The following is a 98,580-nucleotide window of genomic DNA, read 5'->3' as shown; positions in this document are numbered from 1 at the left end:
CCCCGCACGAGCCAGGGTGGGGCCAGATCAGACCATCACAGTGGGGCCAGATGGGGTTGTCATTCTCAGACGTCGATCTCGCTGGCGTGCCCGGGGTCGGGGTCGAACTGCCACGTGCCGTTGATCTGCCAGGTGAACACCAGGTGGTGCGGCGGTTCCCAGAGCAGCACGCGGCCCCAGTCGCACTCGGTGCCGTCGACACCGCGCTCGAACCAGCGGCCCCCCACGCCGGGTTCCAGGACCACCTCGGCGACGTCGGCCGCTCCGATGTGGAACTGGTGTGGCCGCCACGAGTTGATCGAGCCGGTGAACACCTCGAAGGCCTGATCGATCGGTACCGCGACGGTGACCGTGCCGGTGATCGGGGGAATCGGCGCAGAAGTGGTCATGGCATGTCCTGTCCGGGATCGGGGGGCGTCGCTGTCTCGGTGACCTTGTGGAAACCGGTCAGGGCGTCGCTCCAGACCCCGTCCAGCCAGGTCCGCAGCGCCGTGACGCCTTCGGGATTGGGGCGGTAGATCCGGCGATTGCCTTCGGCGTGGCTGACGACCAGCCCGCCGTCCTTGAGTACCCGCAGGTGTTGGGACACCGCGGGACGGCTGATCGGCAACTGGTCGGCGAGCTGCTGAACCGACCGCGGACCGCGGGCGAGCAGCTCGAAGATGGCACGACGGGTCGGGTCACCGAGCAGACCCAACCCCGCATCTCCGTAAGCTGACACGAACGGTAGGCGTAATCGCACGTAGCCCAGTCGGGCAAGGATGCAGTTGTCAGCCGGTCGGTGGGAGGCCGAACCGGTCGGGAATGAGCGCACCGCCCAGCGTCGGGCTGCCGCCATCGCCGATGCTCCGATCACGCGCAGCTGGCTGCGCCGGCCGGCGAGCCAATGACGTAGTCCGCCGTGATCGTTCGACGGCTTTCATCCATTGTGGACGATGTTATCTATGCATGACCTTCTATGCGGACAGGCCTGTCACGACAAGAGACGGCGGGCGGTGACGCAACGCATTGGCGCAGGTCACGAAGCCCTGACGAGCGGTTTTCGGGACTCGCCCGCAACCGAACTCGATCTTTCGACGAGTAGACGGTCGACCAAGTACCCCTCGCCGGGCAGAGAGCTCCAACGATGGGATTCTAGGTCCTGGGCTCGAGATCGGGGTCTTCAACCGAAGGCCTCCAAGACCTTGGCATTGTGGCTGGTCACGGTCTTCCGGCCCATGTAGCGGTCCATGGTGATCGAGGGGCGGGCGTGGCCGAGCTGATCGGCGATGTCGCGGGCACTGCGGCCACTGGCGTCCAGGAGGCTGGCGACTGTCTTGCGCAGAACGTGGCTGGTGGCCCATTCGAAGCCGGCGAGTTGGAATGCGTCCTTGAGATCGGCAGCCGTGTTGGAAGGGTCCCGCAGCATGCCCCTCGGTGACGGGAACACCGGTCGTTCGGGCGTCGCCTCGAACGTGTCGCGACGCAGGCTCAGCATCGCAACGCACCAGTCCGGCAGCTTCAGCGTGCGGTTGCTCGAGGCCGTCTTCGGTTCGGGTTTACGCCAGAGGCCTTGACCCTTGAGTCGGATGACGGTGGCTTCGACGGTCAGTTTGCCGGCGTCGAGGTCGACGGAGCGCCACAACACCCCACAGGCTTCTCCGATCCGCATGCCGGTCGCGAGCATCGTTGCGACGAAGGCCGGGATGTCGCGAGCGATAGCTTGGTCGTCGTAGGTGAGGAAGGCGAGCAGTTGCAGGCCCTGTTCCTCGGTGAACGCCCGTGGTGCCTTCTTCGGTTTGGTGGAGATGGGCGAGGTGTCCCGGACCGGGTTGCCGGTCAACGCGTCGTGGCGGACGGCGAGCCCGCAGACCTGCCCCAGGACGGTCTTGGTCTGCTTGGCGAGGCCGGCTCCGTGTTTGGCCTCCACGGCGCGCAGATGGCGATCGACGAGCCCCACGGACAGTTCGCGGACCCTGACGCTGCCCAGTGCCGGGAGGATCTGTTTGTCGAGGCGATCCCGGTAGGCCTGCAGGGTGTTGGGGGAGCGGTCCTTCCGCTGGAAGTCGGCAAACCACAACTCCGCGACGGCCGCGAACTTCGTGTCGGCCGTGACTTCGGCGTGTGCGTCGATCCGAGCCCGATCCCGCAGAGCTGTGGAGAGGGCCCGCTCGGCCGCAGCTCGGGATCTCCCCGTCCGCTCGCACTCGCGCACGACGCCGTCGAAGTCTCTGACGTAGCAGCGGGACCGGAACACGTCTCCTGCCGCGTAGGTGCGGACCTTGCCGTGTGTTCCGATGTCCAGTGCTGGGCGACCCACAGTCCCGCCTCTCACTTGGGTACCTCTCCGGCCTGACACTACGTCATTCCTGGTTTATTCCTGGCTATGGCTGACGAACCTCGACAAGTGACGAAGACCGAACGTCAGATTCTTGATCTCTATCAGGAATTCGTCGCCAGGTCAGAGGGCAATACAGGCGATCGATGCTGAACGATGACGAGTCTCGCTAGTGCGGATATCTTTAATCGCAGGGTTACTGGTTCGAGTCCAGTCGGAGGAGCAACATCCCCAGGTCAGAGGCTTGACGGGGGTACGCATCAAGATCCTCACCGACGGCGTCGGGGTCCGCCGCTTTGTCCACGTGAACACACGGGTCGTAGGCGGTGTAGTCGCTCCGCGGCCGCTCAGCGGCGCTGACCGATCCCGTGATGGCCGTCGTTCGCGGTGGGTATGTCGACTGGTCATCTACGCCTGACTGCCTCAGCCGCCGATGCAGGTTCGCGCCGACGCACCCGCTCTCCGGCGGCAGGCAGGGTGATCAGCAGCACGGCTGCTCCGAGTAGTGCGATGACCGCGATCCAGCCCGCGCCCACGTGCATGGCGTGGATGAAGGCATTGTCAGCGGCCTGAGCTAGATCGGGCCGGTGGATGGCGGTGGCCACGTGGCGGGCCTGTTCGGCCGAGACTCGCGCCTGATCCTGCACCGGACCCGGTACGCCCGCGAGCGAGGGTTCGATCGCGCGGCGGTACCCGATCGACATGATCGAGCCGCCCACGGCGATCCCGATCACGCTGCCGGTCTGTCGCACGGTGTTGGTGACGGCCGATCCGGCACCGGCCTGTTCCAGCGGCAGGTTGCTGATCAATGCGGCCGTGACGGGGCCGATCACCATGCCGATCGAGAGACCCTGCACCAGCAACAGGAGCTCGATCCAGGCGAGCGGGGTCTGCAGTCCCAGGAATCCGTACCCGCCCATGGTCAGCGCAGCCACGGCGAGCGCCGGCAGGGCGACGGGGCGCAGCGACAGGCGGCGAACCAGGCGGGTGCCCAGCGGTGCCCCCACGAGCGCGCCGGCGGCGGTCGGGATGTTGGCCAGCCCCGCCTGCATCGGCGAGAACCCGAGCGCGCCCTGCAGGTAGAACGCGTTGTAGAAGGTAACGGCGGCCACCCCGAAGAGCAGCAGTCCGAGCGCCACGTTGCCGCCACCGAAGGCGCGTTGCGCGAGCAGTCGCGGATCGAAGCCGGGCGACTTGGCGCGCAGTTCGGCGAGGACGAAACCGGCCAGCAGAACAAGGCCCAGAACGATCGGCGCCCAGACGTCGGGGCGGCTCCACTCGGTCACCTGTCCCGCCCGGATCAACCCGTAGGCCAGCGCCACGAGCCCACAGATCGACAGCAGCATTCCGGCGGGGTCCAGCGGCCGCCGGGTGGGGCTGCGGAAGTTCGGAACCAGCAGGGCGAGCCCGACCAACGCCAATGCCGCGACCGGGACATTGATGAGGAAGACCGAGCCCCACCAGAAATGATCGAGCAGGAACCCCGCCAGCACCGGACCGGCAGCCATTCCGACACCGGCCGACGTCGAGAAGATGCCGATCGCGGCGGCCCGCGCGGGCCCGGTGAAGGTCCACATGAGGATGGCCAGCATGGCGGGTGTGATCAGCGCGCTGCCCACCCCCATTGCGCCTCGAGCCGCGATCAGCTGGCCGGCGTCGCTTGCGTACGCCGCCCACAGCGAGGACCCGGCGAAGATCACCAACCCGCCGGCGAACACGGTCCGATGACCGAAGCGGTCACCCAATGCGCCGGCGGTGAACATCAACGTGGCGAAGGCCAGCGTGTACGAACCGGTCGCCCATTGCAGCTGACCGGGATCGGCCCCCAGCCCACGGACCGGGTCGGCGAGGGTCTCCAGCGTGGCACTCAGGATGGTGTTGTCCAGCCAGATCAGCAGCGAGCACAACATGAGAACGGTGAGGATCAACTGCTGCCTGAGCTTCGGCAACATGGCAGGAGTGGTCATGAACACCTTCGGATATCGATCGTCGAGGGCTTGAGCGACTGAACGATAAGAAGGTGTCGCGGCACTGTCAAGCTTCGTGTTTATTGTCAAGAATGTTGCGATTCGAGTGGCCCGTATGCCCTCTGGCAGATTTGCCGAACGGCCAATTGTGTGCCCTCGGTGAGATTTGCGATTTGGCGGATCTCATGCCTTCGGCAGGGTTGCGATCAAGCGGATTCCGTGCCCCAGGTCGATGGGCTACGACGCCGCGATGGAGCGGTCAGCTCCAGCGGTGCGCGATGTCGACGACGATCCGATCCGGTCCCGTCAGCGTGAACACCCGGAACGGCAGCCGCGCCCGCACCCCGACGCCCAGTGCGAGTCCCTCGAAGCCGCCGGCGTAGACCACCGACCGCAGCGTCGGGTAGCCGTCGACCGCCACGTTCACGTCGAAGGTCGACGGGACCGGGTTGTTCAGGTTGATCTGCAGCTTGGCGGCACCGGGCACCGGCACCACGGCACCGGAGCCCTCGCGGGTCACCTCGTCGACGTACTGGACGTGGTAGCCCGACGCCGGTCCGGCCAGGTCGATCACGACACGATCCCAGCAGGTGTCGGTGCCGGCGCGGACCTGCTGCACCTCGGCGGTGGCCCCGGCCAGGACGCTCCTGAGGTCGCTGCCCCACGCGGTGTCGCACGAGCCGGGCGCCGCGATAGCGGTCGCCCCGCTCAACAACGAGGCCAGCAGTGCGGCAGTGAGAACGCCGACGATCTTCTTCATGAGATCTCCCCCTGGTGAGAACCGACCTCAACAGGACGTACCGGACGGCCGCCGGGTTGCATCAGGACGCGGTGCGGGCAGACGCGAGGGACGGGCCGCCGCAACGCTCAGCTGTCGGGGAAGTCGCGCGCGTCGCGCAGGCCGCGAACGAACTGGGCGAAGGTCGGCGCCAGCTCGGTCACCGCGTAGTCCCGTTCCTGGTCGACATGCACGATCCGCGGCTCACCTGCCGCACCGACGTCGCGGTAGTCCATGGCGATCATGTCGTGACCGGCGGACGGGCAGTTGGCGACGTAGATCCCCAGCTCGGGATAGCCCCACTCCTCGACCATGAACCGGCCGCCGATCGCACCACACAACGAGTAGCGCAGGCTGCGACCGATGCCGAAGATGCCCGACAGCTCCACGTGATCGCTTGCCCAGCTCGTCGGCGACGGGGCGGGGGAGCAGGTCAGGCGGGGTATGCCGCCGTTGTGCCGACGCATCATCGCCACATAGGACGCCGGAAGCCGGTAGCCCAGCTCCTCCTCCACCAGCATGACGAGCTCATCGGCCGGCGCCGGGGAGACGTAGGTCCGCAGCGCGTAGTCCGAGTCGTCCCACCATTGCGCCGGATCGATGTCGGCGAGGAGATCGACGGCGGGCCGGCTCTCGCTCATGCCCGATCCCGCAGTGACGTGTCGGCAGGGAGGCTGGCCACGTGATCATCGTGCCAGCCGCCGCGCCGCGCACGACTACTCGACATCCTGCTTCGCGTCGAAGGCCTCTTCGGCCGCGGTCGCCTCATCGAGCTGCCATGGCTCTGCGAGGCCGCCCAGCAGGTCGTCCCAACCCGCGGCGGTGGAGCGACGTGCGCGGGCATCGCGGACGACGTCGAGTGACGTCGTCGCTGCCCTCATCAGCACCGGCCAGTTGATGTGCCGGAACCCGCTTGCCGGTGTTGCGGCGATGCTCGTCGTGAGGGTCTTGCCGAGGGACGTGGCTCCGACGAGGGCGTGGCCGGCGAGGAGCAGTTCGGCGCGGAGCGCGGTTTCGGACGGGCGCAGTACCGCCGAGCCCCTGGCGAGCATGGCGCGTCCGTGGACGTGGGTGCGCACCGTGATCTCGGTGGTCATGACGGGCAGCGTGCTGACGCTGAAGGAGCGAAGGTTGGCGCCACTGCCGTACGCCTGATGGGCGAACGTGCGCAGCATGCGGTTGTCCTGCTCGTAGAGCCTGGTCCAGCCGGGGAGCGGCAGGCTGGTGACGGTGACGAAGTCGGCGACCAGGTGCTTTCCCCACAGCGTCAGGGCCTCGGGCAGGTTCGTCACCGGCTCGTATCGATGTCCGCGGAGATTGTCGGTGATGAACTCCGTCCGCTCGCCGTGATCCCAGGTGAAGCCGTGAAATCTGCCCTCACGGATCTGGCGGAGCGCTTCGAACGGGCGGCCGATGTCGTGGCCCGCCGACCGGACGCGGTGGAGGGGGCCGCCGAAACCCTTGCCCGTGAAGTCGATGGGCAGGCCCTTGGCATCCCTCTCCCACCGCCTGATCAAGGGTGAGTCGCTCAGCGCCTTGAGCCGGTCCCGAACGACGGCGTCGATGGACGTGTCGAACCAGGTGGCAGCGATCCCGACCGCGCCGGCGACCGCCACCGCGAGAATGTCGTCGAGCTGCCAGCGGGTCCGGCGGCGCCGGCGCCACAGCTCGAACTCGGCGAGTGCCTGATCGGTGAGCGCGTCGTCGAGATCGATCCGGCCCCAGCCGTGCTCGGCGCGGAGGGCGTCGTTGGTGGCGGTGAGGGACTCGTAGGTCTCGGGCCGTGCGGGCGGGACGGCCAGATCCGCTGGGGTCGTCTCGCCCGCCAGCAGCTGATCGAGGTGCTCCTCGATCGCGGCGAGCCTGCGGTGCTGGGAGTCGAGGTTCCGCCGGATCGCGTCGTCGATCTCAGCCATGGACGGGGAACCTGTCGATGACGACCTGGAGAGCAGCCTCGGCCATGGCGGCGTCGTCCCGCTCCGCTTCCAGCTGCGTGCGGAGCCGCTCGTTCTCCGCGGTGAGCAGGCGGTTCTCGGCGCGGAGTCCGCTGAGCCGCTCGGAAAGGAGGCCGATCTTGGTGGTGACCTCGTCCAGACGCGCCTGCAGGCCCTCGACGACGCGGCGAGCCTTCTCGTCGTCACCCTCGGCGTCGAGGATCACCAGCCGGGTGACGACGTCGAGCTTGATCGCCTCTATCACGATCTGGCCGGCGCTCCATCCACTCCACCTGGCACCGGCAGCCACCGCGCCGGCACCACCGATGGCCCCGACGCCGGTCAGGAGCGCGGTGCCACCGGCCATGCCGAGTCCGCCAGCGGCAAGGGATCCCCCGCCGAGGAAGGCGAGGCCGGCTGACGTCGCCGCCGCTCCGCTCATGCCCAGCGCTCCGCCGACGGCGGCGCCGATCAGGGGAGCGGCGACGCCCATCGTGGCCACCCCGAGGACGAGCCCGGCCGCCGACGCCGCCACGAGCCTGCCCCACCGCACGTTGCGGCGCGACACCGCGCGCGACACCGACGCGAACTCCTCGGTCACCGCCTGGAGATCGCCCGGCCGGAGCGCGGAGAGGTGCCCGCTGATCGTGGTGAGCGCGTCACGTCGCGCCCGGGCGACCCACGCCGCGTCCTCACCCCACGGTTGGTAGGCGCACAGCTCGATCATCATCAGCATCGCCCGCGAGCGGGACGTGACCTGCGCTCCGCACGTGACGGCGGCGGACTCGATCAGCGCACGCTGGTGGGCCGGGACCTTCGCTGCGAGCGCCTCGGCATCGGCTCGGGCCCACAGCGGGAGGCTGTCGCTGCGAGACCAGTAGGTCTCGCCGGCAGTACGCGCGACATCGTCGCGGTAGCGGAGCTTGACCCGCTGCCGGGCGGGGGTCTTCTCGGCAATCAGGTCACGTCCGATCATGACCTGTTGGAAGGTGGTGAGGATCAACGCTTCGTCGGCGTGGAACTGCAGCTCCTGTGCGACGGAGTCGGTCGTCGAACGTGTCATGGGCGCGCGCGGTCCGATCGGGGTCGGGGTCAGCGGCCGGTGGCGGCGTCGACGGCGGTGATCGCGTCGGCAGCGACATCGACGGGCAGCCGTGGGGGAGAGGGCTTGAGGCCCTGCACGACGCGCGCGTAGAAGGCGTCGACCGCGTCGTTGACGCTGGGGACGAACGCCTTGCGCAGCCCGTTGCGCTTGGTGCCCATCGCCGCCGAGGCGGTGAGCCGGAAGGCACGGATCTCGGCCGCGGCGTCGGGGAGCAGTGCAGTGGGGTCGGTTCGGACGTCACGCAGCAACTCGCAGGCAGTCTGCTCGCGGCGAGCGAAGAGAACTTCGATCGTGAGGGTGTCCGGGGCTTCGGTGAGTTGTCGCAGGATCCAGTTGATGCGTCGCTGCGCGCCGCCGTCGCGCGGAGCGTCGACGAGGATCGACGTGCGGATCTGGGCCGTGCGCACGTCGGCGACCACCGCTATCGGACCGGCTGCCCCCGGGATCCGGAGTGTGGCTGACAGGGTGCCCGAGCCGGACAGTTCGGCGGCGGCCGCCTGCGAGCGAGCACCGTGGTCGCGGGCGAGCTTGCGTGGCTGCACGGGAGTGACCGCGACGCCGAGCGTGCTGGTCATGGTGAGGGAGACGTGTCGGATCAGCTTCTCCCAGGACGAGACCACAGTCCCGATCTTGCTGTCGGAGGGACGGAGGGTGCTGGCCGCGACGGCATCGCGGACCGGCACCCATGCGGCGCCCATGTCGTCGAATCCGGCCGCACCCGAGGCGGGGTGCTGCAGGTAGCGGATCAGCTCGGCGAGGACCCACGCCTGGAGGCGGTCGTCCAGGCCGCGGTGCGCGAGTTGCATCTGCGCCTCGTGCAGCACCTCCGACCAGGAGATGTGATGCAGGGCGACCTTGCGCAGCTTGCGGCCGTCGATCCGGAGGGGATGCAGATCACCGACCGGAGCGAGATCGTTGGACAGGGTGACGACGGCGTCGTAGCCCTGCTGGCGGGCCAGGTCCAGGTAGCGTTCGATCTGCTCGTTGCGCAGCGCTGCGACGCCGGTCTTGACCTCCAGCAGCGCGGTCCAGATCCGGCCGGCACGCGCCACGCGGATCACGCCGTCCGGAATCACGGTGCGCTCGTCGAGCTTGAAGGGCACCTCGAGGTACGCCTCGACAGATCCGGCCGGACCGCCGAACCGGGCGACGAGAGCGCGGCCGAAGTCGCGGACCGCCATCATGGTCGACAGCAGGGTCGAGGTGGCGCGTCGCTCCTTCTCCTCGGCGCTGCCCTGCCCGACCACCGAGAACAGCCGGGCCGGCTGCCAGCTCGGATCGACCGCCAGCGTCAAGGCGGGCAGCATCGCCGAGGTGGTCCGCTTCTTGCGGGTTCGCACACCGGCGCGCGCGGGGGGTGCCGTTGCCTCCGCGGCGGGGGTCGCCACGGCGCCGCCTTCGACGGCAACGGCCTCGGAGACTTCATCGGCGTCGACGCTCGGCGGCAGTTCCACGAGACCGGTGTCGTCACCCGCGGTCGAGATGATCTCCTGCAGGGCATCCACGTGGTCGTCGTCATCGCCGCTCTCCGCGTGGACGAGCGGATCGACCACCACCGCTGGAGCCGCGGTGTCGGTGGCCGGGTCGGTCCCGGGGTCTGCTGCCTCGTCCACGGTGATGCCGTGATCGGTGGCGAGCCCGGCCAGCCCCGAGTCCCAGCCCTGACCGACAGCGCGGAACTTCCACTCGTCGCCGCGCAGGTAGAGCTCGCCCAGCACCATGGCGGTCTCCGGGCCGGCACCGTGCACGTCGAACCGGGCGCGCGTGGCACCGCCGACATCGAGGATCTCGACCGAGAGGTCACCGACGTCGCCGAAGCCGATGCCCTCCGCAGCATCGAGGCTCGCCGCGATGACCACGGTGCTGACCTCGCCGGGAAGTGCTTCGAGATCGACCGCGATGCGGTCCTCCGCTCGATCGTCGGCGGAGCGCTTCCCCAACAGCCGAACAGCGCCGTCGACGCTGGTCGGCGCGTTGAAGAAGATGAAGTCCTCGTCGCCGCGTACGCGGCCGTCCACGCCCAGTAGCAGCGCCGACACGTCGACGTCGGCCGCACCATCGGGATCCGACCACCTGACCACCGCGTGCACCCGGCTCTCCTCGACGGACGAGCGATGTACCAGCGAGACGTTCGCACCCTTGGACAGAAGATCGTGAGCCACGACACCCTGGGTCGTTGGGCGACCTCGAAGAGTTACAGATTCCGCCCGCCCCACCGCGATCCGCCCCGCCCGCCCCGCCGATCAGCTGAGCATGCTGGCGAACATGCCCGGCTCGTAGGACCCCGCAGGCATGCGCACGATCACGTTGAACCGGTTGGCCGCGTTGATCATCCCGACCACGGCGACCAGAGCGGCTGTCTGCTCGTCGTCGTAGTGCTTGCGCACCTGGTCCCACGTCTCGTCGGAGACGCCGTGGTGGGCGTCGGCGAGCCGCGTCCCCTCCTCGGCGAACGCGAGGGCCGCCCGCTCGGCCTCGGTGAAGACGGTGGCCTCGCGCCACACGGCGACCAGGTGGAGCCGGGTCGTGGTCTCACCGGCGGCCGTGGCCTCCTTCGTGTGCATGTCGACGCAGAACGCACAGCCGTTGATCTGGCTCACGCGCAGCTGCACCAGTTCCTGGGTGGACGTCGGCAGCGTCGACTGGGCGATCAGCATGCCGACGTTCGCGATCCGCTTGGCGATCTTGCCGCCGATCTCGGTGGTGAACAGGTCGAGACGGGATTCCATGGTGTCGTCCTCATTCGTGGGTGGTGCGGAACTGCGTGGACGAACACCAGATGCCGCTCGGCCGCCGCGCGTGACGGCGCATCGGCGTGACGTGGGTTACACCGCCCCGGTGTCACAGCACGGGGGAGCGCGGCGTCCCATGGGTGACCGTCGCGCGCGAAGAGGAGACACCATGGTCGGCATGCCGCCCGACAGCCCGGACCCCGCCACCGCGGCGTTCCTCGCCCACCGCAACCTGCTGTTCACCGTCGCCTACGAGATGCTCGGGTCGGCCGCCGACGCCGAGGACGTCCTGCAGGAGACCTGGCTGCGGTGGGTGGGTGTCGACCTCGACACCGTGCGGGAGCAGCGCGCGTACCTGGTCCGGATCACGACGCGGCAGGCACTGACCCGGCTGCGCACGCTCGGCAGGCGCAAGGAGTCCTACGTCGGCCCATGGCTGCCCGAGCCGCTGCTGACCACGCCCGACGTCGCCGAGGACGTCGAGCTGGCCGACAGCGTCTCGATGGCGATGCTGCTGGTGCTGGAGACGCTCGCGCCCACCGAACGCGCGGTGTTCGTGCTGCACGAGGTGTTCGGCGTGGAGTACGACGAGATCGCGGAAGCCGTCGACAAGAGCCCGCCGGCCGTTCGCCAGATCGCGCATCGGGCCAGGGCGCACGTCGCCGCCCGCCGGCCGCGCGTGGCGGTCACGGCCGCCGAGTCCCGCGGGGCGCTCGAGGCGTTCCGCCGCGCGGTCGAGACGGGTGAGCTGCAGAGCCTGGTCGACCTGCTCGCCCCGGACGTCGTCATGCTGGGCGACGGCGGCGGGGTCAAGCAGGCGTTGCTGCGACCCGTCGTCGGAGCGGATCGGGTGGCCCGGGTGCTGGCCGCCGGCCTGCCCCGGGTCAAGGGCGTGGTGACGCTCGAGTCCGTGCAGGTCAACGGGTCCCCGGCGCTGATCGTCCGGATCGACGGGGAGATCGACAACGTGGTGGCGGTGCGGATCGACAACGGCCTCATCACCGGGCTCTACGTCGTGCGCAACCCCGAGAAGCTCTCGCGCACGCAACAGGAGACCGCATTGCACCGTTGACACCTGTCCACTGCGGGTCCGAGATCGATAGCGTCTCGCCCATGGTCCTTCCCACCCGCGTGCGTCGCGGGTACGCGCTGGGCAGCATCGCGACGGGCACCTTCGGCACGGTGCCGGGGCTGCTCCTGCTGCCCTACCTGACCGACACGCTCGGGGTGGCGGCCGCGGTGGCGGGGCTGATCGTCTTCGTGCCCAAGGCATGGGACGTGGTGCTCAACCCGATCGCGGGCCGCATCAGCGACCGCAGCAGCTCGTCGCGCGGGCGGCGCCGGCCGTTCCTGCTGTGGTCGGGCATCGCGCTGGCGATCACCTTCGCCCTGATCTTCGCCGGACCGGCGGCGCCACCGCCGCTCGCCGCGACGTGGGTGGTGATCGCCTTCCTCGCATGCGCCACGGCCTACGCGTTCTTCCAGGTGCCGTTCAACGCCATGCCGGCCGAGATCACCCAGGACGCCGCCGAGCGCACCCGGATGATGACGTGGCGGGTCGCCGCGATCGCGGTGGCGATCCTGCTGTCCGGGGCCACGGCGCCGCTCGTCGTCTCGGGCCTGGGCTACCCGGCGATGGGGATCTACGTCGGGGTGCTGCTGCTCCTCGGCACGATGGGGGCGTACCTCGCGACGAGCGGGGTCGTCGAGGAGCCGACGGAGGCGTCGGCGGGGCCGCTGCGCGAGCAGTTGCGGATCGTCTTGTCCGTGCCGGACTTCCGGCGGCTGCTGGTCGCGTTCGTCGCGCAGGCCCTCGGGGTGGGGGCGCTGCTCGCCGCGGTCGCGTACGTGGCCCGGTACCTGCTCGCCGACCCGGCGTCGTCGTCGGTGCTGTTCGCGGCGTTCGTCGGGCCTGCGCTGCTGGTCAGCCCGCTGTGGGAGCGCTGGACGGCGCACCGGGGCAAGAAGGCGGGTTACCTGGCCTCGACGGTGGTACTGGTCGTCGGCGTGCTGGCGCTCTGGTCGGTGCGCAGCGACGTCGGGTGGCTCGCCTACGTCGCCGCGGGGATCGCCGGCATCGGTTACGCGGGCACGCAGGTGTGCCCGCTCGCCATGCTGCCGGATGTGGCCGCTGCGGCCACCCGCGCCACCGGCGTGAACCGCACCGGTGTCTTCACCGGGCTGTGGACGGCGGGGGAGACGCTCGGGCTCGCGCTCGGCCCCGGTCTGTACGGGCTGGTGTTGAGCATCGGCGGGTACGCGGCGTCCACAACGGGCTCCGCGGGGGCGACCGTGCAGTCCCCCGGCGCGCTGACCGCGATCGCCGTCGGGTTCACGCTCGTCCCGGCGGTGCTGATCGCACTGAGCCTCTGGCCGCTGCGCGGCTACGCACTCGACGAGAGGACGACGCGTGCCTGAGCTCGACTCACCCGTGCTGGCCCGCCTGGAGGCGCTGCGCGCAGGCGATCTGCCCACCCACGGCGGCCGCACGCTCGCCTACGTCTACGACTCCGGGCTGGCCGACGCCGACGCGGTCGGTCGGGCGGCGCTCGCGAGCTTCGGCGCCACCAACGGCCTCGATCCGACGGCGTTCCCCAGCCTGGCGGCGATGGAGCGCGACCTCGTGGCCTTGGCGCGGCACCTGTTCCACGCGCCCGAGGGCGCCGTCGGCACCGTCACCTCGGGCGGGACGGAGTCGATCCTGCTGGCCGTGCAGACGGCCCGGGACGCGCACCCCGACGTCCAGCGGCCGGCGATGGTGGTTCCGGCGACCGCGCACGGCGCGTTCCACAAGGCGGCGCACTACTTCGGCGTCGAGCTCGTGGCCGTCGACGTCGACCCGACCACGATGCGCGCGGTGCCCGCGGCGATGGTGGCGGCGATGGACGCGCATGCGGACCGGCTGGTGCTGGTGGCGGTCTCGACGCCGTCCTACGCGCACGGGGTGATCGACCCGGTCGCGCCGATCGCCGCGGCGGCGGCCGAGCGGGGTGTGCGCTGTCATGTCGACGCGTGCATCGGCGGGTGGGTGCTGCCGTGGGCGGACGTCGCAGCACCGTGGGACTTCGCCGTGCCGGGCGTCACCAGCCTGTCGGCCGACCTGCACAAGTACGGGTACACGCCCAAGGGTGTGTCGCTGCTGCTGCACCGCGATCCGGGGTTGCGCCGCCCGCAGTTCTTCGCGAGCGCCGACTGGCCCGGCTACACGATGCTGAACGCGACGATGCAGTCCACGCGCTCGGGCGGTCCGCTCGCCGCCGCGTGGGCCGTGACGCAGCACATCGGCGTCGACGGCTACCGCGCGCTCGTCCGCACCACGCTCGACGCCACGCGGGCGCTCGCCGATGCCGTGCGCGCCACCGAGCACCTGCGCCTGGCCGCCGAGCCCGACGCTTCGCTGCTGGCCGTGGCCACCGACGAGGCCCTCGACGTGTTCACCCTCAGCGACGAGATGGGCGAGCGGGGCTGGTTCGTGCAGCCGCAGATGGCGTTCCGGGGACTGCCCGCCACGCTGCACCTCACGGTGTGCGCCGCGACGGCGAGCAGCGTCGATGACTTCGTGGTGGCGCTGCGCGAGTCGGTCGCCGCGGCCGTCGCCTCCGGACCGGTGGTGGTGGCGCCCGAGCTGCGCGCCGCCGCGGCGGCACTGGACCCCGCAGCGCTGGACGACGCCGCGTTCGACGGCCTGCTGGCGGTCGCCGGGCTGGCCGGTGAGAGCGGGACGGTGTCGGTCCCGAAGCGCATGGCGCCGGTGAACGCCCTGCTCGACGCCGCACCACCCCGCCTGCGGGAGGCGCTGCTGATCGCGTTCCTGGACCGCCTGACCCGCTGAGCTCCGGTGGCGGCTCAGCGGCCGAGCAGGCGGTCCAGGAGGCGCGGGTGGCGGTACGTCCTCGCGCAGCGCCACGACGTGCGTGTTGCCGGCTCCGTCCCCGACGGCGACGATCTGACCGTCGCAGGCCAGCGCGGTGATCTTGCAGTCGAGCGCGGCCCGGGCGCCGACGGTGGCGGTGGTGAGGTCCAGGACGAGCAGCTCACCGGAGAGCCCGCCGACGACAGCCCGGTGGCCGGGCCGCCCGACAGCGCTGGTGAGCTGCACCGGATCGGCGTCGATCGTGGTCAGGGCCCCCGGAATGCAGATCCCAGATGTGGGCGCGGCCGTCGGAGCCGGCGCCCACTGCGTGACAACCCTCGTCGTCGACGGCCACGCCGAACGTCATGAACCGGTTGCCGTCGTCGCCCTCGGGGATCCGGACCGAGAGGACGAGGGGGTCGAGGGGGCGCCAGCAGGTGAGGTGGTGCGGCATCGCCCGGCTGGCGTCGTGGCTGCCGGTGACGACGACGCACGACAGGTCCGGGGTGAGGGCGCCCCGCCCTGCATAAGGCGCGCCGGCAATGGTGATCGAGTACGACGCCCGGCCCCCGTAGGTGCGTGTGAGATCGAGCCGCAGGGACCCGGCGATGACGGTTCCACTGAGCTCGTCCGCACGCCTCATCGGTGTGCTTTTCGCGGCGTTGGGCATCACTCGGGCGAAGTCGGGGTGCCGTTACGGTCGGCGACGGTTCGGACACGCGATCAACCGCGCGTGGTCGACTCAGGCCCGGCTGCGGGGGCGGGCGGCGAGCGTCGACTCCCGCACCCGCAGCTCCGGCGTGAGCCGCACCGACTCCGGCTGCTCTCCCCGCAGCAGCTGCACGATCAGCTCCACCGCCGTGCGACCCATCTCGTGGCGGGGGGAGTGGATGGTGGTCAGCGGGGTGGGGAGGGCCTCGGCCAGGGGTACGTCGTTGTAGCCGACGAGCGCCACGTCGACGCCGGCGACCAGCCCGACGTCGCGCAGCCCGCCGATCGCGCCGATGGCGGCGAAGTCGTTCGTGGCGAACACCGCGTCGGGTGTGGCGCCGGTGGCCAGCACCGTCTGCATGGCCGAGCGCCCGCCCGCGGTGTCGAACGGGCCCCACGCCACGTGGTCGTGCGGGACGGGGTGGCCCGCGCTGCGGTAGGTGTCGGTGAACCCCGCCGTGCGGTCGATCGCGGTGCTCGCGTAGGGCTGGCCGGCCAGCACCGCCACGTCGGTGAAGCCGAGTTCGAGCAGGTGACGGGCGGCGAGGCAGCCGCCGAGGTAGTCGTCGGTGGTGCTGGACAGGAATCCCTCGACCCGCCGCGAGACGAGGCAGAACCGGATGCCGCGGTCCTGCTGGCGCTGCAGGAAGTCGCTGTGGTGCTCGGCGTCGCCGAAGATCATCGCGTCGGGGTGGCGCGCGAGCATGGTCTCGGTCTGGCGCTCGCGACGCTCCGGGTCGTCGAGCGAGTTGGTGACGTAGGTGGAGTAGCCGTGGCGCTCCGCCGCGTCCTCGATGCCCTCGTAGATGGTGGCGAGCACCAGGTCCGAGAGCGTCGGCACGAGCACACCGATGTGCTTGGTCTGCCGGGTGCGCAGGCTCTTCGCGTTCGGGTTCGGGGTGTAGCCGAGCTCCTTCGCGACGGCGAGCACGCGGGAGACGGTTGCCGGTGACGCCGTGTGGCTCGATGCGCCGAGCTGCTTGTTGAGGATCCGCGAGACGGTGGAGGTGTGGACGCCCGCCGCGTCGGCGACGGTCCGCAGCGTCACCCGGCCGTCCGGCCCGTTCGCAGGTCCGTCGCTCGGACCGGTCATGCCCACCCCCACTGTCGTGCCCATGATGCCGCACCCCGACGTCGGCGTCGGCCGTCGGGCATTGACATCGCCAAACGATTGCGCTTAGCCTGGCCCGCGGCAAGCCAAACGTTTGGCTGATGGCGGTCGCCAGAGCTTCTCCGGCCCGGACGAGGAGGCCTTCGGTGCAGAGAGTGGTGGTCCTCGCGACCGGTGGCACGATCGCCAGCCGCGGTGCCGGGGTCGGTGGGGCCGTTGCCGAGGTTCCCGGCGAGCAGTTGCTCGCGAGCATCGACCCGCCGGTGGGAGTGCGGCTCGAGGTCGAGCAGTTCCTGCAGGTCAACAGCTTCAACCTCACGATCGCGCAGCTGGCGCAGTGCGCGGCCCGCACGCGGGAGCTGCTGGCCGACCCCGCCGTGCGCGGCGTCGTGATCACCCACGGCACCGACACCATGGAGGAGACGGGGCTGTTCCTCGACCTGTTCCTCGACTCCGGCAAGCCCGTCGTCCTCACCGGGGCCCAGCGCACGGCCGATGCCGAGGACGGCGACGGGGCCCGCAACCTGCAGGACGCGATCACGGTCGCCGCCGATGTCGGGGCCGCCGGGCTGGGCGTCGTCATCGTGTTCGACGGCCGGGTCTGGGCGGCGCCGGGCACCCGCAAGACCCAGACGCTGGCCAGCGCGGCCTTCTCGGCCCCGGCCGGGCCGCTCGGCACGATCGTGGCGGGCGGCGTCCGCGTGGAGCGGCGCCCGGTGCACCCGTCGCGGTTCGACCTCGACCGCTTCGCCGCCGACGACGTCCGGGTCGACATCGTCGCGGCCTACCCCGGCGTCGACACCGTGGCGCTCGACGCCGTCGTCGCCGCGAAGTGCCGGGGCGTCGTCGTCGAGGGCACCGGGGTCGGCAACGCGGGGCAGCGCCTGACCACGGCGCTGGTCGCCCTGCTGCGCGACGGCATGCCGGTGGTGCTCAGCACGCGCGTCGCCGACGGGCCGACCGCTGCGATCTACGGCGGTGGCGGTGGCGCCGACCTGGTCGCGGCCGGCGCGCTGCTCGGCGGCACCTACCGCGCGCCGCAGCTGCGGATCCTGCTCATCGCCGCGCTGGGCACCACCGACTCCGACGACGCCGCGCGGCTGGCCGTGGCGGCCCATCTCGCACACGCTTCGATGAACGGGAGATGATGATCATGACGAAGGACATTCTGGTCGGCTTCGGCGTCGACGTCGACGCGGTGGCCGGATGGCTCGGTTCCTATGGCGGGCAGGATTCGCCCGACGACATCTCGCGCGGGATGTTCGCGGGCGAGGTGGGAGTGCCGCGGCTGCTGGACCTGTTCCGCCGCTACGATCTGACCACCACCTGGTTCGTGCCGGGCCACTCCATCGAGACGTTCCCCGAGCAGTTCCGGCGGATCGTCGACGAGGGCCACGAGGTCGGCATCCACGGCTACAGCCACGAGAACCCGATCGCGATGAGCCGCGAGCAGGAGACGGCCGTCCTCGACCGCTGCATCGAGCTCATCGAGAACGTCACGAACCGCCGCCCCACCGGCTACGTCGCGCCGTGGTGGGAGTTCTCGCGCGTCACCAACGAGCTGCTGCTCGAGCGGGGCATCAAGTACGACCACTCGCTCATGCACGACGACTTCCACCCCTACCGCGTGCGGGTCGGCGACTCGTGGACCCCGATCGACTACTCCCAGCCCGCCGAGACCTGGATGAAGCCGCTGGTGCGCGGCAAGGAGACGCCGCTCATCGAGATCCCCGCCAACTGGTACCTCGACGACCTGCCGCCGATGATGTTCATCAAGACCGCGCCCAACAGCCACGGTTTCGTGAACCCGCGCCACCTCGAGGAGATGTGGCGCGACCAGTTCGACTGGGTCTACCGGGAGAACGAGAAGGCGACGTTCACCTTCACGATCCATCCGGACGTCTCCGGTCGCCCGCAGGTGCTCCTGATGCTCGAGCGGCTCATCGACTACATCAACACGCACGACGGGATCCGCTGGGCCACCTTCGACGAGATGGCCGACGACTTCGACGCCACCCAACCCTGGTCGGAGGACGCGTCATGACGACGACGCCAGCAGGTTCCTGGAAGCCGAACGTCATCACGCCGCGCAACGCGCGCTACGCCACCGTGGTGGCCTTCTTCGCCTGGATCTTCGCCGTCTACGACTTCGTGCTCTTCGGCACGATGCTGCCGGAGATGGCGAAGGACTTCGGCTGGGACGCTGCGCAGAGCACCGCGATCAACACGTGGGTCTCGGTCGGCACGTTCGTCGTGGCGATCCTGCTCGGCGTGATCGCCGACCGCATCGGGCGCCGCCGCGGCATGATGCTGACGATCGGCGGCACCGCCGTGGCCTCGGCGGCGACGGCCCTCACGTTCAACCCCGCGTACCTGATCGGGGTGCGCAGCGTCGCCGGGCTGGGCTACAGCGAGCAGGCGATCAACGCCACCTACCTCAACGAGATCTACGACGTCACCGACGACCGGTTCATCAAGCGCAACCGCGGCTTCCTCTACAGCATCGTGCAGGGCGGCTGGCCCGTCGGCGTGCTGCTCTCGGCCGCGCTGGTCGCGATCTTCCTGCCGTTCGTGGGGTGGCGCGGCAGCTTCCTGATCGCGACGTTCCCGGCGATCCTGCTGATCTTCATGCGGGCGCGGATGAAGGAGACGCCGCAGTTCCAGGTGCACGACCGGATCCGCCGGTTCGTGAAGGAGGGCAAGGCGGACGAGGCCGCCGAGCTCGCCGCCACCTACCACGTGGAGATCACCCCGCAGCGGGTGCCGCTGGCCGCCATCTTCGCGGACGGGAAGTTCAAGAACACGCTGTTCCTGTCGCTGGCATTCTTCTTCAACTGGTTCGGCACGCTCACGTTCAGCATCCTCGGCACCACGGTGCTGACCGAGGGCAAGCACGTGACGTTCGGCAACGCGCTGATCATCCTGATCCTGTCGAACCTCGTGGCGTTCGTGGGCTACGTGTTCCACGGCTGGCTGGGCGACCGGTTCAGCCGCCGCAACCTGATCGCGATCGCGTGGGTGCTGGGCGGGATCTCGTTCGCCGTCATGACGACGCTCGCCCAGGGCGCGGTGGCCGTGGTGCTGTTCATGAGCATCGGGCTGTTCTTCCAGATCGGCGCCTACAGCGCGCTGCTCTACTACATGGCGGACTCGTTCGACACGAAGACCCGCGCCACCGGCACGACCTTCGTCAACAGCCTCGGCCAGATCGGTGCCGTGGTCGGCGGCGTGATCATCACGAGCATGCTGTCGGCAGGCACCGACATCACGATCGCGGCGCTGGTGGTGGGCGCAGGCGGCACGGCGCTGTCGGGCCTGCTCATGATGGGGTGCCGGGTCGACGTGCCCAACGCGACCCGCGCCGAGGACGAGGCGCTCGCCAAGGTGGCGGAGTAGCCCGTGTGCGGATCGTGCGGGCGACGGTCGGTCAAGGACTGGACGTGGCCGTGGCTGGCCGGACCCCGCAGCGCCGCGCTCGTCGCGAGCGCGGCGCAGCGGCTCTCGACCGTTCGCGGGATCCGGGTGCGCCCCGGCGCCGGCGGGTGGGACGTCGCCCTGCCGACGGGGGCGCGCCGGTTCGCGGTGACGCTCGACGAGCTGGTGCGTGCGGCCGACGTCGACGGCCGTGAGGCGCCGGCCGTCGACGTCGGCGCGACCGGCTCCGCACCCGAGCCGGTGGTCACCGACAACCGCCGGTCGCTCACCCTCGTCGCGGCCCCGGGCACGGACTGGGCACCGGGGAACCGGAACTGGGTGCACGACCTCGTCGACGACCCCGCGGCCGCAGCCGTCCCGATCGACACCGCCGACGAGCCGGCGGCGCTCGCGCACCTGCACCACGTCGCTGCACAGGCCGCAACCGCGCCGTTCAACGAGCACTGCCGGATCGCGCCGATCGGTGCCGCCGGCCTCGGTGATGCAGCGTCCACGCCGTGGCCGGACCTGCCCGACACGATCACAGCGGCCGACCTCGCGCCGGTGTGCGTGACGCTGGCGGCGCGCCTGCGGTCGCTGGACGCCCGCGACGTCGGGCTACGGGAGGCGCGGCTGGGGCTCGGCTCCGGGACGGTGCTGGTGATCCAGTCCTGCGGCGCCCACGTCCTGCTCGCCGACCGAACGCCCACTGGCTCATGATCGAGACGGAACCAGTGGGCGCTCGCCGCGGGCCCGCCCGCCGAACGCCTACTTACTCATGATCGAGAGGGAACCAGTGGGCGCTCGGCCGATCCCGGTGGCGCCACCTACCGCACGAGCCGCCCGTCCTCGATGCCCACCACCCGGTCGGCGACCTTCGTCATCTCCGGTGCCGGCGGGCGCCGGATCGGTAGATCTACCCGGCCAGCACGACGATCGCGCGCGCGACCGCCGGTGCGATGGCCGCATGCGCCGGTGCGCCGGCGACGGTGACGGCGGAGTCGTCGGACGGGGCCGGTAACACGGTGATCGTCCGGCCCGGCCGGATCCCGGACGTGCGGAGTTCGGCCAATCCGGTCGGGTCGGACTGCAGGCCTTCCGGCAGCAGGACGACGGTGGCCCGGCCACCGCCGCGCCGCGCGAACTCGTGCAGCCGGGTGCCGTGGCGCGCTGTGTCGGGCCACGGCCTGATCCCGGAGTCGGCCCGCCCCATCAGCGCGTCGATGCCGGGGATGGGGTTGCCGAACGGTGACACTGTCGGGAACCCGAGCACCTGCAGGATGGCGCGCTCCGCGACGTCGCTGAGCACGTGCTGCCACCGGGAGGCCTCCACGTGCAGGTCCTCCCAGTCGAGGTGCACCGTGTGGTGGAGGAAGCACTCGCTGACCCGGTGCTTGCGCATCACCGCGATGGCCCGGGCCTGCCCCACCGGGGTCAGTGCGAGCGGCCTGTCCGAGGTGGTGCTCAGCAGCCCGTCGCGTTCCATCCGGGCGGTCGTCTCGTTCACCGTGGGAGCCGACGTGCCCGCGCGTTCCGCGATCCTGATCTGACGCGGCTCGATCCCTTCTTCGCCGAGCTCGTAGATCACCCGGAGGTACATCTCCGGGATGTTGAGGTGGCTGCTCCGAACGCCGACGCCGGCGCGGCCCCGGGCCTGCGTGTGAGTGGCCTGCGTGTGAGCTCTGGGCGCCACGACCTTCCCTTCGCCGTGGCGTTGTGCTGCGACGCGACGCCGATCGAGAGAGATCACGATAGCGCGCCGAGGCGACCGGCCCATCCCCAATCGTGGGGGGTGGGGCCACGACCCAGCGTATCGATGCAGGTCGGCGCGTCTCGCCCCACTTCAGAGTGGAACCGATCCGTGGACTTGCCGCAAGTCCCGGCTGGGGGTCCACACTGCCGCACCGTGAGCGCACCGGCGGATCCCGAGCAGGTTGTCGACATCGGCCGTTCCCTCCGGATCGCCTACGAGCGCTTCGGGGACGTGGGCGCGCCCGCGGTCCTGCTGATACAGGGGTTGAGCGCCCAGATGCTCGGCTGGCACGAAGGGTTCTGCGCCGCGCTGGTCGACAGGGGTGTGCAGGTGATCCGGTTCGACAACCGCGACATCGGCAGGTCGACCCACCTGTCGGATGCCCCCGTCCCCGACTTCCCGGCCGCGCTGGCGGGAGACCTGTCCTCGGCCGCCTACACGCTGTCGGACATGGCGGCCGACGCGATCGGGTTGCTCGACGCGCTGGGGATCGACGGCGTGCACGCCGTCGGGGTGTCGATGGGCGGCCAGATCGCGCAGACGATGGCGATCGAACACCCCGACCGCGTCCGCTCGCTGACGTCGATCAGCACCACGAGCGGCGACCCGGCGGTGGGGCAGTCCTGGCCCGGCACGTGGGAGCGGCTCGCCGGGCCGCCCGCCACGAACCGGGGGCAGGCGATGGACCGGGCGGTCGCCACGCTGCGCGTCGCCGGGTCTCCGGGGTTCGTCCTCGACGAGGCACAGGTGCGGGAGCGAGCCGGGCGGATCTACGAGCGTGCCGTTCCCGACGACGCCGGGATGATGCGGCAGGCGGTCGCGACGATCGCGTCGGGCGACCGGACCCCGCTGCTGCAGCAGCTCGACGTGCCGGCGCTGGTCGTCCACGGGGCCGCGGACCCGATGGTCGACGTCAGCGGCGGCCGGGCCACCGCTGCGGCGATCCCCGGGGCCGAGCTGGTGGTGTTCGAGGGCATGGGGCACAACATCCCCCGGGAGCTGTGGCCGGAGATCGCCGATCGCATCGCGGGGCTGGTGGGGCGGGCCGGAGCCGGCAGCTCCGCTGCGGGTGCGGAGCGCTCAGCCGGCCGCCGCGAACCGGTGTGATGCCGCGACGATCCCCGCCACGATCTCCACCTCGCCCTCGTCGCGCGGCCCGGGCACCAGCACCATGCCGGCGCTGACCCGCACCCCGGCCAGCGGGTGGGCCACCGCCCAGCCCTTGGCCAGCGCGTCGTAGGCCAGCGCGTCGGGAAGCGCGACGTGGAGGCTGCCGTCGGACTCGGGGTGCAGGTGCGCGAACTCGCCCTCGGCGGGCAGCACGAACGCCGCGTCGGGGCCCTCGGCGTGCTCCCGGTCGAGCAGCAGCGACCGGGTACCGGCCACGCCCACCGTCGCCGGCGCCGTCGAGACGCCGTCGAGCGCCACGACGCGCTTCCACAGCTCGGCCTGCAGGTGCGCCGGAGCGTTCTGCGACTCCTGGTGCTGCGGGGTCACCGTGGTGACCTTCGGCGGCGGCCCCACCCGCTCCGGGAGCCGCCCGATCGGCCAGTCCGGCTCGTCGCCGTCGGGCAGCGGGTTCTCGCCGTGCGCGCGCAGGTGGTCGAGCCGGTCGCCGAGCCAGGTGCCCGCGTGCCCGACGACGTCGCCCGCCAGTTGCGCGCCACCCGGTCCGCGCTCGGCCCACAGCGGTGCGCCGCTCTGCGTGGAGAGCCAGCTCCACGTGCTGAGCAGCCGGTCGGTGGGGGTCCGCGTGTCGCCGGTGCCGTGGGCGAGGAACACCGGCATCCCCGCGAGCCGTCCCCGCACCAGCGACGTGGCGGGGCCGTCGGGCAGCGCGCCGTAGAGCAGGACGGCACCCGCGAAGCGGTCGGGCGCTTCGAGCATCATCGCGCCCGCGACGGTGACGCCGTCGCGGAAGCCCAACAGCAGGATCGGCCGGTCGGGGTCGCCCTCGGTCTCGAGCCAGTCGAGCAGCCACCGGGTGGTGCCGGCCAGGTCGTCGGGGCCGGACTCGTCGAACCAGATGAAGCCGGAGTCGCCTTCGATGGGGGCGCGCACGGCCAGGTAGGCGACGGGTCCGTGGGGCAGCCAGGGCGCGATCTCGATCATGGAGTGCTCGCTGGTGCCGTTACCGTGCAGGGCCACCACCAGCGGTGCCGACGGGTGACCGGTGCCCCAGCGGGCGACCATCGGGGTGTTGTCGGACTCGGTCGATCGTCGATCGCGTGCCATCTTCGCCCCCGCCTGTCCGTGTCCGTGCTGCACCGTAGAGCCTGGTCGAGGACCGGCGGAACGGCGGGGAAGTCTCAGAAAGAGACGGCGCTGCCCGGTGTGCGAGCGCGGGTCGGTCATGTCAGGGTCTTGACCCTGCCATCGTGTGAGGGCCTGTACTCGGAGCCGTCATGTTCACCATCGGAGACTTCGCCGCGCTCGGCCGGGTGTCGGTCCGGATGCTGCGCCACTACGACGCCATCGGGCTGCTGCGCCCCGCGCACGTCGACCCGGCCACGAGCTATCGCTACTACCGCGCCGAGCAGCTCGACGCGCTCAACCGCATCGTCGCGCTCAAGGAACTCGGCTTCGGCCTGCAGCAGGTCGGGGAGATCCTGCACGAGCGGGTGAGCGGTGCGCAGCTGCGCGGGATGTTGCGGCTGCGCCGAGCCGAGCTCGAGGCGGTGCTCGCGGAGACGGGGGCCCGGCTGGCAGCGGTCGAAGCGAGGCTCCGGACGATCGAGAGCGAGACCACCGTGCCCGACATCGTGATCAAGTCCCTGCCACCGGTGCGGGTGGCCGAGCTGACCGGCACCTGCCCGAACTTCGACCCGCGCACGCTCGCACCGGTCGTCGATGGCCTCTACGCCGCGCTGCGCCGGCAGCTCGAGGCCGCAGGCGCGCCGGTGATCGGACCCGCCGTCACCCGCTACGCCGACGTGCCGGGCGGCGTCGACGTAGCGGGCAGTGGCGCCGTGCTGGTCCACGCGGGACTGCCCGTCGGGATCGGTGACGTCGAGGGCGCCCGCACCGTCGAGCTGGCCGGCGTCGAGCGCGCCGCCACGATCGTCCACAACGGACCGCTCGACGACGTGCTGCCCACCGTGCAGGCGCTGGCGCGGTGGCTGGGCGCCAACGGCCACGGCTTCGGCCCGGAGGGTGCCAGGGAGGTCGCACTGGACCGGCCGGCCGATCCGGCCCGGTGGGTGACGGAGCTGCAGGTGCCCCTGGGCTCCTGAGGGGCCGATTCGTCCGGATCGGGGGTACTGGGCGGGGAGGCTGACCGCTACCGTTCCTCCGATGCCGCCCCCGGGCTCCCGGCCGTTGCTGGCCGCGAAGCTGATCGTGCCGCCGCCCCGTCGCGGTGGTGTGGTGCGATCGCGGCTGCACGAGCGGTTGCGCCCGGTGCCGGGCGTGCGGCTCACCACCGTCATCGCCCCGGCCGGTTGGGGCAAGACCACCCTGCTGTCCGCGTGGGCCCAGGATCCGCAGGAGCGTCGTGCGGTGGGTTGGCTGTCGATCGACGAGGCCGACGACGAGCCGGTGCGCTTCTGGACCTACGCGCTCGCCGCGCTGGGCGCCGTCGCCCCCGACCTGGCGGGACCCGCGCTCGCCGCGCTCGGTGCCCCCGGTCTCGATCCGGTCGACGTCGCGCTCGCCGCGCTGCTCAACGCCCTCACCGACCAACCGCCGGGCCACGTGCTCGTCCTCGACGACTACCACCTGGTCACCGCACCGGCGATCCACGAGAGCGTCGAGTTCCTGCTCGCCTACCTGCCACCCGCGCTGCACCTGGTGATCGCGAGCCGTGCCGACCCGCCGCTGCCGTTGGCACGCATGCGGGCGCGTGGCACGCTGGCCGAGATCCGCGTCGACGACCTGCGGTGCACACCCGCCGAGGGCGCCGCGCTCGTCGCCGCGGTGGGGGAGATCGGCGCCGGCGCGGCCGGCGGGCTAGTCGAGCGCACCGAGGGCTGGCCCGCCGGGCTCCAGCTGGCGGCGTTGACGCTGCGGGGTGCGGCCGACCCGACGGCATCCGCGGCCATGATCCGCGGCGACCAGCGCCACATCCTCGACTACTTCGCCGCCGAGGTGCTGGTCACGCTCGACGCCGACCAGCGCGCCCTGCTGGTGCGCAGCTCCGTGTTGGAACGGCTGTCGGGCCCGCTCTGCGACGCGGTGCTGGGCAGCACCGGATCGGCGGCCGTGCTCGACCGGCTCGACCGGGCGGACCTGTTCGTGACACCGGTCGGGGATCGCTGGTACCGCTGCCATCGGCTCTTCCGGGACGTGCTGCGCCGCGAGCTGGACACCACCGCCCCGGAGGAGGTGTCGGAGCTGCTCGGCCGCGCCGCCGACTGGTTCCTCGCCAACGGGAGCGTCGAGCAGGCCGTCGAGCACCGCATGGCGGCCGGCGACGTCGTCGGGGCCTGCCGGCTGATGCGCGAGAACATCCGCTGGTTCTTCGATCACGGTGCGATGGCGGCGCTCCTGCGCATGGGCGAGCGGGTGGCCACTGCCGTCCCGGACGCGCACCTGTACCTGATGCTGGCCTTCGCCGCAGGCCTGTCCGGGCAGGCCCGCCGCAGCGTGGTCTGGCTCGCTGCCGCCGAACCCCTGATCGCCGATGACGACGAGCCGTTCCTGGGCTGGAGCAGCCTGCGCGCCGCCGCCGACACCACCTGGGCCACCTACGGGACCCAGGGCGACGTCGCCGCCGCCCTGCGCTATGCCGAACGCGCCGTTGGCCTGGAGTCCGATCCCGCGCAGTGGGGCCATGTCGTCGCCCTCAACAGCCTGGCGGGTGCCCTGCTCGGCGCCGGCCGGGTGACCGAGGCCACCGAGGTCCTGCAACGGTCGTGGCGCAGCCCCGCGCGCCGCGAACTGCCGACGCTGATGGTGCTGCAGTTCGCCGGCCTGCTCACGTTGGGACTCGTCGAGCTCGGTCACGACGACGCGGCCCGCGACGTCCTCACCGAGGTCGCCGACGTCGCCGCCGCGGCCGAGCGGGCATGGGGCGACGGTGCCGCCGCCGCGATCGCGATGCTGCGGCTGGCCGAGGCCCGGCTCGCGGCGCAGCACGATCCCGCCGCGGCGCTGGCGGTCCTGCACCGGGCAGCGGAGCTGGCGCAGCGATGGGGCCGGCCGACGGTGCTGGTGGGGGCGCTGACGAGCCTCGCCGACGCGCAGTGGGCCACCGGCGACCGGGCAGGCGCCCGGATCAGCGTCGATCGGGCCCGGGAGGCGATGTCGGCCGAGCCGGTGTCGCCGGTGGCGGCGGGGCACCTCGACGCGCTCGAGGCCCGGCTCGGCCGTGGGGCGGTCAACCAGGCGCGACACCGCGGCGAGCCCGTCGAGGAGCTGACCGATCGTGAGCTCGCCGTGCTGCGGGCACTGCGCGGACCCCTGTCGGCGCGCGAGATCGGTGCCGAGCTGTACCTGTCGATCAACACGGTCAAGGGCTACACCAAGAGCCTCTACCGCAAGCTCGACGTGGTGACCCGCGCCGACGCCGTCCGCCGCGGTCGCGATCTCGGCCTGATCTGACCCCGCACCACCCCGGGTGGTACCGGGGCGGGGTGGTGCGCGTCCACACCGATCGGTCGTCTCCTCTGCCCAGTCGCCCCGCCGGGGCGCGGGACCCCGGAGGTCACGATGAACACCACGATCACGGTCACCCAGCGCACGGCCGGTTCCCGCGGCTTCGTCGCGCTGCTGCTCGTCACGGCCGGTGCGCTGCTGCTCGCCGGGCGGGCGGTGCCGCTCGTGGGCGACGCGTCGGCGTTGGTGCTGGGGATCGAGCTGCTGGTATGGGCCTACGTCGCCCGATCGGACGCGCTGCTGGTCACCGGCGCCCTCACCGGCGGGGTGGGCCTTGGGGTCCTGCTCGCGGCCGGACCGTTGCTCGGCGGTGATCCGCAGGTGATCGGGGGCGCCTTCGTGCTCGGCGTCGCCGCCGGGTTCGCGGTGATCACCGCCGCATCGCTGCTGTGGTGGCAGCGCGCCGCGAACTGGGCGTGGATCACCGCGGCCGTGATCGGCGTGGTCGGTGTCGGCGTGCTCGGCGGCGCCACGCAGCTGCGCGAGCTCACCGCATGGGCCGTGCCGGCCGTGCTCTGCGCCGGGGGACTGGTCGTGGCCGCCCAGAACCGGGTGACGCGGTGGCTGCGGGCCGGCCGGAAATGACGGCGCGCTACCGGCTCACCGTGGCCGGTCCGCTGCCCGTCTCCCTCGCCGGGGTGATCCGGTCGCGCTTCGGCGACGTGACGATCCACGCCCACCCCCGCGGTACCGAGCTCGATCTCGCCGTCGCCGACCAGCCCGCGTTGCGGGCGCTGCTGACCCTGCTCTGGGACGTCGGACAGGACGTCCTGCTCGTCACATCCCTGCCATCGACATCCCTGCCAGCCAAGGAGATCACGCCATGACCACCTCCACCCTTCCCGCCGAGACCACCGTCTGCATCTCCGGCTGCGGCCCGGCCGGCGCGATGCTCGGCCTGATGCTCGCCCGTGCCGGCGTCGACGTCGTGGTGCTGGAGAAGCACGGAGACTTCCTCCGCGACTTCCGCGGCGACACGATCCATGCCTCGACGTTGCAGGTGCTCTCCGAGCTGGGCCTGATGGCGGGCTTCGACGAGCTGCCGCACCAGCCCACCCGGTCGATCGCGATGATGACCGACGACGAGATGGTGACGCTGGGCGACTTCCGGAAGCTGCCGGGCAACTTCCAGTACCTGTCGATGGTGCCGCAGTGGGACTTCCTCGCGTTCATCGTCGGTGAGGCCGAGACGTACCCGTCGTTCGCGCTGCACCGCAACGTCGAGGTCACGGGCCTGCTCTCGGAGGACGAGACCGTGCGGGGGGTCCACTTCCACACCGCGGACGGCCCCGGTGAGCTGCGTGCCACCCTCACCATCGCCTGCGACGGGCGCGGCTCGGCCGTGCGGGCCGCGGCGGGGATGGTGCCGGTCGAGTTCGGCTCGCCGCTGGACGTGCTCTGGTACCGCCTCCCGAAGGGGCCCGGCGACCCGGAGAGCTCCTTCGCCCGGCTCGCCCCCGGCAAGCTGTTCCCGATGATCGACCGCCGGACCTACTGGCAGGGCGCCTACACGATGTCCAAGGGCACGTTCGCCGACATCAAGGCCGCCGGCATCGAGAGGATGCGCGCCGATCTGGCCCGGTGGCTGCCGTTCCCCGCCGAGCGCTTCGACGCAGCGTTGCGGACCTGGGACGACGTCGGTTTCCTCGAGGTGCGCGTCAACCGGCTGCAGCGCTGGTACCGGCCCGGGCTGCTGTGCATCGGCGACGCGGCGCACGCGATGTCACCGATCGCCGGGGTCGGTATCAACCTGGCGATCCAGGACGCCGTCGCCGCGGCGAACCTGCTCACCGGACCGTTGCTGCGCGGCGAGCTGACCGACCGGGACCTGGCGAAGGTCCAGCGTCGCCGGTCGCTGCCGACGCGGCTCACCCAGCGTGTGCAGTTGCTGGTGCAGAAGCAGATGGTGTCGGGCCTCGGTGATCCCGATGCCCCCGTCACCCTGCCCCGGCCGCTGCGGGTGCTGTCGGCGTTCCCGCCGCTGCTGCGGTTGTTCTCCCGGTTCGTGGCCATCGGTGTGCGCAACGAGCACGTGGCCACCGTCGCGGCGCTTCGTGGGGTGTCGGCATGACCGGGCCGCTCGGTGTCCACAATGCCCATCAGCGCGCGCTGCCGGTCCCGGCGGCGCGGGTCGGGGCCCTGCTGGATCGGATGGGCCGCCCCGGCGACCCGCTGTGGCCCGCTCCCGACTGGTCGCCGATGGTGCTGCAGGGCCCGCTCGCGGTCGGGGTCAAGGGCCACCACGGCCCGATCCGCTACCACGTCAGCCGCTACCTGCCGGGCCGCGAGATCGAGTTCACCTTCGCCGCCGGGGTCGGCGTGCGCGGCACGCACACGCTGACCGTCGAGCCCACCGGCCCGCAGGCGTGCGTCCTGCGCCACGACGTCACCGGGCGGCTCCACGGGCCGATGCTGGCGGTGTGGCCGCTGGCCATGTGCTGGCTGCACAACGCGTGCGTCGAGGACCTGCTCGACCGGGCCGAGACCGTGCTGGGGACCGGTCCCGCCCGGCCGCGGCGCTGGTCGCGCTGGGTGCGGCTGCTGCGCCGCGCCGGCTCGATCCGCTCCGCCGTCCCCGTCACCGTCCCCGTCAGCAGCGAGAGCGGAGCAACCCGATGAGCGACACGGTTCTGGTGGCGGGTGCCACCGGCATGCTCGGCCGCCAGGTCGCGCAACTGCTCCTCGACGGTGGCCACCGCGTCAAGACCCTGTCGCGCGACCCGTCCCGGGCGCAGGCCCTGCGCGGCGTCGCCGACGAGATCGTGCTGGGCGACGCCACCCGCCCCGAGACGCTGCACGGCGTGCTCGACGGTGTCGACGCGGTCGTGTCCTGCCTCGGCGCCCCGATGGCGTTCAGCACGGGTGACCGGCGCAGCTTCCACGACCTCGACACGGTCGCGAACCTCAACCTCGTCGACGCGGCCCGGCGATCCGGCGTCCGCCGGTTCGTGTACGTGTCACTGCTGCTCGGGTCGGCCTGGTCCGGCACGGCCTACGTCCGCGCCCACGAGGACGTGGTGTCCGCGCTGGGCGGCTCCGGGATGTCGCACGGCATCGTCCGGCCGACCGGCATGTTCCCGATCTTCGACCCGTTCCTGACGATGGCGCGGCGCGGCATCGCCTGGATCCCCGGTGACGGCACCGCCCGCACCAACCCGGTGCATCCGCACGAGGTCGCGCAGGCCTGTGTGGACGTGCTGGGCCGGCCCGGCGACGTCGACGTGCCGGTGGGCGGGCCGGAGATCCTCACCCGCGAGGAGATCGTTCGCCTCGCGTTCGCCGCGGTGGGTCGGCGGCCGCGGATCCTGCACCTGCCGCCCCGGGCGCTGCTCGCCGGTTCGGCGCTGCTGGGCCAGGTGCACCCGCGGCTCAGCGAGGTCACCGACTTCGCCGCCCGTGCCCTGACCAGCGACTTCCTCGCTCCGCTCGGCGGGACCCGCCGGCTCGCCGAGCACTTCACGGCGACGGTGCGCGCGGCTCAGCCGGTGCTGCGGTCATAGCGCAGGCAGAGCGCGCCGGACTCCCCGGGCGTCGTGGTCGTCAGCGACCACGACGCCGCGGGGATGCCGTCCTCGAACAGCCGCGCACCCCCGCCGACCAGCTCCGGGCACAGCGTGACGCTCAGGCGGTCCACCTCGCCCGCGGCCAGCAGTGCCCTGATCACGCTGCTGCTCGCCAGCACGATGATGTCGCCACCCTCCTGCTCGCGCAGGCGCTTCACCTCCGCCACGGGGTCCGCGTCGGCGATGCGCGAGTTGCTCCACGGCGCCTCGGTGAGCGTCGTGGAGAACACCACCTTCTCCACCCCGTCCAGCCACTGCGCGAACGCCCGGTCCCGCGGGTCGGCGTTCTCGTCACCGGCCACCGTCGGCCAGAACCCGCCGAAACCCTCGTAGTTCTTGCGGCCCAGCAACGCGGTCGTGGCCGAGCCGGTCACCGCCACCATGTGATCGCGGGCCGCACCCGAGACGGCGTGGGGAACGATCCATCCCATGTCGTAGTCGCCGCCGCGGCCGTTGATCCGCCCGTCCAGCGACAGCGCGATGTTCGCAACGACCTTGCGGGCTTCGTTCTGGGTCACTCTGGTCTCCTCCATCGGGGCGCCACTGCGGCGCCGTGCAGCCATCGTGGCCGGGTCCGGCCCCCGGAACATCTGCCACCTGGCAGACCCGGAGGTCTAGACGTTGGTGATCGGCAGCAGCCCGCGCTCACCGAAGACCTTCTTCGCCACCAGGGTGGCGTTGATCGCCCGCGGCATCCCGCAGTAGACGGCCGAGTGCAGCAGCGCCTCGGAGATCTCCGTGGCGGAGAGCCCGACGTTGAGGGCGGCGTTGATGTGGACGTCGAGCTCGGGCTCGCAGCCCCCGAGCGCGGCGAGGATCCCGAGCGTCACCAACTGGCGGTCGCGCGGTGGCAGCTCGGGCCGGGAGTACATGTCCCCGAACGCCCAGGCGACGACCTGGCGGCCGAGCTCGGGGGAGGTGTCGGCGAGCGAGCTGACGATCCGCTGCCCGGCCTCGCCGTCGATCTGCTCGAGGACCTTCATGCCGAACTCGTAGCGGTCTTCGCGGTTCATGGTCGCTCCTGTGCTGTTCCGTGCCGTTCCTTGCGGACCGGAGGAACTCTGCCGCGGCGGTGGCGTCGGCCGGCCGGACCGGCGATCATGGGTTCACGTCCCATGCTCGCGAGGCATGGATGCTGTCGGTCATGATCACGACGCACCGGGGCGGGTAGCGCGGGACCCGGCTCGGGCCGTGCCATCCTGGCGCCCTCAGGGATCGGGACGAGCGTGGGAGCTGCATGAACCTCGAGAAGGTGGTCTTCGGTTTCTTCGTGCTGCTGGCCGCGACCCTCAACTTCGGCTTCTTCATCGGTGACCTCGCCGATCCGGTGCAGCACAACATCTACGAGCTGTTCGCCGCCGTCGTCATCAGCCTCATCGCGACCGTGCTGAAGTTCGGCGACCGCACCCAGATCGGTGCCGTCCACCTCGCCACGAGCCTCGTCGCCGACCTGCAGCTCGTCGCCGCGGCGCTCGCGTGGACCTACGCCGCCCACATCTCGGCCGACGGCGTCACCGCGGCATCCACGGCCGCGGTGGTGTCGCTCTCGGGCGGGGCGCTGCTGGCCAACATCGTGTCGGTGGTGCTGCTCGTCGTCGAGACCGTGTCCTACCACCGCCGGTAGCGGCCGTGTCCAACCCGTTGCTCGACTTCTGGATGCGCCTGCTGGGTCAGGGCCAGACCGACGACGACGCCCTCCCGTCGCGGCGGCTGGGCAGGCGGATCCCGATGGCGTCGGCGGTGCAGGCCGAGGCCACGATCTTCCTGATCCTGCGCCGCATGCGCACGCCGTTGATCGTGCTGATCACGATCTTCGCGCTCAGCGTGCTCGGCCTGACACTGATCCCGGGCGCCGACCGGGTGCCGATGAGCATCTTCGACGCCTTCTACTTCATGAGCTACACCGCCTCGACGATCGGGTTCGGCGAGCTGCCCATGCCGTTCACCGCGCTGCAGCGGCTGTGGGTGACGGCCGCGATCTACCTGACCGTCATCGGCTGGGCGTACGCGATCGGCTCGCTGCTCGCGCTGCTGCAGGACCGCGCCTTCCGCCAGGCGCTCGCCCTGCAGCGGTTCAGCCGCCAGGTGGAGCGGCTGCGCGAGCCGTTCCTGCTGATCGTCGGGCACGGCCGCACGGGAGAGCTGCTCGGTCGTTCCTTCGACGCGCTCGGCCGCCGCTTCGTCGTGATCGACATCAACAGCGACCGCATCGACGCGCTCGAGCTGGGCTCCTACACCGCCGACGTACCGGGGCTCGTGGCCGACGCGCGCGACCCGGGGCACCTCGGGGTGGCCGGGCTGGGCAACCCGCGCTGCGAGGCCGTGCTCGCGCTCACCGACGACGACGAGGCCAACCTGGCCGTGACGATGACGGCGGCGCTGCTGCGCCCGGACGTCACGGTGATCGCCCGGACCGTCTCGCCCACGGTCGCCGAACGGATGCACGCGTTCGGCAGCCCCACCGTGGTCAACCCGTTCGACCGGTTCGGTGACCACCTGCGCATCGCCATGCACGCTCCCGCGTCCTTCCAGCTCATGCGGTGGCTGGAGGGCGGGCCGGGCACCGAGCGGCCGAAGCTGGGCACCCCGCCCGACCAGGGCCGGTGGGTGGTGTGCGGCTACGGCCGGTTCGGCCGCGAGTTCACCGCCGACCTGCGGGCCGAGGGCCTCGAGGTCACGGTGGTCGAACCCACCCGCAACGCGCCTGCCGGCACCGGCAGCGGCGACGACGTCATCGTCGGGGACGGCTTCGAGCCGGGGATGCTGCAGGAGGCGGGGATCCTCGATGCGGTCGGTTTCGTTGCCGGCACGGACAACGACACCAGCAACCTCTCGCTCGTCGCGGCGGCCCGGCGGCTCAACCCGGACCTGTTCGTGGCGGCCCGGCAGAACCGGGCGGCCAGCGCGCCGCTGTTCGCGGTGATGGATCCCGACGCGCTGCTCGTGCCGGCCGAGGTGGTGGCGCACGAGGTGTTCGCGCAGCTCAGCACGCCACTGCTGTGGCGCTTCATGCAGGAGGTGCCGCGCCAGGGCAACCCGTGGGCCGCCGACCTCGTCGGGCGGCTGACCGGCCACTGCGGACATCGGCTGGAGACGCTGTGGAAGATCCGGCTCAACCGCGCGGAGGCTCCCGCGATGACCGGGTGGCTCGCGGCGGGGGAGGCGACCATCGGCGCGATGCTGCGCGATCCGGACGGCCGCGAGGACCGGCTGGCCGTGGTGGTGCTGATGGTGCTGCGCGCCACCGCGGACGGGGCCGACTGCGTGATGGCACCCGATGACGACTTCGTGCTCGCCGCCGACGACGAGGTGCTGCTGACCGGCAACCCGGCCGCACGGCGGGGCCTCGACACGACGATGCTGATCGACGGCGCGTGCGAGTACGTGCGGACGGGACGCCGGGTGCCCAGCAGCTGGGTCTGGCGCAAGCTCGCCCGCAGCACCCGGTCGTGATCGGGGCGGCAGGCTGTCGTCTGTGGAGCGTGCCGGGGTCTGACGGCGCCAACGGTGTGGCCTCGGCGCCGATGTCAGGCCGTCGGCGCGGTGGCCAACGGGTTGGCGCGGTGGGGCGCACCTGACGACGTCCGGGGTGAGCTTCGCGGCGATGTCGGCGAGCACCCGGGCACCGTCCGCGCCGCGCCGGTCGATCTTGTTGATGAAGATCAGCGTGGGGATCCGCAACCGTTGCAGCGCCCGCATGATCACGCGCGTCTGTGCCTGCACACCTTCGACGGCGGAGATCACCAGCACCGCACCGTCGAGCACGCACGGGTGTGGCGAGCCAGCGAATATCGTGGGCGCCGAACTGCAGCATGGTGGCCATCCCAGCGTTGGATCGCAGGATGGCCACCATGCTGCGATCCGGGAGGGTGAGCGGGTCGGCGCTGGGCTCAGGCCGAGTCCGCCGCCGCGATCGTGATCGTGGTCCAGCGGCCGAGGTGCAACCGGTCCCCGGCGCCGAGCACCGCGGCGTTGCGGGAGGTCAGCGGCTTCGGGGCGTCGTTGACCCAGACGCCGTGCTCCGAGCCCAGGTCGATCACCCACAGGTTGCCGGCCGGGTCGTGGGCGAGGTCGACGTGGGCGCGGGACACCCATGGATCGGCCGGTGCGACGGACAGGTCGATCTGCGGGTTCACGACGTGCTTGCGGCTGAACCGCCCGACCCGGGTCCGCGAGTCGGAGAGCTCGATCCGCCGCTCCGCAGCCGACGGCAGCGCTCCGTCGAAGCCGTCGGAGCCGTGTGCCTCGAAGAAGTCGGGATCGACGCTGATCACCGCCACCCACGCGGGCCGCCCGGAGTCGACGAGCCCCGTGACGAGCCTGCCGAGCCGCACGTCGAAGCAGACGAGCCCCAGCGCCCTCGCGACGTAGGCCGCGTCGGGCCCGACGCTCGCGGCCTCCCCGTCCGGCAGCCCGAACTGCAGCAGCGGGCCGGTCGCGCCCCCGATCAGCGTGCCGGTCGTCCAGGGCGTGGTAGCGGGCCAGCGGACCTGCAGCGCCGCGGCGTACTTCGCGATGAGCGCGGTCGGCGCCGAGTCGTCGTGGGTGTAGAGCGCGCGGAGAGCGGCGAGGACGTCCTGGGCGTGCTCGTCGTCGCGCGGGCGCTCGCCCTCCCACACGGCGAAGTCGTAAGACACCAGGGGATCCTGGTCTCAGGATCGGGTCGCCGCAAGGCCACCCCGACGCAAGCCACACGCCGCCGCGAGGCGGCCCCCGCGCGCCCCGTTGCAGGAAGGCCACCTTCCCGCAAGAATCTTGCGGGAAGGTGACCTTCCTGCAATGCGGTGGGACCGGGGCCCGACCGTCGAGCCCCGGGAGTACACGCTGCGGTGACCGCCTTCCTCCAGGATCTCGCCGATCACTGGCTGATCTACGCCACCATGCCGCTGATCGCCGCGGCGATCGGCTACGTCACCAAGCTCGTCGCGGTCGAGATGATGTTCAAGCCGGTCGACTTCGTCGGCAGGCCGCCGCTGCTGGGCTGGCAGGGCGTCATCCCGCGCAACGCGGGCCGCATGGCGTCGGTGGCGATGGACCTGCTGCTGGACCGCCTGATCGACCCCAAGGAGATCCTCGGCAGGCTCGATCCGGTGCGCCTGGTCGCGGAGATCGAGGAGCCGCTGGGGCGGGTGGTGACCGAGATCGGCAACGACATCCTGTCGACCTACCAGCCCGCGCTGTGGGAGATGCTGCCCCGCCGCGCGCAGGACCTGCTGCTGCGCCAGGTCCGCGCCCAGGCACCCAAGGTCGTCGCCGAGATCATGGCCGACTTCGAGAAGGACGTGGACCGCTACATCGACGTCCGCGACATGGCCATCAACAACCTGGTCCGCGACCGGGCGGTGCTCAACCGGCTGATCCGCGAGATCTCCCGGCCGGAGATGCGGTTCATCACCCACTGCGGCCTGTACTTCGGCTTCGTGCTCGGGCTGCTGCAGGCCGTGGTCTGGGCGCTGACCCACCAGCCGTGGGTGATGCCGGTCTTCGGTGGCCTGGTCGGGCTCAGCACCGACTGGCTCGCCCTGAAGATGATCTTCTACCCGCGCGTGGAGCGCCGCGTGCTGGGCGTCTTCCGCTGGCAGGGGATGTTCCAGAAGCGGCGCAAGCAGGTGGCCGCCGACTACGGGCGGCTGATCGCCGAGGAGGTGCTCACCGCACCGAAGATGCTCGAGGCGCTGCTCACCGGCCCGCGCTCCGATCGGCTGATCATGATGGTGCAGCGGCACATCGAGCAGGTCGTCGACGAGAACGTCGGGCTGGCCAAGCCGCTCGTCGTGCTGACGATGGGCACCGAGTCCTACCAGCGGCTGCGCCGCGACGTCGCCCAGCGCACGCTCGCCGAGGTGCCGCTCACCGCTGGTGCCGCCATCGGCTACGCGAAGGACGCGATGGGCGTGGAACGCACCATCGTCGACGCCATGCTCGCGCTGACCCCCGTCGAGTACGAGGGCGTGCTGCGTCCGGCCTTCCAGCAGGACGAGTGGAAGCTGATCCTGGTCGGCGGCATCCTGGGCGCGCTCGTCGGCGAGTTGCAGGTGCTGCTGCTCCTCGAGTGAGACGGCGATGAGTTCCGGGCGCAGCGGCGGTCCACACCTCGACGACGCCGGAATGCGAAGGGATCATCAGATGGCCACGGGCTACGCACCGGTCAACGGGCTGCAGATGTACTACGAGATCCACGGCACCGGCCGGCCGCTGGTGCTGCTGCACGGCGGGGTGCTCACGATCGATCTGTCCTTCGGCTCGCTGATCCCGGCACTGAGCGCCACCCACCAGGTCATCGCGGTCGAGCTGCAGGGCCACGGCCGCACGGCCGACACCGACCGGGAGATGACGATCCCGAACCTGGCGAGCGACGTCGTCGGGCTGCTCGACCACCTCGGCATCGAGAAGGCCGACCTGTTCGGCTTCAGCCTCGGCGGGCTCACCGCCGTGCAGGTCGCCGTCAGCCACCCCGACCGGGTGGGCAGGCTGGTGGCGGCATCGGTGCACTTCCGCCAGGACGGCTACTACGAGGAGATCTTCAACCCCGACCCGGATGCCGGGTCCAGGCGCCTGCCCACGGCCGCGGACTTCCAGGAGATGCAGGAGGCCTACGAGAGCGTGGCGTCCGACCCGAGCCACTTCGGGGCCTTCATGGCGAAGACCTCCCAGGCCGCAGGCGCGTTCCGAGGCTGGTCCGACGACGAGCTCCGCGGCGTCGCGGTCCCTACGCTGCTGCTGGTGGGTGACACCGACTTCGTGCGGATCGAGCATGCGGCGGAGATGTTCTCCCTGCTGCCCGACGCGCAGCTCGCGGTGATCCCCGCCGCCACGCACATGGACGTCACGCGGAGGATCGAGATCGTCGTGCCCGCGGTGGCGGGCTTCCTCAAGTAGCGGTCCCGCTGCGGCGTCCGGCGATGTGCGCCGCGAGGCCGTCGAGGATGCGCTCGAGCCCGAAGTCGAGCATGAACCGGTCGCCGTCGTCGGTGCCGGCGGCCGCCGGGATGGCGAAGAGCCTGCCGGTCGTCACGAGTGCGTGCACCGACGGCAGCCGGTCGGGGCCGGTCAGTGCACGCAGTCCCGCCTCGTAGGCGAGGTCCGCGCCATGGGTTCCGGCGTGATCCTGCTCTGCGCCGGCTACGGGGCAGCGGCCGCCGCGATGAGCGTGACCGTCGACATGCAGGAGGGCATCGCCAGGCGCTTCCTGACGATGAACAGCTGCCCTCCGCGGTGCTCGTCGGCCACGTGGTGCGAGCGTGCTGCGCAACCTCGTGTCGGTGGCACTCGTCGTCGGCACCGCGTTGCTCATCGGTTTCCGGCCCGCTGCGGGTCCGGGCGAGTGGCTGGGCGTGCTGGGCGTCTGCTGCTCGGGGCTCCCGTCGGCGGCGCGCCGTGGGCCGCCGTCGCGTGGTGCGTCGGGATCCTCGTCGTCTCCGGGGTCGCCGCGAGCGTCCTGTGGCGGCGCAGCAGGGTCTCAGATCAGCCCGGCCTGCGGTACACCGAGACGTGCTGGCGCGACCACGGCGTCACCGCGGCCCTGGTCCAGTCGGCCAACCGGTGCTCCAGCTCCAACCCGGCGATGCGCGCCATCAGGTCCATCTCGGCGTGGGTGACGTGGCGTCCCTGCAGCGGGTAGAACGTGGTGCCGTTGGGGCCGAGCACCGCCCAGGTGCCCTGGTAGAACTGGGTGATCGGGTCGAGGACGCCGCCGGCGAGCACCATCCGGTCCGCGCCGACGTCGGCCACGCGCAGCCGTGGCACCGGCCCGGATCCCGGCTTGTCACCCGTCATCACCGACTCCAGCGCGAACCGGCCACCCGGGCGCAGGTGCATCGCGGCGTTGCGGAACAGCTCGACCTGGTCGTCCTGGGTGGGGAGCGTGAAGATGGAGTTGAACGGGACGCAGGCCAGGTCGAACGTGCGGCCCAGCTCGACGGTGGTCATGTCGCCGAGCACGGCCGTCACGGCGTCGGAGCCGGGTTTGGCGCGCAGTTCGACGAGCATCGCCTCGCTGATCTCCACGCCCACCACGTCGTGGCCGCGCGCGGCCAGCGGGATGGCGATGCGGCCGGTGCCCGCGCCGTACTCCAGTACCGAACCGCCCGGGCCGGCGAGCTCGCTCAACCCGGCGACGGTGGCGTCCGCGTCCACCTTGCCCTCGTGCAGCGTGTCGTAGTCGGCGGCCCAGCGGTCGCCGTAGGCGTTGCGATCGAATCCGTCCATGGCGTGATCGTCGCGACGGGCCGGTCGCCGCTCCACCGATTCGGCCCAGGGCGAAGGGTCAGTCCGCGCGCCGCGTGAGGTCAAGGCGCAGCCGGCCCGGTGCACCGTCGGCGGGGTCCTCGCGCAGCATCAGCTCGGAGCTGCGGTGCTCGAGCTCGTAGTGCTTCGTGGCATAGAACAGGGCGGTGACCTGGTCGAATCCGGTCGACGACACCATCTCGCGCGGCTTGCGCCGTCGCCAGGGCACCCAGCTGCGCCCGCTGAGCACGACCCCGATCCGCTCGAGCGCGGCGAGCACCACGAGCAGGCAGGCCAGGCCCGGCAGCGTCATGGCGAACACGAGACCCATGGGAACCACTGTAGGGGGAGGGCGATCAGGTGTCGGCGGTTCCGCCGCCCTCGATCCGTAGCGGCGGCAGCCCGCGCTGCGCCGGCCCGGTGCGCCGGGACGGCGAGTTCGCCAGCACCACGGCGATCCACGGGACGGGGGTGGTGAGGATGATCAGCACCAGGCCCAGCCACCAGGCCACGTAGTAGAGGACCCCGGCCACCGCGAACCCGACGATGTGGATCACCATCAGGATCGTGTACAGCCGGATGCGCCGGTGCTGCTCGTCGGCGAAGGACGGAGCGGCATCGGTGATCAGGACCGGATCGGACTCCTCGGCTGCCACGGCACTCACCTCGAGCCCTGTCGTACGCCTTCCGCGGTCGTAGCGCCACCCCGGGCAGGTGCGGGGCCGTCCCGGCATCGCCTCGCCCCCGCCTCGGCTCGCCCCCGCATCGCCTCGTACTGCGGTCGCCCGCGCTACCGCTGACCGGTCGGCGGCACCGGCGCGGCAGGATTTCGCGTTGCAGGAAAGCCACTTTCCCGCAACCTCGTTGCAGGAAAGTGGCTTTCCTGCCATCGCCGCGCGAAGGCGGCCTGCAACACGAGAGCCCGGCGCGGGCGTTGTGTCCCGGCCGCCTACCCGCAACGGCTGTTCCCGGACGGGTGAAGCCCCCTGGCAAGTCTCAGCACCCGCTCAGGCTGAGCGAGGATGCTGGAGCCGGAAAGGGGTTGATGCCCAGGTGAGCGTCATCGGAGCTTTGCTGAGTTTCGTCCTGCTGGTGTTCCTGATCGTCCTGGTCGTGCGGGCGATCCTCGACTGGACCGGCGTGCTCGCACCGGGTGGCGGCGGGTGGGCGCTGAAGGCCCGCGACATCTCCCACCGCGTCACCGAGCCGGTGCTCGCGCCGGTGCGACGCGTGCTCAAGCCGGTGCGGATCGGCGACGTCCAGCTCGATCTCGCCTTCACCGTCGTGTTCGTGGCGGTGCTGATCCTGCGGACGCTGGTGTCCTACCTCTGACGGGTGATCAAGCGGGCACGACCTTCGGCAGCAGTTGCAGTACGGCGGCGTGCAGCTCGGCGGCGGCGCCGGGCTGCCCCGCGAGGTGGCGCAGCAGCGCCTGCTGGAACAGCCCGTCGAACATCGCGTACGTCATCGAGGAGGGCGTGACGACGGCGCGACCGGTGAGCTCGGCGTAGCGGGTGATGATGCGCCAGATCATCCGCTCCAGGGTGGCGTCGATCTCCAGGACGTCCTCGCGGAAGGACTCCTCGAACAGCGCCTGCGACCGCAGGTCGTACCAGAGGCGGTGCATGGTGCCGTCTTCACACAGCGTGGCCACCAGCCCGTCGGCGAACCCGGCGGCCAGCTCCTCCGCGGTGTGCGCATCCGCGACGATCTGGTCGTAGCGCAGGACGCAGACGGCCTTGTACTGCCGCACGCAGAACATGATCAGTTCGATCTTGTCGCGGAAGTAGTAGTGCAGCACCCCGTGGGAGAACGCCGAGTTCTGTGCGATCTCCCGCAGGCTGGTGCGGGCGTACCCCAGCTCGGACAGGGTCTGCAGCGCCGCGTCCGCGAGCTCGCGGCGGCGCTCCTCGAACTTGTCGACCTGGCGTCTGGAGACCCGGTCGACCTTCTCGGCGGCGGCCGTCATAGAGGTGTGTCTTCCGTCGGCGAATGGGTTCCCTCCGGGCAGAACCCGTGGTCATGCTAGCTCAGCGTACTTCTTGACACCTGCCCAGCAAAATCTTGACAGGTGTCCAAAGCGTCCCTACGTTGTGGTGCGCATCACTGCCGATGAGACGAGGGACGGGTCGGATGAGTGTTTTCGAGCTGACGGGGAAGCGGGCGCTCGTCACGGGCGGGGCTCGCGGCCTGGGTGCCGGGATGGCCACGGCGCTCGCGGCGGCCGGGGCGTCGGTGATGATCGCCGACGTGCTCAAGGACGTGGGCGAGCAGACGGCGGCCACGATCACCGGCACCGGCGGCAAGGCCGGGTTCGTCCAGCTCGACGTCACCAGCGACAGCGACTGGGACGCCGCCATCGCGCACACCGTCGCCGAGTTCGGCGGTCTCGATGTCGTCGTGAACAACGCCGGCATCGAGATCACGCAGCTGCTCGTCGACACCGACGCCGACGACATGCGCAAGATGTTCGACGTCAACGTCGTGGGCACGATGCTGGGGGTCAAGTACGGGCTGCGCGCCATGCGTCCCGGCGGTGCGGCCGGCAACGGCGGCACGATCATCAACATCGCCTCCGTCGCGGCCACCATCGCGTTCCCGGCCATCGCCGGCTACTCGGCGAGCAAGTCCGCGATCCACCGCCTCACCAAGGTCGCCGCCATGGAGTCGGGCCAGCTCGGCTACGGCGTGCGCGTCAACTGCATCTTCCCGGGCCTCGTGGCCACCGACATGGGCATCAAGCTCGCCGTCGAGACGGCGGGCCTCGGCCTGTTCGAGAGCCCCGACGCCGCCGTCGGTGCGGTCATCGGGCTCACCCCGTCCGGACGGCTCGGCGAGGTGGCCGACATGGCCGACGCCGTGGTCTTCCTCGCCTCCGACGCATCCCGGTTCGTCAACGGGGTCGGCCTCCCGGTCGACGGCGGAATGGGGATGTGAGCATGAGCGGACCAGCCGACCAGCCAGCCGTCCCGATCCACGGCTGACCGATGGCGCTGACCGACTACCTGGACAAGGGGGCGTCGCTCGGGCGCGACGCTCCCTGCCTCGTCGCAGGCGAGACGACGCTGACCTACGGTGACGTGCAGGACCTGAGCTGGTCGGTGGCCCGCGCGCTCGCGCGCTCCGGCATCCGGGCCGGTGACAAGGTCGGGATCATCTCGAGCAACGATCCCATCGCGTTCGCGAGCGTGTTCGGCATCGCGCGTCGCGGTGCCATCTGGTGTCCGATCAACCCCCGCAACGAGGCGGACGAGACGCGGCAGCTGCTGGATCTCTTCGACTGCACCTGCGTGATCTACAAGGCGGCCTACGCGCCGTTGGTGCAGAAGATCGCTCCTCGACTGCCGGCGCTGCGCGTGCTGGTCTGCATCGACGAGGACTCCACCGAGGTCCCGTCGCTGGAGCGCTGGATCCAGGGAACGGGCGGGGATCTGGACGACGCCGTCGCACCCGATGACGTCGCCATGATCGTCGGTACCGGTGGCACCACCGGCCTGCCCAAGGGCGTGGTGCTCACCGGCCGCAACATCGAGACGATGTCGGCGCTGACGCTGATGGGCTACCCGTTCCCGGGGCGTCCGGTCTACCTCGCGCTCGCACCGCTCACCCACGCGGCGGGCGTGCTGTGCTTCCCGGTCATGGCCAAGGGCGGGCAGATCGTCGTGATGGCGAAACCGGACCTCACGGAGTTCCTGGCGCTCGTCGAGAGCCGCCGCGTGACGCACACGTTCATGCCGCCGACGTTGATCTACATGCTGCTGCAGCACGAGGCACTCGAGAGCACCGACCTCTCGTCGCTGCAGTGCTTCTGGTACGGCGCCGCACCCATGTCGGCTGCCAAGCTGGAGGAGGCGCTCACCCGGATCGGTCCCGTGATGGCGCAGCTCTTCGGGCAGAGCGAGGCGCCCATGATGATCTCGATGATGCCGCCCGCTGATCACTTCAACGCCGACGGCACGATCGCCACGCACCGCCTCTCGTCGGCGGGCCGGCCCGCGCCGCTGGTCACGGTCGCGATCATGGACGGCGAGGGCACGCTGCTGCCGGGTGGGGAGCGGGGGGAGATCGTCGTCCGCAGCTCGCTGGTGATGGCCGGCTACTACAAGAACCCGGGGGCCACAGCAGAGGCGGGGAAGTTCGGATGGCATCACACCGGCGACATCGGCTACGTGGACGGCGATGGTTTTCTCTTCGTCGTCGACCGCGCCAAGGACATGATCATCACTGGTGGCTTCAACGTCTATTCCGCTGAGGTGGAGCAGGCGCTGATGCAGCACCCGGCGGTGCAGGACTGCGCGGTGATCGGGCTGCCCGACGACAAGTGGGGCGAGCGCGTCACGGCCGTGGTGCAGCTGCGGCCGGGGGAGACGGTGGTGCCCGAGGACGTCATGGCGTTCGTCAAGGCGCGCATCGGCAGCGTGAAGGCCCCGAAGCAGGTGGAGGTCTGGCCGGACCTGCCCCGCTCGAAGGTCGGGAAGGTGCTCAAGACCGAGGTGCGTGCCACGCTGCTCGGATGATCGAGCTGGACCACGCGATCGCGTTCGTCACCGGACCGGCCGACGCCGACGCGCTGGTGCCGCCGGGCGCGGTGGTCGATCAGGGGCTGCGCCACGTCGGGCAGGGCACTCGCAACCGGCGGGTGCTCGGCTCGACGGCCTACGTCGAGCTGCTGTGGATCGATGATCCCGACGTGGAGGCCGGTACCGGCCTGGGCTTCGGGCCGCGCGGTCTGCCCGTTCGGCGTCGTGCTGCGCGGTCCGGTTCCCGCCGCCGAACGGGAGCGGTTCCGGCCCTACCAGGTGCCGGACGGGCCGCAGCTGCTGCTGCTCGCGGCGGCGCTGACCGACTTCACGCAGCAGTTCGTCGCGGTCATCGAGGCGGGCCGGGCGCGCTTCAGCGCCGGGCCCGCTCTGCAGCGGGTCGTGATCCGCGGCCCGGTCGTCCCTGACCTCGGTGCGCTCGCCACGGGCAACGTCGTGTTCGAGCGGGGCCCGGCGCGGCTGGTGGCCCAGTTCGCCGAGCCCGCCCTGCCGTGGGTGATCGGACGGTAAAGCTCCGGTAATCCATTCAGTGGCTCGCCCATTGCGGATCAACAGGGCAGCCTGGCCCGACCCGACGCAGAGGGAGATCACATGGCGACGCTCCTGCAGCAGGCCTTCCGGCGGAAGCCGGTCACCGACATGACCGCGGAATCCGGTGCCGACGGCAAGGGCGGTGGTCAACTCGCGCGCTCGATCGGGCTCTTCCCGCTCACGATGATCGGTGTCGGCTCGACGATCGGCACCGGCATCTTCTTCGTGCTCTCCCAGGCCGTCCCGGTTGCCGGGCCCGCGGTGATCTGGTCGTTCGTGGTCGCCGGTGTCGTCGCCGGGCTCACCGCGGTCTGCTACGCCGAGCTGGCCAGTGCGGTGCCGGTCTCCGGGTCGTCGTACTCCTACGCCTACGCGACGCTCGGTGAGGTCGTCGCGATGGCCGTGGCGGCGTGCCTGCTGCTGGAGTACGGGGTGTCGTCCGCCGCCGTTGCGGTCGGCTGGTCGCAGTACCTCAATCAGTTCCTGGGCAACGTGTTCGGCTTCCAGATCCCCGACTTGCTCTCCCAGTCGCCGGAGGGCGGGGGGTTCATCAACCTCCCCGCCGTGGTGCTGGTGGCACTCTGCGCCGCGCTGCTCATCCGGGGCGCCAGCGAGTCGACCTGGGTCAACGCGATCATGGTGCTGGTCAAGCTCTCGGTGCTGGCGCTGTTCATCGTCGTCGGGATCACGGGCTGGAACGCCGACAACTTCAACGACTTCGCCCCGTACGGCATCACCGGCATCACCGGCGCCGCGGGCATCATCTTCTTCGCCTACATCGGGCTCGATGCCGTGTCCACCGCGGGTGAGGAGGTCAAGAACCCGCGGCGCAACATGCCGCTCGCGATCCTCATCGCGCTGGTCACCGTCACGATCGTCTACGTGGCGGTCGCCGTGGTGGCCGTGTCCGCGCAGCCCCAGGCCGACTTCAAGGACCAGGAGGCCGGGCTCTCGGCGATCCTGGAGAAGGTGGTCGGCTCGTCGTGGCCGGGCACCCTCATCGCGGTGGGCGCCATCATCTCGATCTTCAGTGTGACGCTGGTGACGATCTACGGGCAGACCCGCATCCTGTTCGCGATCGGGCGCGACGGCATGTTGCCGAAGTTCTTCCAGAAGGTGAACGCGAAGACGCAGACCCCCGTCAACAACACGCTCGTCGTCGCCGTGCTCGTGGCACTGCTGGCCGGCCTGCTGCCGATCAACTTCCTCGCCGAGATGACGAGCATCGGCACGCTGGTGGCGTTCCTCGTCGTGTCCGTCGGGGTGATCATCCTGCGGCGCACGGCACCCGACCTGCCCCGCGGGTTCAAGGTGCCCGGCTACCCCGTGGTGCCGATCCTGTCGATCCTCGGCTGCCTCTACATCATCAAGGACCTGCGGTTCATCACGATACTGGTGTTCCTGATCTGGGTGGCCGTCGTGCTCGTCTGGTACTTCACCTACGGCATCCGGCACTCGCGGCTCGGGGGTCACCGATGACGCTCGTGGTCGGGCTGCCGCGCGACGAGCGGGCCACCGCGGCCATGCACATGGGCGTGATGCTGGCGCGCTCGCTCGGGCAGGACCTCGCGATCTGCACGGTGGTGCCGGCGCCGTGGCCCGCGGGCATGGGCAAGATCGACGCGGAGTTCCAGAGCTACCTCGACGGCGCCGCGCACGAGGCGTTGGAGCGAGCTCGCGACCTGCTGCCCGCCGACATCGCCGGTGAGTTCCTCGTGAAGCACGCGCGATCGACACCGTCGGGGCTGCTCGAGCTAGCTGCCGAGCGCGATGCGGCGATGGTGGTGCTCGGGTCGTCCACGGCGGGTGTGCTGGGCCGGGTCGCGTTCGGCAGCGTCGCCGAGCGGCTGCTGCACACCTCGCCGGTTCCGGTGGGCCTCGGGCCCCGCGGCTACCGCTGCGCGACCGGAGCCCGGGTCGCGCGGGTGACCACCGCGTACGGCGCGTCCGAGCGCGACGACGAACTCGTCGTCGCCGTCTCCGGGGTCGCGGCCAGGGCCGGGGCGGCGCTGCGGGTGGCGTCGTTCGGCGTGCGGCCCCGTACGCCGCTCACGGCCGGCATCGGCTCGCGGGCCGAGGATGCGGTCCTCGACTCCTGGAGCGCCGACGTCGACACCGCGCAGCAGGCGGCGATCGCCCACCTGCCCCACGCACCTGCCGAGGTCACGACCGTCATCGGGCGGGGCACCGACTGGGCGGGTGCGCTGGAGGACATCGGCTGGGCCGACGGCGACGTGCTGGTGGTCGGGTCGAGTTCGGAGGGCCCGCTCGAACGCGTCTTCCTCGGATCCCGCTCCTCGCGGATCGTGCGGCACTCGCCGGTACCGGTGATCGTGGTGCCGCGCGGCGCGGCACACGCGCTGGCGGAGCGTGCCGAACAGCCGTAGGGCGCGCTCCTACGAGCGCACCAGGCGCGCGATCGCGTCCGAGGCCTCCCGCACCTTCAGGTCGGCCTCCTCGCCTCCGGCCGCCGCGGCCTGCACCACGCAGGTGGCGAGGTGCTCGTCGAGGAGCTCGAGGGAGAACGACTGCAGCGCCTTCGTCGCGGCCGAGACCTGCGTGAGGATGTCGATGCAGTACTTGTCCTCTTCGATCATCCGCTGCAGGCCGCGGACCTGGCCCTCGATGCGGCGCAGCCGTTTGAGGTACGCGTCCTTCTCACTGCTGTAGCTCGCCATCCGCCCCTCCGAGACCCGTGACCACCAACGGTACGGGTGTCAGACCAGGAACCGGTAGGCCGCGCTGCCCGGCGCCACCAGCTGGATGCGCAGCGGGCTGGCCTTCATCCGCGCCCACAGCGGCTCGTAGCCGTCGCGCTCGGCGATCTCGACGCCCACCAACGCGGCGCCGGTCTCGCGGTTGTCGCGCTTGATGTACTCGAACAGCACGATGTCGTCGTCGGGGCCGAGCACCTCGTCGAGGAAGCGGCGCAGCGCGCCGGGCTCCTGCGGGAACTCGACGAGGAAATAGTGCTTGAGCCCGCGGTGCACCAGCGAGCGCTCCACGACCTCGCCGTAGCGGCTCACGTCGTTGTTGCCGCCCGAGAGCAGGCATACGACGGTGGCGCCCGGCTCCACCAGCACCTCCTCGCCCATGGCCGCCGCGGCGAGCGCTCCGGCGGGCTCGGCGATGATGCCGTCGGTCTGGTACAGGTCGAGCATCTCGGTGCAGACGCGGCCCTCGGCCACCGCCACCAGCTCCGCACCGCTGTCGCGCACCAGCGGGAACGTGACGTCGCCAGCGCGGCGCACGGCGGCGCCGTCGACGAACGTGTCGAGCTCGGGCAGCACCACCGGGCCGCCCGCGGCCAGCGCGGCCGTCATGCTGGCGGCGCCGGCGGGCTCGACCCCGACGATCCGGATGCCGGGATGGGTGGCCGCGAGCCAGCTGCCGACGCCCGCGAGCAGCCCGCCACCGCCGACGGGCAGCACCACGACGTCCGGCACGGCACCGAGCTGCTCGAGGATCTCGACACCGACGGTGCCCTGCCCGGCGATCGTGCGGATGTCGTCGAACGCCGGCACCACGGTGGCACCCGTGCTGGCCGCGTGCTCGGCCGCCATGGCGGCGGCCTCGTCGTAGGTGTCGCCGCCGACCACCAGCTCCACGTCGCCGTTGCCGAGCGCGAGGATGCGTTCCCGCTTCTGCCGGGGCGTGGTGCTGGGCACGTGCACGCGACCGCGGATCCCGAGCTGCCGGCACGCGTACGCCACGCCCTGGCCGTGGTTGCCGGCGCTCGCGCACACCGCCCCGGCCGCGCGCTCACCCGCGTCGAGCTGGGCGAGCAGGTTGAAGGCGCCGCGCAGCTTGTAGGAGCGGCCGATCTGCAGATCCTCGCGCTTGAGCCACACCTGCGCGCCGGTGGCGGCCGACAGGCGCTCGCTCAGCTGCAGAGGGGTCTGGACGGCCACACCGGACAGGCGCTCGGCTGCGGAGGCGACGAGCTCCGCGACGTTCGGGTAGGACACCCCCGAATCTTCCTCGCCGCGGACGCGGGGCCGGGGTGGGGGGTGGGCAGCCTCAGTGCACGTGCTCCTGCCAGTCCGCAGGAACCCGGCCCCGCGGACCCGGCACCGGCTGGTCCAGCGGGCGGTGCGTCGGCTCCGCCAGCTGCGGGCCGTCGAGCGCGTCGCCACGGGCGTAGTCCCAGAACCACTCCTCACCCGGCTCGTAGCTCTGCACGATCGGATGCCCGGTGGCGGCGAAGTGCGCGCTGGCGTGCTGCGCGGGGGAGGAGTCGCAGCAGCCGACGTGCCCGCACTGCGCGCAGCGGCGCAGGTGCACCCACCAGCCCCCGGCGGCGTCGCAGTCGGCGCAGCCCGCGCCACTCGGCGCGACGCTCGGATCGATCCCGTTCGGGGCACTCATGCGCATCTCCTCATCGCTTCGCTTCCCGCCCATCATGCTCGACGGCCACGCAGCTGCGCTCGTCGACGCTGAGCCGGAAGACGTCGGGGCGCGCGTAGTGCCCGGTGACGTCGAGATCCATCCGGCCCTGCGCGAGCAGGCCCAGGTCGAGCCGCGCGTGCAGCACCCCCTCGGCGTCGCGCAGTGGCCCTGCGAGCACGTCACCCAGCGGGGAGACGATCACGCTGCCGCCGGAGATCAGGACGGTGCCGGTGTCGTCGCCCTGGATCGGATGGACGTCGTCGGGCAGCGCGCCGCGCTCGAGGTACTGGCACGCGCTGAGCACGAAGCAGCGGCCCTCCACGGCGATGTGGCGCATCGTGGAGAGCCACACCTCCCGGTCGTCGACGGTCGGGGCGCACCAGAGATCGACGCCCTTGTCGTACATCGCCGTGCGGAACAGCGGCATGTAGTTCTCCCAGCAGATCGCCGCGCCGACGCCGGCCCCGTCGAGGTCGAGCACCGGCATCGTCGAGCCGTCACCGTTGCCCCAGATGAAGCGCTCCGCTGCCGTCGGCATGAGCTTGCGGTGGATCTGCGGCGCGGCACCGTCCGGGGTGAAGAACAGGGCCACGCAGTAGAGCGTGCGGCGGTGGCGCTCGATCGCGCCGGCCACCACCATGACGCCCAGCTCGGCGGCCAGCGTCGACAGTGCGCGGGTCTCCGGGCCGGGGACGTCGATCGCCGCGTCCCAGTAGCGCTGGTACTCCACCCGCCCCGCCGGGCTGCGGGAGCCGACGCGCACCCCGAAGTCCAGTCCCTTCGGGTAGCCGCCCAGCAGGGCCTCCGGCAGCACGATCAGCCGGGTACCGTCGGCGGCGGCCTCCCGGATCCAGGTGATCGTCCGGGCGAGGGTGTCGGGGGTGTCGAACAGGGTCGACCCGGTCTGGACCACGGCGACGGCGAGCGTTGATCCGGTCATGGCCCCACCGTAGGGAGCGACCCCGGCCGATTTCGCCGATCCACCCCGCCGATTTCGCCGATCGGACACGCTGATTTCGCCGATCCGACACGGGCCGTGGGGCCACGGCATGTCGGGTGCGCCCCGACGGCGTGCCGAGATCGCGAAATCGGCGTGTCGGGATGGCGAAATCAACCCGGCTCGCGGGGTGCGCTCACTGCACGTCCAGCAGCGTGCGGGCGATGTCCTTCCAGATCACGAGATGGGGGTCGGTGCGGGGGTCGCGGTGCTCGAGCGCGTAGGTCAACCCGACGCCGCGCATGCTGGTGAAGATCAGGTCCCGGACCTGCGGGTAACGGGGGTGCGCCACCAGGTCCGGCCCGTAGTTGCGGTCGAGGCCCAGCCGGATGGCGGCGCCCACCTCGCGCTCCTCGGGCAGCAGCGAGACGCGCAGCTCGCGGTTGGTGCGCGCCGCGGTCCACAGCTCGACGGCCGCCCAGAAGTACGGCTCGGAGAACGTCTCCCACATCATCTCGACGACGCGGTCGAGACGTTCGGCGGGAGGCAGCCCGCCGAGCTCGGAGATCCGCTTGTTCGAGCCGGTCATCCGGCCGATCGCGAGGTGTCGTGACGCCGCGACGAGGAGCAGGTCACGCGACGGGAAGTGGTGCAGCAGCCGGCCGCGCGACACGCCGGCGCGGGCCTGGATCCGCAGGGTGGTGGCGCCTGCGTACCCGGACTCGACGAGGCAGGCGACGGCGGCGTCGAGGATGCGAGCCTTGCTCGTGGCCGTGCGTTCCTCGCGGCGTCCCATGACACGCGGTTCGGGGGTGCTCACTCGAACAGGTTAGACCCAGTCGCCGCAGAACAGTCATCATTGACCGGTTCGTGTTCGAGTCCCTACCCTGCACGTATGCGGCGATTCGACTGGCTGGCACGGATCGAACAGCTCGACCCGGCTGTGGACTACGAGGAGATCGCCCGGATCACGGGCACGATCGAGTTCCCCTGGGACGTCAACCAGGCGCTGTCGTTCGCCCTGTTCCGCACCTACGCCGTGCCGAGCATCGGACGACTGCTCGCCGACACCGGTGAGTTCACCGAGCGCGTGCAGAAGCGCTACGACGACACGGCGCTGATCCTCGACGCCGTCAGCGAGCACGGGCTGGGCAGCGCGCAGGGCCGCGACGCCGTGCGCCGCATGAACCAGATGCACGGCTCCTACGCGATCTCCAACGGCGACATGCTCTACGTGCTGTCGACGTTCGTGGTCACGCCGATCCGGTGGGTCGACCAGTTCGGCTGGCGCAAGCTCGTGGAGAAGGAGAAGGTCGCCGCCACGAACTACTACCGCGAGCTCGGCCGTCTCATGGGGATGAAGGACATCCCGGCCACCTACCAGGAGTTCGGCGCCTACCTCGACGCGTACGAGGCGGAGCACTTCGCGTTCGACGCGGGTGCGCGCGCCGTCGCCGACAGCACGCTGCAGCTGTTCACCACGTTCCCGCCCAACAACTACGCACCCGCCGCGCTGATCAAGCGCTTCTCCTACGGGCTCATGGACGATCCGCTGCGTGCGGCGTTCCGCTATCCGAAGCTGTCGAAGGTGGAGCAGGCCTTCTCGCGCAGGCTGGTGTGGCTGCGCGGCCGGTTCGTGCGGATGCTGCCGCCGCGGCGCGAGCCCAAGTTCGCGCGGCAGTTGCCCAACGTCCGCAGCTACCCGAACGGCTACGACATCCCCGCGCTGGGCACGTTCCCGCGGGGCTGCCCGGTGCCGCACGCGGAGGCCCCGGCACCGGAGCCCGCACGTCAGGAGGGCGTCCTTCCTGACGTCCAACGTCAGTAGGGACGCCCTGCTGAGGTCAGGAGGAGGGCCGCGGCGGCGGCCCGCTCGTCGTCCCGATGCGCAGCGTCACCGGGAGGATCACGTCCGGTGCCGGCTCCCCGGCCACCAGCGCCATGGCCGCCTGGGCCGCGCGGCGGCCCTTCTCGTCGGTGGGTTGCACCACGGTGGTGAGCACGGTGGCGCCGAGCCAGTGCAGGTCGGCGCCGTCGAAGCCGGCGACCGAGACGTCCTCGGGCACCCGCAGGCCCAGCTGCTGCGCGGCCTCCAGCACGCCGGCGGCCAGCACGTCGCTCTGCGCGAGCACGGCCGTGGGGCGCCGGTGTGCGGGCACGTCCAGTAGCGCGCGCCCGGCCGTCACGCCCTCCGGCACGACGTTGCTGGCGGTCTCGAACATGGGCACCGCCCCGAACACGTCCTCGAGCCCCTCCATGCGGTGGCGGACGTCGCGGTAGATCGCGCGGGCCCGCCGTGCTGCGCCGATCGGGCCACGGGTGCCGTCGAGGCGCAGCGGCATCGCCACCATCTCCACGCGCCGGTGTCCGACGTCGTGCAGGTGCTGCGCGAGCTCGCGGGTGCCGCCGCGGTCGTCGATGTCGATGAGCACGACGCCGTCGGCGACCGGGCCCTCGACGCCCACGACGGGCACGCCACGGGCACGCAGCAGGTCCAGCGCGGGGTCGTCCTCGAGGCCGCAGGTGGCGAAGATCGCCGCATCGAGCGGGATGCGGCCGATCTGGTCGGTGGACGGGCGTCCGGACTCCCCGGCGAGCATCAGCAGCCCGACGCCGTGCGGCCCGAGCACCTCGGCGATCCCGTCGAGGAGCTGGACGGCGACGGGATCGCGGAACGCGTAGAGCAGGCGCTCGCCGACGAACGCGCCGATCACGCCACTGCGGCCGCGGCGCAGCGAGGCGGCCAGCGGGTCGGGACCCGCGTAGCCCAGCGCCGCCGCCGCGGTCAGCACGCGCGCGCGGGTGGCGGGCGTGACCCGCGGGCTGTCGGAGAACACCAGCGACGCCGTGGACGGCGAGACCCCGGCGTGCGCGGCGACCGCGGCGAGCGTCGGGCGGGTGGTCACGGCGCCGACCGTAGTCCGGACGTCCGGAATCCGACGATTCCGGGTTGAGTTCGGCGCGGTGCAGCAGGTACCGTCGAGCGGGGATCGAATCGATTCGATTACTCATGATCACCAGGAGTCGAGCGTGACAACCAGCCGGGTGCAGCCCGCAGCCGAGACCTTGCGCGCGCGCACCGCCGTGTTCATCGCCTTCACGGTGATCGGGCTGGCGTTCGCCTCGTTCCTGTCCCGGATCCCGTCGGTCCGCGACACGCTCGGGCTCTCGACGCCGCAGACCGGCCTGCTGCTGCTGTGCCTGTCCGGCGGCGCGATCGCGGGCCTGCCGCTGGCAGGCGCCATCGTGCACCGGGTCGGACCCGGCCGGGCCGTGCTGCTGGCGTCCTACACGTTCACGCTCGGGCTCGTGCTGCTCGCGGCCGGCCTGCTCACCGGCACGGTGCTCGCGGCAGGCATCGGGCTGGCGTTCACGGGGCTCGGCAACGGCGTCTGGGACGTCGCGATGAACGGTCGAGGGTGCCGACGTCGAGCGCAGGCTCGGCCGGTCCCTGATGCCCCGCCTGCACGCGGCGTTCAGCCTCGGCACCGTCGCGGGCGCCGGCATCGGGGCGGTGTGCGCCGCCACCGGGGTCCCGCTGCCGGCCCAGATCATCGCGATGGCCGTGTTCGTGCCGATCGTCACCACGATCATCACCCGCCGCTTCTCGGCGCCGGAGCCGCGGACTGCGGAGTCGGCTGGCCGCTCCTCGGGTGCGCTCGCCGCCTGGCGCGAACCGCGCACGCTGCTCGTCGGGCTGATGACGCTCGCGTTCGCCTTCACCGAGGGCTCCGCCAACGACTGGATCGCCATCGCCATGGTCGACGGCTACGGCCAGGCCGAGGTGGTCGGCGCGGTTGCGTTCGGCATGTTCGTGGTCGCGATGACGATCGGGCGCCTGCTGGGCGGTTCGATGCTGGCGCGGTTCGGCCGGGTCGCGGTGCTGCGGGTGACCGCCCTGCTGGCGCTGGTCGGGCTGTTGCTGGTGCTGTTCGGCGGGTCGACACTCGTCGCGCTGGCCGGTGCGCTGCTGTGGGGCATCGGGGCCTCGCTGGGCTTCCCGGTCGGGATGTCCGCCGCCGCCGACGACCCGGTGAAGGCGGCCGTGCGGGTGTCGGTCGTGAGCTCCGTGGCCTACACCGCATTCATCGCGGGCCCCCCGCTGATCGGCGTGCTCGCGGGCCATCTCGGCATCCTGAACGCGCTGCTCGTGGTGGTGGGAGCGCTCGTGCTGGGCCTACTGGTGTCCGGTGCAGCGCGGCCGCTTCCCGGCACATCGTCCGACCACTGAGCGACGGGTCGCATCGCCGACTCCCCGGACTCTTGACAGCGTCGGCCAGAGGCCGGACTCTGTTGCGCGTTGTGCATCCCGTTCCGCACTGCGCTCCGGAGTTCATCAGCATGATCCATGTCTGCGCGCTAGCCGATCTTCCCCGTGGTGCCGCCCGGCGCTTGCCGCTGGCACCGCCGGTCTCGGTCTTCCACACGTCCGACGGCGAGCTCTACGCCATCGACGACACCTGCACCCACCAGGATGCCTCGCTCGCCGACGGGTGGCTCGAGGGATGCGAGATCGAGTGCCCGCTGCACGCGGCGATCTTCGATCTCCGCACCGGTGAACCCGACGGGCTGCTGGCCCGGGAACCCGTACGCACGCACCGCGTCCTCGTCGAGGGCGATGCGGTGTACGTCGTGCTGTCCTCCGACGTGGTTGCCGACGGCACCCCCGTCGAAGCCGCTTCCTGATCCCCATCCCACGCGTACGACCAGCGGAGGTGGCCTTGACGGCCGTGCAGCCCAGCCTGATCTCGACGTTGCCCGGTCGGTACTACACCGATCCCGGGATCTTCGCCGCCGAGCAGGACCGGATCTTCGAACGGGCCTGGACGTGCGTGGCGCTGGCGGCCGACCTCGCCGCGCCCGGCGCGTTCCGGACGGTGACGGTCGGCCGCGAGAGCGTGGTGCTCGTGCGCGGCCGCGAGGGCGCCGTCCGGGCGTTCCTCAACGTGTGCCGCCATCGCGGGGCGCAGCTGTGCACCGAGGAGTCGGGGCAGCTGCGGCGCAACCTGCAGTGCCCGTACCACGCGTGGACCTACGACTTCACCGGCAAGCTCATCGCCGCACCCAACCTGACGTCGATGCCCGACATCGACCGTGTCGAGTACGGCCTGCTGCCCGTGCACCTGCGGGAGTGGCTGGGCTACGTCTGGATCTGCCTCGGTGACGACCCACCGTCGTTCGAGGCCGACGTGGCGGGGGAGGTGGCGGCCCGGCTCGGTGACGTGGCCCTGATCGATCACTACGCCATCGACGGGCTCGCTCTCGGCAGGCGGATCACCTACGACGTGGCCGCGAACTGGAAGCTGATCATCGAGAACTTCATGGAGTGCTACCACTGCGCCACGATCCACCCGGAGCTCACGGAGGTGCTCCCGGAGTTCGCCGAGGGGTACGCGGCCCAGTTCTTCGTGGGCCACGGCGCGGAGTTCGGCGCCGACATCGAGGGGTTCACCGTGGACGGCACCGCGGGCCCCGAACGGCTGCCCGGGGTCAGTGATGACCAGGACCGGCGCTACTACGCCATCACGATCAAGCCGCAGGTGTTCATCAACCTGGTTCCCGACCACGTGATCCTGCACCGGATGACGCCGCTCGCTCCCGACCGCACGATCGTCGAGTGCGACTGGCTCTTCGCCCCGGAGGTGGTGGCGAGCGGGAAGGACCTCGACGCCTCCGTGGAGCTGTTCCACCGGGTCAACGTGCAGGACTTCGACGCCTGCGAGCGCACCCAGCCGGCGATGAGCAGCCGGGCCTACCTGAACGGAGGAGTGCTGGTGCCGAGCGAACACCACATCGGGGCGTTCCACGACTGGGTGGTGCAGAAGTTGGAGTGAGCGGCGCACCCCACCTTGCAGGAAAGCCACTTTGGCGCACCCCACCTTGCAGGAAAGCCACTTTGCCGCAACGTCGTTGCAGGAAAGTGGCTTTCCTGCAACGAGGTACCGCCGGCCGCCCTCACCCCCCGAGCCACCCCATCCGCCTGCTGATCTCCGCCGTGGCCGCCAGCAACGGCGCGATCGACGCGTCGAGCTGCGCGGCGTCCAGGCGGTAGCTCGGGCCGCTCACGCTCACCGCGGCGATCACGGCGCCGGCCCGGTCCAGCACCGGGGCGGCCACCGCGTTGAGCCCGACCTCGTACTCCTCCACGGTCAAGGCGTAGCCGCGATCGCGCACCTGGGCGAGCTCGACGTCCAATGTGGTCGGGACCGTGATCGTGCGTGCGGTCGTCCGGGGCATCCCGGACGCTGCGAGCAGCTCGGCGCGGTGGCGCGGCTCGAGGTGGGCCAGCAACACCTTGCCGCTGGAGGTGGAGTGCAGCGGGGTGAGCCTGCCGATCCAGTTGTTCGTGCCCACAGTGGACGGTCCGCGGGCCTGGTCCACGTTCACCGCGTAGTGCTCCTGCAGGACCGCCACGTTGATCGTCTCGCTCAGCTCGGTGGCCAACTGCTCGCACACCTCGCGCCCCTGCCGGGTGACGTCGAGGCGGTCGGTGACGGCGCCCGCGAGCGGGATCAGCCCGAAGCCGAGCCGGTACTTGCCGCGGTCGGTGGCCTGCTCGACCAGCCCGCGCCCCTCCAGGGCGCCCAGCAACCGGAAGGCGGTGGACTTGTGCACGTCGATCTCCGACGCGACCTCGCTGACGCCCGCCTCCCCGCGTCGGGCCAGGATCTCGAGCACACTGATGGCCCGGTCGACGGACTGGACGCCACCGTCGCGCGATGTCCCATTGGTCCCGGTGCTGTTGCTCATGGCGGAACTATATGCGCCAAACGAGCCACAGTGCTTGACGTGAGCAAGAAGTTGAGGACTATCAGCGCCGTGCTCTCCCTCTTTATCGACGGCGTGTGGACCGCGGGTTCGGGCGGCACGGCCGAGGTCATCAACCCCTTCGACACCAGCGTGGTCGAGACGATCGCCCAGGCCGGTCCCGACGACGTCGACCGCGCGGTGAGCGCCGCCCGCGTCGCCTTCGACACCGGGCCGTGGCGCACCACGTCGGCTCCCGAGCGCGGAGCGCTGCTGCGCCGCGTCGCCGAGCTGCTGGTGCGCGACAAGGAGGACATCGCCCGCACCGAGACGCTCGACACCGGCAAGACGCTGAAGGAGAGCCGCATCGACGTCGACGACGTCACCGCGGTGTTCCGCTACTACGCCGATCTCGCCGACAAGGACGCCGGGCGCATCGTCGACACCGGCATGGCGAACGTGCTGTCCCGCGTCGTGCACGAGCCCGTCGGGGTCTGCGCGCTGATCACGCCCTGGAACTACCCGCTGCTGCAGCTGTCCTGGAAGGTCGCCCCCGCCCTCGCGGCGGGCAACACGATGGTGATCAAGCCCAGCGAGGTGACCCCACTGACGAGCATCATGCTCGTGCGCCTCTGCGAGGAGGCCGGGGTGCCCGCGGGGGTGGTCAACATCGTGCTCGGCGACGGCCGTTCCGTCGGTGCTCCGCTCACCGAGCACGACGACGTCGACATGGTCAGCTTCACCGGTGGGCTGGCCACCGGGCAGGCGATCATCCGCGCCTCGGCGGCCACCGTGAAGCGCGTCGCCGTGGAGCTGGGTGGCAAGAACCCCAACATCGTCTTCGCCGACACCGACCTCGACCTGGCCGCAGACTGGGCCATGACGGCGGTCTTCCTGCACTCCGGCCAGGTCTGCTCGGCGGGCGCACGGCTCATCGTCGAGGAGTCGATGCACGACGAGCTGGTGGCCGAGATCGCCCGCCGTGCCGACCGGATCCGGCAGGGCAACGGCCTCGACGACACGAGCGAGACCGGCCCGCTGGTCTCGGCCGCGCACCGCGCCAAGATCGAGGATTTCGTCGCGTCGGCGATCGCCGAGGGCGCCACGCTCGTCACGGGCGGGCACCGGCCGGAGGATCCCGAGCTGCAGAAGGGCTTCTTCTACCGGCCCACGATCTTCACGAACATCCGCCGCGACATGCGCGTGATCCGCGAGGAGACCTTCGGCCCGATCCTCACGGTCGAGACCTTCCGCACGGAGGAGGAGGCCATCGCGCTCGGCAACGACACCGAGTACGGCCTCGCCGGCGCCGTCTGGACCGCCGATATGGCACGAGCCCACCGGGTCGCGAGCGCGCTGCGCCACGGCACCGTGTGGATCAACGACTACCACCCGTATGTGCCTGCCGCCGAGTGGGGCGGCATGAAGAGATCAGGCAACGGGCGGGAGCTCGGCCCGACGGGGCTGGCCGAGTACCAGGAACACAAGCACGTCTGGCACAACACCGCGCCGGAGCCGATGCGGTGGTTCGCGGGTTAATCGTTCCCTGGAGGTTGGCGTTGAGTACGACCGAGGAACCCAGCACGAATGCGAGCAGCGACGACGGGATGGCCGAGTTCGGCTACAGCCAGTCGCTCGAACGCAGCATCGGCAAGTTCGCCAGCTTCGCGGCGGGCGTCAGCTACATCTCCATCCTGACCGGCACTTTCCAGCTGTTCTACCTCGGCTTCGGCAACGGTGGCCCCAGCTACTGGTGGTCGTGGCCCATGGTGTTCGTCGGGCAGCTGATGGTCGCGTTGTGCTTCGCCGAGCTGGCGGGGCGCTACCCGGTGGCCGGGTCGGTCTACAACTGGTCCAAGCGGCTGGCCGGGCCCACGGTCTCGTGGCTGGCAGGCTGGATGATGTTCACCGCGTCGGTGGTGACGCTGGCCGCGGTGGTGCTCGCCTACCAGGTGACGCTGCCGCAGATCTGGAGCGGCTTCCAGCTCGTCGGCGACGGCACGGGCGCGAGCTTCGCGGTCAGCGCGGTGATCTGGGGCGCGATCCTGGTCGTCTTCACCACCGTCGTCAATGCGTTCGGTGTGAAGCTGATGGCGCGGATCAACAGCACCGGCGTCTTCATCGAGCTCGTCGCCGCCTGCCTGCTGGTGGTCATCCTCGCGGTCAACATCGTCAACCCGCCGAGCGTCATCGTCCACACCACCGGGTACGGCACCGGTCCTGGCGGCTACATCGGCGCCTTCCTCATCGCGGCCATCGCGTCGGCCTACGTGATGTACGGCTTCGACACGGCGAGCTCGCTCGGTGAGGAGACGGTCGACCCGCGCCGGACCGGGCCGTCCGCGATCCTGCGCGCGGTGATCGCGTCGTTCGTCATCGGTGGCCTGATCCTGCTGTTCGGGATCCTGGCCGCGCCCAACCTCGCCGACCCGGAGCTGGGGAAGCCCTCCGGCGGGCTGCAGCTGATCGTGCTGCAGGCCCTCGGCGGCCCGCTGGGCAAGGTGTTCCTCATCTGCATCGTCGTGGCGATCACGGTGTGCGCGCTGGCCGTGCACACGGCGGGCATCCGCCTGATGTTCGCGATGGCCCGCGACAACGCGCTGCCCGCAGGCGCCGCGCTCGCGAAGATCGACCCGAAGCGCAAGACGCCGGTGGTGCCCGCGGTCCTGATCGGGATCGTCTCGGTGCTGATCCTGGTGGTCAACATCGGTACCCCGGAGATCTTCACCGCCGTCACCTCCGTGGCCGTCATCATGATCTACGTCGCGTACCTGCTGGTCACGGTGCCGATGCTGGTGCGGCGGTTCAAGGGGGAATGGCCGGGCAAGGACGCGCCGAAGGGCTACTTCTCGCTGGGGGTCTTCGGGTTGCCGGTGAACATCATCGCGGTGCTGTGGGGCGCGGCGATGGCGATCAACCTGGCGTGGCCGCGCGTCGAGGTCTACGGCGAGGGCTGGCTGCGCTACATCGCGTTCATCTTCATCGGCGCCATCGTCGTCATCGGCCTGGCGTGGTTCCTGCTGCGCGGTCGCCACCACCTCGGCACGCTCCCGGAGCACGTCCGGCAGAACCTGGAGGAGGCGCCGTGAGCGAGCCGCTGGAGGCCGACACCTTCGACTACGTCGTCGTCGGCGGTGGTTCGTCGGGCTGCGCGCTGGCCGCACGGCTGTCGGAGGACCCGTCGGTCACCGTGTGCCTGCTGGAGGCCGGACCGTCTGATGTGGACGATCCGAACATCCTGCGGCTCACCGACTGGATGGCGCTGCTGGACTCCGGCTACGACTGGGACTACCTCGTCGAGCCGCAGGAGCACGGCAACAGCTTCCTGCGCCACGCCAGGGCACGCGTTCTCGGCGGCTGCTCGTCGCACAACTCGTGCATCGCGTTCTGGACGCCGCGCGAGGACCTCGACGAGTGGGCCGCGCAGGGCTGTACGGGCTGGAGCGCCGCCGAGTGCTGGCCGCTGATCAAGCGGCTGGAGACCAATGACGGTCCCTGGGAGGGCCACGGCCGCAACGGGCCCGTGAACCTCATGCAGATCCCGCCGGACGACCAGTGCGGTGTCGCGGTGCTCGAGGCGGCCGCGGCCGTCGGGCTGCCGACGGTGCGGTTCAACGAGGGCCACACCGTCACCGACGGCGCCGGGTTCTTCCAGATCAACCAGTTCCCCGACGGCACGCGCGCATCGTCGTCGGTGAGCTACCTGCACCCGATCATGGGGCAGCGGCCCAACCTCGAGATCCGCACCGGGGCGTGGACGTCACGGGTGCTGTTCGACGAGAACAAGCGCGCCACGGGCGTCGAGTACCAGCAGGACATCGGCCCGGGTCGCCGCGTCGTCGGCGCCCGCCGGGAGGTGGTGCTCTCGACCGGTGCCATCGACACCCCGAAGCTGCTGATGCTCTCGGGCATCGGGCCCGCCGAGCACCTGCGCGAGTTCGGCGTGGAGGTGCTCTCCGACCTGCCCGGCGTGGGCGCCAACCTCGACGACCACGTGGAGGGGCTCGTCATGTGGGACGCCGCGCGGCCCATGGTGACCCGCTCCACGCAGTGGTGGGAGATCGGGCTGTTCACCCGCACCGAGGAGGGCCTGGATCGGCCCGACCTGATGATGCACTACGGCTCGGTGCCGTTCGACCTCAACACCGTCCGCTGGGGCTACCCGACCACCGACAACGGCTTCTGCCTGACGCCCAACGTCACGCGCGGGCGCTCCCGGGGCACGGTGCGGCTGCGCAGCCGCGACTTCCGCGACCGTGCGAAGGTCGACCCGCGCTACTTCACCGACGCCGAGGGCCACGACATGCGGGTCATGCTGCACGGCGTGAAGCTCGCCAGGCGGATCGCCGAACAGCCCGCGCTCAAGGAGTGGATCACCCGGGAGCTGACGCCGGGCCCGGATGCGGTCACCGACGACGACCTCGTCGACTACATCCAGAAGACGCACAACACCGTCTACCACCCGGCGTGCACGGCGAAGATGGGCCCGGACAGCGATCCGATGGCCGTGGTCGACCCCGCGCTGCAGGTGCGCGGCGTCACCGGGCTGCGGGTGGCCGACGCGTCGATCCTGCCGTTCCTGCCGGCGATCAACCCCAACATCACCTGCATGATGGTCGGGGAGAAGGCGGCGGATCTGCTGAGGGCCCGCTGAGTGGCCGCTGACATGGTGGGCTGCAACGTGATTGGCTGGATCCATGCTGCACGCACGCCGGATCGGTGCCCTCAAGGGCGACTACGAGATCACCGCCGACGGGCGCCCGATCGCCACCTGGACCAACCGGATGTGGCGATCGGGCGGCAGCTTCACCCTCGGCAGCGGGCACTACGACGTGGCGGCCAGCTTCCTGGGCAGCAAGTACGGCATGTCCGACGCGCAGGGCAAGCAGGTGGCCAGCGCCGAGCGGGTCGGCCGCTCGCGGTGGACGATCACCGCTGGGGGTCGCACCTACGAGTTCGCCCGCGGCTCGGTCTGGAGCGGTGACCAGGTGCTGATGGAGAACGGTGCGGCGGTCGGCACCGTGCGCAAGGTCAACGCCTGGCGCGGCGACGCCGAGGCCGACCTGCCCGGCCTGGACCTGGCGGTGCAGGTGTTCGCGCTCGTCGTCGTGCTGACGATGTGGCGGGCCCAGGAAGCCGCTGCAGCATCGAACTCGTAGAGGATGCGCCGGTGCCCGACGTAGCCGAGTTCCTGCGAGCGCACCCGCCGTTCGACGGGCTCGACGACGAGGAGCTGCGCGGGCTCGCGACCGCGGCCGAGGTGGAGCGGTTCCCGGCCGGTGCCACCATCATCGCGTTGGGCGACGGCCCGCCCGCCCACGTCCGCGTGATCCGCAGCGGCGCCGTGGACATCGTCCACGCCGGCCGGGTGCTGGAGCTGCTGGGCCCCGGCGAGCTGTTCGGGCACGCCTCGATGCTGGCCGGCCTGCCGTTGGAGTTCGCGGCGATCGCGCGGGACGCCACGACGTGCCTGCGGTTGCCGTCGGAGACCGTGCGGTCGCTGCTGGCCCGCCCGGACGGCCTGCGCTACGTGGCGCGGTCGCTGCTGGCCCCGACGTTGCTCGCGCCCGTCATGCCCGACGCCGGCCCGGACTTCGCCCAGCGCCCGGTGCGCGAGCTGCTGCGGGCGCCGTTGTGCACCGCAGAACCCGACACCACCATCCGGGAGGCGGCGCAGCGCATGACCGCATGCGGTGCCACCTCGGTGATCGTGCGGCTGCCCGCCGGTCGGCTGGGTATCCTCACCGACCGCGACCTGCGCGCCGTCATCGCCGGGGGCACCGACACCGCGAGCCCGGTGAGCGCCGCGATGACCGCACCGGCCTGGACGGCCGCCGGTGACCGGCTGGGGCGCGAGGTGCTGCTCGACATGCTCGACCGCGGCATCCGGCATGCGCCGGTGCTCGACGCCACCGGGGTGCTGCTCGGCGTGCTCGAGGACGTCGACGTCGTCGCGGCCACCACCCGCAGCAGCGTCGGGCTGCGGGCGGCGATCACGCGGGCCCGCTCGGTCGCCGAGCTCGTCGAGGCCGCGGGCGGCCTGCCACCGACCGTGATCGCGCTGCACGATGCCAAGGTCGCCGCGGCCGACGTCGCCGGCATCACCGCGGTCGTGGTGGACGCGCTCACGCGGCGGCTCGTCCAGCTGGCGATCGACGAGCTGGGTCCGCCACCGCGCCCGCTGACGTGGCTCGCGCTGGGCAGCCTCGCCCGCCGCGAGCCGGTGCCGTCCTCCGATGTGGACAGCGCGCTGGTCTGGGTGGGGCCCGCGAACGACACCGCGGCCGCCGAGCACGCGCACGCGCTGGCCGACCGCGTGCTGACCGGGCTCGCCGCGGCCGGTTTCCGCGCCGACGCCAACGGTGCCGTCGCCACCAACAGGCTGTTCGCGCGCTCCTACGAGGCGTGGGCCGCCGCGGCGCGCAGCTGGCTGGCCGACCCGACGCAGGAGAAGGCGCCGATCCTCGTCTCGCTGATCGTCGACGCCCGCCCGGTCTGGGGCGTGCGCGCGGATCCGGTGGTGCCCGACGTCTTCAAGGACGCCCGCCGCCACCCCGATCTGCTGCGGCTGCTGGGTCGCTACGCGCTCGCGCACAAGCCGCCGACGGGCTTCCTACGCGACTTCGTCGTGCTGCCGTCGGGGCGCCACCGCGGGCGGCTCGACCTCAAGCGCGGCGGCCTCGTGCCGATCGTCGACCTCGCGCGCTGGGCAGGCATGTCGGCGGGTGTCACCAGCGCGTCCACCCCGGCCCGGCTGCGGGCCGCCGCGGCGGCGGGCACGCTCGCCGCGGCCGCTGCCGCGACCCTGGAGGAGGCCTTCCACCTGGTGCTGGAGCTGCGGCTGGCGCACCAGGTGGAGCAGCTGCGCGCGGGGGAGGAGCCCGACGACCTGGTCCGCCCCCGCGACCTGTCGGCTGTCACCAGGGCGTCGCTGCGGGAGGCGTTCCGGGCCGTGGCCTCGGTGCAGCGACAGATCGTGGCGGAGCTGGAGCTGGGGGTGCGCTGACCAGCCCGCCGAGCCGAGTAATATGGCTATAATTCGGTATCGTGAAATCGCCACTGGAGGTTGCGATGGACATCGGCATCCGCGAACTCCGGGACGGCCTGAGTCGCTATCTCGATGCCGTCAAGGACGGCCGCACCGTCACCGTGACCGATCATGGCAAGCCCATCGCCCGGATCGTGCCGGTGGGCGAGCCCACGAGGCTCGAGCGCCTGCGGGCAGAGGGGCGAATCCAGCCGGCCTCACGTCGGAAGCGGCCCGCTCCCGAACCCGTTGCTATCGCCGGTACTGTCTCCGACCTGATCGACGATCAGCGCCGTTGATCGGCTACCTCGACACGTCCGCGTTCGTTCCCTTGCTCGTCGCGGAGTCCGGAAGTGCAGCATGCCGTCGGTTCTGGGACGACGCCGACGCTGTGGTGTCGTGCCGGCTCCTGTATGTGGAGGCGGCAGCTGCGCTCGCTCAGGCGCATCGGATGGCGAGACTCGATGAGCGCGCACATCGCCTGGCTCGCAGCCGGCTCGACGAGCTCTGGACGGAGATCGAGGTGATCGAGATCGATCATCAGGTCGCCGTGCTCGCTGCCGACGTGGCGGACCGGCAGGCTCTTCGCGGATATGACTCCGTCCACTGTGCGGCAGCAGCGCAGCTGTCCGACGACGACCTGGTGGCGGCGGCCGGAGATCGGCGCCTGCTCGCAGCGTGGCGGGCGCTCGGTATCGCGACCTACGACGTCAACGCCGGACCGTGAGCCCCGAAGGGGGTTGCCGCGGTCGGCGGAACTCCCAGTAGGTTGCATGTCGAGAACGCCGACGCGGCACCGACCACAGCGGTGAGCAGCCCTCCCGGGGCCGCCGCGATGCCGAGGAGTGACCTGCCGTGAAGTACCTGCTGATCATGAACATCAACCCGGCCGTCCTGGACGCGCTCACCGAGACCCAGCGCAACGCGATCATGGAGGGGCACGGCGGGTTCATCGACACCATCACCAAGTCCGGTGAGCTGATCAGCACCCAGGCGCTGGCCGACCCCGCCGCCAGCGCGGTCGTGCGGGTGCGCGACGGCGTGCCGGTGATCACCGATGGTCCCTACCTGGAGGCCAAGGAGTACGTCGGCGGCTTCTACTTCGTCGAGTGCACGAGTGCCGAGCGGGCCCGCGAGCTGGCCGCGATGATCCCGGATGCGGCGATCGAGGGACTCGGCGTCGAGGTTCGCGAGGTCGTGTTCTCCGCGGGGCCGGACGGCACGTGACACCTGTGGGCCGAGTTGGCTGACCGCCGCATCGAGGACCTGCTGCGCGAGCTCGCGCCGCAGGTCCTCGGCGTGCTCGTCCGTCGGCACGGCCAGTTCGACGCCGCCGAGGACGCCGTACAGGAGGCGCTGCTCGCTGCGTCCGTCCAGTGGCGCGACGAGGGCGTGCCCGGCAACCCGCGCGGCTGGCTGATCACCGTCGCCGCTCGGCGGCTCACCGACGAGTGGCGCAGCGAGAGCGCCCGCCGCCGCCGCGAGGAAGCACTCGCGGTGATGGACCCGGAGCCGGTGTCCGCGGCCCCCGACGAGCAGCCCGGCGACCAGGACGACAGCCTCACGCTGCTGTTCCTGTGCTGCCACCCGGTGCTGTCGCCGCCCTCGCAGCTCGCACTGACACTGCGCGCCGTCGGCGGCCTCACCACAGCTGAGATCGCGCAGGCGTTCCTCGTGCCGGAGGCCACCCTCGCCCAGCGCATCAGTCGGGCGAAGAAGCAGGTCAAGACGGCGGGCGCCGCGTTCGTGATGCCCGAGGGCGCCGAGCGGGCCGAGCGGCTGCGGGTGGTCCTCCAGGTGCTTTACCTGATCTTCAACGAGGGCTACACGGCCACCTCGGGCGCTGACCTGCACCGCCCGGAGCTGGCCGGCGAGGCTATCCGGCTGACACGCGCCGTGCACCACGCACTGCCGGGCGACGGTGAAGTCGCAGGCCTGCTGGCGCTCATGCTGCTCACCGACGCGCGTCGGGGTGCCCGCACCACCGCCGACGGCGCGCTGGTGCCGCTGGCCGAGCAGGACCGCACACGCTGGGACGCTGCACTCATCGCCGAGGGCGTGGCACTGATCAGCGCGGCGCTCGCCGCCGCTCCGCTCGGGCCCTACCAGCTGCAGGCCGCGATCGCGGCCGTGCACGCCGAGGCCGCCTGCGACGCGGACACCGACTGGGCGCAGGTGGTCGAGCTCTACCGGATGCTCGACGTGCTGGCGCCCAACCCCGTGGTCACCCTCAACCGCGCCGTCGCCGTGGCAAAGGTGGAGGGACCGCGATCCGGGCTCGCGCTGCTGGAACCGCTCGCCGCCGACGACCGCACGGCCCAGCACCACCGCCTGCACGCCGTGCGGGGGCACCTGCTGGAGCTGGCCGGCGACAAGGACGCCGCGCGCGAGGCGTTCCGGGAGGCTGCCCGCCGCACCTCGAGCCTGCCGGAACGCCGCTACCTCGAAGGGCGCGCGGCCACGCTCGCCGGCTGATCCCCGCGCGGCCCGATCAGCTGCGCCGACGCCTGCTCGTCGGTACCGCGGCGACCGCGTCCTCGGCAACGATCCGCTCGGCGACGTCGCACGCACTGCCGCGGTGGCCGCCGTCGTCGGTGGCGATGCGGCGCAGCAGCGACCGCAGCACCTCCCGTTCGCCGCCGTCGAGCGGGCCGAGCAGCGCCTCCTCCGCCTGGCGCAACCGGCGCTCCAGCGTGCAGAGCAGCTCTCGACCGGCGTCGGTGAGCAGCACCCGCCGGGCCCGGCGATCGGCGGGATCGGGCTTGCGTTCGACCAGGCCCTCGTTCTCGAGGTCGTCGAGGAGGTAGGTCATCACCGTGCGGTCGATGTTGAGGTGCTGGGCGATGGCCAGCTGGCTGCCCAGCTCGCCGTTGGCGGCGGCGGTGAGCACCAGGTAGCTGCGCGGACCGCCGGGGACGCCGGCCAACGCGTGCTCCGACAGCTTCATGTACGAGCGCATCACCGTGCCCAGCGTCCAGCCGAGATCGGCATCGACGGTGGGCGGTGTGGTCATCGTCCCATCGTACCCGGAATGCGGAAGCATCTATGGTCTGTTGACACGATCGTCTGTTTGGCAGAACATCGTCTGGAACGCACGTCGACCAGCTTGGAGAATTCCGTGACCCTCTTCCGTATCGACAGCAGCATCCGCCGGCAGGGATCGGTGAGCCGCGAGGTCGCCGACACCCTGGAGCAGGCATGGGTGCAGCACCACCCGGTCGGCAAGGTCGTGCGTCGAGACCTCGCGGCGGAGCCGATCCCGGCCGCGGCGTGGGTCGCCGCGGCCACCTACGGCGGCGGTGAGCGGACGCCGGAGCAGGAGCAGGGCTTCGCGCTGGCCGCGACGCTGGCCGATGAGCTGCTCGCGGCCGACGCGATCGTGATCGCGACGCCGCTCTACAACTTCGGGATCAACCAGCTCCTGAAGAGCTACATCGACCTGCTCATCATCGACCCGCGGCTCGCGCCGGGCACGCAGCCGCTCAGCGGCCGTCCCGTCACGATCGTCATGGCCCGCGGTGGCGGCTACGGCGAGGGGACGCCGCGGGAGGGCTGGGACCACGCCACGCCGTACCTGCACCGGATCTTCGCCGACGTGCTCGGGGCCGACGTCACGGTGGTGGCGGCGGAGCTGACGCTGGCGGCGATCGTGCCGGCCATGGCCGAGCTGCAGCCGCTGGCGGAGGTGTCGCGGACGCAGGCCCACGAGCTGGCGGCGGCCACCGGGCAGGCACATGCGGCGCTGGTGGCGGCGGCGGCCTGAGGCGTCTCCGGTGTCGGCGCCCGGCATGTCAGGAGTGCGTCCCTGCTGACGTTCAACGTCAGCAGGGCGTCCTTCCTGACATGCGGAGGGGGCGCCGGCTCACCCCGGCGACGGGCCCGCCACCGGCGCGTTCCAGTGCCGCCACAGCGCCAGCAGCCGGACGGTGGCCACCAGCGCCGCCGCGCCGAGCGCGACGGGGGTGGCCGGCAGGCCCAGCGCGTCGCCCGTCACCACGACCGCCGCCCCCAGCGCCGCGGCGAGCGCGTAGATCTCGCGGCGCAGCACGGTGGGGATCTCGGTCAGGAGCACGTCCCGCACGACGCCCCCGCCCACGCCGGTGATCACGCCGACCAGCCCGGCCGTGGCGGCGGGAGCGCCCACCCGCAGTGCGGTGGCGGTGCCGGTGGTCACGAACAAGGCCAGCCCGAGCGCGTCGGCGAGCTGGACCGCGCGCCGCAGCCGCGCGACGGTCGGGTGCCAGCGGAACACCAGCAGCGCCACGACGGCCGGCACGATCAGGTAGGGCCACTGCCGCAGCGAGCTGGGCGGGGTGAGCCCGAGCAGCAGGTCGCGCACGATGCCGCCGCCGAGCGCCGTGATCCCGGCGAGCACCACGACGCCGAACACGTCCAGCCGGGCGTGCACGGCGGCGAGCGCGCCCGACGCGGCGAAGACGGCCACCCCGATCAGGTCGAGGACCAACAACAGCATGGCGTCAGCGTGTCAGGTCCTGCTCTGGTCGTTGCTCAGCCACTTCTCGGGTCGCATGCGCACCAGCACCGACCCCTGGTCGAGCGACCCGTCCACGTAGGCGCGGGCCTGGTCGGCCGGCAGGTAGCGCCCGGCGATCCGCAGCGCCTGCCTGCTCGTGGGTGGGCGGGATGTCGTCGGCGACCACCGGGCCCTCCGCCGTGACGTAGCGGTAGGGCACCTCCTCGGACTGGGCCACCAGGCTGAATCGGCGCGCTGCGCGCAGCGCCACGTCCTTGGCCGTGTCGCGCCGGATCCAGATCAGCACCTCGCCGCCGGGTTCGTGGTCGTACCAGACCGGCACGGCCAGCGGTGCCCGCCCGGCGCGCTCGACGGCCAGTACGCCGACGTGGACGTCGCTGAGGAACGCTTCGCGCTCCTGCGAGGTCATGACGAAGGACATGGGGCTCCTCACTCGGGCGGCGACCGATCATCGAAGCGTTTGACGGCGACCGCAAACGGGTTCAGACTCACCCATCGTTGTCGTCACGATCAAGGACGTCGCGCACGCGGCCGGGGTGTCACCGGCCACGGTGTCGCGAGCGCTCTCGATGCCGGAGCTCGTGCACCCGCAGACGCGCGAGCGCGTCGAGACGGTGGTGCGTGAGCTCGGCTACGAACCCAACCGCGCCGCCCGCGGGCTGATCACCGGTCGCACCGGCAACATCGGGCTGATCGTCCCCGACCTGGCCAACCCCTTCTTCGCCGCCGCCGCCAAGGGCGTGCAGGCCGCGGCGCGCGCGGAGGACCACTCCGTGTCATCGCCGACACCGAGGAGGACGCCGACACCGATCCCGTCCTGCTGCGCGCGCTGGCCAAGCAGGTGGACGGGATCGTGCTGTGCTCCCCCCGCTCCGCGGCCGAGGTGTTGGCCGCGGTCGGAACCGAGACACCGCTCGTGCTGATCAACCGGCGCGAGCCCGGCAGTCCGTCGGTCACCGTCGACGCCGCCGACGGCGTGCGCCGCGGCGTCGAGCACCTGGTGGCGGCCGGTCACCGGCGCATCGCGTACGCCGCGGGCCCGGCACGTTCCTGGTCGGACGCCGACCGCGAGCGCGGCCTGCGCACGGCCGCCGCCGCGGGTGGGTCGACGTCGCACACCTGGGCCACTTCGCACCGCAGTTCGACGGCGGAACGGCCGCCGCCGACAGCGCGCTCGCCAGTGGCGCCACGGCCGTGGTGGCCTACAACGACCTCATCGCGCTGGGACTGCTGCGGGCCTTCGCCGCACGCGGCGTCGCGGTGCCCGCGCGGATCAGCGTGCTGGGTTGTGATGACATCCCGATGTCGGCGATGACACACCCGGCGCTGAGCACGATCGCGCTGCCCACCATCGAGACCGGGCGGGTGGCCGTCGCGCAGCTGTTCTCGATGTTCGGTTGGGCAGACGCGGCCCCCGAGCGGGTGCTGCCGACCGAGCTCGTCCTGCGGGAGACGACCGGGCCGCCGGCGGGCTGAGGCGGGCTGACATCGGTCCGGACGGCAGTGTCGGTCCAGAGGAGCGGCACGATCGACCGGTTGCGGCTGTGCCTGCGCCTGCAGCTGGGGCCGGCTCAGCGCAGCGCAGCGGGCAGCTCCCGCGCGGCATCCACCAGGCTCGGCCCGTACCAGGTCAGCAGCCGCCCGCTCACCAGCGCGGCCCGGACGTCGGGGAACGCCTCCGGGCCGTCGCTGGCCGTGAAGAGATAGGGCTCGTCGGGCAGCACGACCAGGTCGTGGGGTGCCAGTGCGACCGGATCGAACTTCGGGTAGCGCTCGGGGTCGGCGGCGAGCACGTTGTCGACGCCCACGCGCGCGAGCAGCGCCCCGGTGAACGTGTCGCTGCCCACCGCCATCCACGGGCGGCGCCAGATCGGGATCACCGCCCGCCGGCGCTGCACCGGTTCCGGGACCGCCGCCCACGCGCGCTCGGCCGCGTCCAGCCAGCCCGGACGCGCCAGCCCGCAGGCGGCGAGCATCCGGCCGAGCGAGGCGATCGCGCCGTCGAGCGTGCGGATGTCGGTGACGTAGACGGCGACCCCGGCCGCCCGGAGCGCGTCGAGGTCCGGCAGCCGGTTCTCCTCCTGGTTGGCCACCACAAGATCGGGGGCCAGCGCGATGATCGCCTCGACGTCGGGGTTCTTGGTGCCGCGGATCCGTGGCACGTCCAGTTCCGCGGGGTGGGTGCACCAGTCGGTGGCACCGACGAGCAGGCCCGGTGCCGTCGCGGCCACCGCTTCGGTGAGCGACGGCACGATCGACACCACCCGGCGCACCTCGGCCGGTACGGGAACGGTCCGGCCCTCGTCGTCGATCACCACGAGGATCACTCTAAATCCGGAAGCAGCGGGCCGCCTGCGTGGTTGAGTGCAAGCGTGGTCGATGATCTCCTGGACAACTCCGCGTGGACGGCGATGACCGGTCCGCAGTCCCACCTCGCCGAGCGGATCGGCAACGCCACCCGCTACCGGCCGGATGTGGCGGGGTTCTCCGCCCTGCCGCTCACCCCGACCGCGGCCGACTGGGCCGACCTCGCCGAGCTGACCGGACCCGGCCGCACCACCGTGATCAGCGGTCCGCGACGCGTCGCGCCGACCGGCTGGGAGGTCACCGCACTGGTGGACGGCGTCCAGTTCGACGGAACCGGGCTGCGGGTGGAACCCGACCCGGAGGCCGTCGTGCTCGGCGTCGACGACGTTCCCGAGATGATGGACCTGGTCGAGCGCACTCAGCCCGGCCCGTTCCGCACCGGCACCCACCTCCTCGGCACCTACCTCGGGATCCGCCGCGACGGGCGGCTCGTCGCGATGGCGGGGGAGCGGGTGCGGCCGCCGGGCTGGTCGGAGATCAGTGCCGTCTGCACCGACGCGTCGGTGCGCGGGCAGGGCCTGGCCACCCGGCTCGTGCGGGCCGTCGGCGCGGTGATCCGGGAGCGCGGTGACGTCCCGTTCCTGCACACCGGCGCGGCCAACACCACGGCGATCCGGCTCTACGAGCACATCGGGTTCGTCCTGCGCATGCGCACGGAGTTCACCGAGCTGCGGGCCCCGGCGCTGGTCACGGCAGCAGGCGGGCCCGGCGCACGAAGTCGCGCAGAGCCCGGACCGGCGGCCTGAGCTCGCGGTCCCGCACCCAGACCAGCCCGATCGTGCGGGTCGTGCGCGGCGCCGTCACCGGCAACTCGACGATGCCGTGCCCGTGCGGGTGGTGCGCCACCGGCAGCAGCGCCACGCCCAGTCCGGCGCCGACGAGCCCACGCAACGTCTCGACGTCGGCGCTCTCGAAGGCCAGCCGCGGCACGAACCCGGACTGGCGACACCACCCCTCGACGGTGCGGCGCATCCCGTTGCCGGGCAGGAAGCCGACGAACTGCTCGCGGGCGACCTCGGCGAGTGCCACGCCGCCGGTCCGCTGCGCGAGGGGATGGCCGACGGGCACGATCAGCCGGATCTCCTCCTCCTGAAGGGGCTCGCCGTCGAAGCCCGGCCCGTCGGGAACGGGTGCGGTCAGCGCGAGGTCGGCCGCGCCGCTGCGGAGCCGGTCGAGCAGCAGCGCGTGAGCGCCCTGCATCAGGTCGAACCGGATCCCGGGGTGCTCGACGCGGAAGTCGCGCAGCAGGCGCGGCACCACCGCCGTGCCCAGCGTGGACAGGAACGCGAGCCCGACCCGCCCATGCAGCTCGTCGGCCTCGCCGCGGATCTCCCGGACACCGGCAGCGAGCTCGCCCAGCGCGCGTTCGGCGTGCCGCAGCAGGATCCGGCCCTCGTGCGTGAGCGCGACGGTGCGACCGGCCCGCACGAACAGCACCACGCCGAGATCCGCCTCCAGCCGCGCGATGCTGCGGCTCAGCGTCGACTGCGGCACATCGATCTCCGCGGCCGCATGGGTCATGTGCTCGGCGCGGGCCACGGCGACGAACTGGCGCAACCGCGGCACGAGCACGTCGATCTCATCCACAAGTGCATCATGTCCCATCTGAACATGCATTGGACGCATGAGTCCCTTCGGCCTAACGTCGATGGCAATGACAACGACTGCCCCCGCAGCACTCGGTCACGAGCGCGGATCACCGGGATACCGCCGCCTCGGGCTGGCGATGTGGTGCGCGGGAATGGCGACGTTCGTGCTGGTCTACTGCGTGCAGGGGCTGCTACCGGCGCTCGCCACGGAGTTCGGCGTCTCCTCGTCGACCTCGAGCCTCGCGCTGTCCGCCACGACGGGAGCGCTGGCGCTCGCGATCATTCCGCTCTCGGTGGTGGCCGAGTCGTGGGGGCGCACCCGGGTCATGACGGTGTCGTTGACGGTCTCGGCAGTGCTCGGGCTGGCGGCACCGTTCGCTCCGACGTTCGGGGCGCTCGTCGCGATCCGGGCGCTGCAGGGGGTGGCGATCGCCGCGCTGCCGGCGCTCGCGATGGCCCACGTGACGCGGGAGGTCGCGCCACGGTTCCTCGGCGGTGCGCTCGGGCTGCTCATCGCGGGCAACACGGTGGGTGGGCTGTCGGGGCGGCTGGTGGCGGGCGCCGTCACCGATCTCGCCGGCTGGCGGGTGGCGCTGGGCGTGATCGGGGTGCTGTCGCTGGCTGCGACCGTTGCGTTCCGGCTGCTGCTGCCACCCGCGGTGACCCCGGCGCCACCGCGGATGCGGCTGCGCGACCTCGGCGGCTCGCTGCTGCTGCACCTGGGTGACCCGGGGCTGATGTGCCTGTTCGCCGTCTCGTTCGTCCTCATGGGCGCGTTCGTGACGATCTACAACTACCTCGGCTTCCGGCTGCTCGCGGCGCCGTTCGGGCTGCCGGTGACGATCGTGGGACTGATCTTCCTCTGCTACCTCGCCGGATCGTGGTCGTCCACCGTGGCCGGACGCCTCGGTGACCGGTTCGGGCGCCGGAAGGTGCTGTGGGCCGCGGTACTCGTGCTGCTGGCCGGGGTGTGGACGACCCTGCCGGACCTGCTGCCGACGGTGCTGCTCGGGCTGCTGCTCGTGACGATCGGGTTCTTCGCCGCGCACTCGGTGGCCAGCAGTTGGGTGGGCCGCCGCTCGGCGCTGCTGGCAGGCGGATCCCCGGCGCTCGCGTCCTCGCTCTACCTGTTCGCCTACTACGCGGGCAGCAGCGTCATCGGCGCCGTCGACGGGGTGGCGTTCGACCACGGCGGCTGGACCGGGGTCGTGATCGCCGTCAGCGTGCTGGGCGCGGTGGCACTGGTGCTCGCGCTGCTGCTGCGGCGGATACCGATCCCGCGCTGAGGGCGGTGCTGGGCGGCGTTTCGGGCAGCCTCATGGAAGCATGTGGCCGATTGCGTGCAGGGCCCCACGCGCCCACGACACTCCCGCCCACAGGGCGGAGGGCGGACCCCGCAGCTACCCGCGCTCGTGGAACAGCAGCCCCAGCACCCGGCCGAGCAGGTCGTCCGGCACCGCCTCGGGGTCGATCGCACTCTCCACCGCCAGGCCGTTGCTCAGCGCGAAAAGGATCACCGCGAGATCGGGCGCGGGCAGCGGCAGGCGCAGCCCGGCGCTCTCCGTGACCCGGACGAGTGCCCTGGCCACCGCATCGCGCGCCTCCCGGCGCCGCACTCGCAACCCTTCGCGGCGGTCGGGGTCGCGGTGCGACAGCGCGAAGTACTCGGCGAGCAGCCGGTGCCACGCCGCGTCGGTGTGCATGGCCCGCACGAGGACGGCGGCGGCGCCGGCCAGCGCCTTGTCGACGTCGGTGTCGCCCGAGCCGTCGGACAGGTCGGCGAGCTCCGCGAGCGCCCCGGAGAGCCGGTGCATCGCGTGCTCCTCCATCAGGGCGAGGACGAGGTCGTCCTTGCCGCGGAAGTTGGAGTAGACCGCGCCCTTGGTCAACCCGGCCGCCTCGGCCACCTCGGAGAGCGAGGAGCCGGCGATACCGTGCTCGCCGAACACGGTGAACGCGGCGTCGAGTACCTTGCGGCGGGTTTCGGCGCGCGCGGGTCGGGTGCGACCCGGCGGCTGCTGGATGTCGGTCATCGATTGCCATCTTGACATCTCGCGGCACATCTCGATACTCAGCGGTACTCGATACCACCCGGTATCGGAGCAGGTCGTCAAGGAAGAGGGCCAGATGCGGGTGGTGCGGATGCGCGTTGCGCGGTTGGTGATGGCCGTGGTTGTCGCGGCGGGTGCATGTGTGGTGGCCGGGGTGGGGTCGGCCTCCGCAGCACCCGCCGTGGCGGTCCCGGCGGCAGGGGGCATCAACAACACCGGGTGCCGTCCGAGCGCGGCGCACCCGAACCCGGTCGTGCTGCTGCACGGCCTGGGCGCCACCTACTACGAGGACATCAACGTCCTGCAGGGGTGGCTGGCGGCGCGCGGGTACTGCACGTTCGCGTCCACCTACGGCGCGTACGACGGATTCCCGCTGGTCGGCGGGCTGCGCGACATCGGGGAATCGGCTGCGCAGATCGCCGCCTCCATCACGACCGTGCTCAAGCAGACGGGCGCGGCGAAGGTCGACATCGTCGGCCACTCCGAGGGTGCCTTCCAGTCGCTCTACGTCTCCAAGACCCAGGGCATCACCGACCAGATCGACAAGGTCGTCGCGATCGCCCCGCCGACGCACGGCACGTCGTTCGCCGGGCTCTACAACCTCGCCTACGTGTTCGGGCAGAGCGAGCGCGACACCGTCGACAAGGCGCTCAAGACCCTCGGCTGCCCGGCCTGCAGCCAGCTCGGCACGGGCGGCTCAGCGGTCGCCACGCTCAACGACGGCCCGGTCGCGCAGCCCGGGATCGACTACACGGTGATCACGTCGAAGTTCGACGAGCTCGTGACGCCGACCGAGACGTCCTTCGTCCGCGAGCCCGGCGTCGTCAACCAGTACGTGCAGGACTTCTGCCCGTTCGACCCGGTGGGCCACATCGGCGAGGCCTACGACACCAACGTCTGGAACATGGTGGCGAACGGCCTGGAGTCGACCCCCAACCGCAAGTTCCTCTGCCTGGCGGGGTCGCCGGGCTGAGCTAGCGTCGGTGGCATGACGAACCCAGCACGTGCACTTGCCGGAGCGCTGGAACCGGTGATCGGCCAGGTGTACTTCTCCCCGGAGTGCCACGCCGCCTACGCGGAGCTCGGGTTCGGGCCCAGCCCCGGATCGAGCCGGGGCGTGGCGAACCCGGACGGGGTCGCCTACTTCTGCAGCCGCGGTTCGGTGCTGGGCCAGGTTCCCGGCACCGTGGTGGCCGCTGTCTTCGGGGTGTTCAACCCGGAGGTGGTGGTCCCGGCCCTCGCGCACGGTTGGACGTTGACCGACGCGGCGACGATCGAGGCGGCGCGCACCCATGGTGCCACCGCGCAGCTCGTCCGGCTGCTGGGCGAGCGCCCGGACCGTGTCGACGAGGCGCGGGATCTGCTGGCGCGCACGGTCGAGCCGCTGCGACCGGAGGGCAAGCCGCTCTTCGCCGGGCTCCGCGCGCTCGGCCTGCCGGGCGACACCGTCGGCGACGTCTGGCGCCTCGGGGACATGCTCCGCGAGTTCCGGGGCGACGCCCACATCGCCGCGTGGACCTCGGCCGGCTTCGACGCCACCGAGATCGGCCTGATCACCGAGCTGTTCTGGGGGCTGCGGATGCGCACCTACGTCCGCACCCGGGCGTGGACGGACGCGCAGCTCGACGCGGCGCTGGAACGGCTCGAGGCCCGCGGCCTCGTCGCCGACGGGGTGCTGACCGAGGACGGCCGTGCCCAGCGGGAAGCAGTGGAGGCTGCCACCGACCGGATGTGCCACCCGATCGTCGCCGCGCTTGGCGAGGACCTCGAGACGCTGCTCGAGATCCTGCGCCCATGGGGGCAGGCCGTGCGCGACGGCCACGGCTACCCGGGGCGGGCCATGCACGACCTGGCGGAGGCCGCTGCGCAGCGGTGACCCGGGTTGCAGGAAAGCCACTTTCCCGCAACGACGTTGCAGGAAAGTGGCTTTCCTGCAACGCCGCAACAGCTACATGTTCCGCCGGTACTGCCCGCCCACCTCGAAGAACGCATCGGTGAGCTGCCCCAGCGAGCAGACCCGCGCCGCCGCCATCAGCTCGTCGAACACGTTGCCCTCACCCGTCGCGACATCCTGCAGCCGCCGCAGCGCCGCCTGGGCCTCGTCCTTGTGCCGGGACTGGAAATCGGCGAGCCGGTCGAGCTGGCTCTGCTTCTCCTCCTCCGTGGCACGGGCGAGCTCGATCTCCTTGGGTGACGCGTCGGTCTCCGGCGCGACGAACGTGTTGACGCCGACGATCGGCAGCGAGCCGTCGTGCTTGCGGTGCTCGTAGAGCATCGACTCGTCCTGGATCTTGCCGCGCTGGTAGCCGGTCTCCATCGCACCCAGCACGCCGCCGCGCTCGGCGATGCGGTCGAACTCGTCGAGCACCGCCCTCTCGACGAGGTCGGTGAGCTCGTCGATCACGAACGAACCCTGCAACGGGTTCTCGTTCATCGACAGGCCCCACTCGCGGTTGATGATCAGCTGGATCGCCATCGCGCGCCGCACCGACTCCTCGGTGGGCGTGGTGACCGCCTCGTCGTAGGCGTTGGTGTGCAACGAGTTCGCGTTGTCGTAGAGCGCGCACAGCGCCTGCAGCGTGGTGCGGATGTCGTTGAAGTTCATCTCCTGCGCGTGCAGGGACCGGCCGGACGTCTGCACGTGGTACTTCAGCTTCTGCGACCGCTCGTTCGCCCCGTAGCGCTCCCGCATCGCGACGGCCCAGATCCGCCGGGCGACGCGCCCGATCACCGAGTACTCGGCGTCCATGCCGTTGGAGAAGAAGAACGACAGGTTCGGCGCGAAGTCGTCGATGTCCATGCCGCGCGCGAGGTAGCTCTCGACGTAGGTGAAGCCGTTGGACAGCGTGAACGCGAGCTGGCTGATCGGGTTCGCCCCGGCCTCGGCGATGTGGTAGCCCGAGATGGAGACCGAGTAGAAGTTGCGCACCCGGTGGCGGATGAACCACTCCTGGATGTCGGCCATCATCCGCAGCGAGAACTCGGTGGAGAAGATGCACGTGTTCTGGCCCTGGTCCTCCTTGAGGATGTCGGCCTGCACGGTGCCGCGCACGTTCGCCAGCGCGAACGCGGTGAGCTCCTCGCGCTCCGCGTCGTCGGGCTCGCGGCCCTCCTCCTCGCGGAAGCGCTCCAGCGTCTGGTCGATCGCCGTGTTGAGGTAGTAGGCCAGGATCGTCGGCGCCGGCCCGTTGATCGTCATCGACACCGACGTGGACGGCGACGTGAGGTCGAAGCCGCCGTAGAGCACCTTCATGTCCTCGAGCGTCGCGATCGAGACGCCCGACGTGCCGACCTTGCCGTAGACGTCGGGACGGGTGTCGGGGTCGCGTCCGTAGAGCGTGACCGAGTCGAACGCCGTGGACAGCCGCTTGGCGTCGGAGTCGGCAGAGAGGTACTGGAACCGCTTGTTGGTGCGGAACGCGTCACCCTCGCCTGCGAACATGCGCGCCGGGTCCTCACCCTCGCGCTTGAACGGGAACACCCCGGCCGTGAACGGGAACTTCCCCGGCAGGTTCTCGCGGCGCAGGAACCGCAGCAGGTCCGCGTCCTCGGTGAACGACGGTAGCGAGACGCGGTGCACCTTGCTGCCCGAGAGCGTCTCGCGGGTCAGCTGCGTGCGCAGCTCCTTGTCGCGGATCTTGACGACCAGCTCGTCGCCCGAGTAGTCCTCGACCACCTGCGGCCAGGTGTCGAGCAGCTCGGCGGCATCGGCCGGCAGCGCCTTCTCAGCGGTGCGCAGCGCCTCGTCGACCGCTTCTCCCACCAGCTCCCGCGCCGTGCGCAGGTGCTGGCGCGTCCGCGCCGCGTCGACGGCCGTAGCGGTGTCGTCGTGGTAGTCGCGGACGGTCGCGGCGATGTCGGCGAGGTAGCGCGTGCGGTTGGTCGGGATCACCGCGGCGTGCGGGGACGACGTCTTGCGGTCGGTGCGTGCCAACCGGCCTTCGCCGAGGGTGAGCCCGCTCTTGCCCAGCGTCTCGACGAGGTGCTGGTAGAGCGCGGTGACACCGTCGTCGTTGAAGGTGGCGGCGCTGGTGCCGAAGACCGGCATGTCCTCCCACGTCGATCCGAAGGCCTCGCGGTTGCGCACCAGCTGGCGGCCGACGTCGCGGCGGGCGTCCTCGGCGCCGCGGCGCTCGAACTTGTTGATCGCGACGGTGTCGGCGAAGTCCAGCATGTCGATCTTCTCGAGCTGCGACGCGGCACCGAACTCCGGCGTCATCACGTACAGCGAGCTGTCGACGAACGGGACGATGCCGGCGTCGCCCTGGCCGATGCCGGGCGTCTCGACGATCACCAGGTCGAACCCGGCGGCCTTGAGCACGGCGATCGCGTCGCCGAGGTGCTCGGGGAGCCCGCCATCCATGCCGCGGGTGGCCATGGAGCGGAAGAAGACGGTGTCGCCGACCAGCGAGTTCATCCGGATCCGGTCACCGAGCAGCGCGCCGCCGCCCTTGCGCCGCGTCGGGTCGACGGCCAGCACGGCGATGCGGAGCTTGTCCTCCTGGTCGAGGCGGAAGCGGCGCACGAGCTCGTCGGTGAGCGAGGACTTGCCCGAGCCGCCGGTGCCGGTGATGCCCAGCACGGGCACGGCGTGCGACGGGACGTGGTCGCGGACCTCGGCCGGCAGGTTGCCCGTCTCGGCCAGCGTGAGTGCCCTGGCCAGCGTTGCCTGCTCGCCGGCGTAGACGCCGTCGAACGATGCGGGCGGCTGGGCCGTCAGGTCGACGTCGCACTCGCGGATCATCAGGTTGATCATCCCCGGGAGGCCGAGCTTCTGGCCGTCCTCCGGGGAGAAGATGCGCGAGACCCCGCGCGAGTGCAGCAGCTCGATCTCGCGCGGCACGATCACGCCGCCGCCACCGCCGTAGACCTTGACGTGCCCGGCGCCGCGCTCGCGCAGCAGCTCCACGAGGTAGGTGAAGTACTCGACGTGCCCGCCCTGGTAGGAGGAGATCGCGACGCCCTGGGCGTCCTCCTGGATCGCGGCGGCCACCACCTCGTCGACCGAGCGGTTGTGTCCGAGGTGCACGACCTCGGCGCCCTGGCGCTGCAGGATCCGCCGCATGATGTTGATCGCCGCGTCGTGGCCGTCGAACAGGCTCGCGGCCGTCACGAACCGGACGGGGTGGGTGGGGACGTGCAGCTCCTGCTCGACCATCAGATGTCCTCTCGTCCCGGCGCCACGCAGCGCCTCGACGAGATTTAGTTTGACATCCTAGTATCGGACGTACAAGTTAACGTGACGTGATGCCGGTCGCGCTCCTCCACGCGGCCTGCACGGTGAGCAGCTCCGCAGGGGTGGCGCCCCGCACCACGAGGGGCTGAGCGTCTGGTTGTCGGCGCGCCGCTCAGGCGACGCGCTGCTGCGGGGCACCCTCGATCGGCGCGAGCACGACGGTCGGCACGTCGAGGGTGGCCTCGGCGGATGAGCTCGCCGGCGCGGCCATCCGGTTGTCGGTGATGGACTGGCGCGCCCGCTGCGCCGCCGCGTTCAGGAAGGCTCCGAGCACCGCGAGAAGCGCCCCAGCAGCGATGATGAAGCTCACCGCCGCGTCCGGCGCGATGATCACCAGCACGAACGATATGGCCGGCCACCACAGCAGAGTCCGCACGGGAGCGGGCACCGACCATTCTCGAACCTCAGGCGACATGTGCGATTCCTACCCGATCCGGGTCCGAGGTATGCACGCGGGCACCGCCCGGTCGCCGATATCGTCCACTCGTGGACCACGCCGAAGCTCTGATCGAGGAGAACCGCTCACTCGCTGTGATCATTCGTGGGGCTGATCCGGCCTTGCGGGTGCCGACCTGCCCGGAATGGACGCTCCTGCAGCTCGCCCGCCACGTCGGCCGGGGGCACCGCTGGGCTGCGACGATGGTGCGCGAGCGCGCCGAGACCCCTGCCGATCCCCGGACGGTGCCCGACGGCCGCCCGCCCGAGGACCCCGACGGCGTCACCGATTGGCTGAATTCCAGCGCCCAGGCCGTCCTCGACGCCGTGGCGGCGACCGGTGGCGACACCCCGATCTGGACGTTCACCGGCCCGAAGCCGGCGGCCTGGTGGGTCCGCAGGCGACTGCACGAGGCCACCGTCCACCGCGCGGACGCGGCGATCGCGGCCGGTGTCCCGTTCGTGATCGACCCCGCGCTCGCGGCCGACGGCATCTCCGAGTGGCTCGACCTGGTCAGCGCCCGACCCGCCCAGGCCGACGCGCCCGCGCTGGCCGACGGCGCCACGCTGCACCTGCACGCCACCGACGACGGGCTCGGTGCGGCGGGGGAGTGGCTGATCCGCGGCAGCGGGGGCGCCGTGGTGTGGGAGCCGGGGCACGGCAAGGGGGACGCGGCCGTGCGGGGGCCGGCCGCCGACCTGCTGCTGGCGGTGCTGCGTCGGGCCCCGGCCGAGAGCGTCGAGGTGCTGGGCGACGCGACGGTCTGGACGAGCTGGCTGGAGCGGACGGGGTTCTGAACCCCCCGCTCCGCCGTACCTCTGAACGCAGCGCCGAACCGCAGCATGGTGGCCATCCCAACGTTGGATCGCAGGATGGCCACCATGCTGCGATCCCGGGAGGCCACGCCACACCGCGCCCTCACCCCACCAGCTCCGCCTCCGCCCGGGCCCGCCGCGGCAGCAGCCCGGCGAGCAGGCCGCTCAGCAGGATCAGCCCACCTGTCGCCCACAGCGCCGCCTCGACGGCCCCGGTCGCGTCGCCGGCGTCGAACAGCGTGAAGAAGATCGTGCCGAGCACCGCCACCCCGGCCGCCCCGCCCAGTTGCTGGTTGGCGTTGAGCACGCCGGACGCCGAGCCGACCATCGGCAGCGACACCCCGGCCAGCACGATGTCGAAGTAGGGCGACATGAACAGCCCCATCCCGAACCCGCACAGCAGCAGCGCCGGCGCCAGCTGCCAGCCGCTGACCGGGCCGTCGACGAGAGCCAGCGTCAGCAGCGTCCCGCCGATGCCCGCCGCCATCAGCACCGCGCCGACCTGCACCACCGACCGGCCGAACCTCGGGCCGAGCACCGCCCCCGACAGCCCGGCGCCGATGGCGACGCCCACCGCCCACGGTGCCTGCGCGAGGCCCGCCTGCAGCGGTGTGAAGTGCAGTCCGAGCTGCAGGTAGAGGCCCAGCACCAGGATCATGCCGACCATCCCGGCGAAGAACACCAGCCCGACGATCATGCCGGCGGTGAACGCCCGCTGCCGGAACAGCGCCGGCTCGACCAGCGGTGAACGCCCGGCGCGTCGACGGCGCAGCTGGTGCGCGGCGAACCCGGCGAGCACCGGCACCGACGCGGCCAGCATCCAGAGGATCCAGGCCGGCCAGCCCAGCTCGCGGCCCTGCACCAGCGGGAACACCAGCAGCACCAGCCCGGCCGACACCAGCAGGGCGCCGACCGGGTCGGGGCGCGGCCCGTCGGCGGAGCGCGACTCCGGCAGCGCCCGCGCGGCCAGCACGAGGCAGATGAGCCCGACCGGCAGGTTGATCAGGAACACGGTCCGCCAGCCGGCCCCGGCGAGGTCCCACGCGATGAGCGCACCGCCCAGGATCGGGGCGACGATCACCGCGAGCCCGATCGTCGGCCCGAACGCGCCGAACGCCTTGCCCAGCTCTGCGGGCGGGAACATCGACTTCACGATCCCGAAGCCCTGCGGGATCAGCACGGCCCCGAACAGGCCCTGGACGACCCGGCTGCCGATCAGCATCTCCGGCGACGTCGCGAACCCGCACAGCGCCGACGCGACGATGAACCCGACGAGCCCGACGAGGAACATCCGCCGCCTGCCGTACAGGTCGCCCAACCGGCCGCCGGTGATCAGCCCGACGGCGAAGGCGAGCGTGTAGCCGGCCGCGATCCACTGGATCGTCGTGCCGTCGCCGCCGAGGTCGTCGCGGATCGACGGGGCGGCGATGCCGACGACGGTGGCGTCGATCAGATCCATGATCTCGGCCACGAGCACGGCCGCGAGTGCGAGCCAGCGCAGCCGGTAGAGGGGCGGGGCGGGTGGGGCCTGCGGGCTGTTCATCTCAGCTCCTCACTGACGAACACCGTTCGCTAACGAACACTGTTCTACTGGCGAACCATGTTCGTGTCAACTAGGCTTCCGGGCATGACGGCCGCTGACACCTCGCCCGAGCCGCCGTGGTGGACCCCGCGCAAGGCCGTGGTCCGGCGGTCGCTGAGCCGGGAGGTGATCGTCGCCGCGGCGTTGAAGGTGCTGCGCGCGGAGGGCATCGACGCCGTGAGCATGCGCAGGATCGCGACCGAGCTGGGCACGGGCGCGGCGTCGCTCTACGCACACGTCGCGCACAAGGAGGAGCTGCTCGAGCTCGTCTTCGATGAGGTGGTGTCCGAGGTCCCGCTGCCCGATCCCGATCCGCGGCACTGGCAGGAGCAGGTCACGCAGCTCTGGAGCGACTCGTGCGCCGCGCTCGCGCGCAACGGTGAGATCGCGCGGGTCGCGATCGGGCGCATCCCGGTCGGGCCGCACGCGCTGCGCCTCTCGGAGGCGACGATGTCGCTCCTGCGGATGGGCGGGGTGCCCGACCAGGCCGTGGCGTGGGCGGTCGACGTCATCGGGCTCTACGTCTCGGCCAACGCCGTCGAGCGCTCGCTGGCTGCCGACCGGGAGCGGGCGGGCGCCGACGACGACGCCTACTACGCGGACGTCGGCAGCTACTTCGCGGCGTTGCCCGCCGACCGCTTCCCGGTCACGCTGGCACTGGGTGCGGCGCTGATGCAGGGATCGGCCGAGGAGCGGTTCCGGTTCGGGCTCGACCTGCTGGTGCGGGGGCTGGCGGCACTGGTCGAGTAGCAGGCCTCGGTGGTCAACCGTTCGCGACACCGCCACCGAGCGGTAGGCGGCGGGCGAGGATCCTGCGGTGGCTGATCCGCCACCCGTCGGGTCGTCTGCGGACCGTGTCCACGTAGGTGGCGCTGCCGCAGCCGTGATCGCTCAGCACGACGAGTCCCTTGGAGCGCACCGAGGCGGTGTCGCTGTCGTCGGTCTCGGTGATGACGATGTTGGTGACGAGGTGTGTCCGCCGATCGCAGGCCGGCTCGACCCCGCCGCGCGGACGCTCGGCGCAATCGTGATGCGCTCCTCGTCGCCGCGCGGGAGTTGTTCGACGAGCACGGTCTCGAGGTCGCCCTCGACGACATCGCCAGACGCCACCAAGCTGACGGCGGCGACGCGCCTGCTCGACCGCGCCCACGGCGCGACGGCCGTCCGACCGGGGCTGACCGCGGTGGACCTCCTCGCGCTGGTGAGCGGCATCGCCCTCACCGGTCTTCCCGAGCCGCGGCTCGATGGGCTGCTGGGCCTCGTCCGCGACGGCTACGGCGCGCCCGTCCGACATCACGGTCCGTGATCGGCACCGAGCACCTGCACCTGCCGGCCGCGCAGTCGACTGCGTGACCGTCAGGCGGTCAGAAGTCCTCCCGCAGCAGGTCCATGAGCAGCCCGTCGTGCCACTGCCCGTCCGAGGAACGCTCGTAGCGCCGCATGATCCCCACCGGCCGGAACCCGGCCCGCGAGCAGCTGCGGATCGCCCGCTCGTTGTGGGCGGCGGGATCGATCACGACGCGGTGGTGCTGGCGGGTCTCGAACAGGAACCGCGCCATCGCACGCATCGCGTCGCTGCCCAGGCCCTGGCTCTGGTGGTCGGGATGCAGTGCGAGGTCCATCGCCGCGTGGCGGTGGTCGGGGTCGAGCTCCTCGCGATAGATGATCAGCCCCGCGACCTCGCCGGCAACCTCGATGGCGTAGCCGTTGGGGCCGAGCAGCTCGCGGCGCACCCGTTCCAGGTCGTAGCCGCCCCACCACTTCGCGATGTCGGGATGGCCGAGGATCTCCAGGAACAGCGGCACGTGTGCAGCCGTGGTGGGCCGCAGCACCACCGTCTGGCCGGCGGTGGCGAACGGGACGTCGATCATGGCGTCAGCTCCAATCGGGCCCGCTCGGCCAGTGATGCGGCCGTCAGCGGTTGTTCGAAGAACACGGTGGCGTGGCGGTCGGCCAGCTCGAGGGTGGCGATGGTGTTGCCGAACAGGGGGCCGGCGAGGCGTTCCCAGCTCAGGGGCTTCGCCGGTGCTCCCACCTGCGCGGCCCAGCGTTCGGCGAAGCGACGGGCACCGCGCGACCAGGCGGCGCGGAATCCAGGTTTGACGTACCACTCGAGCTTGTTGTGCACCGGCGAGCACGTGAGCTGGTGGACCGCGGCCGCGTGCTCTCCGGGGAGATCGGCCCTGGCCGCGTAGCTGTGGTGCACATCCCCGGACAGGACGTTGACGGTGGCCGGACCGCCGTCTGCGGCCGCGCCGATCATCGCGGTGAGCCGGTCGAACGAGGCCCGGAACGCCGGCCAGTGCTCGAGGTCGGCGGCCTGGCGCAGCCATTCCCCGAACGCGCCGCGACGGCCACCGCGGGCGGCCGCGATCTCGTTGACCGTCTCCAGATCGCCGATCGCATGCGGCAGCAACCACGGCACCGACGTGCCCAGCACCAGGTGGTCGACCCGACCGGGGGCGGTGACCTGCTCCTCGATCCAGGCGAACTCGGCCTCGCCCAGCATCAGGTGCTGGCCGTGGTCGAGCTTGCGCCCGTTACGAGAGTCGATCATCAGCAGGTGGGTGTCGCCGAGGTCCCAGCGGAAGCTGAACCGCACGCCCTCCCCGCCGTCGGCCTCCGCATCGGCCCGATCGGCGATCTCGACGAGCAACGGCCAGACGTCGCCCTCGTGCGCCATGACCCGCCGGTAGTCCTTGTCGGCGGCCAGCTCGGCGGGGGAGAGGTTGCCGATGTGCTGGTAGACCCAGTACGACGCGAGCGCCGCCCGGATCCGGTCCTGCCACCACGAGGTGGCACGCATCGCGTCGCGCCAGGCCGCCGAGGTGTTCCAGTCGTCGCGAACGTCGTGGTCATCGAAGATCATCGCGGTGGGCACGGTGGACATCAACCAGCGGACCTCGGGATCGCTCCACGAGTCGTCGTAGAGGCCCACGTACTCCTCGAAGCCGACGATCTCGTCGTCGGGCCACTCGGGGTGCCGGTCGCGACGCCCCGCGATGCGGGTGCGGCTCTGGGGTGTCAGCTCGTCGGCGTAGACCTGGTCACCGAGCAGCAGCAGCGCGTGGGGCCACTCGTCGGCCGGCCGGTGTGCCATCCGGGCGGCGTACACGTCGAGGGCGTCGAGCCCGAGCTCCTTGGACAGCTTCGGATCGGAGACCTTGGGGTAGCGACAGGAGCCGAAGATGATCCGGTTGCTGCGGGCGGTGTCGGCGCCGCGGGTGCGCAACAGGCTCGGCGGGAACGGGCTGCTGGGTTGCGGCCAGACCTGCGCACCGTCGATCTCGACGGTGTAGGGCACGGCCGTGCCCGGCTCCAACCCGGTGACGGGCACCAGCGCGAAGAACTGGCCGGCCACCTCGAACGTGCGTGCCGAGCAGCCGAGCACCGAGACGGTGGCCGCGGCGGTCGTCTGCACCCACACCTGAGCCGTCGTCTCGCCGACATGACGCAGGACCGGGCCCAGTGCTAGTGACACACCTCTCACCCTACTGAGCGACGGGACGGGCCGTTGTCTCAGATGTGATCAAGGGCCAGCAGGGCCGCACCGATCTTGCCGGCGTTGCCGCCGAACGTGGCGGCGACGATCGGGGCGATCCCCCGTGCGGTCGGCGCGTAGGCGTACTCGCGGGCGGCGGCCCTGGCCGGGGCGAGCAGCAGGTCGCCGGTCTCGACCAACCCGCCACCGACCACCACCACGTCGATCTCGAAGATGTTGGCCAGCGATGCGATCCCGACGCCGAGCCAGCGGCCCAACCGCGCGAACAGGGCCTCCGCCGTCTCGTCGCCGAGCTGCGCGGCCCTGGTCACCGTCTGTCCGGTCACCTCGCCGTCCTCGGCGCCCAGGCGCGCGATCAGCCCGTCCGGGTCGTCGTCGGCGGCCTCGCGGCCCATGCGCGTGAGCGCTGTGCCGGACGCGAACGCCTCGAAGCAGCCGTGGTTCCCGCACCCGCACACCGGGCCGTCCGGGTTCAAGATGATGTGCCCGAGCTCGGCGCCCATGCCCGTCGGGCCGCGGTAGATCCGCCCGTCCATGATCAACCCGCCGCCGATGCCGGTGCCGACGGTGACCATCACCATGTTCGGGTACGGCTCGCCCAGCCGGGCCTCCGCGAGGGCGGCGACGTTGGCGTCGTTGTCGACGACCACCGGCAGGCCGGTGACCTTCTCGAGCTGCTCGCGCACCGGCCAGTCGCGGTAGGCGTTGTTGGGTGCCCACAGCATCTTCCCGACGGGCCACTCGACGATGCCGGCAGCCCCGACCCCGATGGTCGCGATCTCGTGGACGGCGCGCAGCCGCTCGATGAGGTCGACGAGCACCGCGGTGACGGACTCGGCGTCGGACTCCTCCGGCGTCGGTTCGACGAGCTCGGCCAGCACCGTGCCGTCGGTGTCGACGACGGCTGCCGCGATCTTCGTGCCGCCGATGTCAAGACCGATGGCCAGCTTCCTGATGGTCACGAAAGCATGATGTCATCCCCGGGTGGATCGATACAGCGTTTGGTCCCCGAGGCGGGCGGGCATCCTCTCGACATGCTCCTTCGACGCGTTGCTCGACCGATGCTCGCCGCGATCTTCATCACCGGCGGCATCAACGCCCTGAGGTCCCCGCAGAGCCATGCCGAGGTTGCCAGGCCGGTCCTGGACGCGGTCACCCCTGCGGTGGAGAACGCCGGTGACCTGAGCCCCATCTCCGGGATGCCCGCCGACGAGTCCATGGTGAAGCTCGACGCCGGGGTGAAGATCGTCGCGGGCACGTTGCTGGCGGTGGGCAAGTTCCCGCGGCTCGCGTCCACGGCGCTGGCGGCGTCGCTCGTCCCGACGACGCTCGCGGGCCACCGCTTCTGGGAGGAGACCGACCCGGAAACGCGCACGGCCCAGCAGATCCACTTCTTCAAGAACATCGGCCTGCTCGGCGGGCTCCTGATCGCCGCGGCCGACACCGAGGCCAAACCGTCGCTCGGGTGGAAGGCCCGCCGCGCGGCCCGCCGGTTCGGCGACTCGGCGTCCTCGCAGGCAGACGCGCTGTCGACGACGGCGAACGACGTCACGTCCCGGGTCACCGACGCCGCCCACCACACGTCGGGGATCGCGGCCGGCCTGGCCGCCGGGCTCGCGGGCGCGGTCTCGGCACAGACGTCGGGAGCGGGGTCCGACCTCGCCGACCGTGCCGACGCGCTGCAGAAGAAGGCCGCGAAGCGTGGTGCGGAGCTGCAGAAGGCGGCGTCCGACCACGGCGCCGCCTGGCAGAAGAAGGCGCTGAAGAAGCGGGCCGAGCTGGAGAAGAAGGCCTCGAAGAAGGGCACAGCCTGGCAGAGGAAGGCCGGCAAGAGGCGCGCGGTGCTGGAGAAGGAAGCCTCGAAGCGCGCCGCCTCGTGGCAGAAGCAGGCGGCCAAGAAGCGCGACGAGCTCGAGAAGATCGCGCGCAAGAAGGGCCCCGAGCTGGCGGACCAGGCCAGCCGCTTCGGCCACGACATCGCCGCCCGCGCCTCCGCGATCGGCAGCGAGGTCGCCGAGCAGGCCGAGGGCGTGGCCAAGGACGCCCGCAAGAGGGTGGCGGCGCTGACCAGCTGACGCTGCCGCTGATCCAGCCGAACGAACGGCTCGTTCGTCCACTTCTGGTGGACGGACGAGCCGTTCGCTTGCGGTGGTGAGTTGTTCTGAACGGCCCCGCGGGGTGGGGTCGGGCTGGGACGATGTTCGCGTGGCGGAGCGCAACGACAAGGATCTCTGGGATCCGGCGAAGGAGATCGACCGGACCCGTGCGCAGCTTGCTGCTGCCCAGACGGTCAAGGACGAGGCGATCCGGGCCGCCGGTGGCTACGTCGTGGATCCGGAGCGGGCGCAGGGGTGCATCGACGAGCTGGGGCGGATCGCCCAGGACGTTCGGTTGGCGCTCGTGCAAGCACGCGTGCTGCAGTTCGATCCACCTGGTTTCGATGACGTGAGTCGGAACGTCGCCAACAACGGTGCTGAGATGGCCCGTCGTGCAGTCGCATACGTCACGACTTGGGCCAATCAGATCGACGCAACTCGTGTTGCCCTGCAACGGCAGCTCGATGCTTACCGAGCTGTTGAGCAGGCGAACTCAGGCGGTCGCGCATGAATCGCCTGGGGCGGCTCGGCGCTGCTTGTCTGTCTGTCCTTCTCCTGACGGGCTGCACCACCATATCGAGCTCCGGTGGCCCGGTCACGCAGCCAGGTGTGGCAACCGCGTCGTCGACCGGCCAACCGTCCACTGCCCCTGCGAAGCCATCGCCCCGACTGTCCCCCATAGTTCGAGAGCCCAAGGATGCTCGAGGGATAGCGCCTTGTGCCCTGCTCACAGCGGTGCAGTTAGGCGAACTGGGCCTGATTCCGGAGTCTGCGCAGCCAAGTACCTCCGGCGCAGCACAGGTCTGTGGCTGGCGATCCGTCGATCCGGGGAACGCCGGCGGTATCCAGATCAACACCAATCCGACCCTCCCATCGTTGGATGGCATCTACCTCGTGAGGGACACGTTCGATGTGTTCGAGCCGATAGAGGTGTCCGGGCACCCCGCTGTACACGCAGATCAGATCGCCGGCCCGGTCTGCACGATCTACACCGCGATCGCTGACTACCAAGGTGTCTCGACCGACGGCAATCTTGCGGGTCGACCGCTGGCGGATCCCTGCGGGCCGTCCCGTCGGATGGCGGAGCTGATCCTCTCCAACCTGCCGCCCCTGCGCTGATCGGCCGCATCGAAGCATTCGGTGGGTCGAGTTGTTCCGAACGGCCCCGCGGGGCGGGGTCGGGCTGGGACGATGTTCGCGTGGCGGAGCGCAACGACAAGGATCTCTGGGATCCGGCGAAGGAGATCGACCGGACCCGTGCGCAGTTGGCTGCCGCTCAGACGGTCAAGGACGAGGCGATCCGGGCCGCGGGTGGCTACGTCGTGGATCCGGAGCGGGCGCAGGGGTGCATCGACGAGCTCACCCGCATCACGGACGAAGTTCGGCGCTCGATAGCGGCGGCCTGGAGGCTCCGATTCGACCCGCCGGGGTTCGATGCCGTGAGCATGAACGTCACCAACGCGGGAGCCACCATGGCGAAGCGGGCCGTCGACTACATCGCAACGTGGGCGAATCAGATCGAGGCCACGCGAGACGCGCTGCAGCGACAACTCGATGCGTACTGCGCGATCGAGCAGAGCAACGCGGTCAAGCGCACATGAACACGCTGCGGCGCGCCGGTGCGGGAGCTCTCCTCGCTGTGTTGGTCGGAGGTTGCTCCGGACAGGCACCCGCAGTGCCGGCAACGACGAGCATGACACCCACAACGACTGCCGCCGCAGAGAAGCCACCCCCACGATTCGCGCCATCCGTGCGAGAACCTCTCGACGCCAGGGGAGTTGCGCCCTGCGCGCTGCTCCGTACGGACCAGCTGACGCAGCTCGGTCTCAAGCCCGACAGCGGGATCGCCGGCGTGTCGGGTGCAGCAGAGGTGTGCACCTGGAGTTCGTCGACCGATCCGGGCAACCCCGCTGGACTGCAATTGAGCACGCACCCCGTTCAAGCCGCCCTCGATGTCATCTATGCCACGCGGGACTCGCTGGAAGTGTTCGAACCGATGGTCATCGCCGGTCACCCGGCCGTCCGCGGGGATGAGACCGCGTCAACAGGCTGTGTCCTCTACACCGCCATCGCGGACTACCAAGGTCTGGCCGTGGGCGCAGACATCGCCGGTCGTCCCTCGACCGACCCCTGCGCCAAGTCCCGCCGGATGACCGAGCTGATCCTCTCCAACCTGCCACCCCTGCGCTGAGGAGGCCCGATGCCGAGCGACTACCCGCCCACCGCCGTGCCGTTCGAGAACTTCGCCCTGCCCGACCTGCACGATCCGATCGTGCAGGGTCCCGGGTTCGGTGGCCTCGAAGGTGCCGCCGACGTCTACATGAACCTGGCCGAGACACTCGACAAGGCCTCCGGTGATCTCCGCGCGGTCATGACCGCGAGCCTGGGTGTACACGAGGGCGAGGCGGCCGATGCCGGGCGCCAGCACATCGGCAAGGTGGCCGCCGCGGGTGACGTCGGCGCGGCACAGGCCCGGCTCGCGACACTCGCGATGCAGGAGCAGGCCACCTACTACGCGCGGGCCGCCCTCGACATGAAGGCCGCAGCCGAGGCCGCCGGGAGCGCGGGGGAGGAGAAGGCGCGCGTCCAGGCCGTCGATGCGGCGCGGTTGTACGAGACGAACTCCAACCACAACCTGTCCACCGTCTTCCAGGCGTTCGAGCCACCCCGGATACCCGCGCCGGACGTGTCGATCGCCGCCGCACCCCACGATCCGGGCTGGGCCAGGTCCAGTGGAGGCGGCGCTGCCGCCGCCGGCGTCCCCACGACCCCGGCGGCAACCGGACTGCCGAACGGAACAACCGGACCGGGCACCCTCCCCACACCCGCGGCCGTCCCGTCCATGGCCGGTGACCCGGCACCGGGAGCCAACGCGGCCGCCGTCCCCGGCCCCGGAACGGGCGGAAATGCGCCGACCACGGTGCCCCCGGTCGGAGGATCACCGCCCACCACGACGCCATCCACCACGACGCCACCGGGCGCGACGCCCGGCACGACCCGTCCCGGACCCGTCACGACGTCTCCGTCGACGGTCCAGCCGAACCCGGAGTCGCTCGATCGGTCCCGCACCCCCTCCCTGCCCGGAGTCGCCGACGATCCGGGTGGGGTCGGCCGCACGAACCCGAAACCCGTTCCCGCGGGCACTGGCACGCCGTGGACCCCCGGCCAACCCTGGAGCTCCCGCAACAACGCCGACCTGCCGCTGGTCCCGGGTGCCCCCGGCACCGGGGCCGGCACGGGCAGCCGCGGCGGCGGCTCCTCGCTCGGCGCAGACCCGAGGCCCGGCACCGAGCCCCGTCCCGGCGCCGGCCGCCCCTCCGGCCTGCCCGCATCCGAACCGATTCTGAACGGCACCGGGGCCTCCCGAGCCGCAACCGCGGGCCAGCACGGCATGCCATTCATGCCGATGGGAGGAGCCGGGATGGGGCGCCAGGGCGGCACCCACGAACGCCCACCGTGGCTGCTCGACGCCGACCCCGACGAAACCTGGATGTCGAACCTCCCCGAGCACGGGCCGGGAGTCCTTGAGCCCCTCGAGGACTGACCGAGGCGGTAGGTAGGGTCTGCAGCTACTCGGGGCGGTAGCTCAGCTGGTCAGAGCAGCGGACTCATAATCCGTCAGGTCGTCGGTTCGAACCCGACCCGCCCCACTTGTGCAGGTCAGAGGCCTGCGGTGTCGACGTGGACTCATAACCGATTGAAGGTTTCGGGAAGGGTATCCAGCGGTGGTCGTGGGTAGGAGGCAGTCGTCGCCGCTGACGGGCGGTGGTCGCGTCGCGCGGTTGGCGGGGCGCTGTGGCGGGCTAGGCTGTTCGTCATGAGTGCCGAGCGGGACGAGCTGCGTGAGCTCGTCGAGCGGTTGCCGGATGACGAGGTGCCGACTGTGTTGGCTGATGTTCGTCGGCATCTGGAGTCGGCGGGGCGTCGCTCGTGGCCGCCGGCGTTCTTTGGCGCCGGCCGGGCGGGTCGTGGTGATGTGGCGGCGCGGTCCGAGGAGATTCTGGACGAGGGTTTCGGCCGTCCGGCGTGATCGTCTGTGACACGGGGCCGATCGTGGCCGCGGCACTGGTGGATGATGATCACCATCACGAGTGCGTCGAATTGTTCACGGGACTGCACCTGGCGGGTAGACGGCTTTTGGTTCCGGCGACGGTCGTGGCGGAGGTTGGATACCTGCTGGCTCGTGAGGCTGGCGCTCGGGTTGAAGCGATGTTTTTGACGTCCTTGGCGAACGGTGATTTCGAGCCGGTCGACCTGCTTCCTGTCGACTACGCCCGGGCGGCGGAGTTGGTCGAGAGGTATGGGGATCTGCCGTTGGGCACTACGGATGCGACGGTCGTTGCGGTTGCGGAACGGTTGGGTCTTCGTGAAGTCGCGACTCTCGATCGTCGGCATTTCACGGTCGTCCGACCGGCTCATGTTTCTGCGTTGACGATCCTCCCGTGAGGAGTCGTCGTTATTCGTTCGTTGAGTGAGCCGATGGGGTGACGGTTGTGGGGCGTTTCCCGTTCGGTCGTGCATCTACCCGTCGGCCGCCGCGGTGGCCTGATGGGAATGCGGAGTTGGCGGTATTGGGTGTCTACCCGAGCGCGCTGCACATTCGTTGGTCCTTGCCCGACGCGTCCGCAACGGTCGGGGCTCTTGCGGTGGACGACGAACCGACCGTCTTTTGGGACGGCGCGGACGCGGTAACGCGTATCGAGGGTTGGAAGCGTGAGGTCGGCTGGACAGAGGTCTGGGGGACCGTGGGAGCGGCGGGTGGCAACGGAAGTTCGGGTCGCCACGTCGTCGACCACGTGCTGAAGCCGCTGGGTGTGTCCCTTCGAGCGTGTACTTCACCGACTGTCTGCCGACGTTCTTCGTCAAGTACGGGCCGGGGGTCGCAAGGGGAGCGTATTCAGGCGATCTACCAGCCATTCGCCGCAGCGCAGGGCCTGCCTTCAGCTGACCTGCCGCCCAGGCCATCGGTGGCGGAGTTGATCAGGCGCTCGGTGGCGGAGGAGGCAGAGATCTTGCTGGGGCAACTGGCTGAGTCCGAGGCCTCTCGGATCGTGACGCTCGGGCAAGAGGTGTCGCTGACAAGAGGCTGCCAGCGTTCTGGCGGCGATCACGGGTGCTGATGAGATCGTCCTTCGTCCGGACGCCGGCTACGGCAGGCCTCGGGCGATCGTCATCGATGGGGCCCGCCGGGAGTGGATTCCGTTGACCCATCCGGGCAATCGGACGCCGGCCTGGGCTGCGCGGCACCGCGTGTGGATGGCGACGGGTTCAGAAGGTGGTTGATCGGCGTGAACACCATGCAGTCAGGTGATCATGCCCACGGGAATCCCCACGCTTATGCCCGCGATTACCTCAGATCGTCGTTCATCGTGATAGTTGCCGTTGATCACGGTTTGCCGTCCTGACCTGCCATCGAACATTCTGGGTGAACATCGCTACAGCCCTCTGACCAGCGGATATGAGATCCGTCAGGTCGTGGGTTCGAACCCCACCCGCCCCACTCCTGAGCTGCAGAGTTGTGGCCAGAGTTGTCGTGATTGTCGCTGGTGATCAGGATTTCGCGTCACGGCCTCGAACCCTTGTGGGCGACTGCCGACCGCGCGGGCGGGCAAGACCGGGCTGTGGCGCGGCCTAGTTGAGACGATTCCTGCGGGCCGAGTGCCAGGCAGGTCGCGAGGATGTGGGTACACCACCTGCTGATCCGATCGACCAACAGCGCGTGCATCGACAAGCACATCCGCTCACTGATCGGCACGGTGAAGATCGCCGAGCTCGACGCGCGCACGTTCGACTCCTTCCACGCCGAACTCCGCCGCTGCCGCAACCACTGCGCCAGTTCCTGGGCATGAACGAGAAGACCGCCGCTTCGATCACGTCCACGGTAGGTTCGGGCACTGGTCGACCGACGACGTCGTCTACACCGCGACCGAGCCGAGCGTGGTCGTTGCCGCCGGCACTGGCAGAACCAGGGCGTGAAGCCAGGCCGGGCGCGGTGCTCGCGTCACAGTCGCTTGCGATGTCGCTCAGGGCCGCTCGGGCCGGGCAAACGACTGGTGGACCCGCCTTCGGCGGGGTGTCCTGTCGGCCCGGAGCTTGACTCGGCCGCCCTCACTGTCAAGGGTCGCTGCGCGATCGCCTGCGGCGACGGACTGCGTCCGCCCTGGACAGCGAGCCTCTGCGGCCGGCCTGGCCGCTCGTGCGGTGGCGGGGTGATGCGCCCGCCACCCACCGCCGGGCCGACAGGCCCCTGGCCTGCAGAAGGCGACCACCGTGTCCATCACCAGCACCGCGACCGCGGCGATCACCGAGCCACCGGTCGCTCCGAACGCCCTGATCTGTCCCGGGTGCGGAGAGGACGTGATCCCGGTCCCGCCGGCGTTCTGGCGGTTGGCTGATGGCCTGCCCACGGCGACGTTCTCCCACTGCGACCGCTCCGCGCTGTGCCGCACCCGTGTCGGCGACGTGGCCGAGCCGGTCGAGGCCCGCTGATGGCCGGTGTGAGCACACCCGCCGGACAGGCCGGCGCAACGATCACCGAGCACCTGGTGGTGTCGTTGAGCGCGACGTGGCGCGCGATCCAGGTCCGCCACTCGGACGTGCCCGATGTCGTGCCGACCCTGGGATCGGGCAAGGTCGGTGCCCGCCTTGGTGAGGTCACACTCGGCTACTTCGCAGCATCGCGCTGGTACACCACCGGCACCACCGCGCCGACGAGAACGCGGCCCGCGCCGGCCACGACGGTGAACCAGGTGCTCGACCAGCACACGTAGTTGAGCACATGGGAGCGCAGCACCCGGGACACCCACGTCGGCTACATCAACGAGCACATCCGCCCGCTGATCGGCACGGTGAAGATCGCTGCGGTCACCGGATATGGATCAGGTCCGCAGGCCTGCCTGCACCAGCAGGGGCATGACCTGGGCCCCGAACTGCGCGAGTTCGTGCTCGTAGTCCAGGAAGCCCAGGATGACCCCGTCCATACCCGCCTTCGACAGACCGGCGAGCTCGTCGGCCACCTGCTCGGGTGTCCCGATGATCGGGTAGCCGCCGTAGCCGAGCACGAAGCGCTCCTGGAACTGTCGCAGCTGGGTGCCGAAGGACTGGCTCTGCAGGCCGAGGACGGACATCAGATTGTTCGCGCCCTCCCAGTCGCCCGCCTCGAGGATGCGGTCCCGGACGGCTTGTGCCTCGACTTCGGTGTCACGGCAGATCACGAAGGCGTAGGTGAGGATGCCGATCTGCCGCTGGTACTCGGTGGCGGCGAGCTCGCGGACCTTGGCGGCGTACGCGGCACCGTTCTCCAGGGTGTCGACCGTGGCGAAGTTGAAGTCGACGTGCTTGGCCGAGAAGTGGAGGCCGGCGGGCGAGTTCCCAGCATTGACGAGCACCGGACCGGGTCGCTGAACCGGCTTGGGCTCGGCCTGAGCCTGCTTGATGGTGAGGTAGTTCCCGCTGTGGTCGAACGGCTCGTGCTCGGTCCAGAGGCGCTTAACGACGCTCACCCACTCGTCGCCGAAGGCATAGCGGTCGTCGTGCTGACGCTGCTCGGCCCCGAACATCTCCATTTCGGGGGTGAACCAACCCATCACGGCGTTGAGCCCGAACCGGCCGCCGGCGATGTGGTCGATCGTGGTGGCCATCTTGGCGGCGACGATCGGGTGGATCGTCGGGACGTGCGTGGTTGCGAAGACCATGATGCGCTCGGTGGCCTGAGCGAGTCCGGCGGCCCAGGTGTAGCTCTCGAGGCAGTCACCGTTGAAGTTCGTGGCCCCGCCGAACCCACGCCACCGCGCGACCGGGACCATCATCTCGAAACCGAGCCGATCGGCTTCCTTCGCGATGGCCAGGTTCTGGTCCCAGGTCGGCCGGAAGGTGGTCGGGGCGCTGGTCATCGTCAGCCCGTTGCTCACGTTGGTGCCGAAGAGCCCGAGCTTGAGCCGCTGGTCTCTGTTGTAGAGCGGCACGTGGGCGGCACGGTAGGCGTCGATCTCGTCCTGATGGACCTGGCCGGCAGTCGGGTTGGTCACTGCTCCTCCTGCTCGGATCGGCCGTCGGACCAGAGTCCGCAGGCAGTGAGGGCGGCCTGCGCGACCGCCATGTCATCGGTGTAGTGGCCACCGCTCAAGCCGATCCCGCCGAGGAGCTGGCCGTCGATCCGGAGTGGATAGCCACCGCCGAAGACGGTGAGCCTGGGGACGGTGGGAATGCCCGCTGCGAGCGGCGGATCCCCCTTGATGAACTCGTGCCACTGGTCGGTCGGAATGCCGAAGGCAGCAGCGGTGTAGGCCTTGTCCTGGGCCAACTGCACAGCGAGCAGGGGCGCTCCGTCCATGCGCAGGAAGCCCTGCAGCACTCCGGAGCTGTCGGTCACGGCGATCGCCATCGGTGTTCCGTGGGCACGTGCCGCGCCGGTCGCCTCGGTGATCAGCTTCGACACGAGGTCGGCGTTGATGCCGTGGTGGGTGGTGATGCCGGGCGCAGTCAACGGGATCGTCGCCATCTGGGTGTCCTTTCTGACTTCGGTACTCATTGGAGGGACCAGCCTCCGTCGACGTTGACGACGGAGCCGGTCATGAAGCTGGACTCGTCACTGGCCAGGTACAACGCCAGCGAGACGACCTCCTCGGGTCTGCCGAGGCGCCCGAGCACGTGTCCCGCGGCGAAACCGCCCATGATCTCGTCGGCATCCGGGTTGCCGGGCAGCATCGAGACGAAGTTCCGCGGCATCGCGGTGTCGATGACACCCGGGCAGATCGCGTTGACCCGGATCCCGAACTGCGCGAGGTCGACCGCGGCGCACTTGGAGAACATGGCCAGCGCCGCCTTGGCCGCACCGTAGGCCGACAGGTCGGGGAAGACCGTCACCCCGCCGATCGAGGAGACGTTGACGATGGAGGCGTTGCGCCCGGTCATGTGGGGAGCGAGCGCCTTGGTGAGCAGGAAGACGCTCTTGAGGTTGACGTCCTGCACTCGGTCCCATTCCTCGACCGATGTCTCGAGGAGCGATTTCCCGAGGATGATGCCGTGGTTCGCGTAGAGGATATCGAGTCCGCCGGCATCCTGGGCTGCTGCGGAAAGACGATCGATATCGTTCGGATCGGTGACGTTCGCAGGGATGAAGCTGACCGAGAGCCCCTTGTCGCGCAACTCTTGCGCGAAGTCGGCTCCGGTTTGCGCGTCGAGATCGGTGGCTATCACCGTTGCGCCCTCTTCGGCGAACCGCGCGCAGGCGATGCGGCCCTGGCCACCGGTGGCACCGGTGATGAGAGCTGTCTTTCCCGGCAATCGGGACACGCTGGACTCCCTTTCGTTGGAAGCGGAACGAAAATGAACCGTGTCGCAGCCAGCTGTGTTCGCCGCGGCCGCAGGGACACCACTTTCGAGGCCGCGCCGCCCGTCAGCTATCCCCGAGCCGAACAGCCGTCATCCGCTTTCCGAACGGACGCGCGCAATGGCGACTAGGACAGGCCCTGAGGCCTCGACCTGGGGTAGCGGCTACCGGAGTTGGCTCGCCACGAGACGGCACCGGACCGGCTCGCCGTGGTGGCCGGCCTCCTCGCGCCGTACTCGGTCACGCCGTGCCTGGCGTGCTCGTCAAGGCATGGGGCTCCCTGTGACCCGAGCCTGAGCACCTCGGAACGTGCGTTATCCAGATTGCGACCGTCTTTCGCCAGTGTTGTGGACACAGCCGCCCTGCCGATCCACCATGGCAGGGCTCGGCAGGCCGTGAGCCTGGTCGACGGATCGCGCCATGAAGTGGCAAGGAGGCCGCTCTATGTCTCGAGCGGAACGACACCTCGCTATCCCGGTCCTGCAGGCCTCGGATGTCGAGGGTGCACGAGCGCACATCGCCTCGGTCTTCATCCCGCACGGTCTACTGCCCCACGACGGCGGCGCGTTGGGCTTCCGCTTGGCCCATTTCCGCACCCCACGGCTGACCTTCGGGCATGCGACCTACGGGGCCGACATGGAGCTGCTGTGCCCGGCGATGGAAACCTCCTACCACGTCAACCTCACCCTGAAGGGGACGACCCGAGTCCAACAGGGCGCAGCGGAGGCTCAGACCACAGCTCGTCGAACAGGCGCTGCGTTCAATGCCAACGAGCCCTACCGGGTGCGATGGAGCCCTGATGCGGTGCAGCTCGCCTTGAAGCTGCCCTGCCGGGCGGTCGACGAGCAGTTGGCTGCGCTGCTCGGGGCACCGATGCCTCCGGTGCGGCTCGACCTCACCTTCGACCTCGCCGATCCAGCCGGGCGCGGCCTGCTCTCAGCCGTCCACCATCTGAAGCAGCAGTTCTCGCTCGCGGCGGACACGGGCAGCGTGCCCCGTCCGATCATCGCGCAGCTCGAATCCTATGTGTTGACGCAGACCTTGCTGGCGATCCCGAACAACCACAGCGATGCCCTGCGGGTAGAACCGGCGCAGGTCGGGCGCAGCTATGTCCGCCGTGCCGCGGAGTTGGTGGAGCAGCGAGCGGACGAGCCGTGGACGGTCGAAGACCTTGCCCGAGAGGTGTCCGTCGGAGCTCGGGCCTTGCAGAGCGGGTTCCGCCGCGAACTCGGCGTGACCCCGATGCAATACCTCCGGGAGATCCGGCTGCGACGCGCACGCGACGAACTGCTCAACGGATCCGACCAGCGCGTCAGCGAGATCGCCGTCAAATGGGGCTTCTACCATCTCGGACGCTTTTCACAACAGTATCGTCAACGATTCGGAGTGCACCCCTCGGAGACGTTGCGTCGCAGTAGCTCTTGAACGGATGAATGCTCGAAAGGCGAAGGGTTTCGATGGGCTCCGCGAAACGGTGTTCAAATCACTGACTGTTGCCGGGTTGCCGGTGTGCGCGTCTTTGGCCCCTGGTCGACATTTCTGACGTCACCGGGTGATTCGCCGTTCGAGTGGGTCGAGGCGGTGGCCCATGCGATCGCGCTTGGTGCGCAGATAGCGCAGGTTCTCTGGCGTGGTGACAGTCGGCAGAGCCACGCGGTCGACGATCTCCAGCGCATAGCCGTCGAGTCCGCCGTACTTCGCTGGGTTGTTCGTGATCAATCGCAGTCGTTTGACGCCGAGTTGGCCGAGGATCTGCGCCCCGACGCCGTAGCTGCGTGAGTCGACGGGCATGCCTTGCGCGGTGTTGGCGTCGACGGTGTCGAGCCCCTGTTCCTGAAGGGCGTAGGCC

The 98,580-nt window shown here is 71.0% G+C and carries 106 protein-coding genes, 1 tRNA gene and 3 pseudogenes (1 of these 110 only partly in view); 63 read left to right on the top strand and 47 right to left on the bottom strand.

Features of this window, described 5'->3' with window-relative positions; genetic code table 11:
- Positions 1 to 65 precede the first annotated feature (65 nt).
- From ACFPFQ_RS03460 to ACFPFQ_RS03415, 10 genes are all read right to left on the bottom strand, one after another.
- A complete protein-coding gene (locus tag ACFPFQ_RS03460; protein ID WP_379614632.1) occupies positions 66 to 389 on the bottom strand; it encodes an SRPBCC domain-containing protein in 324 nt (107 codons plus the stop codon).
- Positions 386 to 721 carry an ArsR/SmtB family transcription factor gene (locus ACFPFQ_RS03455; RefSeq protein WP_379614630.1) on the bottom strand — a complete coding sequence of 112 codons (336 nt, stop codon included), beginning with the start codon at positions 719 to 721 and terminating at the stop codon, positions 386 to 388. The genes ACFPFQ_RS03460 and ACFPFQ_RS03455 overlap by 4 nt, the downstream gene beginning before the upstream one ends.
- A 441-nt stretch (positions 722 to 1,162) precedes the next feature.
- Positions 1,163 to 2,236, bottom strand: a complete 1,074-nt coding sequence (locus ACFPFQ_RS03450) for a site-specific integrase (RefSeq protein WP_379614628.1) — start codon at positions 2,234 to 2,236, stop codon at positions 1,163 to 1,165.
- A 485-nt stretch (positions 2,237 to 2,721) separates the two neighbouring features.
- The gene (locus tag ACFPFQ_RS03445) at positions 2,722 to 4,284 is read right to left on the bottom strand and encodes an MFS transporter (RefSeq protein WP_379614626.1); all 1,563 of its coding nucleotides are present in this window, start codon (positions 4,282 to 4,284) and stop codon (positions 2,722 to 2,724) included.
- A gap of 259 nt (positions 4,285 to 4,543) precedes the next feature.
- A complete protein-coding gene (locus ACFPFQ_RS03440) occupies positions 4,544 to 5,044 on the bottom strand; it encodes an AMIN-like domain-containing (lipo)protein (protein ID WP_379614624.1) in 501 nt (166 codons plus the stop codon).
- 107 nt (positions 5,045 to 5,151) lie between these two features.
- Positions 5,152 to 5,703, bottom strand: a complete 552-nt coding sequence (locus ACFPFQ_RS03435; RefSeq protein ID WP_379614622.1) for an SMI1/KNR4 family protein — start codon at positions 5,701 to 5,703, stop codon at positions 5,152 to 5,154.
- A 75-nt stretch (positions 5,704 to 5,778) separates the two neighbouring features.
- Complete coding sequence (locus ACFPFQ_RS03430) at positions 5,779 to 6,978, bottom strand: hypothetical protein (protein ID WP_379614620.1); 1,200 nt, start codon at positions 6,976 to 6,978, stop codon at positions 5,779 to 5,781.
- Positions 6,971 to 8,059 (bottom strand): hypothetical protein, encoded by a 1,089-nt coding sequence (locus tag ACFPFQ_RS03425; protein ID WP_379614618.1) that lies wholly within the window; start codon positions 8,057 to 8,059, stop codon positions 6,971 to 6,973. The genes ACFPFQ_RS03430 and ACFPFQ_RS03425 overlap by 8 nt, the downstream gene beginning before the upstream one ends.
- 29 nt (positions 8,060 to 8,088) lie before the next feature.
- Entirely contained in the window at positions 8,089 to 10,263 is a 2,175-nt protein-coding gene (locus tag ACFPFQ_RS03420) for a TerD family protein (RefSeq protein WP_379614616.1), read from the bottom strand.
- An 81-nt stretch (positions 10,264 to 10,344) separates the two neighbouring features.
- Positions 10,345 to 10,830 (bottom strand): carboxymuconolactone decarboxylase family protein, encoded by a 486-nt coding sequence (locus ACFPFQ_RS03415; protein WP_379614614.1) that lies wholly within the window; start codon positions 10,828 to 10,830, stop codon positions 10,345 to 10,347.
- A gap of 172 nt (positions 10,831 to 11,002) precedes the next feature.
- Between ACFPFQ_RS03415 and ACFPFQ_RS03410 the strand changes: the two genes are divergently transcribed.
- Genes ACFPFQ_RS03410 through ACFPFQ_RS03400 form a run of 3 tightly spaced genes read left to right on the top strand, consistent with a single transcriptional unit; the run spans position 11,003 to position 14,665 of the window.
- Positions 11,003 to 11,905, top strand: coding sequence for an RNA polymerase sigma-70 factor (locus tag ACFPFQ_RS03410; protein WP_379614612.1), 903 nt, complete (start codon positions 11,003 to 11,005; stop codon positions 11,903 to 11,905).
- Positions 11,906 to 11,946: 41 nt separating this feature from the next.
- Positions 11,947 to 13,251 carry an MFS transporter gene (locus ACFPFQ_RS03405; RefSeq protein ID WP_379614610.1) on the top strand — a complete coding sequence of 435 codons (1,305 nt, stop codon included), beginning with the start codon at positions 11,947 to 11,949 and terminating at the stop codon, positions 13,249 to 13,251.
- On the top strand, positions 13,244 to 14,665 hold the full coding sequence (locus ACFPFQ_RS03400; RefSeq protein ID WP_379614608.1) for a pyridoxal phosphate-dependent decarboxylase family protein: 1,422 nt from the start codon (positions 13,244 to 13,246) through the stop codon (positions 14,663 to 14,665). Before ACFPFQ_RS03405 ends, ACFPFQ_RS03400 begins: the two co-directional genes overlap by 8 nt.
- A 202-nt stretch (positions 14,666 to 14,867) precedes the next feature.
- On the opposite strand, the gene ACFPFQ_RS03395 is transcribed toward ACFPFQ_RS03400, so the two are convergent.
- Positions 14,868 to 15,329, bottom strand: a complete 462-nt coding sequence (locus tag ACFPFQ_RS03395) for a hypothetical protein (protein WP_379614606.1) — start codon at positions 15,327 to 15,329, stop codon at positions 14,868 to 14,870.
- A 99-nt stretch (positions 15,330 to 15,428) separates the two neighbouring features.
- Positions 15,429 to 16,514 (bottom strand): LacI family DNA-binding transcriptional regulator, encoded by a 1,086-nt coding sequence (locus tag ACFPFQ_RS03390; protein ID WP_379614604.1) that lies wholly within the window; start codon positions 16,512 to 16,514, stop codon positions 15,429 to 15,431.
- Positions 16,515 to 16,654: 140 nt separating this feature from the next.
- On the opposite strand from ACFPFQ_RS03390, the gene ACFPFQ_RS03385 reads away from it, so the two are divergent.
- Genes ACFPFQ_RS03385 through ACFPFQ_RS03370 form a run of 4 tightly spaced genes read left to right on the top strand, consistent with a single transcriptional unit; the run spans position 16,655 to position 20,642 of the window.
- Complete coding sequence (locus tag ACFPFQ_RS03385) at positions 16,655 to 17,656, top strand: asparaginase (protein WP_379614602.1); 1,002 nt, start codon at positions 16,655 to 16,657, stop codon at positions 17,654 to 17,656.
- Positions 17,657 to 17,661: 5 nt separating this feature from the next.
- Positions 17,662 to 18,552 carry a polysaccharide deacetylase family protein gene (locus tag ACFPFQ_RS03380; RefSeq protein WP_379614600.1) on the top strand — a complete coding sequence of 297 codons (891 nt, stop codon included), beginning with the start codon at positions 17,662 to 17,664 and terminating at the stop codon, positions 18,550 to 18,552.
- A complete protein-coding gene (locus ACFPFQ_RS03375) occupies positions 18,549 to 19,904 on the top strand; it encodes an MFS transporter (RefSeq protein ID WP_379614598.1) in 1,356 nt (451 codons plus the stop codon). Before ACFPFQ_RS03380 ends, ACFPFQ_RS03375 begins: the two co-directional genes overlap by 4 nt.
- A gap of 3 nt (positions 19,905 to 19,907) precedes the next feature.
- On the top strand, positions 19,908 to 20,642 hold the full coding sequence (locus tag ACFPFQ_RS03370; protein WP_379614596.1) for a hypothetical protein: 735 nt from the start codon (positions 19,908 to 19,910) through the stop codon (positions 20,640 to 20,642).
- Between the two features lie 196 nt (positions 20,643 to 20,838).
- On the opposite strand, the gene ACFPFQ_RS03365 is transcribed toward ACFPFQ_RS03370, so the two are convergent.
- Positions 20,839 to 21,522: a metal-dependent transcriptional regulator gene (locus tag ACFPFQ_RS03365; RefSeq protein WP_379614594.1), complete on the bottom strand. Its 684-nt coding sequence runs from the start codon at positions 21,520 to 21,522 to the stop codon at positions 20,839 to 20,841.
- Positions 21,523 to 21,828: 306 nt separating this feature from the next.
- Between ACFPFQ_RS03365 and ACFPFQ_RS03360 the strand changes: the two genes are divergently transcribed.
- On the top strand, positions 21,829 to 22,782 hold the full coding sequence (locus ACFPFQ_RS03360) for an alpha/beta fold hydrolase (RefSeq protein ID WP_379614592.1): 954 nt from the start codon (positions 21,829 to 21,831) through the stop codon (positions 22,780 to 22,782).
- On the opposite strand, the gene ACFPFQ_RS03355 is transcribed toward ACFPFQ_RS03360, so the two are convergent.
- The gene (locus ACFPFQ_RS03355) at positions 22,756 to 23,910 is read right to left on the bottom strand and encodes a phospholipase (protein ID WP_379614590.1); all 1,155 of its coding nucleotides are present in this window, start codon (positions 23,908 to 23,910) and stop codon (positions 22,756 to 22,758) included. The genes ACFPFQ_RS03360 and ACFPFQ_RS03355 overlap by 27 nt on opposite strands.
- A 170-nt stretch (positions 23,911 to 24,080) precedes the next feature.
- On the opposite strand from ACFPFQ_RS03355, the gene ACFPFQ_RS03350 reads away from it, so the two are divergent.
- The 7 genes from ACFPFQ_RS03350 to ACFPFQ_RS03320 all read left to right on the top strand — a co-directional run bounded on the left by ACFPFQ_RS03350 (position 24,081) and on the right by ACFPFQ_RS03320 (position 30,770).
- Positions 24,081 to 24,908, top strand: coding sequence for a MerR family transcriptional regulator (locus ACFPFQ_RS03350; RefSeq protein WP_379614588.1), 828 nt, complete (start codon positions 24,081 to 24,083; stop codon positions 24,906 to 24,908).
- Between the two features lie 61 nt (positions 24,909 to 24,969).
- Positions 24,970 to 27,216: a helix-turn-helix transcriptional regulator gene (locus tag ACFPFQ_RS03345; RefSeq protein WP_379614587.1), complete on the top strand. Its 2,247-nt coding sequence runs from the start codon at positions 24,970 to 24,972 to the stop codon at positions 27,214 to 27,216.
- A 108-nt stretch (positions 27,217 to 27,324) separates the two neighbouring features.
- Entirely contained in the window at positions 27,325 to 27,855 is a 531-nt protein-coding gene (locus ACFPFQ_RS03340) for a hypothetical protein (RefSeq protein WP_379614585.1), read from the top strand.
- Complete coding sequence (locus ACFPFQ_RS03335; protein WP_379614583.1) at positions 27,831 to 28,097, top strand: hypothetical protein; 267 nt, start codon at positions 27,831 to 27,833, stop codon at positions 28,095 to 28,097. The genes ACFPFQ_RS03340 and ACFPFQ_RS03335 overlap by 25 nt, the downstream gene beginning before the upstream one ends.
- Positions 28,094 to 29,341: an FAD-dependent oxidoreductase gene (locus tag ACFPFQ_RS03330; RefSeq protein ID WP_379614581.1), complete on the top strand. Its 1,248-nt coding sequence runs from the start codon at positions 28,094 to 28,096 to the stop codon at positions 29,339 to 29,341. The genes ACFPFQ_RS03335 and ACFPFQ_RS03330 overlap by 4 nt, the downstream gene beginning before the upstream one ends.
- Positions 29,338 to 29,889 carry an SRPBCC family protein gene (locus tag ACFPFQ_RS03325; protein WP_379614579.1) on the top strand — a complete coding sequence of 184 codons (552 nt, stop codon included), beginning with the start codon at positions 29,338 to 29,340 and terminating at the stop codon, positions 29,887 to 29,889. Before ACFPFQ_RS03330 ends, ACFPFQ_RS03325 begins: the two co-directional genes overlap by 4 nt.
- Positions 29,886 to 30,770: an SDR family oxidoreductase gene (locus ACFPFQ_RS03320; RefSeq protein WP_379614577.1), complete on the top strand. Its 885-nt coding sequence runs from the start codon at positions 29,886 to 29,888 to the stop codon at positions 30,768 to 30,770. The genes ACFPFQ_RS03325 and ACFPFQ_RS03320 overlap by 4 nt, the downstream gene beginning before the upstream one ends.
- On the opposite strand, the gene ACFPFQ_RS03315 is transcribed toward ACFPFQ_RS03320, so the two are convergent.
- On the bottom strand, positions 30,749 to 31,351 hold the full coding sequence (locus tag ACFPFQ_RS03315) for a dihydrofolate reductase family protein (RefSeq protein ID WP_379614575.1): 603 nt from the start codon (positions 31,349 to 31,351) through the stop codon (positions 30,749 to 30,751). The genes ACFPFQ_RS03320 and ACFPFQ_RS03315 overlap by 22 nt on opposite strands.
- A 96-nt stretch (positions 31,352 to 31,447) precedes the next feature.
- Positions 31,448 to 31,846, bottom strand: coding sequence for a carboxymuconolactone decarboxylase family protein (locus tag ACFPFQ_RS03310; protein WP_379614573.1), 399 nt, complete (start codon positions 31,844 to 31,846; stop codon positions 31,448 to 31,450).
- Between the two features lie 224 nt (positions 31,847 to 32,070).
- Between ACFPFQ_RS03310 and ACFPFQ_RS03305 the strand changes: the two genes are divergently transcribed.
- Both ACFPFQ_RS03305 and ACFPFQ_RS03300 read left to right on the top strand, forming a co-directional pair.
- Positions 32,071 to 32,457, top strand: coding sequence for a DUF6394 family protein (locus ACFPFQ_RS03305; protein ID WP_379614571.1), 387 nt, complete (start codon positions 32,071 to 32,073; stop codon positions 32,455 to 32,457).
- Between the two features lie 5 nt (positions 32,458 to 32,462).
- Positions 32,463 to 34,286 carry a potassium channel family protein gene (locus ACFPFQ_RS03300; RefSeq protein ID WP_379614569.1) on the top strand — a complete coding sequence of 608 codons (1,824 nt, stop codon included), beginning with the start codon at positions 32,463 to 32,465 and terminating at the stop codon, positions 34,284 to 34,286.
- Between the two features lie 111 nt (positions 34,287 to 34,397).
- On the opposite strand, the pseudogene ACFPFQ_RS03295 reads toward ACFPFQ_RS03300, so the two are convergent.
- Both ACFPFQ_RS03295 and ACFPFQ_RS03290 read right to left on the bottom strand, forming a co-directional pair.
- Positions 34,398 to 34,598: pseudogene (locus tag ACFPFQ_RS03295) on the bottom strand (GTP-binding protein); the annotation flags it as partial.
- 125 nt (positions 34,599 to 34,723) lie between these two features.
- A complete protein-coding gene (locus ACFPFQ_RS03290) occupies positions 34,724 to 35,470 on the bottom strand; it encodes an FHA domain-containing protein (protein WP_379614567.1) in 747 nt (248 codons plus the stop codon).
- Positions 35,471 to 35,662: 192 nt separating this feature from the next.
- Here ACFPFQ_RS03290 and ACFPFQ_RS03285 point away from each other — a divergent pair, with 192 nt between their 5' ends.
- Both ACFPFQ_RS03285 and ACFPFQ_RS03280 read left to right on the top strand, forming a co-directional pair.
- Positions 35,663 to 36,889 carry a DUF445 domain-containing protein gene (locus ACFPFQ_RS03285; protein ID WP_379614565.1) on the top strand — a complete coding sequence of 409 codons (1,227 nt, stop codon included), beginning with the start codon at positions 35,663 to 35,665 and terminating at the stop codon, positions 36,887 to 36,889.
- 70 nt (positions 36,890 to 36,959) lie between these two features.
- Positions 36,960 to 37,712 carry an alpha/beta fold hydrolase gene (locus ACFPFQ_RS03280; RefSeq protein ID WP_379614564.1) on the top strand — a complete coding sequence of 251 codons (753 nt, stop codon included), beginning with the start codon at positions 36,960 to 36,962 and terminating at the stop codon, positions 37,710 to 37,712.
- On the opposite strand, the gene ACFPFQ_RS03275 is transcribed toward ACFPFQ_RS03280, so the two are convergent.
- From ACFPFQ_RS03275 to ACFPFQ_RS03260, 4 genes are all read right to left on the bottom strand, one after another.
- Complete coding sequence (locus ACFPFQ_RS03275) at positions 37,705 to 37,860, bottom strand: hypothetical protein (RefSeq protein ID WP_379614562.1); 156 nt, start codon at positions 37,858 to 37,860, stop codon at positions 37,705 to 37,707. The two genes, ACFPFQ_RS03280 and ACFPFQ_RS03275, sit on opposite strands and share 8 nt — an antisense overlap.
- Positions 37,861 to 38,297: 437 nt before the next feature.
- Entirely contained in the window at positions 38,298 to 39,041 is a 744-nt protein-coding gene (locus ACFPFQ_RS03270) for a class I SAM-dependent DNA methyltransferase (protein WP_379614560.1), read from the bottom strand.
- A 58-nt stretch (positions 39,042 to 39,099) separates the two neighbouring features.
- Positions 39,100 to 39,390: a DUF6191 domain-containing protein gene (locus tag ACFPFQ_RS03265; RefSeq protein ID WP_379614558.1), complete on the bottom strand. Its 291-nt coding sequence runs from the start codon at positions 39,388 to 39,390 to the stop codon at positions 39,100 to 39,102.
- 25 nt (positions 39,391 to 39,415) lie between these two features.
- Positions 39,416 to 39,715: a DUF3099 domain-containing protein gene (locus ACFPFQ_RS03260; protein ID WP_379614556.1), complete on the bottom strand. Its 300-nt coding sequence runs from the start codon at positions 39,713 to 39,715 to the stop codon at positions 39,416 to 39,418.
- Between the two features lie 397 nt (positions 39,716 to 40,112).
- Between ACFPFQ_RS03260 and ACFPFQ_RS03255 the strand changes: the two genes are divergently transcribed.
- A complete protein-coding gene (locus tag ACFPFQ_RS03255; protein ID WP_379614554.1) occupies positions 40,113 to 40,391 on the top strand; it encodes a YggT family protein in 279 nt (92 codons plus the stop codon).
- Positions 40,392 to 40,398: 7 nt separating this feature from the next.
- On the opposite strand, the gene ACFPFQ_RS03250 is transcribed toward ACFPFQ_RS03255, so the two are convergent.
- Complete coding sequence (locus ACFPFQ_RS03250) at positions 40,399 to 41,028, bottom strand: TetR/AcrR family transcriptional regulator (protein ID WP_379614552.1); 630 nt, start codon at positions 41,026 to 41,028, stop codon at positions 40,399 to 40,401.
- Positions 41,029 to 41,192: 164 nt separating this feature from the next.
- Between ACFPFQ_RS03250 and ACFPFQ_RS03245 the strand changes: the two genes are divergently transcribed.
- From ACFPFQ_RS03245 to ACFPFQ_RS03225, 5 genes are all read left to right on the top strand, one after another.
- Positions 41,193 to 41,996, top strand: coding sequence for an SDR family NAD(P)-dependent oxidoreductase (locus tag ACFPFQ_RS03245; RefSeq protein ID WP_379614550.1), 804 nt, complete (start codon positions 41,193 to 41,195; stop codon positions 41,994 to 41,996).
- A gap of 50 nt (positions 41,997 to 42,046) precedes the next feature.
- Complete coding sequence (locus ACFPFQ_RS03240) at positions 42,047 to 43,576, top strand: AMP-binding protein (RefSeq protein WP_379614548.1); 1,530 nt, start codon at positions 42,047 to 42,049, stop codon at positions 43,574 to 43,576.
- Positions 43,577 to 43,738: 162 nt separating this feature from the next.
- Positions 43,739 to 44,110, top strand: a complete 372-nt coding sequence (locus tag ACFPFQ_RS03235; RefSeq protein ID WP_379614546.1) for a hypothetical protein — start codon at positions 43,739 to 43,741, stop codon at positions 44,108 to 44,110.
- 81 nt (positions 44,111 to 44,191) lie between these two features.
- Complete coding sequence (locus tag ACFPFQ_RS03230; RefSeq protein WP_379614544.1) at positions 44,192 to 45,610, top strand: APC family permease; 1,419 nt, start codon at positions 44,192 to 44,194, stop codon at positions 45,608 to 45,610.
- The gene (locus tag ACFPFQ_RS03225) at positions 45,607 to 46,518 is read left to right on the top strand and encodes a universal stress protein (RefSeq protein ID WP_379614543.1); all 912 of its coding nucleotides are present in this window, start codon (positions 45,607 to 45,609) and stop codon (positions 46,516 to 46,518) included. Before ACFPFQ_RS03230 ends, ACFPFQ_RS03225 begins: the two co-directional genes overlap by 4 nt.
- Before the next feature lie 9 nt (positions 46,519 to 46,527).
- Here ACFPFQ_RS03225 and ACFPFQ_RS03220 read toward each other — a convergent pair whose 3' ends face one another.
- The 5 genes from ACFPFQ_RS03220 to ACFPFQ_RS03200 all read right to left on the bottom strand — a co-directional run bounded on the left by ACFPFQ_RS03220 (position 46,528) and on the right by ACFPFQ_RS03200 (position 50,277).
- Positions 46,528 to 46,809, bottom strand: coding sequence for a metal-sensitive transcriptional regulator (locus ACFPFQ_RS03220; protein ID WP_379614541.1), 282 nt, complete (start codon positions 46,807 to 46,809; stop codon positions 46,528 to 46,530).
- 39 nt (positions 46,810 to 46,848) lie between these two features.
- Positions 46,849 to 48,099, bottom strand: a complete 1,251-nt coding sequence (gene ilvA / locus ACFPFQ_RS03215) for a threonine ammonia-lyase IlvA (RefSeq protein WP_379614539.1) — start codon at positions 48,097 to 48,099, stop codon at positions 46,849 to 46,851.
- A 52-nt stretch (positions 48,100 to 48,151) separates the two neighbouring features.
- Positions 48,152 to 48,499, bottom strand: coding sequence for a UBP-type zinc finger domain-containing protein (locus tag ACFPFQ_RS03210; RefSeq protein ID WP_379614537.1), 348 nt, complete (start codon positions 48,497 to 48,499; stop codon positions 48,152 to 48,154).
- Between the two features lie 10 nt (positions 48,500 to 48,509).
- On the bottom strand, positions 48,510 to 49,460 hold the full coding sequence (locus ACFPFQ_RS03205; protein ID WP_379614535.1) for a carbon-nitrogen hydrolase family protein: 951 nt from the start codon (positions 49,458 to 49,460) through the stop codon (positions 48,510 to 48,512).
- Positions 49,461 to 49,653: 193 nt separating this feature from the next.
- Positions 49,654 to 50,277: a TetR/AcrR family transcriptional regulator gene (locus ACFPFQ_RS03200; protein WP_379614533.1), complete on the bottom strand. Its 624-nt coding sequence runs from the start codon at positions 50,275 to 50,277 to the stop codon at positions 49,654 to 49,656.
- A 75-nt stretch (positions 50,278 to 50,352) separates the two neighbouring features.
- Here ACFPFQ_RS03200 and ACFPFQ_RS03195 point away from each other — a divergent pair, with 75 nt between their 5' ends.
- Complete coding sequence (locus tag ACFPFQ_RS03195) at positions 50,353 to 51,285, top strand: oxygenase MpaB family protein (RefSeq protein ID WP_379614531.1); 933 nt, start codon at positions 50,353 to 50,355, stop codon at positions 51,283 to 51,285.
- Between the two features lie 16 nt (positions 51,286 to 51,301).
- Here ACFPFQ_RS03195 and ACFPFQ_RS03190 read toward each other — a convergent pair whose 3' ends face one another.
- Complete coding sequence (locus ACFPFQ_RS03190) at positions 51,302 to 52,363, bottom strand: LacI family DNA-binding transcriptional regulator (RefSeq protein ID WP_379614530.1); 1,062 nt, start codon at positions 52,361 to 52,363, stop codon at positions 51,302 to 51,304.
- Here ACFPFQ_RS03190 and ACFPFQ_RS03185 point away from each other — a divergent pair.
- The 4 genes and pseudogenes from ACFPFQ_RS03185 to ACFPFQ_RS03170 all read left to right on the top strand — a co-directional run.
- A pseudogene (locus tag ACFPFQ_RS03185) lies at positions 52,260 to 52,808 on the top strand (hypothetical protein); the annotation flags it as partial. The gene ACFPFQ_RS03190 and the pseudogene ACFPFQ_RS03185 overlap by 104 nt on opposite strands.
- A 103-nt stretch (positions 52,809 to 52,911) precedes the next feature.
- Entirely contained in the window at positions 52,912 to 53,688 is a 777-nt protein-coding gene (locus ACFPFQ_RS03180; protein ID WP_379614529.1) for an MFS transporter, read from the top strand.
- 110 nt (positions 53,689 to 53,798) lie between these two features.
- The gene (locus ACFPFQ_RS03175) at positions 53,799 to 54,143 is read left to right on the top strand and encodes a bifunctional 3-phenylpropionate/cinnamic acid dioxygenase ferredoxin subunit (protein WP_379614648.1); all 345 of its coding nucleotides are present in this window, start codon (positions 53,799 to 53,801) and stop codon (positions 54,141 to 54,143) included.
- A gap of 35 nt (positions 54,144 to 54,178) precedes the next feature.
- Positions 54,179 to 55,291: an aromatic ring-hydroxylating oxygenase subunit alpha gene (locus tag ACFPFQ_RS03170; RefSeq protein WP_379614527.1), complete on the top strand. Its 1,113-nt coding sequence runs from the start codon at positions 54,179 to 54,181 to the stop codon at positions 55,289 to 55,291.
- A 121-nt stretch (positions 55,292 to 55,412) separates the two neighbouring features.
- Here the strand turns inward: ACFPFQ_RS03170 and ACFPFQ_RS03165 are convergent, their stop codons facing one another.
- A complete protein-coding gene (locus tag ACFPFQ_RS03165) occupies positions 55,413 to 56,207 on the bottom strand; it encodes an IclR family transcriptional regulator (protein WP_379614525.1) in 795 nt (264 codons plus the stop codon).
- A gap of 69 nt (positions 56,208 to 56,276) precedes the next feature.
- On the opposite strand from ACFPFQ_RS03165, the gene ACFPFQ_RS03160 reads away from it, so the two are divergent.
- The 9 genes from ACFPFQ_RS03160 to ACFPFQ_RS03120 all read left to right on the top strand — a co-directional run bounded on the left by ACFPFQ_RS03160 (position 56,277) and on the right by ACFPFQ_RS03120 (position 65,706).
- Positions 56,277 to 57,743: an aldehyde dehydrogenase family protein gene (locus ACFPFQ_RS03160; RefSeq protein WP_379614646.1), complete on the top strand. Its 1,467-nt coding sequence runs from the start codon at positions 56,277 to 56,279 to the stop codon at positions 57,741 to 57,743.
- A gap of 68 nt (positions 57,744 to 57,811) precedes the next feature.
- Complete coding sequence (locus ACFPFQ_RS03155) at positions 57,812 to 59,293, top strand: APC family permease (RefSeq protein WP_379614644.1); 1,482 nt, start codon at positions 57,812 to 57,814, stop codon at positions 59,291 to 59,293.
- Positions 59,290 to 60,858: a GMC family oxidoreductase gene (locus ACFPFQ_RS03150; RefSeq protein WP_379614524.1), complete on the top strand. Its 1,569-nt coding sequence runs from the start codon at positions 59,290 to 59,292 to the stop codon at positions 60,856 to 60,858. Before ACFPFQ_RS03155 ends, ACFPFQ_RS03150 begins: the two co-directional genes overlap by 4 nt.
- 43 nt (positions 60,859 to 60,901) lie before the next feature.
- Complete coding sequence (locus ACFPFQ_RS03145; protein WP_379614522.1) at positions 60,902 to 61,363, top strand: hypothetical protein; 462 nt, start codon at positions 60,902 to 60,904, stop codon at positions 61,361 to 61,363.
- Between the two features lie 11 nt (positions 61,364 to 61,374).
- Entirely contained in the window at positions 61,375 to 63,210 is a 1,836-nt protein-coding gene (locus ACFPFQ_RS03140; protein ID WP_379614520.1) for a putative nucleotidyltransferase substrate binding domain-containing protein, read from the top strand.
- A 41-nt stretch (positions 63,211 to 63,251) separates the two neighbouring features.
- A complete protein-coding gene (locus ACFPFQ_RS03135; protein ID WP_379614518.1) occupies positions 63,252 to 63,530 on the top strand; it encodes a type II toxin-antitoxin system Phd/YefM family antitoxin in 279 nt (92 codons plus the stop codon).
- Complete coding sequence (locus tag ACFPFQ_RS03130) at positions 63,527 to 63,958, top strand: type II toxin-antitoxin system VapC family toxin (protein WP_379614516.1); 432 nt, start codon at positions 63,527 to 63,529, stop codon at positions 63,956 to 63,958. Before ACFPFQ_RS03135 ends, ACFPFQ_RS03130 begins: the two co-directional genes overlap by 4 nt.
- 128 nt (positions 63,959 to 64,086) lie before the next feature.
- A complete protein-coding gene (locus tag ACFPFQ_RS03125; RefSeq protein WP_379614514.1) occupies positions 64,087 to 64,458 on the top strand; it encodes a YciI family protein in 372 nt (123 codons plus the stop codon).
- Between the two features lie 15 nt (positions 64,459 to 64,473).
- A complete protein-coding gene (locus tag ACFPFQ_RS03120; RefSeq protein ID WP_379614512.1) occupies positions 64,474 to 65,706 on the top strand; it encodes an RNA polymerase sigma factor in 1,233 nt (410 codons plus the stop codon).
- A gap of 16 nt (positions 65,707 to 65,722) precedes the next feature.
- Here the strand turns inward: ACFPFQ_RS03120 and ACFPFQ_RS03115 are convergent, their stop codons facing one another.
- Positions 65,723 to 66,244 carry a MarR family winged helix-turn-helix transcriptional regulator gene (locus tag ACFPFQ_RS03115; RefSeq protein ID WP_379614510.1) on the bottom strand — a complete coding sequence of 174 codons (522 nt, stop codon included), beginning with the start codon at positions 66,242 to 66,244 and terminating at the stop codon, positions 65,723 to 65,725.
- A gap of 105 nt (positions 66,245 to 66,349) precedes the next feature.
- On the opposite strand from ACFPFQ_RS03115, the gene ACFPFQ_RS03110 reads away from it, so the two are divergent.
- Complete coding sequence (locus tag ACFPFQ_RS03110; RefSeq protein WP_379614508.1) at positions 66,350 to 66,994, top strand: FMN-dependent NADH-azoreductase; 645 nt, start codon at positions 66,350 to 66,352, stop codon at positions 66,992 to 66,994.
- 99 nt (positions 66,995 to 67,093) lie between these two features.
- On the opposite strand, the gene ACFPFQ_RS03105 is transcribed toward ACFPFQ_RS03110, so the two are convergent.
- Positions 67,094 to 67,705 (bottom strand): trimeric intracellular cation channel family protein, encoded by a 612-nt coding sequence (locus ACFPFQ_RS03105; RefSeq protein ID WP_379614506.1) that lies wholly within the window; start codon positions 67,703 to 67,705, stop codon positions 67,094 to 67,096.
- Between the two features lie 4 nt (positions 67,706 to 67,709).
- Positions 67,710 to 68,147 (bottom strand): pyridoxamine 5'-phosphate oxidase family protein, encoded by a 438-nt coding sequence (locus ACFPFQ_RS03100; protein ID WP_379614505.1) that lies wholly within the window; start codon positions 68,145 to 68,147, stop codon positions 67,710 to 67,712.
- A gap of 115 nt (positions 68,148 to 68,262) precedes the next feature.
- On the opposite strand from ACFPFQ_RS03100, the gene ACFPFQ_RS03095 reads away from it, so the two are divergent.
- From ACFPFQ_RS03095 to ACFPFQ_RS03085, 3 genes and pseudogenes are all read left to right on the top strand, one after another.
- Entirely contained in the window at positions 68,263 to 68,649 is a 387-nt protein-coding gene (locus ACFPFQ_RS03095) for a LacI family DNA-binding transcriptional regulator (RefSeq protein WP_379614503.1), read from the top strand.
- A pseudogene (locus tag ACFPFQ_RS03090) lies at positions 68,568 to 68,774 on the top strand (LacI family transcriptional regulator); the annotation flags it as partial. The gene ACFPFQ_RS03095 and the pseudogene ACFPFQ_RS03090, both read left to right, overlap by 82 nt.
- Positions 68,775 to 68,776: 2 nt before the next feature.
- On the top strand, positions 68,777 to 69,202 hold the full coding sequence (locus tag ACFPFQ_RS03085) for a substrate-binding domain-containing protein (protein ID WP_379614642.1): 426 nt from the start codon (positions 68,777 to 68,779) through the stop codon (positions 69,200 to 69,202).
- A gap of 95 nt (positions 69,203 to 69,297) precedes the next feature.
- Here ACFPFQ_RS03085 and ACFPFQ_RS03080 read toward each other — a convergent pair whose 3' ends face one another.
- On the bottom strand, positions 69,298 to 70,044 hold the full coding sequence (locus ACFPFQ_RS03080; protein WP_379614501.1) for a helical backbone metal receptor: 747 nt from the start codon (positions 70,042 to 70,044) through the stop codon (positions 69,298 to 69,300).
- 54 nt (positions 70,045 to 70,098) lie between these two features.
- On the opposite strand from ACFPFQ_RS03080, the gene ACFPFQ_RS03075 reads away from it, so the two are divergent.
- Entirely contained in the window at positions 70,099 to 70,839 is a 741-nt protein-coding gene (locus tag ACFPFQ_RS03075) for a GNAT family N-acetyltransferase (RefSeq protein WP_379614499.1), read from the top strand.
- Here ACFPFQ_RS03075 and ACFPFQ_RS03070 read toward each other — a convergent pair.
- Entirely contained in the window at positions 70,781 to 71,680 is a 900-nt protein-coding gene (locus ACFPFQ_RS03070; RefSeq protein ID WP_379614497.1) for a LysR family transcriptional regulator, read from the bottom strand. The genes ACFPFQ_RS03075 and ACFPFQ_RS03070 overlap by 59 nt on opposite strands.
- A 67-nt stretch (positions 71,681 to 71,747) precedes the next feature.
- Between ACFPFQ_RS03070 and ACFPFQ_RS03065 the strand changes: the two genes are divergently transcribed.
- The gene (locus tag ACFPFQ_RS03065; protein ID WP_379614495.1) at positions 71,748 to 72,968 is read left to right on the top strand and encodes an MFS transporter; all 1,221 of its coding nucleotides are present in this window, start codon (positions 71,748 to 71,750) and stop codon (positions 72,966 to 72,968) included.
- A 114-nt stretch (positions 72,969 to 73,082) separates the two neighbouring features.
- On the opposite strand, the gene ACFPFQ_RS03060 is transcribed toward ACFPFQ_RS03065, so the two are convergent.
- Positions 73,083 to 73,715, bottom strand: coding sequence for a TetR/AcrR family transcriptional regulator (locus ACFPFQ_RS03060; protein WP_379614494.1), 633 nt, complete (start codon positions 73,713 to 73,715; stop codon positions 73,083 to 73,085).
- Between ACFPFQ_RS03060 and ACFPFQ_RS03055 the strand changes: the two genes are divergently transcribed.
- On the top strand, positions 73,705 to 74,706 hold the full coding sequence (locus tag ACFPFQ_RS03055) for an esterase/lipase family protein (RefSeq protein WP_379614492.1): 1,002 nt from the start codon (positions 73,705 to 73,707) through the stop codon (positions 74,704 to 74,706). The genes ACFPFQ_RS03060 and ACFPFQ_RS03055 overlap by 11 nt on opposite strands.
- A gap of 15 nt (positions 74,707 to 74,721) precedes the next feature.
- A complete protein-coding gene (locus ACFPFQ_RS03050; RefSeq protein WP_379614490.1) occupies positions 74,722 to 75,609 on the top strand; it encodes an SCO6745 family protein in 888 nt (295 codons plus the stop codon).
- Between the two features lie 72 nt (positions 75,610 to 75,681).
- Here ACFPFQ_RS03050 and icmF read toward each other — a convergent pair whose 3' ends face one another.
- Together icmF and ACFPFQ_RS03040 are read right to left on the bottom strand one after the other, a co-directional pair.
- Complete coding sequence (gene icmF / locus ACFPFQ_RS03045) at positions 75,682 to 78,891, bottom strand: fused isobutyryl-CoA mutase/GTPase IcmF (RefSeq protein WP_379614488.1); 3,210 nt, start codon at positions 78,889 to 78,891, stop codon at positions 75,682 to 75,684.
- Between the two features lie 190 nt (positions 78,892 to 79,081).
- On the bottom strand, positions 79,082 to 79,309 hold the full coding sequence (locus ACFPFQ_RS03040) for a hypothetical protein (protein WP_379614486.1): 228 nt from the start codon (positions 79,307 to 79,309) through the stop codon (positions 79,082 to 79,084).
- Between the two features lie 146 nt (positions 79,310 to 79,455).
- On the opposite strand from ACFPFQ_RS03040, the gene ACFPFQ_RS03035 reads away from it, so the two are divergent.
- Positions 79,456 to 80,202 (top strand): maleylpyruvate isomerase family mycothiol-dependent enzyme, encoded by a 747-nt coding sequence (locus ACFPFQ_RS03035; protein ID WP_379614484.1) that lies wholly within the window; start codon positions 79,456 to 79,458, stop codon positions 80,200 to 80,202.
- 121 nt (positions 80,203 to 80,323) lie between these two features.
- On the opposite strand, the gene ACFPFQ_RS03030 is transcribed toward ACFPFQ_RS03035, so the two are convergent.
- The gene (locus tag ACFPFQ_RS03030) at positions 80,324 to 81,763 is read right to left on the bottom strand and encodes a DHA2 family efflux MFS transporter permease subunit (RefSeq protein WP_379614482.1); all 1,440 of its coding nucleotides are present in this window, start codon (positions 81,761 to 81,763) and stop codon (positions 80,324 to 80,326) included.
- An 84-nt stretch (positions 81,764 to 81,847) separates the two neighbouring features.
- Between ACFPFQ_RS03030 and ACFPFQ_RS03025 the strand changes: the two genes are divergently transcribed.
- The gene (locus ACFPFQ_RS03025; protein ID WP_379614480.1) at positions 81,848 to 82,552 is read left to right on the top strand and encodes a TetR/AcrR family transcriptional regulator; all 705 of its coding nucleotides are present in this window, start codon (positions 81,848 to 81,850) and stop codon (positions 82,550 to 82,552) included.
- 13 nt (positions 82,553 to 82,565) lie between these two features.
- Here ACFPFQ_RS03025 and ACFPFQ_RS03020 read toward each other — a convergent pair whose 3' ends face one another.
- Positions 82,566 to 82,754, bottom strand: a complete 189-nt coding sequence (locus ACFPFQ_RS03020) for a nuclear transport factor 2 family protein (RefSeq protein ID WP_379614640.1) — start codon at positions 82,752 to 82,754, stop codon at positions 82,566 to 82,568.
- 18 nt (positions 82,755 to 82,772) lie between these two features.
- Between ACFPFQ_RS03020 and ACFPFQ_RS03015 the strand changes: the two genes are divergently transcribed.
- Positions 82,773 to 83,108, top strand: coding sequence for a hypothetical protein (locus tag ACFPFQ_RS03015; RefSeq protein ID WP_379614652.1), 336 nt, complete (start codon positions 82,773 to 82,775; stop codon positions 83,106 to 83,108).
- Positions 83,109 to 83,166: 58 nt separating this feature from the next.
- Here the strand turns inward: ACFPFQ_RS03015 and ACFPFQ_RS03010 are convergent, their stop codons facing one another.
- From ACFPFQ_RS03010 to ACFPFQ_RS03000, 3 genes are read right to left on the bottom strand one after another with little or no spacing between them, the layout of a single operon-like run.
- A complete protein-coding gene (locus tag ACFPFQ_RS03010) occupies positions 83,167 to 83,673 on the bottom strand; it encodes a GNAT family N-acetyltransferase (RefSeq protein WP_379614478.1) in 507 nt (168 codons plus the stop codon).
- Positions 83,670 to 85,283 (bottom strand): alkaline phosphatase D family protein, encoded by a 1,614-nt coding sequence (locus ACFPFQ_RS03005; RefSeq protein WP_379614476.1) that lies wholly within the window; start codon positions 85,281 to 85,283, stop codon positions 83,670 to 83,672. Before ACFPFQ_RS03005 ends, ACFPFQ_RS03010 begins: the two co-directional genes overlap by 4 nt.
- Positions 85,284 to 85,321: 38 nt before the next feature.
- Positions 85,322 to 86,266 carry an ROK family protein gene (locus tag ACFPFQ_RS03000; RefSeq protein ID WP_379614474.1) on the bottom strand — a complete coding sequence of 315 codons (945 nt, stop codon included), beginning with the start codon at positions 86,264 to 86,266 and terminating at the stop codon, positions 85,322 to 85,324.
- A 72-nt stretch (positions 86,267 to 86,338) separates the two neighbouring features.
- On the opposite strand from ACFPFQ_RS03000, the gene ACFPFQ_RS02995 reads away from it, so the two are divergent.
- The 12 genes from ACFPFQ_RS02995 (at position 86,339) to ACFPFQ_RS02940 (ending at position 94,170) form a co-directional block, all read left to right on the top strand.
- Positions 86,339 to 87,379, top strand: coding sequence for a DoxX family protein (locus ACFPFQ_RS02995; RefSeq protein ID WP_379614472.1), 1,041 nt, complete (start codon positions 86,339 to 86,341; stop codon positions 87,377 to 87,379).
- A gap of 130 nt (positions 87,380 to 87,509) precedes the next feature.
- Complete coding sequence (locus tag ACFPFQ_RS02990) at positions 87,510 to 87,911, top strand: PE domain-containing protein (RefSeq protein ID WP_379614470.1); 402 nt, start codon at positions 87,510 to 87,512, stop codon at positions 87,909 to 87,911.
- Positions 87,908 to 88,519, top strand: a complete 612-nt coding sequence (locus tag ACFPFQ_RS02985; RefSeq protein ID WP_379614468.1) for a DUF3558 domain-containing protein — start codon at positions 87,908 to 87,910, stop codon at positions 88,517 to 88,519. The genes ACFPFQ_RS02990 and ACFPFQ_RS02985 overlap by 4 nt, the downstream gene beginning before the upstream one ends.
- Positions 88,520 to 88,599: 80 nt before the next feature.
- Entirely contained in the window at positions 88,600 to 89,001 is a 402-nt protein-coding gene (locus tag ACFPFQ_RS02980; protein WP_379614466.1) for a hypothetical protein, read from the top strand.
- Positions 88,998 to 89,591, top strand: coding sequence for a DUF3558 domain-containing protein (locus tag ACFPFQ_RS02975; protein ID WP_379614464.1), 594 nt, complete (start codon positions 88,998 to 89,000; stop codon positions 89,589 to 89,591). The genes ACFPFQ_RS02980 and ACFPFQ_RS02975 overlap by 4 nt, the downstream gene beginning before the upstream one ends.
- Positions 89,592 to 89,600: 9 nt before the next feature.
- Positions 89,601 to 90,944 (top strand): hypothetical protein, encoded by a 1,344-nt coding sequence (locus tag ACFPFQ_RS02970; protein WP_379614462.1) that lies wholly within the window; start codon positions 89,601 to 89,603, stop codon positions 90,942 to 90,944.
- A gap of 31 nt (positions 90,945 to 90,975) precedes the next feature.
- Positions 90,976 to 91,050: transfer RNA gene (locus ACFPFQ_RS02965), tRNA-Ile, on the top strand.
- A 167-nt stretch (positions 91,051 to 91,217) separates the two neighbouring features.
- Entirely contained in the window at positions 91,218 to 91,430 is a 213-nt protein-coding gene (locus ACFPFQ_RS02960; protein WP_379614460.1) for a hypothetical protein, read from the top strand.
- A complete protein-coding gene (locus ACFPFQ_RS02955; RefSeq protein ID WP_379614458.1) occupies positions 91,427 to 91,846 on the top strand; it encodes a type II toxin-antitoxin system VapC family toxin in 420 nt (139 codons plus the stop codon). Before ACFPFQ_RS02960 ends, ACFPFQ_RS02955 begins: the two co-directional genes overlap by 4 nt.
- Positions 91,847 to 93,078: 1,232 nt before the next feature.
- Entirely contained in the window at positions 93,079 to 93,249 is a 171-nt protein-coding gene (locus ACFPFQ_RS02950; protein WP_379614456.1) for a hypothetical protein, read from the top strand.
- Positions 93,250 to 93,670: 421 nt separating this feature from the next.
- The gene (locus tag ACFPFQ_RS02945; protein ID WP_379614454.1) at positions 93,671 to 93,889 is read left to right on the top strand and encodes a hypothetical protein; all 219 of its coding nucleotides are present in this window, start codon (positions 93,671 to 93,673) and stop codon (positions 93,887 to 93,889) included.
- 8 nt (positions 93,890 to 93,897) lie between these two features.
- Positions 93,898 to 94,170, top strand: coding sequence for a hypothetical protein (locus ACFPFQ_RS02940; RefSeq protein WP_379614452.1), 273 nt, complete (start codon positions 93,898 to 93,900; stop codon positions 94,168 to 94,170).
- 108 nt (positions 94,171 to 94,278) lie between these two features.
- On the opposite strand, the gene ACFPFQ_RS02935 is transcribed toward ACFPFQ_RS02940, so the two are convergent.
- Genes ACFPFQ_RS02935 through ACFPFQ_RS02925 form a run of 3 tightly spaced genes read right to left on the bottom strand, consistent with a single transcriptional unit; the run spans position 94,279 to position 96,694 of the window.
- Complete coding sequence (locus ACFPFQ_RS02935; RefSeq protein WP_379614450.1) at positions 94,279 to 95,427, bottom strand: LLM class flavin-dependent oxidoreductase; 1,149 nt, start codon at positions 95,425 to 95,427, stop codon at positions 94,279 to 94,281.
- Entirely contained in the window at positions 95,424 to 95,900 is a 477-nt protein-coding gene (locus ACFPFQ_RS02930) for a GlcG/HbpS family heme-binding protein (protein WP_379614448.1), read from the bottom strand. Before ACFPFQ_RS02930 ends, ACFPFQ_RS02935 begins: the two co-directional genes overlap by 4 nt.
- Before the next feature lie 26 nt (positions 95,901 to 95,926).
- Positions 95,927 to 96,694 (bottom strand): SDR family NAD(P)-dependent oxidoreductase, encoded by a 768-nt coding sequence (locus ACFPFQ_RS02925; protein ID WP_379614446.1) that lies wholly within the window; start codon positions 96,692 to 96,694, stop codon positions 95,927 to 95,929.
- Positions 96,695 to 97,175: 481 nt separating this feature from the next.
- On the opposite strand from ACFPFQ_RS02925, the gene ACFPFQ_RS02920 reads away from it, so the two are divergent.
- Positions 97,176 to 98,156, top strand: a complete 981-nt coding sequence (locus ACFPFQ_RS02920) for an AraC family transcriptional regulator (RefSeq protein WP_379614444.1) — start codon at positions 97,176 to 97,178, stop codon at positions 98,154 to 98,156.
- Positions 98,157 to 98,276: 120 nt separating this feature from the next.
- Here ACFPFQ_RS02920 and ACFPFQ_RS02915 read toward each other — a convergent pair whose 3' ends face one another.
- Positions 98,277 to 98,580, bottom strand: partial view of a bifunctional 3,4-dihydroxy-2-butanone-4-phosphate synthase/GTP cyclohydrolase II gene (locus ACFPFQ_RS02915; RefSeq protein ID WP_379614442.1) — the 3' end only. It continues 962 nt past the right edge of the window; the window shows 304 of its 1,266 coding nt (coding positions 963–1,266); the start codon falls outside the window, past its right edge; the stop codon is at positions 98,277 to 98,279.

The organism is Pseudonocardia sp. GCM10023141, from assembly GCF_042653605.1.
The sequence above is the reverse complement of the archived record's forward strand: the minus strand, read 5'-3'. Positions and strand labels throughout refer to the sequence as shown.

What these genes read in the sequence shown, in the direction of transcription:
- ACFPFQ_RS03460 (WP_379614632.1), bottom strand. Translation starts at nt 389, where the DNA reads ATGACCACTTCTGCGCCGATTCCCCCGATCACCGGCACGGTCACCGTC.
- ACFPFQ_RS03445 (WP_379614626.1), bottom strand. Translation starts at nt 4,284, where the DNA reads ATGACCACTCCTGCCATGTTGCCGAAGCTCAGGCAGCAGTTGATCCTC.
- ACFPFQ_RS03440 (WP_379614624.1), bottom strand. Translation starts at nt 5,044, where the DNA reads ATGAAGAAGATCGTCGGCGTTCTCACTGCCGCACTGCTGGCCTCGTTG.
- ACFPFQ_RS03435 (WP_379614622.1), bottom strand. Translation starts at nt 5,703, where the DNA reads ATGAGCGAGAGCCGGCCCGCCGTCGATCTCCTCGCCGACATCGATCCG.
- ACFPFQ_RS03430 (WP_379614620.1), bottom strand. Translation starts at nt 6,978, where the DNA reads ATGGCTGAGATCGACGACGCGATCCGGCGGAACCTCGACTCCCAGCAC.
- ACFPFQ_RS03425 (WP_379614618.1), bottom strand. Translation starts at nt 8,059, where the DNA reads ATGACACGTTCGACGACCGACTCCGTCGCACAGGAGCTGCAGTTCCAC.
- ACFPFQ_RS03415 (WP_379614614.1), bottom strand. Translation starts at nt 10,830, where the DNA reads ATGGAATCCCGTCTCGACCTGTTCACCACCGAGATCGGCGGCAAGATC.
- ACFPFQ_RS03410 (WP_379614612.1), top strand. Translation starts at nt 11,003, where the DNA reads ATGGTCGGCATGCCGCCCGACAGCCCGGACCCCGCCACCGCGGCGTTC.
- ACFPFQ_RS03405 (WP_379614610.1), top strand. Translation starts at nt 11,947, where the DNA reads ATGGTCCTTCCCACCCGCGTGCGTCGCGGGTACGCGCTGGGCAGCATC.
- ACFPFQ_RS03395 (WP_379614606.1), bottom strand. Translation starts at nt 15,329, where the DNA reads ATGAGGCGTGCGGACGAGCTCAGTGGAACCGTCATCGCCGGGTCCCTG.
- ACFPFQ_RS03390 (WP_379614604.1), bottom strand. Translation starts at nt 16,514, where the DNA reads ATGGGCACGACAGTGGGGGTGGGCATGACCGGTCCGAGCGACGGACCT.
- ACFPFQ_RS03380 (WP_379614600.1), top strand. Translation starts at nt 17,662, where the DNA reads ATGACGAAGGACATTCTGGTCGGCTTCGGCGTCGACGTCGACGCGGTG.
- ACFPFQ_RS03375 (WP_379614598.1), top strand. Translation starts at nt 18,549, where the DNA reads ATGACGACGACGCCAGCAGGTTCCTGGAAGCCGAACGTCATCACGCCG.
- ACFPFQ_RS03365 (WP_379614594.1), bottom strand. Translation starts at nt 21,522, where the DNA reads ATGTACCTCCGGGTGATCTACGAGCTCGGCGAAGAAGGGATCGAGCCG.
- ACFPFQ_RS03355 (WP_379614590.1), bottom strand. Translation starts at nt 23,910, where the DNA reads ATGGCACGCGATCGACGATCGACCGAGTCCGACAACACCCCGATGGTC.
- ACFPFQ_RS03350 (WP_379614588.1), top strand. Translation starts at nt 24,081, where the DNA reads ATGTTCACCATCGGAGACTTCGCCGCGCTCGGCCGGGTGTCGGTCCGG.
- ACFPFQ_RS03345 (WP_379614587.1), top strand. Translation starts at nt 24,970, where the DNA reads ATGCCGCCCCCGGGCTCCCGGCCGTTGCTGGCCGCGAAGCTGATCGTG.
- ACFPFQ_RS03340 (WP_379614585.1), top strand. Translation starts at nt 27,325, where the DNA reads ATGAACACCACGATCACGGTCACCCAGCGCACGGCCGGTTCCCGCGGC.
- ACFPFQ_RS03330 (WP_379614581.1), top strand. Translation starts at nt 28,094, where the DNA reads ATGACCACCTCCACCCTTCCCGCCGAGACCACCGTCTGCATCTCCGGC.
- ACFPFQ_RS03325 (WP_379614579.1), top strand. Translation starts at nt 29,338, where the DNA reads ATGACCGGGCCGCTCGGTGTCCACAATGCCCATCAGCGCGCGCTGCCG.
- ACFPFQ_RS03320 (WP_379614577.1), top strand. Translation starts at nt 29,886, where the DNA reads ATGAGCGACACGGTTCTGGTGGCGGGTGCCACCGGCATGCTCGGCCGC.
- ACFPFQ_RS03310 (WP_379614573.1), bottom strand. Translation starts at nt 31,846, where the DNA reads ATGAACCGCGAAGACCGCTACGAGTTCGGCATGAAGGTCCTCGAGCAG.
- ACFPFQ_RS03305 (WP_379614571.1), top strand. Translation starts at nt 32,071, where the DNA reads ATGAACCTCGAGAAGGTGGTCTTCGGTTTCTTCGTGCTGCTGGCCGCG.
- ACFPFQ_RS03280 (WP_379614564.1), top strand. Translation starts at nt 36,960, where the DNA reads ATGGCCACGGGCTACGCACCGGTCAACGGGCTGCAGATGTACTACGAG.
- ACFPFQ_RS03270 (WP_379614560.1), bottom strand. Translation starts at nt 39,041, where the DNA reads ATGGACGGATTCGATCGCAACGCCTACGGCGACCGCTGGGCCGCCGAC.
- ACFPFQ_RS03265 (WP_379614558.1), bottom strand. Translation starts at nt 39,390, where the DNA reads ATGGGTCTCGTGTTCGCCATGACGCTGCCGGGCCTGGCCTGCCTGCTC.
- ACFPFQ_RS03250 (WP_379614552.1), bottom strand. Translation starts at nt 41,028, where the DNA reads ATGACGGCCGCCGCCGAGAAGGTCGACCGGGTCTCCAGACGCCAGGTC.
- ACFPFQ_RS03245 (WP_379614550.1), top strand. Translation starts at nt 41,193, where the DNA reads ATGAGTGTTTTCGAGCTGACGGGGAAGCGGGCGCTCGTCACGGGCGGG.
- ACFPFQ_RS03240 (WP_379614548.1), top strand. Translation starts at nt 42,047, where the DNA reads ATGGCGCTGACCGACTACCTGGACAAGGGGGCGTCGCTCGGGCGCGAC.
- ACFPFQ_RS03235 (WP_379614546.1), top strand. Translation starts at nt 43,739, where the DNA reads ATGATCCCGACGTGGAGGCCGGTACCGGCCTGGGCTTCGGGCCGCGCG.
- ACFPFQ_RS03230 (WP_379614544.1), top strand. Translation starts at nt 44,192, where the DNA reads ATGGCGACGCTCCTGCAGCAGGCCTTCCGGCGGAAGCCGGTCACCGAC.
- ACFPFQ_RS03225 (WP_379614543.1), top strand. Translation starts at nt 45,607, where the DNA reads ATGACGCTCGTGGTCGGGCTGCCGCGCGACGAGCGGGCCACCGCGGCC.
- ACFPFQ_RS03220 (WP_379614541.1), bottom strand. Translation starts at nt 46,809, where the DNA reads ATGGCGAGCTACAGCAGTGAGAAGGACGCGTACCTCAAACGGCTGCGC.
- ACFPFQ_RS03210 (WP_379614537.1), bottom strand. Translation starts at nt 48,499, where the DNA reads ATGAGTGCCCCGAACGGGATCGATCCGAGCGTCGCGCCGAGTGGCGCG.
- ACFPFQ_RS03205 (WP_379614535.1), bottom strand. Translation starts at nt 49,460, where the DNA reads ATGACCGGATCAACGCTCGCCGTCGCCGTGGTCCAGACCGGGTCGACC.
- ACFPFQ_RS03195 (WP_379614531.1), top strand. Translation starts at nt 50,353, where the DNA reads ATGCGGCGATTCGACTGGCTGGCACGGATCGAACAGCTCGACCCGGCT.
- ACFPFQ_RS03180 (WP_379614529.1), top strand. Translation starts at nt 52,912, where the DNA reads ATGCCCCGCCTGCACGCGGCGTTCAGCCTCGGCACCGTCGCGGGCGCC.
- ACFPFQ_RS03175 (WP_379614648.1), top strand. Translation starts at nt 53,799, where the DNA reads ATGATCCATGTCTGCGCGCTAGCCGATCTTCCCCGTGGTGCCGCCCGG.
- ACFPFQ_RS03165 (WP_379614525.1), bottom strand. Translation starts at nt 56,207, where the DNA reads ATGAGCAACAGCACCGGGACCAATGGGACATCGCGCGACGGTGGCGTC.
- ACFPFQ_RS03155 (WP_379614644.1), top strand. Translation starts at nt 57,812, where the DNA reads ATGGCCGAGTTCGGCTACAGCCAGTCGCTCGAACGCAGCATCGGCAAG.
- ACFPFQ_RS03145 (WP_379614522.1), top strand. Translation starts at nt 60,902, where the DNA reads ATGCTGCACGCACGCCGGATCGGTGCCCTCAAGGGCGACTACGAGATC.
- ACFPFQ_RS03115 (WP_379614510.1), bottom strand. Translation starts at nt 66,244, where the DNA reads ATGACCACACCGCCCACCGTCGATGCCGATCTCGGCTGGACGCTGGGC.
- ACFPFQ_RS03105 (WP_379614506.1), bottom strand. Translation starts at nt 67,705, where the DNA reads ATGCTGTTGTTGGTCCTCGACCTGATCGGGGTGGCCGTCTTCGCCGCG.
- ACFPFQ_RS03100 (WP_379614505.1), bottom strand. Translation starts at nt 68,147, where the DNA reads ATGTCCTTCGTCATGACCTCGCAGGAGCGCGAAGCGTTCCTCAGCGAC.
- ACFPFQ_RS03065 (WP_379614495.1), top strand. Translation starts at nt 71,748, where the DNA reads ATGACAACGACTGCCCCCGCAGCACTCGGTCACGAGCGCGGATCACCG.
- ACFPFQ_RS03055 (WP_379614492.1), top strand. Translation starts at nt 73,705, where the DNA reads ATGTCGGTCATCGATTGCCATCTTGACATCTCGCGGCACATCTCGATA.
- ACFPFQ_RS03060 (WP_379614494.1), bottom strand. Translation starts at nt 73,715, where the DNA reads ATGACCGACATCCAGCAGCCGCCGGGTCGCACCCGACCCGCGCGCGCC.
- ACFPFQ_RS03050 (WP_379614490.1), top strand. Translation starts at nt 74,722, where the DNA reads ATGACGAACCCAGCACGTGCACTTGCCGGAGCGCTGGAACCGGTGATC.
- icmF (WP_379614488.1), bottom strand. Translation starts at nt 78,891, where the DNA reads ATGGTCGAGCAGGAGCTGCACGTCCCCACCCACCCCGTCCGGTTCGTG.
- ACFPFQ_RS03030 (WP_379614482.1), bottom strand. Translation starts at nt 81,763, where the DNA reads ATGAACAGCCCGCAGGCCCCACCCGCCCCGCCCCTCTACCGGCTGCGC.
- ACFPFQ_RS03025 (WP_379614480.1), top strand. Translation starts at nt 81,848, where the DNA reads ATGACGGCCGCTGACACCTCGCCCGAGCCGCCGTGGTGGACCCCGCGC.
- ACFPFQ_RS03010 (WP_379614478.1), bottom strand. Translation starts at nt 83,673, where the DNA reads ATGATCGACGTCCCGTTCGCCACCGCCGGCCAGACGGTGGTGCTGCGG.
- ACFPFQ_RS02995 (WP_379614472.1), top strand. Translation starts at nt 86,339, where the DNA reads ATGCTCCTTCGACGCGTTGCTCGACCGATGCTCGCCGCGATCTTCATC.
- ACFPFQ_RS02985 (WP_379614468.1), top strand. Translation starts at nt 87,908, where the DNA reads ATGAATCGCCTGGGGCGGCTCGGCGCTGCTTGTCTGTCTGTCCTTCTC.
- ACFPFQ_RS02975 (WP_379614464.1), top strand. Translation starts at nt 88,998, where the DNA reads ATGAACACGCTGCGGCGCGCCGGTGCGGGAGCTCTCCTCGCTGTGTTG.
- ACFPFQ_RS02970 (WP_379614462.1), top strand. Translation starts at nt 89,601, where the DNA reads ATGCCGAGCGACTACCCGCCCACCGCCGTGCCGTTCGAGAACTTCGCC.
- ACFPFQ_RS02960 (WP_379614460.1), top strand. Translation starts at nt 91,218, where the DNA reads ATGAGTGCCGAGCGGGACGAGCTGCGTGAGCTCGTCGAGCGGTTGCCG.
- ACFPFQ_RS02950 (WP_379614456.1), top strand. Translation starts at nt 93,079, where the DNA reads ATGTGGGTACACCACCTGCTGATCCGATCGACCAACAGCGCGTGCATC.
- ACFPFQ_RS02930 (WP_379614448.1), bottom strand. Translation starts at nt 95,900, where the DNA reads ATGGCGACGATCCCGTTGACTGCGCCCGGCATCACCACCCACCACGGC.
- ACFPFQ_RS02920 (WP_379614444.1), top strand. Translation starts at nt 97,176, where the DNA reads ATGTCTCGAGCGGAACGACACCTCGCTATCCCGGTCCTGCAGGCCTCG.